This is a genomic window from Nocardiopsis sp. NPDC006139 (assembly GCF_040614155.1).
GTDB classification, from domain to species: domain Bacteria; phylum Actinomycetota; class Actinomycetes; order Streptosporangiales; family Streptosporangiaceae; genus Nocardiopsis; species Nocardiopsis changdeensis.
Genome location: NZ_JBEXTT010000007.1, coordinates 172677 through 283559 on the forward strand (window position 1 = coordinate 172677; position 110883 = coordinate 283559).

Below are 110883 nucleotides of genomic sequence, written 5' to 3' on the forward strand. Positions count from 1 at the left end.
GCGTGGGGCAGGGACATGTGCGCATTCTAGGTTCGGCCGGCGGGCGCGCTTCCGCGCCCGCCGTACGGGGCGGTCAGAGCGCCGCGGCCAGGCGTGTGCCCTGGTCGATGGCGCGCTTGGCGTCGAGTTCGGCGGCCACGTCGGCGCCGCCGATGAGGTGCGGGGTCACCCCGCGCCCGGCCAGCGCGTCGGCCAGGTCGCGGCGCGGGTCCTGGCCGGCGCACACCACGACGGTGTCCACCTCCAGCAGCCGGGGCTCGCCGCCGACCACGATGTGCAGGCCCTCGTCGTCGATCCGGGTGTACTCGACCCCGGCGAGCATCTCCACGCCACGGTGGCGCATCTCCAGGCGGTGGATCCACCCGGTGGTCTTGCCGAGCCCCGCGCCGACCTTGCTGGTCTTTCGCTGGAGCAGGTGGACGCGGCGCGGCGGGGCGGGGCGCTCGGGGGCGCGCAGGCCGCCGGGGGTGGTGTGGCCGGTGTCCACGCCCCACTGGCGGAAGAACTCGTCCGGGTCCAGGGAGGCACGCCCGCCGCCGTCCGTGAGGAACTCGGCGACGTCGAACCCGATGCCGCCCGCGCCGATGACGGCGACGCGCTCGCCCACCGGGGCGTTCTCGCGCAGCACGTCGACGTAGCCGACCACCTTGGGGTGGTCGATCCCGGGGATCTCCGGGGTGCGCGGGCTGACGCCGGTCGCCAGCACGACCTCGTCGTACCCGGCCAGGTCGTCGGCGCCCACCTCGGTCTTGAGGCGCACGTCCACACCGTGCTTGTCGAGCTGGACCCGGAAGTAGCGCAGGGTCTCGTCGAACTCCTCCTTGCCGGGCACCCGGCGGGCCATGTTCAGCTGCCCGCCGATCTCGTCGGCGGCGTCGAACAGGGTGACCTCGTGGCCGCGTTCGGCGGCCGACACCGAGAACGCCAGCCCGGCGGGGCCCGCGCCGACGACGGCGACCCGCTTGCGCAGGCGGGTGGGGGAGAGCACCAGCTCGGTCTCGTTGCAGGCGCGCGGGTTGACCAGGCAGGAGGTGATCTTGAGGCTGAAGGTGTGGTCCAGGCAGGCCTGGTTGCAGCCGATGCAGGTGTTGATCTCCTCGGAGCGCCCGGCGGCGGCCTTGGCCACGAACTCGGGGTCGGCGAGGAAGGGGCGGGCCATGGCGACCATGTCGGCCCGGCCGCTCGCGATGATCTCCTCGGCCACCTCGGGGGTGTTGATGCGGTTGACCGCCACCAGGGGGACGGACACCTCGCCCATGAGCTTCTCGGTGACCCAGCCGTAGGCGCCGCGCGGCACGGAGGTGGCGATGGTGGGGATGCGCGCCTCGTGCCAGCCGATGCCGGTGTTGATGATGGTGGCCCCGGCCGCCTCGACGGCCTTGGCGAGCCGGACGACCTCGTCGAACGTGGAGCCGTCGGGCACCAGGTCCAGCATGGACAGGCGGTAGACGATGATGAAGTCGGTGCCGACGCGCTCGCGGACCCGGCGCACGATCTCGACGGGGAAGCGCATGCGGTTCTCGTAGGAGCCGCCCCACTCGTCGTCGCGCCTGTTGGTGGCCGCGACGATGAACTGGTTGATGAGGTAGCCCTCGGAGCCCATGATCTCGACGCCGTCGTACCCGGCCTCGCGGGCCAGGGCGGCGGCGTTCGCGAAGTCCTCGATGGTCTGCTCGACCTCGTCGGCGGTGAGCTCGTGCGGGGTGAAGGGGTTGATGGGGGCCTGGATCGCGCTGGGGGCGACGAGGTCCTCGTTGAACGAGTAGCGCCCGGTGTGCAGGATCTGCATGGCGATGCGGCCGCCCTCGCGGTGCACGGCCCCGGTGATGATCCGGTGCTGCTCGACCTCGTCGCCATCGGTGAGCTTGGCGGCGCCCTTGAAGGTGGCTCCGCGGTCGTTGGGGCCGATGCCGCCGGTGATGATGAGGCCGACCCCGCCGCGGGCGCGCTCGGCGTAGAAGGCGGCCATCCGCTCGAAGCCGCCGGGGTGCTCCTCCAGCCCCAGGTGCATCGAGCCCATGATGACCCGGTTGGGCAGGGTGGTGAAGCCCAGGTCCAGGGGGGCCAGCAGGTGGGGGTACTCGGTCATCGTGTCTCCTCCGCGCGGGATGCCTCGCGGACCGTTGTCCGGGCGGCCCGCACCCTCATTATGCAACAAGTTGCAAAATGGGTCGCGGGCCGCCCCCGGAGGCGGGGGCGGCCCGGGTCAGGCGGCCTCGACGAGGGTCGGCACCGGGCGCTTGGCGGTGCGGCCGTCACCGGAGGAGCGCCCGCGCAGCCGCCGCATCACCCACGGACCCAGGAAGGTGCCCAGCCAGCGGACCTCGTCGGCCACCGTCAGCAGCGCGCCCGGCCGGGGCATCGCGGGCAGCGGCTCCGCCCACGAACCGTCCGCCCCGGGCAGCTCCAGCGCCGAGGCCAGCGCCCCGGCGATCCTGGCGTGCCCCAGCGGGGTGCAGTGCAGCCGGTCGGTCGCCCACAGCCGGCGGTCGGTGGAGATCTCGTACCGCGCGACATCGGCCACCACCACGCCGTGGCGCGCGGCCGCCGCGCGGATCCGCTCGTTGAAGTCCAGCACCCGCGGCACCAGGGGGCGCACCAGCGGGGCCACCTTGGCGATGTCGGGGAAGGTCAGCGTGGCCACCCGGGCGCCCGCCCCGGTCAGGGCGGCGAACATCGCCTCCAGGTCGCCGACGACCGCGTCGGCGTCGTACCCGGAGCGGATCACGTCGTTGACGCCGGCGAACACCGTGGCCACGGTCGGCTCCAGGGCCAGCGCGGGCTCCAGCTGCTCGGCCCGCACCTGTGCGGACAGCCGGCCGCGGATCGCGAGGTTCGCGTACTCCACCCGCGCCCCGGTCGCCGCCATCTTCTCGGCCAGCCTGTCCGCCCAGCCGCGCACCCCGGTGACGTCGTCCCCGTCCCCGACGCCCTCGGTGTGGCTGTCCCCGAGCGCGACGTAGCGCACCCCGTCCCCAGGACCCATTCCGGACTCCTCGTCTCGTGGCCTGGGGGCATCCTATTCCACAAAGTGATTAGTCGACTTATGTACCGGTCACTCGGACGAGCGCCGGAAGACCGGGTCCCGACAGCCGCTCCAGCATCGCCGTCCGCCCGGTGAGCAGCAGCAGGAACGCCAGGATCGGACCCTCCACCCGCTCGCCCGCGCCGACCGCCCAGTCGGTGTCGGTCGCCACCAGGCGCAGGCCGGCCAGCCTCTTCGCGGCATGGAACGGCCACCCCATCGACCACACCCGGTCCGCCCCGGCCCGGACCGCGTCCACGGGGGCCGGGTGGTCGATGCCCAGCGGCACCGCGATGTCCTGGGCGTGCACCAGGGTGTCGAACAGGATGTTCTCGTAGTTGGTCAGCGCCACGAGGTCCCGCGACGACGCGTACTCGCGCAACTCGCCCACCAGGTCGACACCGGGTTCGCTGGCGTGCCTGATCGACACGTCGCGGATCATCCGGTCGTACGAGCCGCCCGCCCGCACGAATTCCTTGAACACCGTGGACAGGGAGGTGAGTTGCGGAGTGAAGGCCACGTGGCCCGCCACATCGCGCACCCGCCACCGCGTGCACAGGGAGGGCGCCTCCCACTGCCCTTCGGTGAGCCCCTCCAGGAGATCGGCGAGTGCGAGCCGCTCCCGCTCGATGACCCGCCAACTGTCGTCCCGGTCCATCGCGGCCTCCCGGTGGCGCGATATCGGTAAGCTTCTCTGACCAATAAGATCAGAAAAGCTGACGGTATTCCAGGGGGTGGTGCGAATGGGCGCCGAAGAATCCGAGCTCAACACGGGTCTGCTGCTCTTCATCCCCTACCGGGAGATGGAACGCCGCGTCTTCGCCGAGCTCGCCGCCCTGGGCTACGACGACATCACCCACGCCCAGGGGCGGGTGTTCCAGCGCGTGGCCCCGGGCGGCAGCCGCCTCACCGACCTCGCCGAGCAGGCCCGCATCACCAAGCAGAGCGCGGGCTTCCTCGTCGACCGCCTCGAAGAGGCCGGCTACGTCGAGCGCGTCCCCGATCCCACCGACGCCCGCGCCCGCCTCATCCGCGCCGCCCCCCGAGGCGAACGCGTCATCGCCGCGGCCTCCGGGATCGTCGCCCGTGTCGAGGCCGAGTGGACCGCCCACCTGGGCGCCCGCGACATGGCGGCCCTCCGCCGCATCCTCACCCGCCTGCGCGCCGTCACCGACCCCTACGCCTGACCGGGGCGGTCCGCGACGGCATACCGACTGGTCGGTTACCATGGCGGCCGTGGCGCGGCCGCGCCATCCACCCCCCACGGGCAAGGAGTTCCCGATGGCCGTCGACCCCTCCGGAACCGATCTCGAGACCCTGCTGGACGAGGACCCCGGCGGTCCCGTCGTCATGCTGAACCTGCTGCGCTTCGCCCCGGGCGGGCGTGCCTCCTACCAGGAGTACTCGCGGCTCGCGTCCCGCTTCCTGGCCGAATACGGCGGTGAACTCCTCTACGCCGGGGACGGGGCGACGCCCCTGGTGGCCGAGGAGGGGCAGGCGTGGGACGCGGTGCTGCTGGTGCGCTATCCCAGCAGGGAGGCGTTCGGCCGCATGATCGCCGACCCCGGTTACCGAGAGATCACCGCCCTGCGCTCACGCGCCCTGGCGGAGGCGGTCCTCCAGCCCACGACCCCCTGGGGCAGCGGGCGCCGGGCGCACTGACCGGGGAGGCCCGCGTCGGCGACCGCCGTACCCCCGGGCCGCCGCGGTCCGAGGCGCGGCCCTCCCGGCGGGCGGCTCCCCGCGCTCGACCGGCCTGCCTCCGCCGCCGCGACCCGCCAGACGACGGGGTGGCGGCCCGAGGGCCCCGGCCTCCTCGACGCGGGGTACCACTTCCACGAAGGGGACCGCCAACGACGAAGGCCCCGACCGGTGTCCGGTCGGGGCCTTCCGTTCGCCCTGGTGGGCGGTGGCGGAGGATAGGGGATTCGAACCCCTGAGAGGTTGCCCTCAACACGCTTTCCAAGCGTGCGCCCTAGGCCACTAGGCGAATCCTCCGCGAACAACTCTACAGGTTGTCGGAGTGTGCTTCGAACGGGTTTCTCCGGGCCCCTCAGCCGTGGCTGGAGCGGACCCCGGAGATGGCGTTGTTGCGGAACGCGTCGACGAACAGCGCGTGGTCCGCGCGCACCTGGGCGGCGTAGGCGTGCGCGAACGCGGCGCACCAGTCCACGAACTCCGTCTCGCGCCCGGCCAGCACGTTCATCAGCGCCTCCTCCACCTGCCAGTCCACGAGGGAGTCGTCGGCGTGGGAGTCGGACACGCAGTGCGCCTTGGCGGCGGCCCGGCCCAGGTATTCGAGCACCGGCGCGATGTCGGCGGGCTCGGTGAGCCCGTCCCAGTCCAGGTCGGTGGTGTAGGGCGACACCTCGCTCACCACGAACCCGCGCCCGTCCATCTCGGTGTGGCCGAGCAGCGGGTCGGTGTGGGCCTGGAGCGCCCGCTGGGACACGGCGGTGCGGTGCCCGTGGTGCTCGAACGCGTCCATGATCTCGGGGTCGCGCACCACCCGGGACGGGGCGGCGACGTTGCCCTGCTTCATCGACAGCACCAGGTCGTTCTCCCAGGCCTCGGAGGGGCCCTCCACCAGGAACGTGTACGCGGGCAGCCCCGCCGAGCCGATGCCGAACCCGCCGCTGCCCACCACGTCCTTGACCTCGTAGCTGAGGGAGCCGTGCCGCCGGTCGGACGGGATGGTGCCCAGGTAGGCGCGGTAGGCGGCCAGGACCCGTTCGCGCTCCGGGTCGTCGAGCCGGCGCACCTTGGGCCCCTCGCGGAACAGCCGGGCGTACCCCTGGCGCCGGGTCATCGACAGGAGCATGGCGGAGCGGCTGTTGGACCGGGCCCGCTGCAGGACGTCGTGGACGGTGCCGTCGGTGGTGCCGAGCTTGAGGGAGAAGTCGCGGTCGCCGCCGTCCTGGGCGAACGCCGCCACCTGGGAGACGTAGGAGCCGACGCAGCGGCGCACGAGCGCGTCGATGTCGTCGTCGGACAGGGCCTTGCGCCAGGCGGTCAGGGCGATGCTCGCCGACAGCCGCAGCACGTCCCAGGTGAAGTGGCCCGGGTAGGCCTCGTCGAAGTCGTTGACGTCGAACACGAAACGCCCGGTCGCGTCCATGTAGGTGCCGAAGTTCTCGCTGTGCAGATCGCCCTGGATCCACACCCGGGAGGTGCGCGCGTCGGCCCACGGGTCCTCGGCGTCGCCGACGTCGGCGTAGAACAGGGCGGCGCTGCCCCGGTAGAAGGCGAACGGGTCGGCCGCCATCCTGCGGAACTTGAACCGGAACGCCGCGGGCGCCGCCGACATCAGGTCGGCGAAGGCGTCCTCCAGCACGGAGACGATGAGGTCGCGGCGCCCTGGGGACCGGTCGACCGGGGAGTGGGGGTCGAACATGCGACCATCATCCCCCGGCGCGCGCCGCGGGGCCACGCGGTGGCCGGTCCCGGCCGGTTGCCCGAGCACCCCGGTGTTCGGATAGACTTCGGGGCAGACCCCTCGTGCGGCGTCATCCCATGAACCTCCCCAGGGCCGGAAGGCAGCAAGGATAAGTGGGCTCTGGCGGGTGCGCGGGGGGTCCTTTCTGTTTTCTCCGGCCCGGTCCACCCCAGGTTTCTCCCCGGAACCGGCGCGAGCTGTCGGTGCTCGCGGGTTGAATGGACCCGTGGCAGGGACCAGGGGAGTGATCACGCCGTGAGCATCGCGCTGTACCGCAAGTACCGTCCCGCGACGTTCGCCGAGGTGCGCGGACAGGAGCACGTGACCGAACCGCTGCGCCAGGCGCTGCGCAGCGGCCGGATCAACCACGCGTACCTGTTCAGCGGCCCCCGGGGCTGCGGCAAGACCACCAGCGCGCGCATCCTGGCCCGCTCCCTCAACTGCGCCCAGGGCCCCACCCCCGACCCGTGCGGCGAGTGCGACTCCTGTGTGGCGCTGGCCCCCGACGGCGGCGGCAGCATCGACGTCATCGAGATCGACGCGGCCTCCCACGGCGGTGTGGACGACGCCCGCGACCTGCGCGAACGCGCGTTCTTCGCGCCGGTCAGCTCGCGCTACAAGGTGTACATCATCGACGAGGCGCACATGGTGACCCGCGAGGGCTTCAACGCGCTGCTGAAACTGGTGGAGGAGCCCCCGCCGCACCTGAAGTTCGTGTTCGCGACCACCGAGCCGGAGAAGGTCATCGGCACCATCCGGTCGCGCACCCACCACTACCCGTTCCGGCTGATCCCGCCGAGCACCCTCCGGGAGCTCATGGAGGACCTGCTGGAGCAGGAGAAGGTGGCCTACGACCCGGCGGCGCTGCCGCTGGTGGTGCGGGCGGGCGCGGGTTCGGCCCGCGACACCCTGTCGGTGCTGGACCAGCTCATCGCGGGCTCGGACGACCAGGGCATCACCCGTGAGGGCGCGGTGTCCCTGCTGGGGTACACCGACTCCAGCCTGCTGGGCGAGATGGTGGACGCGCTGGGCGCGCGCGACGGCGCCGCGGTGTTCTCCCTGATCGACCGGATGGTGGAGGGCGGCCACGACCCCCGGCGGTTCGCCACGGACCTGCTGGAGCGGTTCCGCGACCTGGTGGTGCTGGCCGCGGTCCCGGACGCCCTGGACAAGGGCCTGGTGAACGTGGCCGCCGAGGCCGCCGACCAGATGAAGGCCCAGGCGACCCGGCTGGGCCCGGCCGAGCTGACCCGCGGCGCGGACATCCTCAACCAGGGCCTGACGGAGATGCGCGGGGCGACGGCGCCCCGGCTGGTGCTGGAGCTGATGTGCTCGCGCATCCTGCTGCCGTCGGCCGACGGCGACCAGGGCGCGCTGCTGGCCCGGCTGGAGCAGATGGAGCGGCGGATCGCCGCGGGTCCGGTGGCGCCCGCCGCGCCCGCCGCGTCGGCGGCACCCGTCCAGGCGCCGCAGCCCGCCCCGGCCCCCGCCGCGCCCGCGGCCCCGGAACAGCCCCGGCAGCCGCAGCCCGCGCCGCAGGAGCACCGCCGGCCGTCGCAGGCACAGCAGCCGCAGCCCAGGGCCGCCGAGCCAGACGGCTGGGACGCCGCACCGGCCCGGCGCGAACCCGCCCCGGCGGCGCCCGCGCCCGCCGCGTCCGCTCCCGCGCCCCAGGGCGGCGGGGCGGTGGACCTGGGCCGGATCCAGGCCTCCTGGACGCAGATCCTGGACGCGGTCAAGCGCCTGCGCCGCTTCACCTGGATGGTGCTGACCGGCAGCGACGTGCGCCCGGTCGGAGTGGAGGGCAACGCCGTCGTCCTCGGCTTCTCCCGGCCCAACGAGGCCCGGGGCTTCGGCAACAGCGGCAGCGACCAGGTGGTGGCCTCGGCCGTCCAGCAGGTGCTGGGCATGGAGGTGCGGGTGACCGCCGTCTCCGGGGGCGGCACTCCGGCCCCGGCGCCCGCTCCCGCCCGGCCGGCCGAGCCCGCGGGGTGGGACGCCCCCGCCCCGGCGGCCCAGCCCCCGGCCCCGGCCCCGGAGCGTCCGGCCGGCCCCCAGGAGGTCCGGGAGCAGCCCGCGCAGCCGCAGTCCGGACATCAGGAGCGGCCGGCGCCGCAGGCTCCGGCGGGACCGCCGCCGGACAGGATCGTCACCGGCCTCCAGGAGCCGCCGCCGGACCCCTACGAGGACGCCGCCGCGGCCCCGCCGCCGGAGGACTTCGGGCCCGAGCCGGCCGCCCCCGCCGCGCGCCCGGCCGCACCGGCGCCGAAGCCGGAGCCCGCCCAGGGCGCCGGGGCGCCCGAGCGGGCACCCGCCGCCGACGCCCGGCTCCCCCCGGGAGTGGGCGCCGCCCTCATCGAGACGCACCTGGGCGGCAGGGTCATCGAGGAGATCGAGCACGAGGCCCCGGACGCCTCCCTGTGACCCGGACGGACCCGCCCCGGCGGCCCGGCCGGGCGGGTCAGCCCCGGGGGCCCAGCACCCGCAGCACGGTGTCGACCAGGGCGTCCACGTACGGGTGCGTCAGCTCCCCGGACCGCATGAGCCAGCGCTGCTGCACCGGCGCCAGCAGCAGGTCCACCGCCAGGGCGGGGTCCGTTCCGGCGTCCAGCTGCCCGGCCTCGCGCGCCGCCAGCAGCCGGTCCTGGAACGCCCGCATGTTGGGGAGCAGCAGCCGGTCCGCCACGCTTCGGGCCAGTTCCGGGTCGGTCTGCATCTCGGCGATGAACGCCCTGTTGACGCGGTCCATGAGAGGGTCGGCGTACTCGTCGACGATGGCGTGGAGTACCGTGCGCAGGTCGGCGTCGAGATCGCCGGTGTCCGGCAGCGGCTCGCCCGCGGTCCCGCCGGTCAGCTCCGTGAACACGTCGAACACCACCGCGGCCTTGGTCGGCCACCAGCGGTAGATGGTCTGCTTCCCGACCCGGGCCCGGGCCGCGATCGCCTCCATGGTCAGCCGGGCGTACCCGACCTCGCCCAGCAGCTCTCCCGCGGCTGCGAGGATGGCCTTGCGCGCCCGCTCGCTGCGACGCCGGGGATCGGGTGCGGGCCGGGCCGGTTCCTCCGGGGTGCTGGTCTGTGCCATACCTCCCACGGTAGCCCCAGAAAATGACGAGACGTATCGTCTTGCTGAAGGTAATCTGCTGGAGACCGGAACAGTACAGGGCGAGCCCGGACTCGCCCAGGGGGAGGTCCCATGGCCCGCAACAACGACAATCTCCTCGGCCTGGGCGGCGGGCGGGGCGTCTCCCGCTCCACCGCCAAGGGCGGCAGGGGCGGCCCCAGCGGCCCCAGCGCCGACGCCCAGCGCCGCAAGGAGGACCTGCTGCGCAAGATCAAGGAGCGCAGCAAGGCGGACGGCTCCGACGGGTCCGAGGACTCGGGCGAGAACAAGGAGTAGCCGGGGACCCGCGGGAGCGCGAGCTCCCCGGACGCCCCGGACACAGAGGAGCGCCCCCGGACCGGCCACGGTCCGGGGGCGCCCGTGCTCAGCGCGCCCGTGCGCGGATCCCGTCCCCGGACGTTCCGCTCCGCACGGGCTCCGGGCTCAGACCGGCCAGCCGGGGTGGTCCGGCGAGTCCAGCCACACCCGGTGCGCCCCGTCCTTGTCCACCGACAGCCCGAACCGGTCGGGGTCGGGCGTCCCCAGCCGCTCCCACTCCGCCAGGGCGTCCTCGAACTCGTCCCAGATGCTGCGCGGCCCGCCCTGTTCGATCATCCACGAGGTGCCGTAGGGGTACACGCGGACCCAGGACTCCCCGCCGTCGCACACCCACACCCCGGACCCGGTCCCGATCCAGCGGCGGCGCAGCCGCCAGTCGGGGACCATCACCGACAGCGCGAACGCCGACGGGAACGCCATCAGCGGCGCCACCGGGTCCGTCTGGGTGAGCCGGTACTCGTCGGGCTGCTGGCCGGCGTCGCGCACCGGCGGGAGCCGGGGGCCGGGCGTGCGCAGCGGCACGAACCCCACGCCGCCGTGGAAGGTCGCCCGCGCCGTCCCGTCGCCGGGGCACACCAGGCGGGCGAGCACGCCGGTGCCCTCCAGCAGGCCCCAGGGGCACACGGCCAGCCCGCCGGGGACGAGCTGGTCGATCCAGGCGGGCGGGACGCGCCGCACCCCGCAGGAGGAGACGATCCGGTCGTAGGGGGACTCCGCCGGCCAGCCCCCGTACCCGTCGCCGTCGACCACCGCCGGGGCCCGGCCCTCGGCGCGCAGGGTCTCGCGCGCGGTCCGGGCCAGGCGTTCGTCGATCTCCACGGACACCACCGAGGAGTCGCCCAGGCGGTGCGCCAGCAGCGCCGTGTTCCACCCGGTGCCGGTGCCGACCTCCAGCACCTTCTGCCCGCGGGCCAGGTCGGCCAGCTCCAGCATCCGGGCCAGGACTGTGGGCGCCGCGCTGGAGGAGGTGGCCCGGGAGGCCGACCGCCGCTGCTCGGGCACCCCGGCCCCCCGGTCGCGCCGCTCCTCGCGGTCCTGCTTCTCGTCGCGGGGGGCGAGGACGCCGGGTTCGTCGACCCTGGTGACGATCGCGTTGTCGGCATAGACGGCCGACAGCCACAGGTCGGGGTCGCTGGCCGCGTTGAGCGCTGTGCCGTGTGCGGTCAGGGCCCCGGTCTCGGGGATGAACCGGTGTCGGGGCACCGATCGGAACGCCTCGATCAGCGAGGCGTCGACCAGGGTGCCGTCCGCGATCATCGCCTCGATCAGCGCCGAATGGCGCTCTCGTGCGGTCAACACGTCCTCGACCCCCGTGCCTGTTGCGGTGACCGGCGGTGCTCGCGCGCACCGCCGGGACGGTTGTGCCCCGGGAGGCACGATTTCAACCGGCAGTGATATTATCGCTACTCTTCGATATTACCCCTGGTGGAAACGGGCGATCGGAGAGTCGCAACCGCATCGTGCCGGGGCAGGTCCACGTATCCGTGCGGACCACTGCCGTAGTGGTAGTCCTTTCCCAGAATCGGCGTCCATGCCACCCCGGCGGCGATGCGTTCCACCACGTCGGGGTTGAAGATGTAGGGCCGCCCCACCGACACCAGGTCGGCCCGGCCCGAGGCGACGAGCGCGGTCGCGCTCTCCTGCGTGGTCTCGGCGTGCTCCCCGGTGTTGCCCACCAGGGTCCCCGCCCACCGGGGCCGCAGGTCGTCCAGGGCCGGGTACCGCGGATCGTCGGTGACGTGCAGGTAGGCCAGTCCCAGTGGGGCCAGGGCCGCCAGCAGCGCGTGGTACACCGGCGCGGGGTCCCGCTCCACCATTCCACCCTCCGTGTTGCCGGGGGAGATGCGCAACCCCACCCGGTGGGCGCCGATCGCCCCGGCGGCCGCCTCGACCGCCTCCACCGCGAACCGGATGCGCCCCGCGACGGACCCGCCGTACCGGTCGGCGCGCAGGTTGGTGCCGTCGGCCAGGAACTGGTGGACGAGGTAGCTGTTCGCCCCGTGGATCTCGACCCCGTCGAACCCGGCGCTCACCGCACGGAGGGCCGCCTCCGCGTGGCCCTCCGCCAGCCCGCGCACCTCCTCCTCGGTCAGCGCCCGCGGGACCACCGGGTCCGCCTTGCCGTCCAGGGTGTGCACCCGGTCGGCGGCGGCGACCGCCGAGGGCGCGACCGGGGTCCCCCCGCCGGGGAGGTTCGCGGGGTGGGAGTTGCGTCCGCCGTGCATGAGCTGCGCGAAGATCCGTCCGCCGGCCGCGTGCACGGCCCCGGTCACCGTTCGCCACCCGTCGATCTGCCCGGCGGTGTCCAGCCCGGGCTGGAGGGGGTGGATGCGCCCGCCGGCCACCGGGGCGATCCCCTCCGAGACGATGAGCCCGGCCCCGGCGCGCTGGCGGTAGTACTCGGCCATGAGCGGGGTGGGGACCCCGTGCGCGTCGGCGCGCAGCCGGGTCATGGGGGCCATGAGCACCCGGTTGGGCAGGGCCAGGCCGGACAGGTCGTAGGAGGCGAGCAGCGGGTGGCCGGTCGGGAGGGCGGCCGCTTCGGTCCGAGTCGTTGTCGTCGTCATGCCGTGAGCGTAAAATCTGACACGGATGTCAGATTCAAGTCTTTGTGTCACGACTCACAAGAGGGGGCGCGATGAGGATCGGTGAACTCGCCCGGCGGACCGGGGCCAGCCCCCGCTCCCTGCGCTACTACGAGGACCAGGGCCTGCTGGCCTCCACCCGCTCCCCGGGCGGTCACCGGGAGTACGCCGAGGAGAGCGTCGAACGCGTCGAGCGCATCCGCTGCCTGTACGCGGCCGGGCTCAACAGCGACACCGTCCGCGGCATCCTGCCCTGCATGTACGCCAACGAGATCGGTGAGCCCGCCCCCGACCTGATCGACATGTTCTGGGCGGAGCGCGAGCGCATCGAGGCGGCCATCCGCTCCCTGGAGAAGACCCGCGCCTCCCTGGACGCGGTCATCGGCGAGGCCGTCGCGGCCCGGGCCGCCACGCGCCCGCCCACCGCCCCGGAACCGGTTACCCTCACAGGCAACGGACATACGGACATGACACCGAGACCCGGTACCGCGGGTGCGACGAGGAGACGGCCGTGAACCCTGGCGGAATGGACATGCAGGCCCTGCTCCAGCAGGCCCAGCAGATGCAGCAGCAGCTCGTGGAGGCCCAGCAGGCCCTGGAGGACGCCGAGGTGGAGGGCACCTCCGGCGGCGGCCTGGTCAAGGTCAAGCTGAGCGGGCGCGGACAGGTCGAGGACATCACCATCTCCCCCGACGCCGTGGACGCCGACGACGCCTCGGAGACCGTCGAGACCATCGCGGACCTGGTCCTGGCGGCCATCCGCGACGCCGAGGCGCAGGTCGAGCGGCTCCAGCAGGAGAAGATGGGCCCGCTCACCCAGGGCCTGGGCGGCGGCATGCCCGGCCTGCCCGGCTTCTAGGCCGCGCCTCACCGCACCCCCGCTCCGGCCCGCCCGGACCCTGTTCGACGCCGGCCCGCCGCCCCCGGCCGACGGCCCGCGGCCCCGGGACGCCCGCCGGGGACGGGGGACCGGGTTCGGGCGGGCGGGCCGGAACGGACCCGGCATCGCACGACGGCGACCCGACGCGTACGCGGAAGGTCGTCGTTCCCTATACGGTGGTGGTAGAGGGGTGACGGACCGCCCCGTCGAACACGGTCCGACCGAAGTGAGCGGGCGATGTACGAAGGCGCGGTGCAGAATCTGATCGACGAGCTCGGGCGGCTGCCCGGCGTCGGTCCGAAAAGCGCGCAGCGCATCGCCTTCCACCTGCTCTCCGCCGAGCACGCGGACGTCAAGCGCCTGGTCGGCGCGCTGGTCGAGGTCAAGGAGAAGGTGCGCTTCTGCTCCGTCTGCGGCAACGTCGCAGAAGAGGAGCAGTGCCGGATCTGCCGTGACCCCCGCCGCGACCCCGCCGTCATCTGCGTGGTCGAGGAGTCCAAGGACGTCGTCGCCATCGAGCGCACCCGCGAGTTCCGCGGCCGCTACCACGTCCTGGGCGGGGCCATCAGCCCGATCGAGGGCGTCGGCCCGGACGACCTGCGCATCAAGGAGCTCATGAAACGCCTCGCCGACGGCGAGGTCACCGAGCTGATCCTGGCGACCGACCCCAATCTCGAGGGGGAGGCGACCGCCACCTACCTCGCCCGCCTGGTCAAACCCATGGGTCTCACAGTGACCCGGTTGGCCAGCGGCCTTCCCGTCGGCGGCGATCTCGAATACGCCGACGAGGTCACTCTGGGACGCGCCTTCGAGGGGCGCCGCAGCCTGGAGTTCTAGCTCACATTTCGCCGTAACCGAGCTGAAATATGAGTACTCTCCGGATCATCGGGTAACCCGTGCCCGGTGCGCCGGTACGCCCGAACCGCTACGTCCCAGGTGGGACGGGGTGACGAGGGCGCCGCCGGTTACACTCCATTGCAATCCTCTGTGAACCCAACTCCTCAGGAGCATCGACCGTGGCCTTGATCGTGCAGAAGTACGGTGGGTCTTCCGTGGCCGACGCGGAAGCCATCAAGCGAGTAGCCCAGCGGATCGTCGCTCAGAAAAAAGCGGGATATGACGTCGTCGTCGTGGTCTCGGCCATGGGCGACACCACCGACGAGCTGATCGACCTCGCCGAGCAGGTGTCCCCGATGCCGCCGGCGCGCGAACTCGACATGCTCCTCACCGCGGGTGAGCGCATGTCCATGTCCCTGGTCGCCATGGCCATCGCCAACCTGGGCTTCGAGGCGCGGTCGTTCACGGGCTCGCAGGCGGGCGTGATCACCACGTCCCTGCACGGCAACGCCAAGATCATCGACGTCACGCCCGGCCGTATCAAGGAGGCCGTGGACGAGGGCGCGATCTGCATCGTCGCCGGGTTCCAGGGCGTCTCCCAGGACAGCAAGGACATCACCACCCTGGGGCGCGGGGGCTCGGACACCACCGCCGTGGCCCTGGCCGCCGCCCTGGAGGCGGACGCCTGCGAGATCTACTCGGACGTGGACGGCGTGTTCACCGCCGACCCGCGCATCGTCCCCAGCGCCCGGCGCATCCCCCAGGTCTCCTACGAGGAGATGCTGGAGATGGCCGCCAGCGGGACCAAGATCCTGCACCTGCGCTGCGTGGAGTACGCGCGGCGGTACAACATCCCCCTGCACGTCCGCTCGTCGTTCAGCCAGAAGCCCGGGACCTGGATCGTTTCGGAAGTCGAGGAAAGCGAAGGCATGGAACAGCCGATCATCTCCGGGGTCTCCCACGACCGGAGCGAAGCCAAGGTCACCGTCGTCGGGGTCCCGGACAAGGTCGGTGAGGCCGCGACGATCTTCAAGGCCCTCGCCGACGCCGAGATCAACATCGACATGATCGTGCAGAACGTGTCGGCGGTCTCGACCTCCCGCACCGACATCTCCTTCACGGTCCCCAAGGACTTCGGCAAGCAGGCCCTGGCCGCCCTGAAGAAGGTCCAGGACAAGGTCGGCTTCGAGGCGCTGCGCTACGACGACAAGATCGGCAAGGTCTCCCTGGTCGGCGCCGGCATGCGCTCCTACCCCGGGGTCACCGCCCGCTTCTTCGACGCCATCGCGGGGTCGGGCACCAACATCGAGATGATCTCCACCTCGGAGATCCGCATCTCCGTCATCGTGACGGAGGACCAGATCGACTCGGCCGTCCAGGCCGCCCACACCGAGTTCCAGCTCGACGCAGACCAGGTCGAGGCCGTCGTCTACGGAGGTACCGGCCGATGAGCAACCGTCTTCCCACCCTGGCCGTCGTCGGCGCGACCGGCGCCGTCGGCACCGTCATGCTCGACATCCTCACCCAGCGCGAGAACGTCTGGGGCGAGATCCGCCTCATCGCCTCCGCGCGCAGCGCCGGCAAGGTGCTGCGGGTGCGCGGCGAGGAGGTCGTGGTCCAGGCCCTGGCCCCGGAGGTCTTCGACGGCGTCGACGTCGCCATGTTCGACGTGCCCGACGAGGTCTCCAAGGAGTGGGCGCCGATCGCCGCCGCCCGCGGCGCGGTCGCCGTCGACAACTCCGGCGCCTTCCGCATGGACCCCGACGTCCCGCTCGTGGTGCCCGAGGTCAACGCCGAGCAGGTCCGCAACCGGCCGCGCGGCATCATCAGCAACCCCAACTGCACCACCCTGTCGATGATCGTCGCCATCGGCGCGCTGCACCGCGCCTACGGCGTCACCGACCTGGTGGTCTCCTCCTACCAGGCGGCGTCCGGCGCCGGCCAGGAGGGCATCGACGTCCTGCGCGACCAGATGGCCGCGGTCGCCGCGGACCGCACCCTGGGCGAGAAGGCCGGCGACGTCCGCGGCGCCGTGGCGGAGCTGGGCCCGTTCCCGGCGCCGCTGGCCTACAACGTCGTGCCGTGGGCGGGCTCGCTCAAGGACGACGGCTGGTCCTCCGAGGAGCTGAAGGTCCGCAACGAGTCCCGCAAGATCCTGGGCCTGCCCGACCTGCGGGTCACCGCCACCTGTGTCCGCGTCCCGGTCATCACCACCCACTCGCTGACCGTGCACGCCACCTTCTCCCAGGAGGTCACCGCCGACGCCGCCCGCGAGCTGCTGGGCAAGGCCGAGGGCGTGGCCGTCCTGGACGACCCGGCCAAGGGCGAGTTCCCGACGCCGGCCGACGTGGTGGGCACCGACCCGACCTGGGTGGGCCGCATCCGGCAGTCGCTGGACGACCCGACGTCGCTGGACCTGTTCCTGTGCGGGGACAACCTGCGCAAGGGCGCCGCGCTCAACACCGCGCAGATCGCGGAGGTCGTCGCGCAGGAGTTCACCTCCTGAGCCGCTGACGGTTCTTCGGGGGCGGTCGCCGCGGCGGCCGCCCCTTTCGCGTGTCCGGGGCCGGTGTCAGGCGCGCCCGCGCGGCGGGCGGGGCCGGGCCAGTGTCAGTTTGTAGAGGAGTCGACACTGGTCGGCGGTGCCGATGAGGTCGGAGGTCTCCACCGGGCGGTTGCCGCTGTAGTGGGTGCGCTCCACGACCAGGACGGGGATGCCCGGGGCGGAGCCGAGCAGGGCGGCCTCGGAGTCGCGCAGCACCCGCACCCCGACCTCCTCCACGACCCGGTCGACGGGGTGTCCGGCCGACCCGAGGCGTTCGAGCAGGCCCGCGTCGGGGGAGGCGTCGTAGGGGGTGCGCAGTGTCCCGACGGTGAGCGAGGCGGGCTCCCAGGAGCGGTGCAGGGTGATGGGCCGGTCCGCGGACAGCCCGCGCGACGTGGTGGTGTACACCGGTTCGCCCTCGCGCAGGCCGAGCCGCTCGACGATCGGCGTCGTGCCTGGCTCCTGCTCGGTGCCCAGGGGTTCGCGGGCCAGGCGGCCCAGGCCGGATCCGGAGGTGGAGTCGGTGCGGCAGATCCGGAAGACGTCGGGGACGTCGCGGACGTAGTAGCCGGAACCGGGGCGGGCCTCCACCAGGCCCTCGGTGACCAGCAGCCGCAGCGCGGTGCGGGAGATCTGCTCGCTCACCCGGTAGCTCCGGGCCAGGCGGGTGCGCGAGGGCAGCCTGGTCCCGGGGGGCATGTCGCCGCGCAGGATGGGGGCGCGGAGTTGGTCGGCCAGCCAGACGTAGCGGGGTTTCCTGGTCACGACCGCGCGATCCCGGAGCCCCGCGGACCTTGTGCGACCGCCGGGAGAGGGTGACGGATCGGGAGCGCTGCGAGGGGAGGAGAGCCCATGCCTCTCAGTAAAGCAGCGGAAAGCGCTGGTGGGGGGTGGTACCGATGAGTAGCCCGCCGATCCCGTTCCAAGGAAACGCCCGAAAACCGTGAAATGAGGGTGAGTATGCACCCATGGTGATTACGCTACGTGTTGACATGCTCACGACATGCTTGGGGGAGACATGGTCGAGCACCTCATGGAACGCATGGCCCTGGCGAACACGGTGACGGACCCGGTCGACACGGCCTTCGGCTGGATGGCCGGCGTCACGGGCATCGTGATCGCCGCCGTGGCCCTGGCGCTCCTGGTCCTGCTGGTCGCCGCCGTCATCTCGGCGGTCGTCGACGGCAACACCACCGCGGGGGGCAAGCTCCTGTGGGTGATCTTCATCCTCTGGTTCCCGTTCTTCGGGGCGATCGCCTGGTTCGTGGTCGGCAAGAAGGGCTACCTGAACCGGATCCTGGGCATCGACAAGGGCAAGGTCCGGCACACCAGCCCGCCCAGCGTCGGCAACCACAGCGACCTGCGCGACACCGGTCCGATCCCGCGTCCGGGCGTGGAGCACGACCCCGGCCAGGGGCGGTACCCGACGGGACCGCAGCAGCCGATGGGATCCCAGCAGCCGATGGGACCGCAGCAGTCGATGGGGTCCCACCAGTCGGCGGGGCCGCAGCAGTCCGGCCGCATCTGACCGGACGGCGCCGTACCCCCTGTTCCTACTCCTTCCCGCGGCGGCCGCGCGTGAGCAGCGCGGCCAGCCCGTGCACCGCGCCCAGTGCCGCCGGGAGCGCGGCGATCGCGGCGGGCCCACCGCCCCGTGCGGCGGGCACCCCGGCCGCGCGCAGCCGCGACCACGCCCACAGCGAGAAGGGCGCGACCACCAGCGGCGCCGTCACCGCTCCGGGTGTGTACCCGCGTGTGGCGGCGGACTGCGCCACGTGGACCACGGCGTGCACGCCGAAGCCCAGGAGCACCGTCTGGTAGAAACCGCTCCGTCCGCCGGTGCGCGCCCCGTCGGCCGCGGCGGCGGCCACCACCGCGCCCATCAGTCCGATGGCGGCGGCGTTGTGCGCGGGGGAGACGTCCAGCCGGTCCCAGACCCGCTCCGGGACCCACGGCAGCTCGCGCCGCAGGCGCGGACGGGCGCGGCGGGACCAGCCGGGGATGGCGACCAGCTCCTCCAGGTCGTGGACGGCCCAGGCGGCGAGCAGCCCCCAGGTCGCTGCGGCCGGCACCGCTCCCGCCGCCTCGGGCATCCGCTCCGCAGCCCCCGCCATCGTCCCCCCGTGGATTCCGCGCCGTCCGTCGGAGGACCCACGGTAGCCGGGGCCCCGCGGCCGCAACGGTCGGGCACCCCACGGTTCCGGCCGCCGGGGCCGGACCGCCCGTCGGGGCGGAACCGCGCCGACGCGGTCCGGGACCGCCGGTGTCACCCGCCCTCGGGGCGGGGGAGCGGATCCGGTGCCTCCGCGGCCGCCGGGTGCTCCCGGACAACGGTGAACCGGCCGTCGGGGGCGCGCCGCAGGTGGCGGACCGCCACCACCGCCTCCCGGGGGATCGCGCCGTACACGTGGGGGAACAGGACGCCGTCGTCCGCCCCGGGCGGCGGTGCCGGGGCGGCGGCCTCCCAGCGGGTCTCCACCCCCAGCGAGTCCAGCACGCCGGTGTCCACGACCAGCGCGACCAGGGGACCGGTCGCCGCGGCGTAGAAGGCGTCGGCGACCGCCAGCAAGGTCTTCTCGTCGGGCGAGGCGTGCACGAAGCCCTCCTCCGCCAGGGAGTCGGCCTCGACGTCACCGCCGGCCTTCCAGCGTTCCAGCTCGGTCATGTGCAGGATGTGGGCCATGCGCGGACCCTACCCGGCCGGGGACCGCCGGACGCGACCGGTCGGCGGCACCGCGCTTCAGGCCCGGCGGGAGCGCCGGGGCACGATGTGGCCCCTGCGGTGGGCCACGCGCAGGAGGTACACCGTGACCGCGCCACAGAACAACACGGCGAAGACACTGCCCTCGGGACCGAAGGCGCCCCCGCTGATCGCGGCGGGCCCGCCCGCCTCCCCGGTCAACAGCCCGGCGAACGCGTCCTCGCTACCGGAGACGGCGGTGCCGAAGACCCCCGCCTGCGTCGTGTTCCAGCCGAAGTGCAGGCCGATCGGCAGCCACAGGGAACGCGTGGCGGCGTAGGCGGCGCCCAGCATGAGGCCGGCCTGCAGGGTGATGGCCAGCGCTCCCCACAGGGTCGCGTTCGGGTTCACCAGGTGGAGCCCGCCGAAGAGCACGGAGCTCACGGCGAGCGCGCCCCAGGTCCCGGCGGCCTCCTCCACGAGGCGGAAGACGACCCCGCGGAACAGCAGCTCCTCCGCCACCGCGACCGCGCACATCAGCCCGCACACGGCGAGGAACGCCTCGAACGACCCCCAGCCGGTGACCCGGTAGCCCCCGAGGACGGCGATGGCCGCGATGGTCGCGGCGAACACGCCGAACCCGGCCGCCGTCCCCCATCCGAGGCCGCGGACCGCCCCCTTCCGGGAGAGCTCCAGCGGCTCCCTCCCCTCGATCCGGCGGATCGCGAGCCGGTAGGCCCACAGGCCGAGGGCCGCCGCCGCGACTCCGAGGGGCAGCGCCCACACCGACGCGCCCACCGCGTCCGTCACGCCCGAGAGGAGCGCGGCCAGGGCTCCGACCAGGAGCAGGAGGAGCACCGAGCGCAGGACCGTCGGCCGGAATCTGCTGGGGGTGGACGCGGGTACGGCGTCAGGGGACATGTCGGGACCACTTCCTGGAACGCGGGGCGCGGGGGCGCTCCGACCGGCTTCCAGGCTAGGAAGGGGGACCCGGCGGCCACATCACCCGCGCGAGCGCGATCCGGTGGCTCTCGAGGGGGATCCGCCCCTCAGCCCTGGCGCACCAGTCCCGAGCGGTAGGCGAACACGACGGCCTGGACCCGGTCGCGCAGCCGGAGCTTGGTGAGGATCCGCGACACGTGGGTCTTGACGGTCTCGTGCGCGACCGTCATCCGCTCGGCGATCTCCCCGTTGGACAGCCCCTCCGCCATGAGGAGCAGCACCTCGTGCTCGCGCTCGGTCAGCGGCTCGGGGAGCACCGCGGGCGGGGCCGGGTCGGCGGGGCGGACGCGCAGGGCGTACTCGCCGATGAGCCGCCGGGTCACCGCCGGTGACAGCAGCGCCTCCCCCCGGGCGACCGTGCGCACGCCCGCGATCAGCTCGTGCAGCGGGGCGTCCTTCAGCAGGAACCCGCTGGCGCCCGCCCGCAGCGCCTCGTAGACGTACTCGTCCAGGTTGAAGGTCGTCACCACCAGGATCCGCACCGGGTGGGGGTCCGGCGGGCCCGCCAGGAGGGCGGTCGCCTCGATGCCGCTCAGGCGGGGCATGTGGACGTCCATCACCGCGACGTCGGGGCGCAGGTCCCGGATGACGTTCACCGCTTCGGCGCCGTCACCGGCCTGTCCCACCACGGTCATGTCGGGCTGGGCGTCGAGCACCGCGGCGTACCCGGTGCGCACCGCCTCGTCGTCCTCGCAGACCACGACGCGGATGGGCGAACCGTTCACGTTTCCCCCCGGGGGACGATGGCGTGCACTGTGAAGCCCCCGTCGTCGGAGGGGCCCGCGCGCAGTTCCCCGCCGACGGCGCCGACCCTCTCCCGCAGGCCCGTCAGGCCGCGGCCGCCGCCGGAGCGGGGGCGGGGCGGACCGGCCCCCTCGGCCGGGGGCGCGCCGCCCCCGGTGGTGATCCGGGCGCCGACCGCCTCGTCCCCGTGCTCGATGCGGACGACGACGTGCTCGCCGGGCGCGTGCTTGAGCGCGTTCGTGACGGACTCCTGGACGACGCGGTACAGGGCCTCCTCCTGCCGGGGGAGCATCGGCCGGGGCTCGCCGTCCTCGACCAGGTCCACGCTCTGCCCCGCGCCGCGGGAGCGCTCGACGAGGCCGGCGAGCCCACCGAGGGAGGGGCCGGCCGGGTCCTCGCGCGGGTCCAGGACGCCGAGCAGGTGCCGGAGGTCGTCCAGGGCGCGCCGCCCCGTCTCCCCGATGCCGGCCAGGGTGCTCCCCACTCCGTCGGAGCGGCCGAGCAGATAGCCCGCGGTGTCGGCCTGGACCACCATCGAGGTGACGTGGTGGGTGACGACGTCGTGCAGGTCGCGGGCGATACGGGCCCGTTCGGCGGCCGCGGCGTCCGCCTCCGCGCGGCGGCGGCGCTCCTCGGCGTCCAGGGCGCGGGCGCGCACCCACCGGCCGAGGGCGCAGCACGCGGCCAGGACGAGGCCGAAGGCGAGGTAGTCGGCCGCGGTGGTGGGCGAGCCCGCGAGGTACAGGCAGCAGCAGACGAGCGCGTAGGCGGCGAGCGCGCCCGCGGCCACCGGAGCGGGGCGGCGCGGCGGGCGCGTGCCGACGGTGTACAGGGCCACGAGCAGCGCGAGGGAGGCGAAGGCGTCGGGGTAGCGCAGCAGCTGGAAGGCGGTGAACGCGGCGGCGACCGCGACCAGGCAGGCGACGGGGAACCGGCGCCGGAGGACGAGGGGTGCGGCCTGGGCGGCGATGAGGGCCAGGCCCAGGGGGTCCAGGGTCCGGTCGTCCGGCAGTTCCGCCAGGTCGACCCCCTGGTGGGCGATCCCGGGGATGAAGGACAGGGCCACGAGTGCCGCGGGGAGCAGGGCGTCGACGGCCCTCGCGCTTCGCACGAGGCGGGGCGCGCGCTCCCTCCACGCCGTTGTCTCGAACACCCGAGCAGACTATCCGCAGACGCCCCGGCCGGGAGGACCCGGCCGGGGCGTCCGTGCTCTGCACTGCTAGAGGATGATCCGCATCGGCTCCTCGAGGATTTCCGCGAGGTCCTTGAGGAACGCGGCGCCGACGGCGCCGTCCACCGCGCGGTGGTCCACCGACAGCTCCAGGGAGATCCGGTTGCGGACGGCGATCTCGCCGTCCACGACCACGGCCTCCTGGCGCATCGCGCCGACCGCCAGGATCGCCGCCTCCGGCGGGTTGATCACGGCGGAGAAGCTGTCCACGCCGAACATGCCCAGGTTGGACACGCTGAACGTGCCGCCGCTCATCTCCTGCGGCTTGAGCTTGCCGTCCCGGGCCTTGCCCGCCAGCTCGCGGGTGCGGGACGAGATCTCCGACAGGGTGGCCTTGTCGGTGTCGTGCAGGACCGGCACCACCAGCCCGGCGTCGACCGCGACGGCGACGCCGACGTTGATCCGCCCGTGCTTGAGCAGCCTGCCGTCGACCCACGAGGAGTTGACCGCAGGGTGCAGCTTCAGCGCCGTGGCGCTCGCCTTGACGATGAGGTCGTTGAAGCTGATCTTCGCCCCGGTGCTCGCCAACTGCTCGTTGATCTGCCCGCGGAAGGTCTTCAGCGCCTCGGCGTCGATGGTCCGGCGCAGGTAGAAGTGCGGGACCTGCTGCTTGCTCTCGGTCAGGCGGCGCGCGATCACCTTGCGCACGTTGCCGACCGGCACCTCCTCGGAGGCGCGGCCGTCGTCGAAGGACGGGGCCTGCGCCGCCGGGGCGGCCGGAGCCGCGGGTGCGGGGGCGGCCTGGGCGGCGGGGGCCGCCGCCTCGGCGCCGGCGCCCTCCTTGGCGGCGGCCTCGATGTCGGCGCGCACGATGCGGCCGCGCGGGCCGGAGCCCTTGATCTTGGTGATGTCCAGGCCGTACTCCTTGGCCAGCCGGCGGGCCAGCGGGGAGGTGCGCGGACGCTCACCGTCACCGGACGGGGTCCCGGCGGGGGCCGGGGCCTCCTCCGCGGCGGGCTCCTCCGGGGCGGCGGCCGCGGGCTCGGCGGGGTTCTCCTCGGCCTGCTCGCCGGACCCCTCCTCGGCCGCGGGGGCTCCGGAGTCGTCGGGCACGGCGTCCGGGGAATCGGCGATCACACCGATGACGGCGCCGATCGGTACCGTCTCGCCCTCGGACACCGCCTGCTTGACCAGGAAGCCGTCCTCGTAGGCCTCGTACTCCATGACGGCCTTGTCGGTCTCGATCTCGACCAGGACGTCACCGGAGGCGACCTTGTCGCCCACCTTCTTGACCCAGGTGCTGATGACGCCTTCCTCCATGGTGTCGGAGAGGCGCGGCATGTAGATCTCGCTCATGGACTGGAACTCCCTCTACCCGACCCGCTTGCCGACGGCGCTCAGGGTCTCCTTGATGGCGGTGCTGATCGACTCGACGGACGGCAGGGCCGCGGTCTCGAGCGGCTTGGCGTAGGGCATCGGGACCTCCGCCATGGCCACCCGTCGCACGGGGGCGTCCAGGTAGTCGAAGGCGCCCTCCTGGATGGACGCGGCGATCTCCGCGCCGATCCCGTAGGTGAGCCAGTCGTCCTCGCAGATGACGGCGGCGCCGGTCTTCTTGACCGAGTCCACGAAGGTCTGGCGGTCGAGGGGGCGGAGGCTGCGCAGGTCGACGACCTCGACGCTGATGTCCTCCTGGGCGAGCTTCTCGGCGACCTGGGTGGCGACCATGGCCATCCGGGAGTAGCCGATGAGGGTGATGTCGGAGCCCTCGCGGGTGACGGCGGCGCGGCCGATGGTCGCGACGTCGTCGTTCTCCGGCTGGGCGTAGTCCTCGGGGACCTCGCCCTTGGTGTTGTACAGGCCCAGGTTCTCCAGGAACAGCACCGGGTCGTCGTCGCGGATGGCCGCGCGCAGCATCGACGAGGCCTCGGCGGGGGTGCTCGGGGCGAGCACCTTCAGGCCCGGGATGAAGGAGTAGAACAGCTCGATGTTCTGCGAGTGGGTCGCGCCGAGCTGCTGGCCGCCGCCGCCCGGCGTGCGGATGACCATGGGAACGCTGGTCTGCCCGCCGAACATGCCGTAGATCTTGGCGGCGTGGTTGATGATCTGGTCGATCGCGATCAGCGAGAAGTTGATGGTCATCAGCTCGACGACCGGGCGCAGGCCCAGCATCGCCGCACCGATGGCGGCGCCGACGAACCCCTCCTCGGCGATGGGGGTGTCCTTGACCCGGCGGGGGCCGAACTCCTTGAGCAGGCCCTCGGTGATCTTGTACGACCCCTCGAAGACGCCGATCTCCTCGCCCATGACGAGGACGTTCTCGTCACGGACCATCTCGGCGCGCAGCGTGTCGCGCAGGGCCTGACGGTAGGTGATCACAGACATGTGTCGTCGTCCTTCTCTACTCTGCGAACACCGGGTCGGCCGGCATGCGCCGCGACTCGTTCGGGACCGGGGTGGCGTACGTGTAGTCGAAGAGGGTCGACACGTCCGGGTGCGGGCTGTTCTCGGCGAAGTCCGCGGCCTCGGCGACCTCGGCCTTCACCGAGGCGGCGATCTCCTCCCGCAGCTCGTCGGTGAGCACGCCGGCCTCGGCCAGCTTCGCCTCGAAGAGGGTGATCGGGTCGTTCTCGTCGGCCCGCGCCTGCTCCCACTGCTCCTCGGTGCGGTACTTGGCGGGGTCCACGACGGAGTGGCCCTTCTGCCGGTAGCTCCACGCCTCCAGCAGGAACGGGGTCTGCTCCTTGCGGGCCCGCTCGACCAGCTCGGCGGCGGTGTCGCGGACCGCGAGCACGTCGCGGCCGTCCACGCGCACGCCCTCGATGCGGAAGGCGGAGCCGCGCTTGTACAGCTCGGGCTCGGCGGAGGACATCTCGACGGTGGTGCCCATGCCGGTGAAGTTGTTGATCACCACGAACACGATCGGCAGGTTCCACAGCTTGGCGATGTTGAGCGACTCGTGCCAGGCGCCGATGTTGGTGGTGCCGTCGCCCATCTGGCACATGACGACCTCGTCGCCGCCGCGGTAGGAGATGGCCAGCGCGGCACCGGTGGCCAGCGGCAGCTGCCCGCCGACGATGCCGTAGCCGCCGAGCATCCGGGTGGCGGTGTCGTACATGTGCATGGACCCGCCCCAGCCCTTGGAGACGCCGTCGGCGCGCCCGTAGAGCTCGGCCATGACCTTCTTGGGGTCCATGCCCTTCTCGATCGCGTACCCGTGGTCGCGGTAGTTCGTGAAGAGGTAGTCGTCCGGGCGGAGCGCGTCGAGCAGGCCGACGACGGTCGCCTCCTCGCCCAGGTTGAGGTGGCAGTAGCCGCCGATCCGCGCCTGCGTGTAGGCCTGGGCGGTGCGCTCCTCGAAGCGGCGGATGAAGAGCATCCGGCGGTAGTAGTCCAGGAGCTCCTCGGGCTTCTCGTCGCCGAGGCCGGGGGAGGTGTTCTTGCGGCCTCGGCGCCGGGTCCCGGAGGACCTGGCGGCGGCGCCCTTCGGCTTGGCCGTGGTGTCAGCCATGGTGTGCCTTTCTACGTACGAGAGGCCCGGCACCACGGCCTGTGGGCCGCGGTGCGAGGGCCCGCCGGGGCCGCGCTGTCGGGCGCGGCTCCGGACGTGCGCCACCGCCGGGCTCAACGGCGGCGGCGCTCCTGTGGCTGTCGGGGTGCGTCCTGGGGAGCGTGGCTCGTCCTCCCCCGGACGCGAAGGCTCGCGGGGTCTCGTATGCGGTTGTCACCGGACCCCTCATCGCATGCTTCCCGGTCTCCTGCGCGCTAAGCATGAGGTGGGGAAGGGGTGCGGCGTCGGGAGTCCCGGGTTCGTTCACCGGCCGGATGAACGATTCCGGACGCCCGTAAGGGTCGGTGTTCACTGTGACGTGCGTCGCGCCACACTCTACGGTCTGATCGATGATCGATCAATAAGACTTTACGCCAGATACCGGAACCTTGACCCGAGAGGGGCGGTCATCGACGGTAAAGGCCCATGTCGGGCGGGGTCCCCCCGGACGGGCCGGGGGCCGGGGCGCGGGCGCCCGGGTCAGTGCGCGCCCTCGTTCGACCTCAGGGCGGCCTCGACGTAGTTCAGCACGTGGTCGCTCAGCATCCGCCCCACCTGGGAGTCCCCTTCGCGGAACGCCTTGGTGATCTGGTCGTGGTCGGCGGCCTTGGCGTGCAGCTCCATGTTCAGCCAGCGCACCGACAGCGCCGTCCACACCTCCACGCCCAGCGACTCCCAGGTGTGCAGCAGCACGCTGTTGTCGGCCGCTCGCACGACCTCCCGGTGGAACTCCACACTGTGCTTGATCTGCCCGGACACGTCGCCCTCGGCGGTCGCCCGCTTGAGCAGGCCCACCTCGCGCTCCAGGGGGGAGGGGTCCGCCCGCAGGCGCGGGGCCGCCAGCTCGGCGGCCACCAGCTCCAGCCCGGCGCGCACCGGATAGATCTCGGCCATGTCCCGGACGCCGAAGTCGCGCACCCGGGCGCCCTTGTTGGGCACCGTCTCGATCAGCCGCAGCGTCTCCAGCTCGCGCAGCGCCTCGCGCACCGGGGCCTGGCTGACCCGCAGCTCCGTGGCGATCCGGCGCTCGACGATGCGCTCGCCCGGCTGCCAGCGGCCGGACAACAGGCCCTCGACCAGGACCTGCCGGATCTGCTCCCGCAGCGGCTCGCGCGCCAGCTTCGAGGGATCATCCGGCAACCTCGGCAGGTCGACCATCCAGGGCCCTTCCCGTCCGCGGCCGCGTGCGCCGCGGCCGCTCCACTCGTCGTCTGGAAACTCCTTGAAGATTGCCACACGCGCGGGAGCCGCCTCGCCGAGCGGACTCGAACTGCTAACAGAAAGCTCACGAACATGTCGCATGGCGGTGAACCGCCCGCGTCCAGTATCCGGGCGTGAGGCAAAGTCCGAGGTAGAAGGATCACACTTGACCGTCCGCACCACCAACGGGGGGAAGTGTCCAGGTAGGCTCGTCTGTCGGCAATGTTCACACCAAGTCGCGCGGGCATGACACGAGCGACGGCGAAGGACCGACCGAGAGCGCCGTGAACCGCGCTCGGGACATGAAGCGGTGCGGGGGCACCGCTGGAGTAGACGACGAATCGCAGAATCGCAGACGAGCCCTCTGCGGTCCTCGCGCGCCGGACCTGCCCAGGGGCGGTGTTCACGGAACCTCCGTGAACCGGCCCGAAGGTTCGGCCGTCGAACGGAGGGTGGGGGAAGGTCCCCCGCCGAACGATCGACCCGAGGATCCGGGGAACCCCGTTTCCGGCAATCCGCGGCCAGCCCTTCCCCCGGCCAAGTGCCACAGGCGAGCCCACGACACGTGAGACAGCACTGAGCACATGACGCACTCTTCAAGGACCCGGCATCCGAGGGCGAGACACGTGACCACGACGCACGACAGGGAAAAGAGGACCACTCCGGTGGCGGGGCCCTACAGCGGCTCCATCCCCGTCGTGCGCGAGGTCCCGCCCAAGCCGGGGCTCCCGGTCGTCCGCGCGGTCAAGTGGCCCAGCGTGAGCGAGATCGCATGGGGTCTGGCCTCGGACCGCATCGCGATCATCCTCGCGGTCGCGCTCATCGTGGTGACGATGCTCGCCGCGGGGCCGCTGCACCCGCTGGACAACTTCCTCAACGAGTTCCACCGGCCCTACTTCGAGGTGCTGCGCGAGCCCCTGATCCACTGGCCCGACAACGTGGCCTCCCGTTACGTGGCCCTGCCGGTGCTGGGGGTGGTGGCGCTCCAGCTGGCCTACTGGCACCGCAGCTGGCGGCCGATCGTGCTGAGCGCCGTGGGCGTGGTCGGCGTCATGTCGATGGTCTCGATCATGAAGCTGGCCATCAACCGCGGCCACGCCAAGCACTACGACCCGGACTTCTTCGCCGGGGCGGGGAACGTGGCGTTCCCCTCGGGGCACGGGTCCAACGCGATCCTCATCTACGGGCTGGTCCTGTACATGATCATCAGCTTCGGCGCGGCCCGGCCGCACGTCATCCGGCGGCTGGGGTACACCATCGTCGCGATCGCGCTGCTGCAGTCGGCGGTGTCGATCTATCTGCACTTCCACTGGTTCTCGGACCTGGTGGCCGGGATGATCGCGGGCGGGTTCGTACTGCGGCTGACGATCCGGCTGGACCGGATGTTCCCGCACGGGCGCACCGCCGAGTGGTGGCCCTGGTACGGGCACGAGGGCGAGGAGGCGGCGACCGCCTCCTGAGGCCCCGGCGGGGGGCGCGGACCGGAACGGTCCGCGCCCCTTTTTTCGGCCCGGGCGCCGGCGGTCCCGGTCCGCGCCGCCTCCGGCGGGAATACCGGCAGGGGGTATATCGCTTGCGGGGGGTGAAGGCCATGCGGCGCGGCGATCCGTTCGGAGGATACCCCTCCTGGGTATGTTCCGGGGGAGAGGAGAGTGACATGAGCGCACACGACCACGACGGCCACCGCTCCGGCGGGCGCCGCGACGCCCCCGCCCCGCCCGGCGTCCCCGCGCCCCGCCCGGACCACGGCGCCACCGCCCACACCGGTCACGCCGAATCCGACGCCGGCTCGGACCGCCCCGAGCCCTCAGAGCCCTCAGGCCACACCGAACACCGCGGACACGTCGGACACGCGGGCCGTTCCGGCCATGGTGAGGGGCACGCCGACGAGGGTGAACACGCCGGGCACACGGGTCACGGCGGCCACTCCGGGCACATGGGGCACGGCGGCGGGCACGGGGACCACGCGGCGGTGTTCCGGACGCGGTTCTGGTGGAGCCTGCTGCTCAGCCTCCCCGTGGTGTTCACCAGCCACATGGTCTCCGGGTGGCTGGGCTACCACGTGGCCGAGCCCCTGACCTGGATCCCGCCGGTGCTGGGCACCGTCGTCTACCTCTACGGCGGCTGGCCGTTCCTGTCCGGGGTCGCGGACGAGCTCAAAGCGCGCAGGCCGGGGATGATGACCCTGGTCGCGATGGCCATCACCGTCGCCTTCGGCTCCAGCCTGCTGGCCACCTTCGGCGTGGTGGGCATGGCGCTCGACTTCTGGTGGGAGCTGGTCCTGCTGGTCGTGGTGATGCTGCTCGGCCACTGGCTGGAGATGCGCGCGCTGGGCCAGGCGTCCGGCGCCCTGGAGGCGCTGGCCGCGCTGCTGCCGGACCGCGCCGAGCGCGTCGGCGCCGACGGCGCGGTCGAGGAGGTCGCCATCGCCGACCTGCGCACCGGCGACACCGTGCTGGTCCGCTCCGGCGGCCGGGTGCCCGCGGACGGCACCGTCGTACAGGGCGCGGCGGCCGTGGACGAGTCCATGATCACCGGCGAGTCCCGCACCGTCACCCGCGGCGAGGGCGACCGGGTGGTCGCCGGGACCGTGGCCACCGACTCCGCGGTCCGCGTCCGGGTGGACGCGGTCGGGGAGGACACCGCGCTGGCGGGCATCCAGCGGCTGGTCGCCGAGGCGCAGTCCTCCACCTCCCGCTCCCAGGTGCTGGCCGACCGCGCCGCGGGGCTGCTGTTCTGGTTCGCGCTGGGCGCCGCGATCGTCACCGCCGTCGTCTGGTCGGCGCTGGGCGAGGCCACCGAGGCCGTCGAGCGGACCGTGACGGTGCTGGTCATCGCCTGCCCCCACGCGCTGGGGCTGGCGATCCCGCTGGTCATCGCGATCTCCACGGCGCTGTCGGCGCGCAACGGCATCCTCGTCAAGGACCGGCTGGCCCTGGAGCGCACCCGCCTGGTGGACACCGTCCTGTTCGACAAGACCGGCACCCTGACCAAGGGCGCCCCGGCCGTCGTCGACCACGCCGCGGTCCCCGGCGGGGACGCCGCCCGGGTGCTGGCCCTGGCGGGGGCGGTCGAGGCCGACTCCGAGCACCCGCTGGCCAGGGCCGTCGTGCGGGCCGCCGAGGACGCCGGCGGGGTGCCGGCCGCCACCGGCTTCCGGTCGCTGACCGGGCGCGGGGTGCGGGCCGAGGTGGACGGCCGGACCGTGCACGTGGGCGGTCCCGCGCTGCTGGAATCCCTGGGGCTGACCGAGCCGCGGGAGCTGGAGGAGCGCACCCGGCCCTGGCGCGAGCGGGGCGCGACGGTGCTGCACGTGATCGCGGGGGAGGAGGTCGCCGGGGCGCTGGCCCTGGCCGACGAGGTGCGGCCGGAGTCGCGTGAGGCCGTCCGGCGGCTCAGGGGTCAGGGGATCTCGGTGGCGATGGTCACCGGCGACGCCCGCAACGTGGCCGACGCGGTCGCCGCCGACCTGGGGCTGGACGAGGTGTTCGCCCAGGTCCTGCCGGACCAGAAGGACGCGGTGGTGCGCGACCTCCAGGAGCGCGGCCGCACGGTCGCGATGGTCGGCGACGGCGTCAACGACGCCCCCGCGCTGGCCCGGGCCGACGTCGGCATCGCGATCGGCGCGGGCACCGACGTGGCCATCGAGTCGGCGGGTGTGGTCCTGGCCTCCGACGACCCGCGGGGTGTGGTGGCGGTGCGCAGGCTGTCGCGGGCGAGCTACCGCAAGATGATCCAGAACCTGGTCTGGGCGGCGGGGTACAACGTGCTCGCGGTGCCGCTGGCGGCCGGTGTGCTGGCGCCGGTCGGGATCGTGCTGGCCCCGGCGGTGGGCGCGGTGCTGATGAGCCTGTCGACGGTCATCGTGGCGCTCAACGCCCAGCTGCTGCGCGGGGTGGACCTGTCCCCGGCCGATTAGGGGCGACCGTAAACCGGACCACGGCACCGGGGAGGGGTGGCGCGAAAGCGGTGCGGAGGGGAGGATCGGAGGGCCGGTCCTCCCTGACGTAGCGGGAAGGGGCGGCCGGCGAGGGCCACCGCCCCGCTTCGGATACGGGGCGGCGGCCCGCTCCTCACCGCACCGCGGCGGTCTTCTCCCAGGCCGGGTCGTAGTCCGGGTGGTCGGCGTACACCAGCGCCATGCAGGCGAGCACGCGGGCGGCGACGGCGGCCGCGGTCTTCTCGGCGCTCTCCTCCCACAGGCCGGAGTCCGACCCGGACGGGGAGCCCCCGTCGTCGAACCATTCGCCGAACCACCCGGAGACGGCTTCGACCCAGGCCCAGTCCTCGTCGGCCGAGGCCTCCCGGCGCAGGGCGTCCAGCGCGGCGACCAGCGCGCGGTGGGACCGGGCGACGGGGTCGCCGGGCGGCGCCTCGCCGATCCTGGCCCTGATGAAGTGTTCGAGCCTCTTCTCCGCCTTGCCCATGTCAGCTCCCCTGTTCGGGCGGTCGCAGTGAGTCCAGGTGTCCGGCCAGCACGCGGACGGCCCGCTCTGCGGCGGCCCGCCGGTCCGTGGCGCCGACCAGGCCGTGCAGGGCGAGGCCGTCCACGAGGGCGTGCAGGCGGGTCGTCTCCAGGTCGGGGTCGGCGTCGGGGCGGACCTGCCCGGTCTCGCGCAGGTGCTCGAGCACCAGCCGGCAGGCTTCGCGCAGGCCCTGGTGGGCCTTGTCGCGGATGGCGCGCAGTCCCCGGTGGGCGGGCATCTCGGCGATGATCGCCACGTCGAGCTCCATCTCCGCGCGGCGGGTGTCGTCCAGCGGGAGGAACTCGTGGAGCATGCGCTCGGCCATCTCGCGGGGGTCGTGCAGCCCGACGTGCCGCACGACCCGGGACCTGGCGCGCTCGTAGACCAGGGCCATGGAGAACTCCAGCAGTTCGGCCTTGCTGGGGAAGACGTGCCGCACGGACCCGACGGCCAGTCCCGCCTCCGCGGCGACGGTGCGCACGGAGACGGCCGCGACGCCGTCGCGGAGGATCACGCGCCAGACCGCCTCGGCGATCTCCTCCTTGCGCTGCTCGTGGTCGATCAACTTGGGCATGGAGACATGCTAGCACGACTGTGCTACTGTCCTGGTACGGTCGTGCTACTAAAACCGGAGGGGAGTCCCGTGTTCGAGTTGGTCTCGGAGAACCCGATCGCCGCGGTGATCGTGATGTGCGAGTTCGGACTGTGGGTGCTGTTGGGGGCGGGACTTGCGCTGCGCTACCTGCTCCGGTGGCGCGCCCTGAGCACGCTGGTGCTGTGGTCCATCCCCCTGCTGGACGTGGTGCTGGTGGTGGCCACCGCGCTGGACCTGCGCGGCGGCGCGGAGGCGGGGATGATCCACGGGCTGGCCGCCGTGTACCTGGGGTTCAGCGTCGCCTTCGGGCCCGCGATCGTGCGGTGGGCCGACGTGCGGTTCGCGCACCGGTTCGCGGGCGGGCCCGCCCCGGTCAGGCCGCCGAAGCGGGGGCCGGGGCGGCGCGCCCACCTGATGCGCGAGTGGTACCGCGTGGTGAACGCCGCCGTGATCACCTCGGTCACCCTGCTCGTCCTCGTGGTCCTGTTCGCCGCCCCGGAGGGGCGGGAGGCGCTGCTGTGGTGGATCGGCCGGGTGTGGGTCGTGGTGGGCCTGTGGTTCGTGTTCGGCCCGCTCTGGGAGAGCGGGAACATCCTCGCGCGCGGCGACGAGGAGCAGGACGAGCACGCCGGGCGCGGCGAACGCGCCGCGCGGTAGGACGCCGGCGCTCCAGGCCCGTCCCGACCGGGCCCGGGGGCCGGGCCCGGTCGAGGTGTCGACATGTTCCCTGGTCAGGCCCGTTGTTTCACGTGAAACAACGGGCCGCCGTCATGCCGCGGCGCGCTCCAGCGTCGGGTGGTCCAGGCAGGCGGCCATCGCACGGTGCCACTTGTTGCCGCGGAACCCCGGCTCCAGCGCCGCCAGGGTCGACGCGTACTTGGTGAACGCCACCTCGCGGAACCCGAGCGCGTGCAGCCGCCGCTCGGTCTCCGTGAGCCCGCCGCGCGTCTTGACCTCCAGCAGCGCCCGACCCGGCCGCATGGCGACCGACCAGCCCCCGCGCCGCCCGACCAGTTCGGTGTCCACGGTGACCCGTTCCTCGCCCGACAGGGCCACCGCGGTCGCCCGGCGGTAGTCCGTCACCGCGCTCGGCACCAGCACGTCCGGCGGCTCGATCCCGTACGCGGTGAGGGAGTCGTCCAGGAAGCGCCGGGTGGCCGGGGTGAGCCGTTCCGGGGAGCCGTCGTGCTCCATCCGCACCTTGTCGGTGATCCCGCGCGCGCCCTTGAGCTTGACCTCGAACATCCGCGTCCCGGTGTCCTCGTAGGTCCGCACCCGCACCTTGTACCGGAGCCGCCGGCCCTGCCGGTGGTCTCGGAAGCACCGCAGGTCCGGGGTGTCCAGGTAGGTGGAGGAGTACCGGAACGACGTCCGTCCGCCGATGGTCAGCACTCCGAACCGGGCGGGGGAGAACAGGTCGTCGACCACCTCCTCCGGCACCAGGTACTTGCGGCAGGTCCGCGTCACCAGCGCGGCACGCTCGTTGATCTCCTCCAGGGAGAGCGCGGGCAGCCCCGCCGGAGCGCTCATCGGCCCTCCCACCGGGAGGCCGCGCCGCTGCGGGCGGGCGCCGCGCCCGGCGCCGGGACCCGGAACCGCACGTCCACGACCATCAGGTCCCGCACGTAGTCCACCTCGACCACGTCCACCCGGGTCACCTGCGCGCGCAGCCGCGCGGCCAGGTCCTGGCGCAGCGCCACCGGGTCCTCGTGCACCGCGTCCAGGGTGAGCATCCGCCGTTCGTGCCGGGACAGCAGTCTGGGGTGGTCGCCCACGTACATCACGGTCAGCAGCAGGGCGTTGAGCCCCAGCAGCACCCACGGCGCCGACATCGCCACCGCGTTGATCAGCCCCAGCGCGATGGCCGTGAAGTAGTACCCGATCTCGCCCTGGCTGATGAGGTCGGAGCGCAGGCGCAGGATCGACAGCACGCCGAACAGCCCGAACCCGACCGCCAGCGCCACTTCCTGGCCGGTCATCATCGACACCACCGCGAAGATGCCGGTGTTGAGCGCCACGTAGGCCAGCAGGAGGTCCCGCCGGCCGTGGCGGCGGAAGTAGAGGACGTACGACAGCAGGGTGATCGCGATCATGTCGATCGCCAACGCGAACCAGAACATGGTGACCATCGTGTGCCGCACGGGTGAGGCGGTCATGAGCGCCGCATGAGGGAATCCTCATGCGGGGGACACGGGTCCGCCACCCGCCGTCCACCCCGCCCCGGACGCGCGAAGGGCCGGGGACGCCCGTCCCCGGCCCCATCTCCGGCCCCGCCTCCGGCGGCCTCAGTCCATCAGCCGGTACCCCATGCCGCGCACCGTCACGATCCGGTCCGAGCCCACCTTGCGGCGCAGCGCCCGCACGAACACGTCGACCACGTTCGACCCGGGATCGTAGTCGTAACCCCACACGTGGGACAGCATCTGCTGCCTGCTCAGCACCTGTCCGGGGTGCCGCATCAGCAGCTCCAGCAGCGCGAACTCCCGCGCGGTCAGGTCCACGGTGTCGCCGTCCACCGCGACCCTCCGGGTCCTCAGGTCCAGGGCCAGCCCCCCGGCCTGGAGCACGGTCAGCTCGCCGCTCCGCTCACGGCGCATCCGCAGGCGCACCCGTGCCAGCAGCTCCTCGAACCGGAACGGTTTGGTGACGTAGTCGTCCGCCCCGATCTCCAGGCCGGTCACCGTGTCCCGCACCCCGTCGCGGGCGGTCAAGATCACGACCGGGGTGTCCACCCCCATCGAGCGCACCCGCCGCAGCACGTCGAACCCGTCGGTGTCGGGCAGCCCCAGGTCCAGCAGCATGAGGTCGAACCCGCCGCTCACGGCGTAGTCCACGGCCTCCGCGCCGGTGCCCACCACGGTCGTGGTGAACCCGCCCGCGGTCAGCCCCTTGCGGATGAACGAGGCGATCCTCTCCTCGTCCTCGACGATGAGGATGCGGCTCACAGCTGCTCCCTTCCCTGGGGGATGACGAGGGTGAACGTGGACCCCTGGCCGAGCGTCGAACGCAGGTCCACCCTGCCCCGGTGCGCCTCGGCGATGGCCCGGACGATCGCCAGGCCCAGCCCGGCGCCGCCCCCGCCCGCGCGGGCCGCCCCGCCGCGGGAGAACCGGCCGAAGATGCGCCCCTGTTCCTCGGGGGCGATGCCGGGGCCCTGGTCGGTGACCCAGAACAGCACGTCGGGGCCGTCGACCATGGACCCGATCCTGATGGTGGACCCGGGTTCGCTGTACCGGACCGCGTTGGCCGCCAGCTGCACCATCGCCTGGGTGACGCGCTGCGGGTCGAGCCGCCAGTCCCCTTCGGCCATGGCGTCCAGCCGCCAGTCGCGGTCGCCCAGCCGCCGCACGTGGGCGTCGATGTCGCTGGTCAGTTCGGCCAGCGACACGGGCTCGGCGCGCACGAAGTCGGGCTGCTGGGACTTGGCGAGCAGCAGCAGGTCCTCGACGATGCGGCCCATGCGGTCCAGCTCGTCGGTGACCAGCCGGATCACCTCGCGCCGCTCCTGCGGGTCGTCGCCCATGAGCTCCAGGTGCCCGCGCACGATGGTGATGGGGGTGCGCAGCTCGTGCCCGGCGTCGTCGACGAACCGCCGCTGCTCGGTGAACGCCCCCTCCAGCCGGTCCAGCATGCTGTTGAACTGCTGGGCCAGGGCGGCGATGTCGTCGCGCCCGGACACCTCGATGCGCCGGGTCAGGTCCTCCTCGGTGATCTCCGCGGCGGTCTGGCGCACCAGCCTGACGGGGGCGAGTATGCGTCCGGCCACCCACCAGGCGGCGCCGCCGGCGGCGACCAGGCCGATCAGGCTGACCAGGGCGATCGTCCGCACGGTCTCGGCGACGGACTCCTGGTCGGGGTCGGTGAAGTAGCCGGTGACGAACCAGCCGTCCGCCCCGGCGGCGTCGGGTGAGCGCACCCGGACCTTGACCCACTCCATGGGGCCCGCCGGGGTCTGGAGGGTGCCGCGGCCGTTCGGGTCGTCGAGGATCTCGGCGACCAGTTCGGGGTCCGCGGACACGTCGAAGAGCGGCTCCTGGGCCTGGCGGATGCGCCCGGCCTCCCGGGAGGCCGTCCCCCCGGCGGCGCCCCCGCCCGGGGCCGCGCCCGCGGGGCCGGAGGAGCCCTCGACCCAGCCGAACAGGATCTCCGACGGGTACGGGAACTGCCGGGCCAGGTGGACCTCCATGAGCTCGGAGACCTCGGTGAAGGCGGCCCCGGTGTCGGGGTCCTTCCCGACCCTGGCGAACTCGTTGAACTCGCCGAGCTCCTGCTCCAGGGCCCGGTCGGCCCGGTCGCCCACCCCGCCGTTCAGCGCGCTCCAGGTGACGAGCACGACCAGGGCCAGGGTCAGGGCCATGAGCAGGATCACCCACGCCATGATGATGAGCCGGGCCGGCAGGATCCTCCTGTGCCCGTGGTGCTCCTCGGCCGCCATGTCCCGGAGCACCATGGTGGGGAACACCGCGGTGTTGCCGGAGGACGCCCGGTGGACCCGGTGGGCGTCGGTGCCCAGGTCCTGTGTGGGGGAGTCGGGCCCGTCAGTCGTCATCGTCGTCCCCGTCGTCGTCATCGTCGCAGCCGTCATCGTCGTCGCCGACGCAGGCTGTGGGGGAGGGGGTCGGGGACGGCTCCTCGCTCGGCGGCGCGGACGTCTCGGACGGCTCTTCCCGGTCGGTCACAGGCGGTGGGGGCGGAACGACGTTATCCCCTCCCGCCGATACCTCGGCCTCGGGCACGGCGCCGGGGGACTCGCCCACGACGACCTCGCCCGGGGGCACCGGGGCGGCGTCACCCGACGACAGGTTCCAGGCGAGCCCCGCCCCCCCGAGCAGGACCGCCGCGACGGCGGCCACCGCCGCCGGCAACACCCATGGTGATCTCATACTCCCCGAGCCTGCCCGGACGGGGCGAAGGCGCGATGAAACGCACATGAGGTTTTCTTCATCCGCGCACACGGGACGGGCCCCGGGACCCTGAACGCGGTCCCGGGGCCCGTCGGGCCGCGGGTCAGGCGTCGGCCCCGACCCGCCGCCCGGCCCGCCCGCTCCGCCCGGCCAGGACGGCGGTGACCACCGCCAGGGCGGCGCTGATCCCCCACACCGCCCGGTAGGCGTCCAGTGAGGGCAGGTCGGTGCCCTGGATCAGGAGCATGCCCAGCAGCGAAGCGGTCAGCGCCCCGCCGACGCTGCCGCCCAGCGTCTTGAGGTTGTTGTAGAACGCGGTCGCGCTGCCCGAGCGGTCCTCGGCGCTGTCCTCCACGATCACCGTGGGCAGGGCGCCCAGCGCCAGGCCGAACCCGAGCCCGGCCACGGCGAAGCAGGAGACGAAGGCGGGCAGCGACGCCCACGCCGCGGCCAGCCCCACCGTTCCCGCCGCCATGAGGACGAACGACAGGCCCACCGTCCGCCGGTACCCCAGCCGGGTCGCGATCGGCGCGATGCCGCTCGCCCCGATGAACGCCAGCACCGTCGGCACCGCGATGACCAGGCCGATGCTCATCACGTCCAGCCCGAACCCGTAGCCGGTCCGCTCCGGGTCGCTGGACAGGTAGGTCACCGCGATGCTCTGCCCGCCGAGCATGATCACGCCCAGCGTGAACCCGCCCAGGTACTGGGGCGCGATCCGCGGGTGCGCCACGGCCCGCACGTCCACCAGCGGGTTCTCGCTGCGCAGCTCCACCCGCACCCACAGGACCAGCAGCACGACCGCCAGCACCGCGCCGCCGAGCACCACCGGCGACGTCCACCCCAGCTCGTTGCCCTGGGACACGCCGCCCAGCAGGCTGACCAGCGCCAGGCCCAGCAGGATGCCGCCCGCCCGGTCCATCCGGCCCGAGGCCCGGTTCCGCGACTCGGGCACCTTGAAGTACGACAGCGCCAGGCAGCCCGCGGCCAGCACGGCCAGGATCCCCAGGGTGACGCGCACGTCGCCGAGGGCGGTCTGGAGCACGCCCACCAGCAGGACCCCCAGCAGCGAGCCCAGGGTCAGCGAGCCGACCAGCATGCCGATGGCCCTGCGCCCCTGCTCGGGGGAGAGGCGGTCCCGGACCAGCCCGATCTCCAGCGGCAGCAGGGCGGCCAGCGGGCCCAGCAGGGCCCGGCCCACCAGCAGCACGCCCAGGGTGGGCGCCAGCGCGACGACCACGCTGCCCACGGCGATACAGGCCAGCGACACCCGGAGCATGCGGCGGTACCCGTACAGGTCGCCCAGGCGGCCGAACACGGGGACGCTCACCGCGGCCGACAGGTACTGCACGGCGTGGATCCAGTGCAGGTCGGCGCCGGAGATGTCCAGTTCCTCGCGCAGAGGCGGCAGCAGCGGGGTGATGGAGCCCTGGAGCAGGCCGCTGGTGAGCTCGAAGAACACCAGCAGGCCCACGACGGCCACCACACCGGTGGTGGCACCGGGCGCCGCCGTGCTGTCGGGCGACGAGGGGGGAACGCTCATGGCAGGCCTTCCGTACGGGGTGAGGGGATGGGCGGGACGGCGCACGGCCGCGGGCCGGCGGCCGGGGTCAGGCGTCGCCGCGCGACAGGCGGCGCACCGCCAGCTCGGCCAGCAGCGCGGCCTGGGCGGGCAGCACCGCGTCGTCGTAGCGGGCCTGCGGGGAGTGGTTGGCGGGCGCGGAGCCGGGGTCGGCGTCGGCCGGGGTGGCGCCGAGCATGAGCATCGCCCCGGGCACCTCGCGCAGTACGAGGGAGAAGTCCTCCGAACCCGAGGCGGGCACCGGCGACACGAACCCGGCGTTCCCGCCGAACAGGTCGTGCACCGTGTCCATGGCGAAGGCCGCCTCGGCGGCGTCGTTGACGGTCACCGGGTACAGCACCCGGTACTCCACGTCGGCCTCCAGCCCGTGGGCCGCGGCGATCCCGCGGACCAGGGCGGGCAGGGCCTCCCTGAGGCGCTCCTGGTTTGCGGGGGAGTAGCTGCGCACGGTCGCCTCGAACTCGGCCTCGTGCGCCAGCACGTTCTGTTGGGTCCCGGCGGCCAGGCGGCCCACGGTGACGACCACCGGGTCGAAGATGTCGTAGGTGCGGGTCACGTGGCTCTGCAGCGCCAGCACCATCTCGCAGGCGGCGGGCACCGGGTCCTTGCCCCGGTGCGGCGACGAGCCGTGGCCGCCCTCGCCGCGCACGGTCACCCTGAGCACGTCGGAAGCGCTCATGACCACGTCCGGCTTGGTCGCCCAGAACCCCGCGGGCAGCATGTTGGCGGCCACGTGCACGGCGTAGGCGGCGTCGAGGGGCCTGCCCGCCGCGTCGAGCACGCCCTCCTCGATCATCATCCGGGCGCCGTCGTGCCCCTCCTCGCCGGGCTGGAACATGAACACCACGTCGCCGGGCAGCTCGTCCCGCACCTCGCACAGCAGCCGGGCGGCGCCCACCAGGCCGGCGACGTGCAGGTCGTGGCCGCAGCCGTGCATGACGCCGTCGAACCGGGAGGCGTACTCCAGGCCGGTGTCCTCCCGGACCGGCAGGGCGTCCATGTCACCGCGCAGCAGGACGGCGCCTCCGGGGCGGCCGCCGCGCAGGACGGCGGTGACCGAGCCGAGCGCCCGGCCCTCGGTGATCTCCAGGGGCAGGCCCTCCAGGGCGGCCAGGACCTTGGCCTTGGTCAGCGGCAGCGCCAGGCCGATCTCCGGTTCGCGGTGCAGGGCCCGGCGGAGCTCCACCAGGTCCTCGCGGTGCTTCTCCGCCCGTTCCACCATCCGCATGCTCGGGTCCCCCCGTCGTTCACGTTCTCCGACCGGGCCAGGATGGGGCGGTATACCTGTAGGGGCGCCGATTTCATCGGAAAATCGCAGGTCGGGGGAGATCCATGCCGGAAAACCGCATCCTGGACGATGTGGACCAGCAGCTGGTCCACGCCCTCCAGATCTCCCCGCGCGCCTCCTGGACCGTGCTGGGCCGGGTCCTGGGGGTAGACGCGGCCACGGTCGCCCGGCGCTGGCAGCGGCTGCGGGACTCCGGGGCGGCGTGGATCACCTGCTACCCGGGGGCCGCGCTGGCGGGGGCGGGCGGCTGCCTGGCGTTCATCGAGGTGGACTGCGTCGGCGGCCACCTGCTGCCGGTGGCCCGCGCCTTCACGGAGCTGCCGCACGTGTCCACCGTCGAGCACGTCACCGGGGACCGGGACCTGCTGCTCACGGTGATGACCGAGGACGTGGGGGCGCTGTCCCGCTGGGTGGTGGGCTCCCTGGACACCATGGAGGGGGTCCGCGCCAGCCGCACCCACCTGGCGGGGGCGGTCTTCACGGAGGGCAGTCGCTGGAGGCTGCGCGCGCTCACCCCCGCCCAGGTGGAGCGCCTGTCCGCCGAGGCGTTCCCGGTGGAGGCCGCGGACCTGCCCGACGAGCTGGACCGCCGGATCATGGTGGAGCTGTCCATGGACGGGCGCATGCCGTACACCGCCCTGGCCGAACGCTGCGACAGCAGCCCCGACACGGTGAGGCGCCGGGTCCGCCACCTGTTCGCCGCCCGCATGGTGCAGGCCCGCTGCGAGGTGGCCCGGCCGCTGTCGGACTGGCCGTCCGTCGTCCTGCTGTGGGCGGGCGTCCCGGCCGACGCCATCACCGAGGCGGCCCAGCGCATCACGGCCATGCGCGAGGTGCGGCTGTGCGCCGGCGTGACGGGGCGGCACAACCTGCTGATCGCCGCGTGGAGCCGGTCGGTGGAGGACTCCCAGAGGTTCGAGGCCGACCTGATGCGGGTGGTGCCCGAACTGGTCGTGGGCGACCGGGCGATCGGCCTGTGGCAGGCCAAGCTCCTGGGGCAGCGCCTGGACCAGCGGGGCTACCGCACCGGCGGGGTCCCGGTGGACCCCTGGGCCGTCCCCGGGGCCTGAACCGCGGGAACGGCCCGGGGGCGGCCTCACCGTCACGGTCGGCTTCCCGGCCGTGGAGGGTGACGCATTCGGGCGGTGACGCAACTACGCAACGAAAGCGCTGCCGCCCGCGGGGCGGGTTTTCGTCACCGCGGGCGACGGCCGACACGCCCGGGGCGCCGCCAACGAAAGGCGTCGGCGGCGCCCCGGCGGGGTCCGGCTCAGGCGGGCCGCGGTTCGGCGCCCCGGTACAGGGCCGCCACCACGCCCTCGATGTCGGGCTCCTGGAGGGTCAGGTCGGCGATGTCGTGCCCCGCCGCGACCCGCCCGATCACCGCCGACGGGTTGTCCGCCAGTTCCAGCCACTGGCGGGGCCCCTCGGTCCGTACGCACCGCGCGCCCGCCACCTCCAGCGGCGGGGCGGGCTCGGCCAGGTCCACCACCAGCACCCGGGGCGTGGGCACGGCCGCGCGCAGTCCGTCCAGGTCGCCGTCGTAGGCCAGGGAGCCGTGGTCGATCACCACCACCCGCTCGCACAGGCGCTCCACGTCGCCCAGGTCGTGGGTGGTGAGCAGGATGGTGGTGCCCTCCTCGGCGTTCAGCCGCAGCAGGAACTCGCGGATGGTCGACTTGCTCACCACGTCCAGGCCGATGGTGGGCTCGTCCAGGACCAGCAGCCGGGGCCCGTGCAGGAGGGCGGCGGTGAGGTCGCCGCGCATCCGCTGGCCCAGGCTGAGCTGGCGCACCGGGGTCCGGAGGAAGGGCCCCAGCTCCAGGAGTTCGGTGAGCTCGGCCAGCCGCCGGGCGTGGTCGGCGGCCGGCACCCGGTACATGTGCCGGGTCAGCTCCAGGCTGTCCTTGAGCGGCAGGTCCCACCACAGGGTTGTGCGCTGGCCGAACACCACCCCGATCCGGGCGGCCAGGCGGGTCCGCTCCCGGGACGGCTCCACGCCCAGCACCCGCAGGCGCCCGGCGGTGGGGGAGAGGATGCCGGTCAGCATCTTCATGGTGCTGCTCTTGCCCGCGCCGTTGGGGCCCAGGTAGCCGACGATCTCCCCGGCCCTGACGGTGAGGTCGATGCCGCGCACGGCGGACACGGTGCGCCTGGTGCGGCGGAACAGCGGGCCCTCGGACAGCACGAAGTCGCGGCTCAGGCCGACCGCCTCGATGACGGTCTCGTCGGAGTGTGCGCGGGTCATCTTCAGCTCCCGGTGGATCGGTAGTGGCGCAGGCCCAGCCGCCACAGCAGGGCGGCGGCCGCGCACGACAGGGCGGCGACGAACGGCGGGGCGTAGCGGAGGAGGCCGGGCAGCCCGGTCGGGTCCGGGCGGTCCAGCAGGTACAGGACCGGCTGCCAGCAGACGAACGCCAGCGGGACCGTGAAGGTGACGGCGTACACGACCCCCTTGCCGTAGATGGACAGCGGGTACTCGGTGAGCGCCTGCCCGCCGTAGGTGAGGGAGTTGGCGGCCTCGCGGGCGTCGGCGACGAAGAACTGCAGGCACCCGCTCGCGGTCCAGACGGCGGCGGCGATCGCCACCCCCGACACCAGCAGGACCGGCAGCATCAGGACCTTGCCGGGGGTCCAGTCGATGTCGCAGTGGTACAGCGCCACCCCCATGACCACGGTCGCCGGGACCACCCGGCCCAGGCGGCGCAGCGCGAACCGGTCGGTGGCGATCTGGATGAGCGGGGAGACCGGCCGCACCATCATGACGTCCAGGGAGCCGTTGCGGATGTGCTGGCCCAGCCCCTCCACCATGCCCATGAGCATGTCGGCGGTGGCGAACACCAGGTTGGACAGGGACGCGATGAGCAGGCCCTCGGCCAGGGAGAAGCCGTCCAGCGCCCCGGCGTGCCCGAACACGACGAACACGGCGGAGATCTCCGCGATCGCGCCCAGGGAGGTCCCGAAGGTCATCAGGGCCAGGGAGGCCGGGTACTGGGCGAGCGCGCGGCTCCAGGTCCAGGCCAGCAGGAGGTAGGTGCGGACCGGCCGGGTCAGGCGTTCGACGGGCCGGTCGGGGGTGCGCGGGAGGAGGTCAGCCACCCTGGACCACCACCTTGCGGGTGGCGAGGGAGGTGAGCCACGCGCCGAGCAGCAGCAGGGCGGCCGCCCACCCGGCCTGGAGGGCCAGTCCGCCTACGGCGGTCCCGCCCGGCAGGCTCTCCTTGCCCAGCATGACCTCGGCGGGGATCTGGACGGTCGCCGCCCAGGGCAGGACGCGCAGGACGTCGGCCACGGCCGGCGGGAAGAGGGGGAGGGGCAGCAGCATCCCGGCGGCCACCGGGCCGACCAGGCCGACGACCGCCCAGATCCCCCGGGTGTCCAGGATCCAGAACCCGGCCACCTCGTACAGGTAGCGCAGGGCGAACCCGATGACCGCGGCCAGGGCGACGGAGGCGAGGACCAGCGTCCAGTGCCCGAGCGTCCCCGGCAGCAGCAGGTCGAACAGGAGCACCCCGACGAGGAAGGTCGGGACGCCCCGGAAGACGATGCTGAACGTTGCCCGGCCCAGGTCCTCGGCCAGCCACCAGCCGAGCAGCGGGACCGGGCGCAGCAGGTCGGTGCCGACGGCCCCGCTGCGGATGCGCTCGCCCAGGTCCAGCGGGGGACCCATGATCGCGACGGTCGCGATCAGCGCCTGGCAGACGAACACCTGGGTGACGGCGTCGGCCGCGTCGTACCCGTTGATCTCGGGGCGCACCGAGAAGAGGGCGAGGAGGACGGCGGCGTTGATGCAGCCGAAGACGGAGTTGGTGAAGATGCCGGCGATCGTGGCCGCGCGATAGGTGGAGTACCTGCGCAGCCCTCTGATGTACACGGCCGGATAGACGCGCACGAAGGAAGACCCCCTGGGACGTGCTCTGTGTGCACTACGTGCTGGATGGGAACTTCGCGCCCGAAAGGCGCGGTGTGTCCGGCACGTCCCTGACGCGCGAGGGGCTCAGGTCCGGGTCGCCGCGAAGGGTGAACATAACACGTCCGCGCGGCGGCCGGGGAAGGGGCGGACGGGTCCCGTCCCGGCCCCCGGTGTCGGGGCGGGACCCGGTGCGGCCGGTGTCGCCGCGGCGGAGGCCGGGGTCAGGGCGCGGTGCGTGTGCCGTCCGGTCCCTCGGGGGACCCGGGTTCCCGCTCCCGGAAGGAGTGGCGGAGGTCCTCCTCCGCGCGCCGGTCAGCGAGGAAGGCGGCGATCAGGAAGGTCAGCCCCAGCGCGGAGGCGACGGCGGTGGCGGGCATCGTCCAGACCGCCTCCGGTCCGAAGCCGCCGAGGAGGGTGGGAGGGGTCGGGTGCGCCAGGAGGAGCACCGCCACCACGGTGAACCCGGCCACGACGCCGACGACGGCGAACACGCCGGTCGCGGCGGTGAAGCGGGGCGCCCGCATCAGCACGGTGGCGGGGGTGTCCTCGCTCCGCCCCGTGGTCGTTCCGATGTCTTCGGCCTCCGGGATGGGGGAGGCCGTGGTGCTGGTCGTCATGCCCGTCGAGGTGAGCCCGGCAGGGATTCTCATGTGATCTCCCGTGTTCCGTCACTCTGTTCTTGCCGCTCGTCCTGAGGACGAGATCGGGCTTGATCAACTCACGCCCTAATCTATGTGATCTAGTTCACTTTCCCCCTCGGAGGAAAAAAATCTACCTCGGACGGTGATTTTACGTTCACCAATAGTCGCCCAAGGGTTGCGAGGGGGTTGCATCACCGCTGTTCACAGCACCTTTCTGGTGGACTCCCCGCCCACCGCCACCACGGCGAGCGTCGGCACCGCCGGGACGCCCAGGGACATCCGCAGCGGCTCGACCGCCGTCTCCCGGCAGCCGTCCAGGAACTCGCGGAGATCGGTGTCCGGGGACACGACCGCCTCCAGCCGCAGCCACGGGGCGTTCTCCGGACCGTGGAGCCGGGCGCGCGCCCGCACCGCCCCGGGCACTCTCTCCACGGCTTCGGCCACCGCGTCCCCCAGGGCGTTCCCGGACAGGACGGTCAGGCCCGCGGCCGAGTCCGCGCCCCGCACCAGCCGGCGCAGCCGCCCGGTGTCCCGCTGGGCCAGCAGCCACCACACGCCCAGCAGGACGGCGGCCAGCCCGGCGGCGGCGACGGCGTAGGGCAGCAGCTGCGGTGGGACCGGTGGTGCGAGCCGCGGCCGGAGGTCCAGGCCCCCGGCCGCGGGGAGGCCGGCCCGGGCGGCGGCCCCGGCGGCCCCCAGGGCGCCCGCGGCGATCAGCGCGGCACCCAGGGCGAACGAGAGCGCGCGGTTCAGGCGCGACCGGCGCGTCGCCCCGCGGAAGGGGCGGCGCGCGGGCCCCCGCTCCGCGCTCACCGCCTTCTGCACGCGGCCCTCTTCCTGCGTACGGTTCTCACGGATCGCCGTCATGCCGGACCCACCTCGCGCACGCGCGCCCGGACCGCCGGACGGGGCAGCACCCCGAGCTCCCCGGCCCTGCGGCGCACAGATTCCTCCACCCGGCCGCGCAGGGCGCCGGAGGACCCCCGCATACGGGTGGAGACCAGGACGCGCACGCGCCGCCTCCCCACCCGCACGCGGGCACCGCTCACACCGTCCACCTCCCGTGCCTCCTCGGCGAACAGCCGGGCGGCCGCGCCGCGGGTGAGGCCGCACACGAACAGCGGGTCGCCGGTCACCAGCGCCAGCGGCCCCCGGCCGCCGCGCGCGAGGGAGGACACGACCAGGGCGGTGCCGACGACCAGCGCGGCGGCCGACAGGACGGCCGTCGCGCCGACGCCCGACACCGCAGCGGACAGGTCGCCGACGGTCCGGACGGCCGGGTGGTCCGGAACGAGGGCCCGGGCCGGGGCGACCGCCCCCGCCGCCGCCCCGGCCAGGACCAGGGATACGGCGCACAGCACCGCGGTGCCGGTCCGGCGCGGACGCAGCAGGCGCAGCGCGGTGCGCCGCGCGGACCGGGACCGCTTCTTCTCGGAGTTCTTCTCCGAGTTCTTCTCGGGACACATGGAAGGCCTTCCGTGTCAGCGAACGACCGGTGGGAGGACGAGGCGGACGATGCTGACGTCCGCCGTGTGGACGCGCAGTCCCGTGGTCCGTTCCACCGCGGCGACGAGCCGCACGCGCAGGTCCGCCGCGGCCGCCTCCAAAGGGCGGGGGTAGGCCATCGCGACCTCCACGCGCAGGGCGACGCGAGAGCCCCCGCGGCTCACCTCGACCCGCACCGGGGAGCCCGCGATCGCACCGCGCAGCGCCCCCTCCAGGGGGCGCACCGCCTCGTGGCGCAGCGCTTCGTGGCGTACCAGGCGCTCGATCACGCGGTCGGCGACGACGGTCCGGCCGGGGGTGGGCGCGCTCACCGCACGTCCCTCCGGTCCCTCGGTGTGAACAGGGCGGCGAGGTCCACCTCGCCCGCGTAGGCCCTGCCGAGGAGGAACCCCAGCGCCCCGAACAGCAGGACCAGCAGGAACGCCCAGAACCCGCCGAACGCGGCGGTGAGTCCCAGGACGACGCCGAAGGCGAGTCCGACGATCGGCCACATGACTGCTCATCTCCGGTCTTCGTGCTCGGTCTCACGGGTGGTCACGACGGGCCCCTCACTGCACACGGGGCTCGTTGCCGGAGGCGTCCTCGCCCTCGCCGGGGAGGTGGATGTCGTCGACGGCCACGTTCACCTCGGTGACCTCCAGCCCCGTCATCCGCTCCACGGCCGAGACCACGTTGCGCCGGACCTCGGCGGCCAGGTCGGGGATGACGGCGCCGTACTCGACGACCAGGTTGATGTCGACCGCCGCCTGGCGCTCCCCGACCTCGACCGCGACCCCCCGGTCCGCGGCGGCCGAGGAGGTCGAACCGGGGATGCGCTCGCGGACCGCGTCGAAGGCGCGGGAGGCGTTGCCGCCCATCCGGTGGACGCCGCGGACCTGCCGGGCGGCCATGCCGGAGATCTTGGCGACCACGTGGTCGGCGATCACGGTGCGGCCCTGCGCGTCGCCGTCCGTGGCGGTGGTGACGCGGCGCAGGTCGGTGCCGGCGGTTCCGGTGCCCTGGGGGTTCTCGGCTGCCATGTCCGTCTCCTCTGTCTCTGCTTCTGTTCCTGCTTCGGGTGGCTCTGCTTCGGGTTCGTGCTCGGGCCGACGGCGCCGGATCAGCGCGGCGGGGCGCCGGGGGCCGCGACGCGGTGCGCCGCGGACCGGAGGCGGGAGAGGCGCAGCCTCGCGCCGGTCACCGCGTCCGCCGGACGGGGGAGGGGGCCGCCGGGCGCGGGGGACGCGCCGTCCCCGGCCCGCCCGGGCGCGTTCGCCGGGGCCTCCCGCCGGGTCGGTGTCCTGGCTTCTCCCATGGCCGGTCCTCCGTGTCCTCGTGTGCGGCACGCCCGTTCCGGTGCCGTCGTCCGTGAAGACACGGGAGCCCGCGCTGGGCTCACGGTGGATTTCACGTGATGCGGATCACGTTTTTTCAGTGCTGGAATGGATACTGAATGTACCTGTCCGAATACCGTGAGTGGGTGATCCGTGTCAGATGAGCTCCGGGAGGAGTCCGCGGCACCGGCCGGGCCGGAGGACGCCGTCCCCGAGGCCGTCCTGGTCGAGCGTGCGCAGGACGGCGACGACACGGCGTTCGAGATCCTGCTGACGCGGCACCAGGACGCGGTCTACCGCATCGCGCTGCGCATCCTGAGGGACCCGGGCGACGCCCGGGACGCCGCCCAGGAGGCCCTCATCACGGCCTGGCGCAAACTCCCCGAACTGCGGGACCCCGGGGCGTTCGGCCCCTGGCTGAAGCGCATCGCGGGGCGGCGCGCCCTGAACCTCCTGCGCTCCGGGGCGGACACCGAACCGATCGACGAGCAGGCCGCGCCGGACCCCCGCGACGCCGGGCCGGACGCCGAGGCGCTGGCCGGCGACCTGCGGGGCGCGCTGATGCAGGCCCTGGCCGGACTGCCCCCGGGACAGCGCACCTGCTGGGTCCTGAGGGAAATGGAAGGATGGGGATATGAAGAGATAGCAGAAGTCGTCGACGCGACCCCGACCGCCGTGCGTGGGCGGATCCACCGCGCCCGCACCCATCTCGTGAAGGCTCTTGCACCATGGCGCTAGAACCGCCCGACGACGGCGCTGACGGCCTCCTCCCCTGCGGGAACGAGGAGGACGTGCTGGTGCGGAACCTGATGGAGGGCCGCACCACCGAACACGAGGCCCGCTGCCCCCACTGCCAGGCCACCGCGCGCGACCTCGCCCCGCTGGTGTCCGCGCTGCGCGAGCCCGAGACGGAGGCGGTCAAGGCCCCCGCCGGGCTCGTCGAGGACGTCATGCGCGCCATCCGCGCCGAACGCGGGAACCGACGCTCGCTGCTGCTCGGCGGACCCGGCCCCGGAACGACCCGGATACGGGAGTCCGCCGTCGCGGCCATGGCGCGCTACGCGTCCCGGGGGGTCCCCGGGGTGCTCGTCGGCCGCTGCCGGGTGGAGCGGGGGCCGGACGGGCTCGCGGTCTCCCTGACGGCGCGGGTCGCCCACGGCACCCCCATCGCCGGGGCGGCCGAGGACGTGCGCCGCACCGTGCGCGACATCCTGGAACACCGGCTGGGACTCCCGGTCGTCCGGATCGACATCGAGGTCGTCGGGCTGATCGAGTCCGACTGAGCAGGGAGAACGCTCACGCGGGACCGGCGGTGCGGGCGGGGCGGTGACGGGACTCACGCCCCGCCTTTACCGCCCCGTCATCGGACGGAGCACGGGCGCAACGTCGGCTTGGCACCGTCGGACCCATGGACGCTACCGATGCCCACGACGGAACCGACGACCGGCGCACCGGCTTCCTCGGCAGGGAGGCCCTCGACTTCGGGGTCCTGCTGACCGCCGCCGGGGCGGCGCACCTGGTGGTGCTCTCCCTGGGCCACAGCGACGACGGGGCCCGCGCCCTGCTCGCGGTCGGGACGCTGCTCGTCCTGGCCTCCGGCCTGCACCGCTGGTACCGCCACCGGAGGCCCGCGGCCCCGGCCGCGCACCGGGTGGAGACCCGCCGCCCGCACGGTGCCGCACCCGTCCACGAGCCGCTCGGCGACCGCCTGTGGAGCGTGCGCGTCACCGTCGCGGACGTCCCCGGCGGGCTCGCCGCCCTCACCGCGGGGTTCGCGGCCCTGGGCGTGGACATCCGCCTCATGCACGTCCACCCCGCCGGGGCCGAGGCCGTCGACGAGTTCTTCGTCAGCGCGCCCGCCAGGGTGGGGGCGCACGCCCTGCACGCCGCCGTCCGGGAGGCGGGCGGCCGCGACGCCATCGTGCGCACCGCCGACCCGCACGAGCTCAGCGACACCACCAGCCGGACCCTGGCCCTGGTCGGGGCGCTCGTGTCCGGGGACACGACCCTGGAGGACTCGCTGCTGTCCCTGGCCGCCGCCCGCGTGGTCGAGACGGCGGACGCGCCGCCCGCCGGCCTGGGGCGCGAGGACCTGTCCGGCACCGTGATGACACTGCCCGCCCCCGACGGCCGGGTGCTGGTCGTCCGGCGCTCCGGAACACCGTTCACGCCGGTGGAGTTCGCCCGCTGCCGGGCGCTCGCACAGGTCGCCGCCACCCTGGGCAGCCGGACCGGCGGCGCCTGAGGGGGCGGATGAGAACCAGGGGGTCCGCGAGCGCGTCGCACCGGGGGCGGGCCGCACGGGTCCGCCCCACCCCCTGGAGGAGCATGACCGACAACGATCCGCTGGCCGCCGCCCGGGCGAGCCTGGCGAAGGGCGAGCCCTCGCGCGCCGTCCTCTCCCTGCGCCCGTACGCCGACGACCTGCCGCTGCCCGACCTGGTCGCGCTGGTGCGCGACGCCTCCCGCGCCCTGGGCGCGGACGACCTGGCCGGGGCCGCCGCCGACCTGCTCGCCGACATCGACGGCCCCAAGGCCCTCTACGACTTCGGATACGCCGCTACCGGGTCAGGGATCCCCTTCGTCGGCGTCCCCGCGCTGCGCCGGGCCCGCGGCCTGGCCCCCGACGTCCTGCCGGTCCTGTGGGAGCTGGCCTCCGCGCTGGAGGACTCCCACCGGCACCGGGAGGCCGCCGACGCCCTGCGCGGGTGGGACGGCGAGCTGCCCGCCTGGCCCGGCCGGTACCTGATCGCCTACAACTCCCTGGCCGCCGGGGACCTCGCCGGGGCCCGGGAGGCCCTGGCGGACCTGCCCGAACCCGAGGACCCGGACTGGGGCCCGGCCCGCGCCCGGGTCGCGGCCATGGCCGAGCGGGCCGCGGTGGCCGCCGCCGTCGGCCCGCTGGACGGCTCCGACCTGCGCGGATGGCACTTCGTGCTGCACGGGGGAGTGGTCGCGCACCTGTCCCCGCACGGGTTCGAGGAGCCCATGCGGGGGCGCTACGCGTTCGTCTCGGACGACTACTCGTACTGCCGCACCGGGCTGGAACGGCTGCGGCTGGTGCTGGAGACCGCCGGGCGCGCGGTGGACGGCGTCATGGCGCTGCCCGACCGGGACAGCACGGTCCTGGGACTGGCAGCGTCCCGGCTGCTCGGCCTGCCGCTGCTGCCGGTGGACCCGTCCCGGCCGGGCGCGCTGGTGGTGGCCTACGACCTCGACGACGCCGACCCGGAGCTGCGCGGGGCGCTGTTCGAGCGGCCCGAGGGGCAGATCCTCTTCGAGCACGCCGCGAGCTGGGTCCGCCCCGAGGGCCCGGCGGCCGACGTGGTGACGCTGCTCCACCAGAACGTGCACCGCCCGTGGGGCGAGCGGATGCGGATGGTGGACGTGCAGGACCCCTCCCGCGGTGTGGAGACGGTCCCGGCGGACGGGCGCCCGGAGGCCGAGCTGGCCGAGGAGGTCCTCGCCGCCGAGGCCGTGACCGGGGAGAACGGCGAGGAGGGGCCGCCGGACACGGTGGACGTGCTCGCCGGGTTCGTCGGGGCCGTGGCCGGGGGGTGGGCGCGGACCGGCCGGCGCTGGCGTGCGGACACGCCGGGGCCGGTGCGCAGCTCGTACTTCATCTGACCCCCGCGGCGGAACGCGGGCCCGCGGCCGGGGATCCGGTTTCGGGCCCGCGCTTTTTTCCACAGGCTGTGGAAAATCCCCCATGATCCGCCCCAGGCGGGTAAAAGAGACGTATGGCAACCCCCCGAACACCCTCCGTCCCGTTCCTCCGACGACCGGCCCGGCTCCTGGCGGTGCTGACCGCCGCGCTGTTGGGCGCCCTCCTGCTCGCCCCTCCGCCCGCCGACGCCGCCGTCCGCGAGCTGCGCAACGGCGACTCCGGGCGGGCCGTCGCGGCGCTCCAGGAGCAGCTGCTCGACCTCGGCTACTGGCTCGACGGCGCCGACGGCGAGTTCGGGCCCCACACCGCCCAGGCCGTGCTCGCCCTCCAGAAGGCCGCCGGGATCGACCGCGACGGCGTGGTCGGCCCCGACACCCGGGCCGCCCTGGCCGACGGGGTCCGACCATCGGCGACCTCCTCCGGTGACGCGCTGGAGATCGACCTGGAGCGCCAGCTGCTGCTGGTGGTCTCCGGCGGGGAGGTGGAGTACACGCTCAACACCTCCACCGGATCCGGCAGGCCCTACCTCGGCTCCGACGGCTCCGAGCGGATCGCGGTCACCCCCACCGGCACCTACACGGTGTTCCGGCAGGTGTCCGGCTGGGACCCGGGCCCCTACGGTGCGCTGTACGCGCCGATGTACTTCAACGGCGGCATCGCCGTCCACGGGTACCCGAGCGTGCCGGCGCAGCCGGCCTCGCACGGCTGCGCGCGGGTGAGCCTGTCGGCCATGGACTGGCTGCGGGAGGAGGGGCACATCGCGGTGGGCACCACCGTCGTCGTCCGCTGACCGCCTCCCGGGGCGGGCCCGCCCCGCCCCGGGGACCCACCTGCGGCGACCGCCCGTCCGGGGTCGCCCATCCCACCGGTGGCCGCCGACGTCCGCGGGAAGGAGTGCAGACTGCGGGCGGAGGGACCGCCCGGTCCGCGAAGGGAACCGTGATGCCTTTCCTGATCGCCACCGCGCCCGGCCGCGCCGACCGCCCCAACGAGGACTTCGCCGCGGTGTCCGCGCACTGCGCGGTGCTGCTGGACGGGGTGAGCGGGCCGCCCGACGGCGACGACGGCTGCTCCCACGGCGTGGCCCGGCACGTCCGGCGGCTGGGCGCCCTGCTGCTGGCGGGCATGGACGCCGGGCTGCCGCCGCGCACCGCGCTGGCCGAGGCGATCGGGGCGGCGGCCGCCCTGCACGTCGACACCTGCGACCTCGCCCACCGGGACACCCCCTCCGCCACCGTCGTGGCCGTCCGCCTCCACCCCGGCGGCGACCCGTCCGGCCCGGACACGGGCGGCGCGGCGGTACCGGACGGCATGCCCGGAACCGGGGCGCTCCCGACGGAGGGCACGGCCGGGCCCGGGTGGCTGGAGTACCTGGTGCTGTCCGACTCCGTGCTCCTGGTCGCCGACCCCCGCCCCCTTCCGGGCGCGCAGTCCGACCCGCGCGCTTCCGTGCGCGTGCCGCCGGAGCCGCGCGCTCCCGCCGGTGCGGCGCCGGATCCACGTCCCGGTCGGGGCGTGCCGGAGCCCGGATCGGTTCGGGCTCCGGGGCCGGACGCGCGCAGCGGCGTGCTCCGGGAGGTGGACGGGGTCGGTCTGGTGGCCGACACCCGGCTGGACGTCCTGCGGGCCGAGCTGCGCAGCCGCGGTGAGGCGGCGGGGGCGATCCGGGCGCTGCGCGGTGTCCCCGGCGGGTTCTGGACTGCGGGCTCCGACCCGCGGGCCGCCGACGAGGCGCTCACCGGGACGGCCCGCCTGGACCGGTTCGCGCTCATGACCGACGGTGCCACCCGCGCGGTGGAGGTCTTCGGCGACCTGGATTGGGGACAGGCTTTCTCCCTGGTTTCGGACAAGGGGCCGGGGGCGTTGATCGAGCGGGTGCGCGCCCTGGAGGACGCCGACCCGCAGGGGCGCGCCCACCCCCGCGGCAAGGTCCGCGACGACGCGACCGTCGTGTCCTGGGCACCGGAGAGCCTTGCGCCTTAGGCGATCGCGGACGGCCCACGGGTGCGGGGGAGGCATCGTCCGCGCCCCGGTCCCGTCGGCCGCTCCGGCGGCGGACCGCCTCCCGGGCCTCACAATCGCTATTTCGGTTGGCCTTAATCCGGGTATTCGGATATCTCTCGTGGTGGCCCCTGGGGGCGGGGAGTGGTGTCACCAGGTGGGAAGTGCGTCACGCCCATTGGCCGTCAACGACGTTTCTCCCGGCGATTCAGATGACATTTGATGGATTTGTCGAGAAAAATTCCCGAGCCTCCGTAGAGATCCCCGCGCGTCACACCTCTGTGTGGCGGAGAACGCCGGGACGCCCACGCCACAGGCGCTTTCGCCTGTCGTGTTCATCCGGTAGATTTCCCGGTAACCGAACAGTCGGGGTTACTCCACAACGTCCTCGCACGGCTTCGGTGTTCTCTCTGAACCCCCTGTTCACTTGTGCACCCCCAGGTGTCCCCTGCACGGAAGCAGCGATTGACGATCCTTCTCGGAACAAGAAATGGAGGCGGAGTGACCCCCACGGGCGTCCTTGAACCGACCGGCCCGAACCGCGCCCTCAACGGCACCGGATGGCTGGACCGCCTCCTCTCCACCCCCGTGGCCGCCCCCGTCGAGCGCTCGCGCCCCCTGCGCGACATCGACGGGTACGAGCACCGCCCCAACCCCCTGCACGCCCGCACCACCGCCGAGTTCCTCCTCACCATGCGCCGCTACGTGGTGTGGGCCGGCGACTGGTCCTACCGGGAGCTCGAGTACCTGTGCGGCGGAGCCGTCAAGCACTCCACCTTCTGCCAGGTCCTGGAGGGGGACCGGCTGCCCCGTTACGTGTTCCTGATGGCCTTCGTCACCGCCTGCGCCGGCGAGGACGAGGCCGAACGCCGCCGCTGGGTCACCGCCTGGCACCGCGTCCGCGACGCCGCCGCCCGCTGATCCCGGCCCTGTCGGCCATCCCGGGTCCTCGGGTCCCTGAGCGGCCCCGAGGCGGTCCTCCGCGACGTGTGCGCGGGAACGCCGGTCTCCGGCACCGCGGTCCCGGACCCGCGGCGGCCACCGCCACCCCTCGCCCCCGTGGGCGGGGCGTGCCGCCGCTACCGTGGACGGGTGTCCTCAGTCACGGACCCCCCCGACCTCCGGCCCTACCAGCGCGAGGCGCTGGAGGCGGTCGCCGCGCGCTGGGACGCCGGGGAGCGGCGCACGTGGATCGTGCTCCCGCCGGGCGCGGGCAAGACCCTCGTCGGCCTGGCGGCCGCCCGCCGTCTCGACCGCCGGACCGTCGTCCTCGTGCCCAACACCGCCATCCAGGGCCAGTGGATCCGGACCTGGGACTCCCTGCGCCCCGAGGGCGACGACCGCACCGCCGGGGTCGAGCGCGACCTCTCCCACCACGTCACCGTCCTGACCTACCAGTCCCTGGCGGTGTTCGACCCCGACGCCGAGACCGACGAGGAGGGCGGCGGCCGCGCCTCCGTGCGCGACCGGCTGCACCCCAACGGCCGCGCGCTCGTCGACGCCCTGCACGACGCCGGCCCCCTCACCGTGCTGCTCGACGAGTGCCACCACCTGCTCCAGGTGTGGGGGCGCCTGCTCTCCGAGGTCCTGGACGACCTCCCCGATGCCCACGTCATCGGCCTGACCGGGACCCCGGCCACGAACCTCACCGCCGCCGAGCGTGCCCTGGTGGACCGCCTCTTCGGCGAGCCCGTCACCGGGGCCTCCATCCCCGCCCTGGTCCGCGCCGGCTACCTCGCCCCCTTCGCGGAACTGGCCTACCTCACCACGCCCACGCCCACCGAGCTCGCCTACCTCAAGGACCAGGGCGAGCGCTTCTCCCGGATGTGCGACGAACTGCTCACGCCGGGCTTCGCCACCACCGACCTGCTGCCCTGGATCGACGCCCGGTTCGTGAACCGGGACGCCGCGGAGGGCGGACGCGTGCCCTGGTCGCGGATCGCCGCGGCCGAACCCGCCCTGTCCGACGCCGTCCTGCGCCTGCACCACGTCGGCCTGTGCGACCTCCCGGAGGGCGCCCGCCCCTTCGAGGCGCACCGCCGCCCGCCGACCGCGGCCGACTGGATCGCCCTCATCGACGACTACGCCAAGCGCTGCCTGCCCCCGGACACCGCCTCCGAGCGTGACCGCGAGGCCCGCGAGCGCCTGCGCGCGGCCCTGCCCGCGATCGGCCACCACCTCACCCGCAACGGCGTCCGGCGCGGCGTCTCGCCCGTGGACCGGGTGCTGGCCCGCAGCGACTCCAAGGCCCACGCCACCGTCGAGATCCTCGCCGCCGAGAACGCGGCCCTGGGGGAGCGGCTGCGCGCCCTCGTCCTGTGCGACCACGAGCACGCCTCGTCCCGGCCGCCCGCCGCCCTGCGCGGCATCCTCGACGCCGACGCCGGGTCGGCCCGGCTCCAGCTCACCACCCTGGCCGGGGACCCCCGCACCGACCTCCTCGACCCGGTGCTGCTCACCGGCCGCACCGTGGCCATGGCGCCGGGCACGGCCATGGTCTTCCTGGAGTACGCCCGCGCCGAACTCCCCGGCGCCGACCTCGCCGCCGTCGACCGCCCGGACGGGCTGTGCGACATCGAGGGCTCCTGGTCGCCCCGCGTCAGGGTGGGCGCCGTCACCCGGTTCTTCGAGTCCGGCGGCTCGCGCGTCCTGGTCGGCACCCGCGCCCTGCTCGGCGAGGGCTGGGACGCGCGCGGCGTGAACACCGTCGTGGACCTGACCACCGCGACCACGCCCACCGCCGTCGTCCAGAGCCGCGGACGCGCGCTGCGCCTGGACCCGTCCTGGCCGGAGAAGACCGCGCACACCTGGACGGTCGTGTGCGTCTCCGGCGAGCACCCGCGCGGGGACGCCGACTGGGACCGGTTCGTCCGCAAGCACGAGGGTTACCTGGGCGTGGACGCCGACGGCGAGGTGATGAGCGGCGTCGCCCACATCGACCCCTCCCTGTCCCCGTACGCGCCGCCCGACGACCCCGGCGGGCTGAACCGCCGCATGCTCGACCGGATCGGGCGCCGCGACCTCACCCGCGAGCGCTGGCGCCTCGGCGAGCCCTACGAGGACTCCCTGGTCCCCACCCTGCGCGTGCGGAGGCGGCACGCCCCCGCCGTCCGCGGCGTGGACGTCGCCCTGCCGGACCCGCCCCGGGTGCTGCCGGGGGACCGGGGCGTGTTCCTGCCGGGCGCGGGCCTGTCCGGGGCGCTGCCGGCCCGGTTCCCGGGCGCGGTCCTGCCCCTGGCGGCCCTCATCGTCCTGCTGGTCGTGTTCTCGGGGATCGCACCGCTCTGGTTCCTGCTCGCGGCGGCGGCGACCGCGGCCGTGATACCCGTCCTGTTCCGGGTCCGCGGGGCCGCCCGCGTGCGCCGGGCCCGCGAACTGATCGCCGAGGCGGCCGGCCCCGACGACGCGGTCGACTACGCCTGCGCGGTCGCCGACACCCTCCGGGGGATGGGGCGTTCCGCGACCGGCGCCTCGGGGGTGCGGGTCCACATCGACACCGACGGCGTGTACCGGTTCACCCTCCCCGACGCCGCCGAGGACTTCGCCACCGCCCTGGAGGAGCTGCTCGGCCCGGTCTTCGGCGAACCCGGGTACCTGATCCCCCGGCCGCTGCCGCCCGCCCCCACGGAGGCGAACGCCCGCGCCCTCCTCGACGGAACGCCGCCGGACAACCCGGTCGTCCACCACGTCGTCCCGGCGCTGTTCGGCCGCAACCGCGCCCACCTCCGGGCATTCGAGGACGCCTGGGGGCACTGGATCGCCCCGACCCGCGCGATCGGCACCTCCACCGAACCGGGCGCGGCCCTGCTGGCCGCCCACTACGGCGCCTCACCGCTGGAGGACACCTCCACCGCCCGCCGTCTCACCTGGTCCTGACCCCCGGCGCTTCACCGGGGCGACACCGGCCGTTCGGACGTACCTGGTTGGCTTCCGCCGGGCGCGTCCGCGCCCGTCCCCCGGAAGGAACCACCATGCGCAAGACCACGGCGGTGGCGGCGGCCCTGTCCGTCGCCCTCACCGGCACGGCGGCCCACGCAGGCGAACGCGCCGACGGCGCCCCCCTCGCCCCGCTCGGCACCTACTCCACCGGCGCCTTCGACCAGGCGTCCGCCGAGATCGTCGCCCACGACCCGCGCACCCAGCGCCTGTACGTGGTCAACGCCCTGGCCGCGACCGTCGAAGTCCTCGACATCTCCGACCCCGCCGCGCCGGTCAAGCTCTTCGACCTGGTCGCCCCGGGCGTCCGGGCGGCCGACGGCTCCGTGGTGGAGGAGGGGGCGGTCGCCAACTCCGTCGCGGTCCACGGCGACACCGTCGCCGTCGCCGTGGAGGCCGCGGACAAGACCGACCCCGGCTGGGTGGTCTTCTACGACACCCGCGGCAACGCCCTCAACGCCGTGCGCGTGGGCGCCCTGCCCGACATGGCGACCTTCACCCCGGACGGGCGCCTCCTCCTGGTCGCCAACGAGGGCGAGCCGAACGACGACTACACGGTCGACCCCGAGGGCTCCGTCAGCATCGTCAAGGTGAACCGCCGTCCGGCCGCGGTCACCCAGCGGGACGTGCGCACCGCCGACTTCCGCGCCTGGGACGGCGACCGCGAGCTCCCCGAGGGGGTCCGGGTGTTCGGTCCGGACCTGTCGACCGGGGAGCCGGGCACCCCGGGCCGGGTCGCCCGCAGCCTGGAGCCCGAGTACATCGTCGCGGACACCGCCTACAGCGCCCACGTGGTGCTCCAGGAGGCCAACGCGTTCGCGGTGGTCGACCTGCGCACCGCGGAGGTCACGGACATCGTCCCGTTCGGCGTCAAGGACCACCTGGAGCCGGGCAACGAACTGGACCCCTCCAACCGCGACGGCGGCATCGACCTGCGCGGGGTCCCGGTGTACGGCATGTACCAGCCCGACGGCTTCGACATGTACCGCCACCGGGGCCGCAGCCTCCTGGTCACCGCCAACGAGGGCGATGTCCGCGACTGGGACGGCTACTCGGAGGAGGCCCGCGTCAAGGACCTCGAACTGTGCGAGGACTCCCCGCGCCTGCGGCCCTACCTCGACGCCAACGGCCTCACCACCGCCGACTTCCAGCGCGACGAGGCCCTCGGCCGCCTGACGGTCTCGGCCGCCGAGGGCCTGCGCGAGGGGGAGGACTGCCACGACGAGCTGTACTCCTTCGGCGGCCGCTCCTTCTCGATCTTCACCACCGGCGGCGACCTGGTCTTCGACTCCGGCTCCGAGTTCGAGCGCGTCATCGCCGAGGAGAACCCGGACTTCTTCAACTCGAACCACACCGAGAACCAGTTCGACGGCCGCAGCGACGACAAGGGCCCGGAGCCCGAGGGCCTCACCCTCGGCGAGGTCGGCGGCCGCGTCTACGCCTTCATCGGCCTGGAGCGGGTCGGCGGCATCATGATCTACGACGTCACCGACCCGGCCGACGCCTCCTTCGTGGACTACGTGAACAACCGCGACTTCTCCGCGGAGCCGGGCACCCCCGAGGCCCTGGACCTGGGCCCCGAGGGCCTGACCTTCATCGCGGCCGGGGACTCGCCGATCCCCGGGACGCCGCTGCTGGCCGTCGCCAACGAGGTCTCCGGCACCACCACCCTCTTCCGGGTCGACCTCTGACCCGCCGGGTGCGGGCCCGGACGGGCCCGCACCCGGTCAGGCCCCGCGGCGCGCGGCCGCGGAGGCCATGCCGAGCCAGGTGTGCGGGTTGCCCTCCCAGCACCAGCCGAGCTTGGGGGCCCGCTGGCTGATCCACAGGGCCGGCACCCGGCGGTCGCCGCAGCGCGAGCCGCCCAGGGAGAAGCACTTGTTCTTGACCAGTACCTCCGGGAACTGCGTGACCAGGGCGACCCCCTCCTCGATGGTGAGCGTGCTCCGGCCCCGCCCGTCGATGACCGCCATGGCCTCGGCGGGCACCGCGCCGCAGAACTCCTCACCGCGCTCGACGCCGAACACCAGGTGGGCGTCCCCGTCGGGAGGGGCGCTCCCGGGGGTGGCGGTGAACCGCTCCAGCGCACCCGGCTCGAAGGAATGGTCCACGAATCCGGGCTTGCGGCCGCCGGACAGCGCGGTGCGGGTCATCGCCCACTCGATCGGCGCGGTGCCGCGGCCGGGCACGAGCAGGAAGGGCACCCGGCCGGCCCCGGGGTCGCCCGGGTCCGTGCCGTGCTCCACCGCGACCGCGCGCAACGGCGCGAGCGACTTCTCGAACCGCTCCGCGTCGAGCCCGGCCTGCTCCGGGTAGCCGAGTCCGACCAGGGTGGCGACCTGGCGGTCGAACTCCGCGCCCGCGTCGAAGGTGTTCTGTTCCATGGTGTCGTCTCCTCGCTCGTGTCGGATGGTCGGAAGGTGCCGGTGAGCCGCGGCTCACCGCCCCCGCTGGAAGCGGGTGCGCCGGTGCCCGTGCCGGTCGGCTCCGGGGTCCCGGCGCCCGCGGGCCCGGTACCCGGGCTCCCGCCGGCCCCGGAGGGGATCGGGGCGGGACGCGTCGGGCGGGGCGGCGGGCGGCAGCACCCGGCCGGTGGCGGCGGCGGTTCCCACGGTGGAAAGGGCGGTTCGGGCGGTCATGCGCTGCTCCTCGGCGGTCGGCTCGGAAACGGGGGAGGAAGGGGAGGCCGTCGCGCGGCGCGGTGTCGTCAGGGATGTCTCCTGTCGTGGTCCGGTTCGGGGGCGGGGGTCCGCCGGAGGCGGGGTCCCGGTGCGTCGGCCGTGACCGGGCCGTCCGCCCCGGCGTCCGACGGGATCGTCCCCGTCGTTGGTGCGACCTAAACTTATGACCGACCAAGGAATATGTCAACAACAAATTTTGGTCGGGTCTAGGTATAGTGGCCCCATGAGCGACCGGAATCTGGGCCTGCGGGCCCTCAAAAAGCTTCAGACCAGGGAGAACATCTCCAACAAGGCCACCGGCCTGTTCCTGGAGCGGGGCTTCGACAACGTGACCATCGCCGAGGTGGCCGCCGCCGCCCAGGTGTCGAAGATGACCGTCACCAACTACTTCCCGCGCAAGGAGGACCTCGCGCTGGACCTCCGGGACGCCTTCGTCGGCGGCCCCGTCGAGGCCGTCCGGGAGCGCGGGCCGGGGGAGTCGGCGCTCGCCGCGCTGCGCCGCGCCCACCTGGCCGCGGTCCGCGCGCACGACCCCGTCATCGGCTTCTCCGGCCCCGTGTTCGCCCGGATGATCACCGGCAGCCCCGCCCTGGTCGCCCGGCTGCGCGAGTTCCACGACGAACGAGAGAAGGCCCTGGCCGGGCTGCTCGCGGAGGAGACCGGCGCCGACGCCGACGACATCCGGCCGAAGGCGGCAGCGGTACAGCTCATCGGCGTCCTGCGGCTGCTGTTCGAAGAGATCCTGGCCCTGACACTCGACGGGCGCGACAACGACGAGATCGCGCGGATCGCCGAGGGACACGCCGAGACCGCGTTCGGCGCGCTGGAGCCCTCGCTCGCCGGCTACGCCGCCCGCTCCGCCGCTTGAGCCCCCCGCCGCCGCGCTCCGGCCGGAGCCGGTCAGGAATCGAGAAGCGCGGCCCGGAGCAGCGGGCCTAGTCTGACGCCATGGACCTGACGATTCACACCAGTTTCCTCCCGCACGAGGACCCGGACGCGTCCCTGGCCTTCTACCGCGACATCCTCGGATTCGAGGTGCGCAGCGACGTCGGCCAGGGCCGGATGCGCTGGATCACCGTGGGCCCCGCCGGCCGGCCCGACACGTCGATCCTCCTGGCGCCCCCGGCCGCCGACCCCGGGATCAGCGAGGACGAGCGCCGCACCATCGCGGAGATGATGGCCAAGGGCACCTACGGCTGGATCCTGCTGGCCACCCGGGACCTCGACGGCACCTTCGACAAGGTGCAGGCCCAGGACGCGGAGGTCGTCCAGGAGCCGACCGAGCAGCCGTACGGCGTGCGCGACTGCGCCTTCCGCGACCCCGCGGGCAACCTGGTCCGCATCCAAGAGGTCCGCTGAGCCGGACACCGGCGGAAAGGAGCCCCCCCATGTGCCGTCCCGCCTGGGGCAACGCCCGGGCCGAGGCGCAGCGCCTGGCCGACCTCGCCCTGATGCGCCGCGTCCGGGACCGGATCGACCGGGAGTACGCGCAGCCGCTCAACGTCGAGGAGCTCGCCCGCGGCGTGCACCTGTCCGCGGGCCACCTCAGCCGCAGCTTCCGGCAGGCCTACGGCGAGTCCCCGTACTCGTACCTGATGACGCGCCGCATCGAACGCGCGGCGGCCCTGCTGCGCCGCGGCGACCTCAGCGTCACCGAGGTCTGCTTCGTGGTCGGCTGCTCGTCGCTGGGCACCTTCAGCACCCGCTTCACCGAGCTGTTCGGCATGTCGCCCAGCGCCTACCGGACCGCGGCCGCCGACTCGGCGCAGGGGCTTCCGCAGTGCGTGGCCAAGCAGGTCACGCGGCCGGTCAGGCGCCGGGCGGAGCCCCCCTCGGGGCCGCCGGCCGCCTGAGGCCCGGCCGGCGCCGCGCCTTCGACCGACACGAAAGACAGGCCCCTCCCCGCCGGGAGGGATCCGACCCGGAACCGGGGAGAGAACCTTGACGAACACGCCGCCGCGCAGCCTCCGGGACAGGATCCGGGACACCCGGGCGAGGCTGGAGGGCGACATCGACCTCTGGCTCGCGACGGCGGGAGAGGACGGAGCCCACCTCCTTCCGCTCTCCTACCTGTGGGACGGCTCCGCGCTGCTGGTCTCCACGTCCCTCGCCTCGGTGACCGGCCGCAACCTGTCGGCCGGCGGCCGGGTGCGGGCCGGCCTCGGCCTCACCCGCGACGTCGTCATGATCGACGGCACCGTGGCACGGGTGGACCTCGCCGACCTCCCTCCGGGAACGGGTGACGCGTTCGCGGAGCGGACCGGGTTCGACCCGCGCGAGCTGGACGGATACGGGTACTTCCTGATCCGGCCGCACCGCGTCCAGGCCTGGCGCGAGGTGAACGAGATGCCGGGGCGCACGCTCATGCGCGACGGCCGCTGGCTCGACGGCGCCCCGGCCCCCGCCGTCAGGACCGGGTGAACGCCTCCGCCCCGTCCTTCCACACCTGCCGCACCAGCGACGGCAGCAGCGCCAGCTGGTCGGCCTCGGTGAGCTCCCCGTCGAGTACGACCGCGTCGGCGGCGTACCCCGGTGCCAGCCGGCCGACCTCCGCCCCGCGGATGAGCTCCCCGGCCACGGACGTGCTCGCCCGCAGCACGTCCACCAGGCCCATGCCCAGGTCGGCCAGCAGAGCGAGCTCCTGGAGGTTGGCCCCGTGCGGGCCCACCCCCGAGTCGGTGCCCATGGCGACCTTCACCCCGGCCGCGATCGCCTTGGCCACCGATTCCCGGTGCGTGTCCACCACCCGGTGGGCCTTGTCGATGACGGCCTGGGACAGCCCCGAACCCGGCTGCTGCGCGCGCTCGATCACCGCCAGCGGGGCGGCCAGCGTCGGCACGAGGTAGGCGTCCCGGTCGAGGAAGAGCCCGATCGCCTCCTCGTCGAGGTAGATGCCGTGCTCGATGGAGCGCACCCCGGCCCGCAGGGCGCTCTTGATGCCCTCGCTGCCCTGCGCGTGCGCCATGACGTAGGTCCCCTGCGCCGCGGCCTCCTCCACGATCACGCGGATCTCGTCCTCGGTGAACTGGGAGTGCCGCGGGTCGTCCGCGGGCGAGAGCACCCCGCCCGTGGAGCAGATCTTGATCTGGTCGGCGCCCGCCCGCAGGATCGTGCGCACGGTCTTGCGGACCTCCTCGACGCCGTCGGCCACTCCGGAGGGGCGCCCGGGGTGCGGGGCCAGCATCGGGCCGTCGGCCCCGGACGGCAGCCGCGTGTCGCCGTGCCCGCCGGTCTGGCTCATGATCGTGACCGCGATCCGCAGCCGCGGCCCGGGGATGACACCCGACTCGACGGCGACCTTGGCCCCCAGGTCGGTGCCGCCCGCGTCGCGCACGGTCGTCACCCCGGCCTCCAGCGTGCGCTTCAGGTACGCGGCCGAGTTGTAGAACTGGAGCGAGAACGGCTCGGCGAACGCGTTGAGCGAGCCCGCGTGCTGCGTCGTCATGTGCACGTGGAGGTCGATGATGCCGGGCAGGACGGTGCTGCCGGTCGCGTCGACCGTGCGCGCGTCCGGGTACCGGGCGGCCAGGTCCGGGCCGACCTCGAGCACGGTGTCCCCGGCGAACGCGACGTCCGCCCGCGGCAGGAAGCCCTCTCCGTCGAACACGCGGGCTCCGGAGATGATCACGGTGGCTGGTGTGGACATGTCTCTCCCTGTGTTCCCGTCGCATCCGGGGGTCGCGCGCCCGTGTGCGACGGGGGTCACACGAACGGCGTGGACCCACGTTCTCGCACCGCCCCGCCGTGCGCGCGGCCAGGGGCGGCCCAAGGGGCCGCCGGACGACCGGTCAGGAATCGAGAAGCGACGGGAGGGGGCCGGCTTCTAGCGTTGTGACCATGACGAACATCGCTTCCATCACCCTCGACGCGGCCGACACCGAGGCCGCCGACCGCTTCTACGCCACCGCCTTCGACCTGGGCGAACTGGTCCGCACGCGCACCGCCGCCGAGCCCGCCTCGGGCTTCCGCGGGTTCACCCTGTCGCTGATCACGTCCCAGCCCGCCGACGTCGACGTCCTCTTCGAGTCCGCGCTCGCCGCGGGCGCCACGGTCCTCAAGCCCGCCGCCAAGTCGATGTGGGGATACGGCGGCATCGTCCAGGCCCCGGACGGGGCGATCTGGCAGCTGGCCACCTCCGCCAAGAAGAACACCGGGCCGGCCACCGGGAAGGCGGACGAGGTCGTGCTCCTGCTGGGGGTGGAGGACGTGGCCGCCACCAAGAGGTTCTACGCCGGCCGCGGCCTGACCGTGTCCAAGAGCTTCGGCCGCTCCTACGCCGAGTTCGCCACCGACCCGGGCTCGGTCAAGCTGTCGCTCTACCGGCGCCGCGCCCTCGCCAAGACCATCGGCGTCGACCCGCAGGGCAGCGGCCCGCACGGGCTGCTGATCGGCGGCGACATCGGCTCCTGCGCCGACCCGGACGGCTTCGCCTGGCAGGCCCCGGCCACGGCCGACGCCTCCTGACCGGCCTCCGGCCGCACCCGCCGAAGGGCCCGGTCGCCGACCGGGCCCCGGCCCCGTTCGCCCCGAGCGCGGGGTCGGACCCGGATGGCGGGGGTCACACGCATAAATGGCGCGAAGCCACTCCTGCACCGTGATAGAGTCGGAGACGTCGCCAGGGAGGACACGGTCCGCCAGGGCGACGACAACTGAACAACCTGCACTCGTAGCTCAATGGATAGAGCATCTGACTACGGATCAGAAGGTTGGGGGTTCGAATCCTCCCGAGTGCGCCACCATGAGACAGTGGAGAGAACGCCCGGACCTGCAAAAACAGGCCGGGCGTTCTCTTTTGTGCCAGGGCAGGACATCCGGCTGGCGGCGACCGGATCCGGCCGCCTACGGATGGCTGTGGCGAATACGTGGTGAAATTTTCAGCGCCCCAGGTTCCGCAGGGACGGTTTGGCTCGGCCAGGCGTGTGAGCCTGGTCACCTACGGTTTTCTGTGGCCTGAGGTGCGGTCCGGTGCGGGGCGTGAGGGTCAGAAACCCTCAAAACCCTTCGTCCCACGACGCTTGTCACGTTCTTCGTTGCCGTCGATGCACTTGGCGTAGACCCGCAGGAGCACCTCTTGGCTGTGGCCAGCCCAAGCCGCCACCTGGGCGGGGCTGATGCCTTCGCTGAGCCAGGTGGACACGCACGCGCGTCGCAGGTCGTAGGGCACCTGGGCGAGCGTGCTCTCCTGCTGTTCCTTGGTGAATACGGTCTTGCGAGCCCGGTGCCACGCCTGTCGGTAGACACCTGTGGCCAACTGGTGGCCGCGCACACCGAAGAACACCAACCCGTCCGGGCCTTCTCCGAACTCGTCCCGATGAGCCCGCAGGATCCGGGACAGACGCGGTGAGCAGGGCACGGGCCTGCTCTCGTTCTCGGCTCGCCCCTTGGGCTGTCGGCGATCGCGCTGCCGGCCGGAGTCCGTCCACCTCTTGCCGACGTCGGGCGTGACTTCGCGGACGATGAGCTGCCCCCAGTCCTCTTCAGGATCGGGATCACACCACTGCTCCTGCTCGGGATTCCACACCCGGGGCTGCAGGTGCACCGCCGACCACTTGAGGTTGACGGCCTCCTCCGGTCTCAGGGCTGACAGGTAGAGAGTGGAGAAGAACGCCTTCAGGCGCGGCCCGCTCGGTCTCTGAGTTGCGATCGCGTCGACCATGGCACGAACCTGTTGCGGGTTGGGCACCGAGGTCTGGTCGAGCTCTTGGCTCACCTTGGGAGCCTTCCACTTCACCTGAGACAGGGGATTGACCTTCAAGTGCCCGCACTCGACGGCGTAGTCGAAGAGATGGGACAGGACTCGCTTGGCCTTGATGGCACTTCTCGCCGCGACTCGTGTTCCATCTTTCCTCTCGCTAACCCTCGCCAGGACAGCACGGGTGGTCGCGTTGTCCTCAAAGGCACTCAGCGGAACAGTGTTCTGTTCGATCCAGTGGATCGCGGAAGCGATGTCGGCGGGCTTGTCTGTATCCCTGTGCTCGGCGTTGTATGACCATGCCTGCAGGGCCTTCCTGATGAGGTCGCGCTGCGGCTTCCCAGCGGTCTTCTTCCACAGGGCCTCTGTGGCATCTGTGAGGATACGGGCGCGGTCCTTGCGATGGTTTCCAGAGACTCCCTTCCAGTGGTCATCGACATACCTGCAGACGAAGGCGTACCAGCTCACCTCTTCTCTCTTGGTCCAGGAGATCGGTCGACCGGTGGTGAGAGAAAAAGCTTCGCCGCGGTTGAGGGCAGTCTTGAGTTCCGAGCGGAAAGAATCCGCCAGGGCGCTTGTGGGAAAAGTTTCCGGCCACGCCTTTTTTCCAACTTTCCACCTGACTGTGTAGGTGGTCCCGCTCTTCCCTTTGTACTTCCTGGTGCTCCAGATTTTCACATCGTAGGTAGCGTTCTCCATTAGTTCTCCTCTAGGCATTGAAGCCAATCTTCGTAATCTTTGCGGCGGATTCTCAATGCGCCGTTGGGGAGTTTTGTACATCGGGGTGCGCGGCCCTTGGCGCGCCAGTCATGGAAGGTTGATTTCGCCACGTCAAGGTCAGCGCAGATGTCGTCAACACTGAGCCAGGAATGGACGTGTCCACTGGCACGGGCTGTCGCGTCGATTTGTACATCACCTCGGACTGGTCGGCGGTACGGGAGTGGGGTGCAGGCAGAACGGACCGTAGTGGTACACCGCTTGTACGCGGTGGTCCGAGCCTGGTCAGTGCTGGTACAGGGTGGGGTGGAGCAGGTACGAGCGGCTGGGCCTCCCCGGGGTGCGCACGGCAGGTGCCGGTGCTTGCCGCAGCCAGCCCAGTTCCTTTAGGAGTTCCACCGCGGGAGTGAGGTCGTCCGATCGGGGGGTGGCTTTGCAGCGCACGGCGGCGAACAGGTCGCGGTGGCTCACTGCCGGGTTGGACGGTGAACGGTTCTGCAACCAGTCCAAGGCTTTCCGGGCTGCTGCATGTACAGGGTCTGTTTCGGACTCGCCGAAGACCGCCAAGGCGTGTTCGGTGTAGTACTGGCCGAGTTCTTCGGCTGCTCGAAGAGTCGTTGCTTCGATGGGGTGTTGGTCCGCCTGCTCGCGATGGTGGGCGAGGTGAAGAAGGCCGGCGATGCGAACGATGGCACCGAGGAGCTTGCCGCCCCAGTCGCCGATGCGCCCCAGCCGTCCGTCGGGCCGTAGCTGGGGCTCGATGACGTCGTCGTGCAGGTGGACGACCCTGGCGCGTGCCTGATCGGTCAAGGTGAGTGTCGTGGGGGCGCTGTGCTGGCGGGCCCATGTGAGCAGCTGGTGCAGGTGGTGGTGATAGGCCTGGCGCACCTGCTTGTCCATGGGTGCGCGCGTGCCGATGCTGCGGTAACCGACGTTGCTGGGCGGGACCGAGTAGAGGATGCGGGCGAGCATGCCGCGGCCCCGCCCTCCCGGTGTGGCGAAAATGTCCTTGATCGCTTCGGGCTGGAGCACCACACCGATGGTCAGGGCAGGCCGGTGAACGTAGTCAGGGGCGCGTCCTTGGCGGTCGATTCTGATGGGGTCCCCTGAGTGAGCTTTGAGGAAGGTCTCGAAGTTCGGGGCGCCGCCATAGCGTCCTGCCATGGTCGCGAAGAAACCCCCTTCTGCGGATAGAAGGGCGAGACCGCCGTCCTGTTCGGCGAGTTGGCTGGTCAGGCGCTCTGGAGTGATGTCCGCGACGATCAGTCGAGGCATGGCTGGCACAGTGATGCGCGCAGCCTCCTCGACGGCTGCTGCTGCCCGTTCAAGCGCGGCGGCCGTGCCTTCGGTTTCGGCTGCGCGGGAGGCTTCCTTGGCCTGCGCGAGAGCCACTCGGCGTTGCAGTTCGGCCTTCCGGATACGTGGAGCAGCCTGATCTGCTAGGTGCTGTTCGGCTTCGAAGAGCGGGGCCGTCATGGCTCCGAACACAGCGGACTTGCGGGATGCGGGTTCCATGGCGATGACCGTGTACAGGCAGCACGGTTCGGTCCACATGCCGGTGTCCACGCTCACTCGGCCTGAGGCTGCTGCTGAGAGCACGGCCAGGCTCAGGCATCCGGCAAGGTCGGTCGGTGTCTGGGTCTGGTCGGCAAGGGCGTGGACATGGTCCCGGATCCAGGTCGGCAAGGCCTGGATCGGGAACTCGGGGGTCGGTGAGTCGGCGCGGGCAAGGGTGAAGGCGTGGGCCAGGGGGCGGTTTCAGGGGTCCCCTCGTTTTCTTGATCGGTGGGCACTGGTTCACCGGGTTCGTTAAGGTGTTGCTGCGCGACATCAGTGCTGGCCCGGGCGGGTGCGGTGGTCATTGTCTGCGCTTCTCCCTTCTGCCGTTGGTGGGGCACGGTCAGGACGGGCGCGGTCGGTCTTGCGCCGGAGTTCTCGGTCTCGTCCTTCGTGAAGGTCAAGGCCTGTTGCTGCTTCGTTGTGACTCCTTGCTTCGGAGTTCTCCGAACGCCCTGTCTTGGCGAGGGCAAGGGTGCTTTCTCCGGGTTGAGCAGCAGTTCGGCGTGGGTTCCGGGGAGCGTTTCTCGCTTGGTGCGGGGTCTTGGTCCGCCCTGGACCGATGTGGCCCGCTTCTGGTCCGGTCTGGTTCGGCCTGGTCCGCCGTCTTCCATCCACGTGATTTCATTATAGATTAAAAACTAATCTATGATGCAAGTCAGTTGGTGGGTCCCCTGGAGGGACAGGCGAGAGGCCCGGCGTGTCCCCTGCGTCGGAGCCTCATGAGTACAGGTGGGAGACGCATGGAGCGCATCGCGGTCAGTCCGGAGATGTGGTCTCGTCTGATGACCGGGGCCGCGGACCTGTCACGTACAGCGCAAGCATCACTCATGACCTTGCGGCTGCTGATGTCTTCTTCGGGCTCTGTGCGTAACGCGATCGCACACCTGGTGGCCTTGACCGCACGTTCACGATCGACGATCAGCGAGCACCTGGGGGCCGCACAGGCCGGTGGCTGGCTGGCCTGCTTGCAGCGCGGCGGCAACCGGGCCGACGGCCCGGCGGCGAGCGTCTACCAGGCGACAGTGCCTCTCGAGGTATGGCAGCGACGTGAGGAGATCCTGGTCGTGTTCGCCCAAGAACCCGACCAGGCTGATCTCCCGGTGTTCCCTGAGGGTTCAGTCATCCCAGCTCAGGCGCACCGTGGGCCTACGTCCGAGTTTTCCGCTCAGAAGATCAATCCATCTATCCCTCAAGAAAAGGTGCCGACGTGGTCGGCGACCCAAGGCTCGGCCATTGCTCCAGGAACAGACCCGGTAGTCGCCGCGGTGATCGAGGAGTTGGCGGCCCTGACCGGCCAGCTCGTCTCTCCCGCCTGGGCGGCACGTTGTGTGAGCCAGATCCTGCGCCACCGCCGGGTGCGACATCCCATCGCCTACCTTGTGAAGACCTTGCAGAACGCTGCTGAGGATGGCACCTTGGTGGAACGCTTCATGCCCCGCGAGGAGCGGAGAGCTTCTGCTTCTGACCGGCAGAGCACGTCTCCGCCTGTGGCGAAGACTCATCCACCGAAGCCTCGACCCGCTCCCGCGTCTCTTTCAGGTGCCCCCTGGGACGCGGCTGGATTCGAGCAGGACTTGTCCTGGCCAGATGACGGGCCGACGTCTGCTTCTGCCCTCGTTGTCACAACGCCTGAGAAAGACGGCACCCCGGCTGTCGATACCCCTCCGCAAGAGATCTACCGTCCAGGAGGTCGCATCTTGGCTGGACTCGGTCAGACAGGAGCTGAAGAGCTGCTCAAGCTGCGCCAGCAGTTCTCCGAGCGCAAGAAGACCCGGTCCCACGGTTCCGAGCCAAGGAAGGACTCGTCTTCCCAGCTCGACCTGGTGGCATGACCACGCGGTCACAGATGACCGCTGGAGTCCGCTTTGAGTAGCACTACAGCTCAGGAACTGCCGCCGTGATCGAGGACGGCCCCTCCCACGTGGCTTCGCCTGTGGTCGGGGACGATCATTCGGCAACTGCGAGAATCGGCTTCTCCTTGCTTCCGGTCCCAGCGCTTCCTGGTGCTCTTGGGCTGTTTGTCGGCCTAGAGTCCTACAGGAGAGCTGAGATCGGACGAAAGCGCGGAGGGCATGCCAAGAAGCGGAGTCGTGGGGTGGAAGCCTTCCGTGCTCAAGCAAGCACGCGAGAGCAAGGGGTGGACCTCCACCGAGCTGGCCAGACATACCGGGCTGAGCCGTACCGTGGTCGGCCGCTACGAGCAGGAGAACGGGAGCGCACCGACTCCCGAAGTCCTGAAGAAGCTGGCCACAGTGTTGGGTGTTGCTCCTCGTGAGTTCATCGACTTCCAGGAAGCGGGCTGGGCCGGCCATCGGGCTGTGCTGGGCTTGACCCAGGACCAGTTGGTGGAGCAGGTCGACGACCCGGACCTGAACGTGCAGACCTACCGGGCTCTGGAGTCGGGGCGCACCCGCAGACTGCGCACCGCTCAGGCGCGTTCCTTGGCGAAGTTCTTCGGGATCTCGGAGGAGGAGGTGCGTGTCGAGCATGAGCAGGCGGTGGTGCGCCGGCAGGAGCACGAGCGGCTCACGGGTGAGGGCGCAGAGCGAACGCGGTGAGGCCGGTGGTGTCGACGCCGGCGCCGGTCGCGTGAGTGTGCAGCAGGTCCCGGAGCGCTTTGGGGGCCATCCGGTCCGTGGTGACGGTGCCTCCTCTGCGCACACGGCGTAGCAGCCAGGCTTGGGAGTCGGGTGCCGACTCCAGGGTGTGGGAGTGCCCGCGGGGAGTGAGCCGGTCGGGGGCGCCCAGGGCGCTGCGTAGGGCTGTTCTGCTGTCATCGGCCAGATCGGTCACCTGCCTCCACATCGCCAGGGAACAGGACAGGCAGGTGCCCCAGTTCGTGGCGGGCAGCGGGTTGGCGAGCACCTGTGGTTCCTGGTCGGGGCGGGTGAGGACCACCCTTTCCTCGTCCAGGGTGAGCTGGCTGGTGCGCAGGCCGAGGATCTCCTCGGGGCCGTCTCCGGTGGCCCGGGTCAGCAGCATGATGAGTCGGTCACGGCGGTTGATGACCAGCTCGGGCCATGACTCTTCACGTGTGTGGGCGAGGACGCGGGTGAGTTCCAGGTCGGTGAGCCAGCGCGAGGTACGGCGGCGGGGTTGGGGTTTGGTGGTGCGCAGCCAGCGCAGTAACCCCGGCAAAGGGGGTGCGTTGGTGGGGTCGGGGTGGCCGTTGGCGGTGTGGGCGGTGGCGATGGTGGTGGTCCATCGTTGCAAGGTGGCGGGGCCAGTTCCATGGTCATCGTGGGCGGAGGCCAGGTACAGGGCGATGTCCGCGGGGTCTGCGGGCAGGGGGGTGCGGTCTTGGGAGCGGCACCAGGATGCCCAGCGTTTCCAGTCGGCCAGATAGGCGCGCCGGGTCTGGGGAGCGTAGTCGGCCAGGTGGCGGTGCAGCAGGTTCAGCCCGAGGATGTCCTCCTCCGGAACCGGAGTGTCAGTGTCTTCGACACGAAGGTTGTCCAGCAACGGGCGGAGCCCGGGCGGCAATGCCGTCCGGGCTCGCTTGGTCTGCGGCGAGGGCTGCTGGCCCACGGTGTCACTCCTTTGCCGACCGGGGGTTGAGCGTGGTCCGGGTGTTCCAGACCCGCTCGGAGACGGGGGGCTGCGCTGTTCCGGCCAGGTCGAAGACGAAGCGTTCCAGCTCGAAGTTGACCCAGGGGCGGTTGGGGGCGAGTGCCTTGCACACGTCGGTCATGGCCGTGGCCGGGTCGATGCCCAGCAGCCCAGAGTAGCGGGCGGCCGCGGTGGGAGTGCGGCTGCGACCTGCGGCGCAGTGCAGCAGCACCCGCTTGCCTTCCTGACGCAGTCCGTGCACGGCGCGGGCGGCCTGGTCGAGAGTGTAGTGGCCGTGGGCGTTGGCTCTGGGGCGGTCGACGAGCCAGATCTGCAGGTGGTCCCGGTCGCGGATGTGGGCGAAGTCGCTGTTGCCGACGCGGCACAGGGAGACGACGGCGTCCACCTCCAGATCGGCGGGGTCGAGGTCGGCCAGAGGCAGGTTGCCCAGGATCACGCCGTCGTCGTGCGGGTGGGCCACCTGGTAGGGAGTGCGGGCGTCGATGTTGCGGGGGTGGCGTTCGGCCAGGGGCCAGCCCTGGCGGTCGGGCTGGTTCTGGTGGCTGATGCGCACGCCCAAGCTGATGAGGTCACGGGCGGTGATGACGGGCCAGCCGTGGACGGAGCGCTGCCAGTGCCAGGGCACGGCCGAGGCGCCCCAGCGGGCGCCGAGCAGGGCTCCGGCGATCGCCGCGACGGTGTCGGTGTCGTGCCCTGCGCGAACTGCGGCTTCCAGGGCCAGACGCAGGTGGTCGGCGGCGAAGACGCCCTTGGCGGGGTTGTTGGCGGGTACGGGTGTGCGGGTGATGGCCGACCATGCGGCCTGGAGCGCGGAGACGACGTAGCCGTTGTTGGGGAAGGTGTGCGGGTCCTGGGCTTCGGCTTCGTCCAGGCGGGTGTGCCACCACGCTCGGCGCTGCTCGGGCAGGAGTTCCACTCCGTTGCGGACGCCCTGGAAGTCGGCGTGGAGTACGGCGTGGCGGATGCCTTCGCACCAGATGACGCAGGCGTCGCCTGCCTGGGGGGCGGCGTGGGTGAGGTCGCTGACCAGGCGCGCCGCCTCCGCGGTCTCTTCGGGATCGTGCAGGTCGTAGAGGGCGACGGGGGCGGTGCGCATGAGGGAGCCGTTGCCTGCGCTTGGACGGCCAAGCTGCCATCGGGTGCGGGATTCGCGGAGTAGGACGCTGGCGGACCAGGGGGTGGCCACGTCGTCTTGGCCGCTGCCCAGTACGGCGCTGGTCTGGACTCCGACGTCGGTGGCGCCTGTGGTGTACCAGGTGAGGAAGTTGTCGGCGATCTCGTTGAGGACGTGGTGGTCCTGGATGGCCGCGGGCTGGGTGTCGACCAGGGCTTGGGCGATGCATACGGCCATCTGGGTGTCGTCGGAGTACTCGCCCGGTGCGTAGGGGCCCAGGCCACCGCCGATCATCTGGGGAGTCTGATTGCGGGTGAGGCGGGGGCGGAACTCGTAGGGGACGCCGAGAGCATCGCCGCAGGCGGCAGCGAGTAGGACGCCGGCCGCCCGGTCGTCCTGGTGGGCGGTGGGGGTGCGCAGTAGGGCCATAGAGACTCCTGTTGTGGGTCGGGATCAGTGAACAACCACGAATTTAACAGACGATATTGACAATATCAACTCTTGTTTTGCTCGGCGTCACGGGCCGTGCCGCCCACGGGCTTGCAGGGGTTGTTCCACCCGCAGAAAGGATCCCCATGTCAGAGCACGACGAGCCCACCATGCCGAAGCCCGCTTTTGCCCTGCTCACCGTCACCACGCGCCCCGAAGGTCCTGAGAACACGGTGGGCTTGTCCTTCCACACCGGATCCGCGCCCCGTGGTGCCTGCTCGCCCGAGGTCGCCTGCCACATCTACGAGGAGCAGGCGCCGATCCTGGCCCTGCGCCAGGGGTCGACACACGTCAGCATCACCCCGGCCGCACCCCGAAACGTGGGGGCCGCTGATGTGCGCTTCGCCAAGGCGTTGGTCGACAGCGCTCTGCGCTACTACCAGGCCGTGAACCGGGCCCAGCGGACCCAGGGCAGAGCGGCGCTCGCACGCGAGTGAGCCGAAAATCTCGCAAGCACCGGCCGGCGCAAGCTGATCCTGTCGTTCCGGGTCCAGGTGCGCTTCTGCGACGGAGCCAACCCGGCCGGAGGGCGCGGCTGGACCTGCGACAGGCCGCACCACTGGAACCCACGAGCCAATGTTCGACAAGGGCCATCTTCCAGAGAGCGCCAGGCAAAGCAAGGCATCACTGGACAATATCGCAGCTCACCTTGCTTTCAGGCGATCCGAAACGAAGTGGATCGATCCCGAGAAACAAAAGCGAGATCGCCTACCATTTGGGGAACCCTCGGGTCAACCCTCCGTCTCGCATGGAGGCGGCTCCTTCATCAGGCATTTCTCCCCCATCGTGCAGCTCGCCGAGTTCCGAACATGGCCCACTTCGGCCATGCCATGGCGCACCCAGAAAGAGGATGTCAGAATTTTAATCCCTTCCACCCCCAGGAGTGAAAATGAAATCAAGGTTAATTCTTCTGGCTGCCCTTGTATTCGTCCTCGGGCTTATGGGCGCCGCTCCGGCGACCGCCCAGAACCTCCCCCGGGAAACAGATACCTCTGCCGCCCTGGATGCGTGTATCGAGGAAGCCCAGTCCAGGGAACTGGATTCCTGGCTGTGTCTGGGGGGCCGACTCACCACCCCTGACGGCTCCGGCATCACTCCCGACGAGACCGAGGAATCCGGCCCGCCTGCCGAGACGATCGAGCAGGACGAGGTCGTGGTCTCTCCCCCCCCACCGGATCCAGGATCGCAGCAGACGACTACGACGCGTGGTGCGAGAACGCCTCCATCTGTCACCGTCGCGTCACCGCCTACATTGACGAGACCAAGGGCAACGCCGCCTACGGCAACGCCAACGGGGTGCACGGCCGCTTCGACCTGGTGATCCGTACCCGGATGAACGGCCGCAGTCCCAACTGGACGACCACGTTCATCTGGGAGGACGGCCCCAAGCTGTCGTTCCACCAAGCCCGGGTGCAGTGCCGGGAAGAAGAACCGCTGTTCCCCAACACCGACTGCGGCATGTTCATGGTGGACATGGAACTCGGAGAGTTCGAGATCTTCGCAGGGGCGGCCAACTACCGGAGGGACTTCGGGCCGATCCGCAGCAACTACCTGGAGGACGCGAATCTGTACTATGCCAATGTGGAAGCATACGTATGGATCGAAGGCATCGGCCCCACGGGTATGCCCACACTGACCACCCGCAAATTCGAGTGCCCTACGGGTGACGGCAACTGCTCCTGGTTGCCGGAATAACGTGCCGGGGTGGGCCCCGGGCCTCTGGGGTCCACCCCTCCCAGGATGGAGGCCTTTGCGTGAGCAAGCGTTCATGGTCGGAATACCCGATCCTTCCGGCTCCACCCGGTGAAGCGACAACCGGTGAGATTGGACAGCGCCGCTTCGCGGAGATCCCCCAGTCGGAATGGCATTCTTTGTTCACCTGGGCGATCGGCCCCGACCACATCGTCCGCTGCCTTGACCTGAGACCTCCAGAACCGGTGAAAGTCGTCTGTGAACAGGATGGCCAGCGCATCGTCCGGTGGGAGGAGCGGACCTACGGGGACCGGTCAGTTGTGGAATCGGGGATCGACCACTACCTCACCGCTGCACGGGTACCTTCGCAACCATGCGGATACCGGTGGTTCGTTGAGCTTCCCGATGGGATCGCGGATCTCGACCACTTGAGCTCCCGCTTCACCTCGCACCGAGCGAAGACACCGGTGAACTTGATGCCGCTCCAAGAGCGCGAGCTCATGGAAGAGGTCGCAGCCACTCTCTATACGACCCGGGGGTGACTCGGTCGAGCTTTGCAGGAAGTGCCGTGCTTCTGGAAACACATGCACCGGGTGGCTGCACCACGTCGTGGCACTGCCTGTGCGAACCTCGCCGGGTTCGCCGACCGCCCGGGTTCTGACCCCTGTCACATGTACCGGCCCAAGGCCATGTATTCACTGGTCTGGCTGACTGAGGCGCACGAGGCCGGTCCCCGAACAGCTCCCCCTGCACGTAGTCGGGCGGTGTCCGAACGGCAGCGCATGTCGGAGGTTACCCACACCGGCGCACACCTGTCGGCGGCCACGATCAACAGCTGGTTCGCCGTGCTCAGTGCCCTTTCTCCCTGCGTGGCTCCGGACTGTCCAACGTGGTCCATGAGCCCCTGCCTCACAGGGCACCGCGGGCCCTGAAGATCTGAAGTCAAGCTGTGCCTTCCGCGCGCTGGGCTTGGCTTGCCATGCTTTGCCTCAAGACCGGCGAGTGCCACCTGGCCTACTCCGCAGGACGATGCGTCACCGGCGCACATGCCGAGTGTCCCGCCATCACACAGGCCTGAGATCCATAGCCGATTCGGCAGAGCCAACCAGCAGTCCACTTTCCGTGAACTCTGTATCTCCGCAGTTCACCGCCCTAGAGCCCGGCTGCGCCCATGCGTGATCCGAGGACGCGACTTGCCAAGAGTGAATCTATAGATTAGTTTTCAATCTATGAAAACACCGGGCGGGCTCAGACCCCGCACCCCACACCTTGACCTCGTCGACAACCTCGCCGACCGTGTCCGCGACACCTGGGCCAGCCGCTTCTCGGGCTCAGGCGTAGAACTCCCGCTCAGCGCGATCGGAGCCCTGACCCAGGTCCGGGGACCCGACCCACAGGCCGCCAAGGACGCCTTCCTCGACCTTTCCGTCGACCAGGCGGCCCACGTTCTGCGTCTGCTCTGGTCCCGTTTCGGGAGCATGCGCCCGGACCTGGTCTACCGAGTGCTGCCTCTGGCCCGTTGGACCCACGGCACAGGCGAACACGACCAGCAGGCCACCCTGGTCGCCGTAGCGCGCACAGCCGTCAAGGCAGGGCTGTTCGACCTGACCATGAACGCGCAGACGCGCATGTCGGTGGATGTGTTCGGCCCTGTACTCATGACGCTGCGCCCCAAGAAGGCATGCGAGCGCAACGGCCAGTTCTACACACCCGTCGATACGGCCACGCTCCTGGCGTACGGCCTGGGCGCCCCCGAGCCGAGCGCGTCAGTGCATGAGAGTTCGGTCGGCACCGGCGCCCTCATCCTCGCTTTCGCCGAGCACGCCCGTGCCCAGGGCCGGGATCCGGCGGACATGCACTGGGACCTGGTCGACATCGACCCCATCGCGACCGCGTGTTTGGCCGTCAACGTCGACCTGTGGCGTCTGGGGCCGAACGTGCTCATCGGCTGCGGTGACGTTCTGGCCGACGACTGGCGCGAACGGGCCCTGTACGAACGCGACCTCGGCATTCAGATCCAGCGGTGGCAACCGCTCTACCGCCTCATCAGCGCACCCCACCGCTACGCCTCGGCCGCCTGAACCCCATCACCGCCCCCCCTCTCGTCCTTCCCACCGCACAGGAGCTGTATGAACCCATCCGACTTCGCCGACGCCGTCGCCGCCCAGTGGCACGAGCTGTACGGGCCCAGCCGTCTGGAAGTGCCCATGAGCGTGCTGGCCACCACTGTCCTACGCCAACGCCTGGTCATTTCGGCCCAGGAGCACACCACGGCCGAGGGCCTGCTGTCCGGGCAGCAACGGGTATGGGAGGCGGCCGCGCAGAGCTGGCCCTACCTGCACCACCGCTGGGAGTGCTTCACCGACTGGCCCACCTGGCCCGACCATCACCGCCTACTCCAGGCTGCGACCGTGTTCGCGCTGCGCCTGCACACCCTGGGCGTGGTCGAGCACCTGCGCGTCCTCACCCACGGACAGGACTTCCTGGGGGCGGTACTGCGCCGTCTGCACACCCCTGCGATGACCGGATCGGTGAACCCGCGGTGTGAGGGACGTGCGGTGCGGCTGCACCCCGAGATGCCGGTGCAGACCATCACCCTGGACCCTGCCGGATCCGGACAGCAGGTGCTGGACGTGCTGAGTGCGCTGAACGCCCAGGGGATCGACCCCCAGCGCGTCACCTGGCGTCTGCGCGAGGTCGAGGAACTGACCGCCGCTGTGTTGTGCGTGAACCTCGTGGCGTGGCAGGTGGCCGACCCCGAGCGGGCCAACGTGCTCGTCGCCATCAGCGAGGACGACGACTGGATCCAGGCCGAGCAGGAAGCCCGCGCCGAGGCCCTACGAGCGCTCTACCCGCCCCCGTTCGGCTTCTGAACTTTCCCTTCGACGGGGCGCCCCAGGCGCCCCGCCCCCCTTTTTCCCTTCGCCGTGTGAACCGGAGGTCTGCCATGCCTGCTGCCTGGCGCACCACGCCCATGCCCGAATCCATCAAGTCCCTGCCCCGCACCACCCAGGGGATGCCCGTGCCCTTCACCGTCTCTCGTGGGCACGACCCCGAACGCATCGCTTACCGGCGCGAGACCGGGTTGACGGTGGTGTGCGGCTGCGCTCCCCACACCGACAAGCCCATGTTCAGCGCCCAGTGCCCTGAGCGACAGCGCCAGTGCGCCCAGGAACGGCTGTGCTCGGTGTGCGGCCAGAGCATCAAGGCGGGGGAGCCCTTCGCCTTCGGAGGGCTGCCCCTGCCCGGAACGGATCTGTACATGGAAGCAGGGGCGCACCCGAGGTGCCTGGCCTATGCCTTCCAGGTCTGCCCGGTCCTGGCCCGTGAGTGCGGCCCCGATCACCCGGTGGTCTTCGCCGAACAGGTCACCACCTGCGAGGCGCGCCTGCTCACCACCGCGGGCCAGAACGTGATCGCCGTCTTCGCGCACGGCGACCCGCGGGGCCGGGAGGTCCCCCTGCAGTTCTACCTGTCCCGACCGCTGGCCCCCCAGATGTTCGATCGGGACACCTTCCTGGATCGCTTTCGCACCAGGACCTGAACCCACACCAACCCTTCCCCCAGATCCCAGCGCTTTGAGGAGGTTTCGTGCACTCTGACGTGCCCAAACCCCGATTCATCCAGCACCTGCCCACCACCCGAGCCGGCTACCCCATCCCCGTCATCACCCCGCGCGGGGACATGAGCGACACCTTCACGCTGGTCGACCTTCCCGACACGGGGGTGACCGTGGTCTGCCCCTGCCAGGACAGCGACCGCCCCCACAAGCTCGGAGCGATGTGCCACGACCTGCAACGGCGCATCATGCGCCAGCACCGGTGCGGGGTGTGCGGCAAGCACCTGGATCCCCGCACCGGCTTGGCCTTCGTCCGTTCCAACACCCAGACCTTGGACTTCATCGAGCCGCCCCTGCACCCGCGGTGCATGGCCTACACGCTCCGGATCTGCCCCATGCTCATCCACCATGCCGAGCAGGCGGAGGTGTTGATCGCCCGCCGTATGGAGCTGCGCGAGCGCCGTGTCATGGCCTTCCCGGACGGCACCAGCGGAGTGTCCCGGTACTTCCCCCTGGGTGATCCGCAGGCCCGCCACGCCGGAGCTCTGGACTACCTCGTGGCCACTCCGGTGAACCCGGACATCTACCCCTGCCCGGTGTGGCTGGAACACCACGCACCACCACTTCCCTGAACACCTCACATTTTCCCAAGGACGTGGATGACATGGACACCAACCAACTGATCATCGCCACCGCTTCCGGCCTGACCGTATTCGGCATTCTCCTCTACCCGTCGATCAAACTCACCAGATCCCTCATCGACTGGCACCAGAAGCTGCCCTCTCAGGAGAGGGAGAACCTGGTCGAGAACATCATCGTGTTCTTTTTCGCCGCCGTCACCAGCGGTCTGATCATGCAGGGCCTGGTGGGTTTCGCCCGAACGGAAATGGGTCTGCGCGGACCGTGGCCCTACCTGTTGTTCGCCGCACTGGACGGCATGGCCGGATTTTTCGCTTTCGTGTCCTACCGGTGGTCGAAGATGGGCGCCAGTGCCCTGGGGCCGCGGGCGATGGTGCTGCTCATCGTGGCGGGATCGGCCTGGTTCCAGTGGTCGCACGCCGCCCAGGCCGATCAGGGGTTCGCAGCGAGGGTGGCGTGGTCGCTGATGCCCGTCATCGCCGCCGCTTTGTGGGAGACGGTACTGCGCCACCGCCGCAAGCAGTGGGCCGATACCCGACAGGCAGCCCCGGTCGGGCGGCTGATCCCCGGCGCACGGTGGTGGTGGGACCCCTGGGGTTCGCTGCGTATCGCCCGCCTGGCCGCCATGGGCCACATCACCGACCCCACCGAGGCACTGGACCTGTACGCGATGAAGGTCGAGACCCAACGCCGCCTCGGCGAGGCCCTAGGCCGTCAGTGGCGGCGCAGGGTCCCGGCGGAGATCTCGGTGCGGCTCCGCCAAGGGCTGCACATCCGTGAAGCCAAAGAACTCACCGATTCTTTTCTCACGCAGATGGAACGAGAGAACGGAACGGCCCCCGATGTTGATCCGCAGGTGTTCTTCAATGCCGTTCATCACTATGTGAAGGCCACCAAGGCGAACATGGCTCCGTCCGAACGCGGCCTGTGCGAAACCTTCGGCATTTCTCCCAAGAAGCGCCGCTGGGCACAAAAGGTCATCTCCAAGGCCAAGGAAATCCTTGAGGAAGAGCGCACGGAGATGCCTGCTCTCGAAGGGCGCACCGGGGTGCACGTTTGACAGAACACGCCCGTGCAGAACGAAGGAGAATTCATGGTCTTCGCTCCACCGGAGCAGGTGCGGCGCTTGCTCGATCCCGGGATACGCCACGAGTGGGATGTGGCCCTGGCCCATAGCGCCACTCGTGAGCATCAGCCGGTCCTCGACCTGACCCTGACCCATGACGCCTTCGGTATCCACACCCGCTGGGCCCACACCCCGCACGGACTGGAGTGGGCCACCAGCGCCGTGCGCCTACCCGGCGCCGGCTGAACTCCCACTCGCCTGACCCAGGCGGTACGGCTGGCCTCGCAACGTCCGGCCGTGCACCACCTGGCCCGAGGCCGACAGCGGTGTGCGCTCTACCTGTGGTCCCAGCGCGGTGCCCTGCACCTGCGGCTGACCGGACCCGGGAGGAGCCCGGTCAACGAGGTCTACCCCGACCGCGAAGCGGGACGCATGGCCGCCACCGACCACTTCACCCGCCTGATCGCCCACGGATGGCGACCCGCCCCGCCCCCGCACCGGAATCCGCCCGGTGTCGGTTCCGACGCTGACTGGAGTTCCGACCATGGAAAATGAAGCCCGCCGACTGGGCGCCACGATCGCAGCCGCCTGGCGTGAGGCCTACGGGCCTTCACGGATCGAGACGCCGATGAGCATGGTCGCCAATCTCGCTCTGTTCGACGCCCTCACCCCCGAACAGGCCCCACGGCCCATGGTCGAGGTCGTGGAGCTGGACGCGCACTCCTTCCTGAGCGAGCTCTACGGCCGGTGGAACCTGGGCGCCTACACCTGGCCCCGCCTGCACCACATGTGGATGCCCTGGTTTCAGTGGACGGGCGCCTTGTTGATGTTCCCCAGCAGAGTGGCAACCGAGCAGCGCCTCATCGCAGCGGCCCGCCGCATCGGCGCCCTGGCCGTGAGCGAAGGACTCGCCGACCTGATCACGAGCGCGCACGTCTCAGCCAGGTGCGACCTACTCGGCCACATCCTCAACCCTTTGCACGCCCAGCTCCAGGCCGAGAACCCCGCTCCCGCGCCCACACCGCCGCTGGCCGCAGCGGGCCACGACACTGCCTGGAGCCGCCAGCTCCACCCCGGCGCGGTGGTCGAAGACCCTCAGGCCTGGTCAGGCACCCGCATCATGCACCTGATCCGCAGCCTGCGTGAACGCGGCATCGGCCCGAACACCCTCACCTGGCGTCTGCGTGCCACCGATCCGGTGGCGGCGGCCACCCTGGCCACCTCGTGCGCCCTGTGGGGGCTGGACACATCCGCGGTGATCGGCACCAGCACCAACGAGGCCGCCTGGGTGCGCATCGCGGAGAAAGACGTCCGGGCAGCGGTGAACCGCAGCCTGGGCCTGTGCTGACCTCTGCCCCGCCCCTTCCATCTGACTTCTCCTGAAAAGGATCCTTGATGACCGATTACCCCATGCCCCCGCAGATCGCCCGCCTACCCCGCGTGGGAACCACGCCTGTGCCCTGGACCGTGCAGTGGAGCACGGGCTCAGAGCACGTGGTCCAGCGCGAGAGCGGCCCCGTTGTGGTGTGCACCTGCAAAGCTGGCAAGGGCCACCCGATCTTCGGCTCCCCGTGTGCAAACCGCCAACGACAGGCCGTGGCCGAGCGCCGCTGCACCGTCTGCGGCATCCCCATCGAACCGGACCAGGTATGTGTCTGGCCGCTGGCCGACACCACCACCCGGTACTACTTCGAGGCCCCAGCCCACCCCGAGTGCCTGGCCTTCACCATGCGGGCCTGCCCCAAGCTGGCATCGATCACCCACCGCACCCACGTGGTGCAGGCCCACCACTACCTCATCTGGGAGCGCCGGGCCATCGGCACCAGCCCTGAAGGGCTCGTCTTCGACATGGCCCCCTTCGGAGAGCCGTCTCCGGGCGTGCTCGAGCTGTACACCCTCACCCCGATCGACCCCGAGTTCGTTCCGGCCCCCGTATGGCTGGACACCTACGCCCAGGACCTGCGATGACCTCTCGTCCCTCGCCCAAGGAGGAGGGCACCGCGTCAGACCTGTACTTCGTGCACATCCCCGGTAGAGGGCGCGGGCACGACCCCGTCCACGAACTCTTGGCCGTGCCCTGCGACCCGCAGGGACGGCCGGGTGCGGGGATGGTCATGGCGATGAGCACGTTCGCCGCACGCGAGATCATCGGCCGACAGATCGGCGCGATCCGCTGGCACCAGGGCCCAGGGGTGGCCAGCGAGATCTACGTCGCCCCGCAGATGCGTCGCCGCGGAGTCGCGACGGCCTTGTGGAACACCGCACGCAACCTGCACGCCTTGACCACCGGCGGTCGTCCTTTGCAGGTCTCGGGGCGCCGCACGGTCCTGGGCGACCTGCTGGCAAGGCGGTTATGCGACCCGCCGGCGCCTCTGAGCGAACTCGTCCTGCCGATGACCCCGCAGTCGGAGGCCAGCGGCGCTGAACAACGCCAACTGGCACCTGACGACATCGAGGAGTCGGTGCTTCGCTACCGCTACCTCGGCGTGCCCGACCAGGTTCTGCAGGCCTACTGCTCATCGACAACAGGCCTGGACCAGGCTCTCCCGACCAAGTGCCGGATAGCCGAGGGCTCCGAAGTTACAGGCGCCGTACACGCCACCAATCGCGACGTCGACCCCACCCACCTGCACAGGCACCTCATCGAACTGATCGACATCGCCAACTGAGCAGGGCCGACCACGGCCACCCCTTCATGCGGGGTGTCCCCGCACCTTTCTCTCATCATCACGGGGCTGAGCGCCCCCATTCGGAAGGACGACCACCATGCCCACCTTGTTCCGTTCGCCCCTGGCCATGTTCGCGCTGACCGAGGAGGCCACCCGGCTCGGCCGGTCTTACTCGGTCACCCACGACGTCGACTCCGGAGGCGCCCCCTACGTCACCGTCCGCGTGTGGTGGAAACGTCCCGAGCAGGACACTCCCGTAGAGATCCGAGCGGTGTGGCACACCCGACCCACCAGCACCTACCGCCTCAAGTACGCCATGGCCCGCTGGCCCGGCCAGGACTGGACCGACGTGAGCGTCACCCGCGCACAGCAGCTCTTGGCCGACGGCACCGACCTGGAACCCCCGCCGGAGCAGGCGCCAGACCCAGCCCAGGAGTGGGCACGGGTGTGGTGCGACCCCTACCTCGCCGGAGACCTGGGGGCGCGGCTGACATGCGAGGAGACCGAAGTCGTGGCCGATCTGCTGTCCACCCTGGGAATGCCGCGCCAGGCATTGGCGTGGTTGGTGGAGCACGCCCAGGGCGACGACGAGGGCGATAGCCACTGGGAGCTGCGGCAGAAGTACCCCAACGGCTACGAGTGAGTTGTCGGGTTCAGGGTGGGTGCCGGTGGAGAGGGGGCCAGAGGTAGGCCCCGCCCCAGGCAGCTCGGAGAAAGTCGGGGTGCACGGGGAACAGGGAACTGGCCTTCGGTGCTCGCGTTCTCACGGCTGGACGTGTTCGGCCAGGTGATAGCGCGTGCGCCGAAGACGTTGCCGTAAGCGGGGGAAAACCATTGACAGCCCCGCGGTCAGCGCCACAGGGCCCGCCGCTCACTGGAGGGCGCAGGTCAACCGAGGCTCAGAAGCGCCCCCCCTGCCAGCACGGCAAGAAGACCCGGGGCCACTTTCTGGGCTATCGTCTTCGGCTCAATGCACAAGCATATGCACGTGCATTTAAGGGTGTGTGATCGGCCTCTCTTAATAGTCGATCCGAAGCGCGAGATCACGTCGAAGCACCTGTGTCCGGCTTCGCACCCGAGCCCTCTCGCGTAGGGCGGTTTCATTCGTTCGAGGTCGGGGATGTTGCTTGGCATCGAGGTAGAAGTGGAGGCAAGGGTGCTGACAGGTAAAACCTGAGCTCACCGACCGGCGGAACCTCCAAGACCGGGTTTCGGTCAGCAGCATAAATCCGATAGGGTGAGGCCTCATCCGCAGCACCGGACGACCCATCTGGGGCAGGCACAGCGGACATAGCGACCACCATGGCGGAAAGGTCGCTGCTCAGCGCTCGTACATACGCGCTGGATCTCCTTTTATGGTCATCGACGACCGATATCAGCGCACGCCGATTAGGCTGATGAGCGACCCTATTTTCAAGGGGTCGCCCACCAGCCGAATCAGTCCACGGGCCACTAAGACCACGGGCCGCCGAGTTGTTTGCAGACGCCTAGGCGGTTCCGTTGGAGGGGACCTCGGGAGGGGCTACGGCTCTTCCCGGGGTTCTTCCCGGGTTTCGGTCTTTTCGGATTCGAACGTGATTTCCTCTTCCTTTCCCTGGCCTCCGGTCCCGAAGATCGATGAGATCGGGTCCAAGATCATCCATGCCTCTCGGACGACTCGCCTGGCGACTTCGCCCGCGGCAGCGTAGACGATCGTGCGCCCGAGCCCGGGTTGCCCGGCCTCCTCGCGGCGCGGACCCGCAGTTCCGTCACGATCTTCCTGGCCCCGAGGGGTGGGCGGCTTCGACAACGTGTCCTCTTCTCGCTCGACTGGGCTGCTGTGTCGAGAGGGATTTCCGACCCCTCCGGCCGGACGGGGTGGCTGAAAGAGGACAAATTCGTGCTAATTCAAGGCTGCGGTGCAGTATGGTGCGCCTTGTTGCGCTTCGGTGCTTTGCACCCCTAGGGGGTTCTGTCCTATTTTCGCCCATTCGTGGTGATGAGGGGTGGAATCGTGAACCCACCCGAAAGCGGGGCACCATCCTATAGCAAACAAGATTTATCCGATGCAACTGACATCGTGGCACCTCACATATAGACTCTCCACTCGTAGAGCCTCGCCAGGGCTCATAGTAGAGCCAATGGGCCATGCACCGGCCATTTTCACCGTGTCCGGACATCCCATCCCTGAAGTGCGAGGTCACAGACCGCGACCCGACGGACCAGACCCCTGAAGGGACACCTCCATGAGCACCGATCGCGGACCCGTGGTCCATCAGCGACTGCTCATCCGCAAGCTGATCGAGCTACGCCATGAGTGCGGCCTGACCCAGGAGCAGGTGGGGAAGGCGCTGGACTGGTCCCACGCCAAGGTCATGCGTTACGAAGGCGGCGTCCACGTCCTCTCCCAGAGCCTGCTCGACGCGCTGCTGGTCTTGTACGGGGTGGCCGGGACATCCTTGGGGCGGGAGCTACGCGCGTTGGGCACGGCGGCGCGCAAGAGCGCCTGGTGGCACCCTTACCGCAATCTGATGAAGGCGGCTTACCGGACCTACATCGGTTTGGAAGCCGGCGCCGACACCATCCGCCAAACCGCAACGACTGTGGTTCCTGGCCTGCTCCAGACCCGGTCTTACTCCCGCTGCGTCACGGCGACCTACGCCAAGCCGCTCGAGGTGGAGCCTCTGGTTGATGTGCGCATGCGCCGACAGAGCACCCTGGCCAATCGCGACCCCCGGCCACGGCAGATGTATCTGCTCAGCGAAGCCGTGCTGAGCATGCATGTGGGCGTCTCAGTGGATCCCGACATCATGCCAGGCCAACTCCACCATCTGGTGGACATGGCGGGTAGGCCCGAGGTGCAGATCCGGGTCATCCCCGCCGGGCACGGGGAGCACGCCGCGATGATCGGGGGGTCCTTCATCCTGTTGGGCTTCGACGACGAACTCGGCCTCGACGACGTGTTCTATGCCGAGATGCGCAATATGTGCTCGCTGACGGACAAAAAATCTGAAATGGGAAAATATCTTCGCGACTTCCAGGAGGCATGGGAAGAGAAAGCGCTCCCCGAGGACGAGTCAGTACAGCTCATCAAACAACACGCGAACTCGATGAAATCGCAACGGCAGCCCCCAGTTCACGCACGCCACCCATAAAGTGATAATGCGGATCGGCTGCAGATCTGATTTCCAATCTGTATGGCGCCTTCGTCGAACCGTGTTTATAGTGGAACTGCGTTCTCGGTTCGTTCCTCATCGGATCCACCCCGGGTGGACGCCCCGACGATGAACATGCGCGACCGACGAGCGTTCCCCCGCTACGAGGAGCGTGAAGACATGGCCGAACCCACCCCGCACTGGTACACGAGCAGCTACTCCGCCGACGCTGGCCATTGCGTCGAGGTCGCCCACCTCGCCGAGGGCCCGCTGGTCAGGGACTCCCAGAACCGCACCGCCTCGATGCTCGCCTTCCCCTCTGGAGAATGGAGCGCCCTGATGAGGTCAACGCGAGATTAGGCTTCCCTACCACCGCTACGGCTTTCTGGCCCCGACACGAACGAGGGGCGGGGTCATCTGCCATGCAGCGCCTCGCTTAACCCATCGTTTGTGCGGGGCCTGAAGTTTATTTCACCTCTTCTTGATCTTTTCAGGCTCTCGACCGCCTGGGCAGACCGGTAAGGCGGTTCACAACGAGGCTTCGGCATCCGGATGGAAAGCAAGATCTGTCCGCTTGGGCCAGGACGAAGCGACTGGTCCGTGTTCGTCGTAGCGACCCAGCGTGGCCCCTGGTAGAAGCGGATAAGCCAGGGGCCAAACCCCCCCTTTTTTGGTCAGGCGCCGATGTTCAGCAGGTGGCGGGCGTGGGCTCGGGCGTGGGGAGCGAGTCTGGCGTGCAGGTCATCGCGCGGGGCAGCCTGGACGATCTCGGCGCAGATGATCAGCTGCGCTAGGCGCCCCTCCTCGGTGTCCAGGACATCGGCGAAGGTCTCGCGGACTCGGGCCGCGGTCTCCGGTACCGCCAGGGCGTAGGCGTGTAGGACAGCGGCGTCGTACCCGACGGGGGTCGCCCCCCACCCTTCCCAGTCCAGGAGAGTCAGCGGCTGCCGGGTGATGTTGGCCCAGTGCAGGTCCGCGTGAGCGGTCACCCAGGTGCGCACGGTCAGGTTCACCCCTGCCTTGGCTACCTCGGGCAGGTGGGTGGGGATGCGGTCGATGTATCCCGGTGTGTGGCTGAGCCGCCCGGGCGGAGCCGTCACCTGTTGAAGGTCGCTCAGGACGGTGCGCAGACCCGTCCACCAGGCAGAGTCCATACTGACCGGCTCTTGCAGGTCCGGTGTCCTGGACACGGGGACGGCGTAGATCCGGGTGAACAGCAGTGCCTGGAACACCGGGCCGGTACCCCAGGTGCGGGCAGCGAGGAGGCGAGGCCGGGGAACACGTGAGGGCAGGGTTTCCTCGGCAAGCCGGTTGCCTTCCCACAGCCGGCCGCCCGCTTTCGGTGCGAACTCCACCCTCAGCCATTCGGGGCGCCCATCAGGACCGGTGACGGGGCCGCTCACGGTTCGGCCTCCCACTCCGTGGTGCAGCTCGCACGACGAGGGAACGGTCAGATTCAAAGCAGCGGTCGCGTCCTGCCATGCCGATGCCAGCACGGAGTCCGCGGGGGCGTCTGGTGTCATTTTTCCGGGTCCGCTTCCCAGTCGAGCTGGGGTGTGTCGCGTTGGTCCCACAGGGCGACGAAGCGGGTGTGTCGTGTACGGATCACCTGGGTCGTGTCCGAGGGAAGGTCGGGGTGGGCGAGGAAGCGGGGCCCAGGGCCGGTGCGGTGGTCGCGGTCCCATCGCTGGACGTGCTCGACCAAGGTCGTGAGGAGCACGGCGGCGTCGGGGCCGTGGCCGCGGGCGAGGAACTCCCACTGGTCGGGGTCGGTGGAGACCTTGGGCAAAAGCAGGTAGGCCAGACTGGTGCCGGTCCACACCGCCGGGGTCTGGTGCACACCCATCGTGGCCTCGCCCAGGACGTCGGCATCGCCGGACAGGGTCGCAAAGCCCGGCAAGGTGGTGGCCAGCCACATCTGCAAACCGCCGAAGTAGGCGTTGCGGCCGATCCGCACTCCGGTGAGCTGGTCCCGGGCCGGGGCAGCGAACACCTCAGGGAGCAGGTCGGGGGCCGGGACGGGGGTGGCGTCGGTGGTGAGCGACACCGCGTCCGTGACAGGCACGATGGTGGGCGCCGGCGCCCCCAGGCCTTGCATGGGGACGAAGCCGGCGTGATCGCCGGTCTCCCCGACCAGCAGGCCTCCGGTGTGGTGGGTGAAGGCGTAGACACGCTGGAAACCCCGGATTCGGAGGGGCAGGACCAGGCGTCCGCCGTCAACGAGCTGGTCGGTCCACGCGGGTGGGATGTCGGCGGCGGCGACCGTGACGATGATCCGATCAAAGGGGGCGCCATCGGGGTGGCCGTGTTCGGCGTCGCCTAGGACCACGTTCACCCGGTCGGCGTACCCGGCTTGGGCCAGGAGGGTGCGGGCGCGGGCGGTGACCTCGGGGTCGATGTCGATCGAGGTGACCTGGCCGGTGGGGCCGACGAGTTCGGAGATGAGTGCGGCGTTGTAGCCGCCGGTGCCGATCTCCAGGACGCGCATGCCGGAGTGGATGTCGGCGCGCTCGCACATCAGGGTCTGGATCCAGGTGGCCGAGACCGAGCTGGTGGCCTGGCCGTCCTCGTCGACCTTGGTCTTCAGAACCGCCTTGGGGTCGTAGACCTTCTCCAGGGGGAACTCGGGGGCGAACACGTGGCGGGGTATGGCGCGAACGGCGTCGGCCACAGGCTGCGTGCGTAGGGCGTTGACGGCCCACAGGCGTTCGATCATCCGCTCGCGCAGAGCTTCGACCTGGGCGGTGTCGTGGGTGGGGGTGTCGGAGGTCGTCACACCGGCAGGCTAGCCCGGTCGGCACAGGCGGGTGGGGATTTCTACGACAGTGATGACGAAGGACCGGGGCTGCCCGGTTCCACCCTTGGGGTGGCGGCGCCTGGGTTAGGGTCGCGTCCATGACCTCGTGGGTGAACGCCGCTTCTGACCAGCGTGTACTGGTGGTTTTGCGTGGCAACTCCGCTTCGGGCAAGTCCACCGTCGCCCGATCATTGCGGGCGGCGTACGGGCGGGGGCTCGCGATCATCGAACAGGACAACGTACGCCGCACCGTGCTGCGCGAGCGCGATGTGCCCGGCGGTGCGAACATCGGGCTCATCGACCTGATGGCCCGCTACGCCCTGGACCACGGGTTCCACGTGGTGGTGGAGGGGATCCTGTACGCCGACCGCTACGGGGACATGCTCACGGCGCTCATGCGCGACCACCGGGGCATCGCGCGCGCCTACTACTTCGACATCCCCTTCGACGTCACGCTGGAGCGCCACGCGACCAAACCCATCGCAGGCAAGGTCGGTGAGGCCGAGTTGCGGGACTGGTGGCGACCGCGTGACCTGCTCCCCAGCGGGGTGGAGGAGATCATCGACGAGCACGGCACCGTGGAGCAGAACACGATGCGGATCCTCACCGACTGCGGCCTGCAATCCCGGCACCGGGTCTGACCGCCCTCGCGCGGAGCAGCAACACCTGGCGCTGGAGCGGGCCGGCCGTCGTCGGGGCCGTTTATCCTGCGTTCCTACCAGCACCGATGCAGGTGGGAGGTCTTTTGTGTCGCTGACTCCGACGCAGGGCACGATCGTGGCCGCGATCCGGTCCCTGACCGCCGAACACGCTCACCCGCCGACGTTGCGGGAGATCGCCCTCCGTGCCGGCCTGGCCAGCCCGTCCACCGTGTCCCGCCAGGTCGCCCGGCTGACCGAACTGGGCTACGTCACCCAGCAACACGGGGTGGCGCGCAGCATCCGGCTGACCGAGCGCGCCACACCCGGTGCGCCCACCGATTCCGCGGACCTGATCCGCGCCGTGGAGAACGCCGAGCAGCGGGCCCGCCGGGCCGAGCGGGCCCTGTCCACCGCACAGACCGAGGCCGACCGCTCCCGCCAGCGTGCGGCCCGGTGGAAGGCCGAGATCACCGCGGTGCGGGAGCTGCACCGGGCGGTGCCCGACCACCCCCGCGCCCTGCTGGAGGCCGATGATCCAGACCGGGAGTGCATCGAGTGCGGCCGCGACGTCGATGCCGACGCGAACCGGCACCACTGGGACCTGGAGTTGGGCTCGTGGCGGTGCACCGCCCGCGGGGCCCGCTCACCCATGGTGTGCGGGCACTGCCGGGACTCCTGCGGCCGTCCGGTGCCGGCGCCCTGTTCGACCCTCCAGGCGATGGACCGGGCCAAGGCGGCGGTTCAACCGGTTTGAAGGCGCAGCACGGCCAGGTATTTGTGGCCTTGCTCGTGGACGGTCTCCAGCCGTCACGGGGACGGGTGGACGAGCCGCTCGAGGTCTCCCACGCCTGCCAGCAGGTAGTCGAACCAGTCCGTGGCCAGGGTGCCACTGCGGACCCACATGCGGACCTGCCCGGGCTGCCGCCCCCGCGCCCGATTGTGGTCGTGGTAGGCGGTGTGCTCAGGGTCGGAACTGTCCGGGTCCATGCCGGTGCCGACCAGCAGAGCCCCGGGCCGGGCCAGGGCCGCCAGCTGTTCCAGTACCCGCGGGACGGCCCGTTCCCCCTGGAGGAGTCCCAGGTTGTTGCCCAGCAGCAGAAAGGAGTCGAACGCGCCCGCCCCCCGCGGGCGGGCGACGACCCCGAGCCGGACCTCGGCGCCGCGCTGGCAAGCGACCTCGACGGACCCCGGAGACGAGTCCATCCCGACCACGTCCTCGCCCCGCCCATGGAGGGCCAAGACGTGGCGGCCCGCCTCGGCGCCGACGGCCCAGCAACGCTGGAGGATGCATCCGAACACGTCCCCGATCCGGGGCTCAGGGGTGTGCTCCATACCGGGTGAGCTTCGCAGGTCCCACGGAGCGGCCAGCTGGTCTCCGCAAGCCCGCACAGCCGCTGGCTTGCTCGCCGAGGGATGCGAACAAGCGCCGGGAGCTCACACGCCCGGGCGATCGCCGTCGACAGGTGCCGGTTTCAGCAGGCCCTTACGGTAGAGGAGCAGAGCCAGGTGCACGATGGTGTCAGTGGCCTGGGCACCGCTGATCTTCAGGCGGGACGCGGTGCGCTGGACTGCCCGGGTCAGCCCCCGGGTGGAGCGGACCGAGTTCATGATGGCCAAGCACTCGTGGTTGAACCACGCTGCCTGCCCCGTGCGCTCATCCCCCAGCGCCAAGCCGCCGTTCCCATCGCCGACCCACCGCACGTACTCCGGGATGCCCAGGCCGTTGTGGATGTCCGCGGCCGCCAGGTGATCGATCCCCTGGTCCGGGTTCTGCTGGTGCCAGGCGATCAGAGCAGCCACATGGCCCTCGTGTAGATCCTCGTCCAGGAGCTGGGCCCAACCGCAGTCGGGGCAACCGATCCGGGTCTGGTGCGGGTCTGCTTCGGGGGTGTGAGAAGCGGTCATGGTGCGACGCTAACGTTCCCGATCACTGCCGCGGGAGCGAACACCGAAACGCCCCGTCCGTGACCGGGGAACACCGCCGACCGACCGGCCGCCCCGGGGGGATGGATGCGGACGAACGCTCGGGTTCAGTAGGTTGAAGTACCCCTGTGAGGTTCCCCGCGATCGAAGTGGTGGACGACGATGAACGAGACCCCTCGGCGCTTCTTCCCCTGTGGGGAATGCCCCTGGCGCAAGGACGCAGCTCCGCGGTTCACCGAGGAGCAGTTCGAGCAGATGGCGTCCAGCTGCGCTGACCGGGACACGGGGTATCAACCCATGCCCGGAGAGATGTGGTTCGCGTGCCACAAGGGCCAAGTGGCCGCTCCTGAAGAGGACACAGCGTGCGCTGGATGGCTGGCTATGGAAGGTCATGCCCATGTGGGGGTGCGCGTGGCCGTGGCCAGCGGCCGTCTGCCCAGCGACGCCCTGGCACCCGGTGAAGGCTGGCCTGATCTGTTCGAGAGCTTCGCTGAGATGCGCCGCCACCAGGCACTACCAGGCCCGGCCCCGTCCACGGCAGGCAGCGCCGATGGCTGACCGCCCCCGGCATGCACCTGGTGGAATCCCGGGATCTGTCGAGACCGCAGCGCCCCCGAAGGCCCCTGGCCACCTGACCGCAGCACCGATGCGTTCCTCGGTCACTCTCACTCTCACCTACGGTTCCTTCTCCACCGAGGTGACACCGGGGGTGCTTGACCTCGGAACGGTCGACTGGTTCCGACAGGGGGCGTGCCCGCTCATGGCCTGGGCCCTGGTCGAACAGGCCGCACGGCACGATCTGGGGTGGCAGTTGGCCATCATCGGGGACGCGGTGGACTGGGGCGATTGGTGGCACATGGGTGCCATCACCCCCGACCACACGTACTTCATCGACGCGGGCGGAGCCGCACAGGTCGATGAGGTGTGCGAGCAGTGGCATCGGGAACACCGTCAGCGCCGCCATCCGGGCCATGACACTGGCCTCTCGGCGGTCAAAGACGTCTTCCTCCAGTTGCTCTGGCCCGACCCCCGAACCGCGGACGAGCACACCCGGCAGGTGACCTTGGAGTTCGCCGCCCAGATCCTGGCCGCTGAGGGATTCCTGCCCTGCCCCAGAGCCGCACCTGCCGGTTCGGGGGACGGCGGACCGGCGGAGGCATGACCGGGGCCGGGCCCCTGCACCAGGCCGGCACGGATCTGCACCGGTTCCACACAGCTCTGTCGCTGTGACCGCCGCCGACCCGATCCGATGCGTCAGTGCCCATGAGATCCCCGACAGCACCCGAATCGCGCTCCTGCCCGAACTTGGCGCTACACCCGCGCCGCCGAGTTCGCCGCACAGCACGCCCACGTATGGTTCCTGCAGTGTCCCGACAACCCCCGGCGCTGCGCTCAGCCTGTGACAGCCGAGCGTCACAGCACCGCTTGGTCGCTGTCGGCCGATGAGCGACGGCGGTCGACAACGGCCGCTCACAGGGACGTCGCTCCCGAATCGGGATCAGGTGGCAAGGGCTCCGGCCCGGTCGAGCAGCCCCTGGGGCAAATAACCGCTGTCGATGCGCACCTCCCAGCCCCGCATCCGGGCCAGACAGGCCAGGGCCAGCGACCGCCGGTCCACCAGCCCGTCCGAGCGCCGGGCCTGTTCCCCGAAGGAGTACGCGTCCCGGTACACCTCCAGAGCATCGGCCAGGGCCAGGTTGAAACCCTCCTGGTCTTCGGCCACCAGCTGGGAGAGCGCGATCACCGGGGGTGGCGGGGAACCGGGGCGGGTGTGGCCGGCCAGCGCTTCCAGTGCCGCGTCGAGAGCCTCGCGCACGCGCGGGCCCGGTATCGCGCCGGAACCGGTCGGGGCGGACCGCAGGTAGGTCAGCAGCGCGACCCCGTAGCGGAGAAAGACGGAGGTGCCCGGGCCGCCCGGGCGCGGGAAGAGTTCCTCTGGCATGCCCAGCAGCGCCTCCAGACGTTCGGGTGACCCTGAGATCAGGGCGTACTCCACTGCGGTGGCGAGCCGGTTCCCGGACACGCCGTTGCGGGGTCCGAATGTGCGCAGCACGGCCGTGGACTCCCCCAGGGCCACCTCGACGGTCTCCTCTCCCGCTGCGGTGCAGGCGAAGGCGGCCGCGGTGAACTGGGAGGCGTGCGTGAACGCGGCGAGCTGTCGGGGGTGGCGGGCTTGGGAGTCTAGGGACAGGGACCGGCCGAAGGTGAGCTGTTCGAAGTCGGCGTAGCGCATCAGGTCGTCGGCAGTCCTGTAACGGGAGGTATCGGCCTGCGCGGCTTCTCCCATCCAGGTGTCGTTGCGTTTGAAGAGCTTCTCGATCGTCCAGTTACGGGTGGAGGCTTCGGCGGGGTGTGCGACCTCGATCGGCCCTTGGGCCAGTAGGCGCAGCGCGTCGGGGTCCTTGTCCGCACCGTAGGGGCCGACTCGCAGGCCGCGGCCGCCCTGGACGAGGTGCCGGGGCAGGTAGTCGGTGTCGAAGGGCATCGTCCAGCCCTCCACCCGCACCGCCAGGGCGGCGAAGGCGAGCTCGGCCACCGGGAGCAGTGCGTCCAGGTCCTCGCTGTCGCGGTTGTCGCGGAGCCACGCCAGCCGCATGGCCATGAGGGACCAGAACAGCTGCTCATTGCGGCTGAGCAGGGCGTGCAGGAAGAGCAGTTCGAAGTCGACCGTGGCCAGGTCGGGGAGGCCTTTCCCGGACCCCTCTTCCAGGGAGGCGAAGAAGGGCGCCATCGCGGACTCCACGTACCCCGTCAGCTGGTCGCGCTCGGCGCCCAGTCCCGGGTAGACGTAGAACGCGAGTGCTCGGTGCAGCACCTGATCCTCGGTGAAGCCTGAGGCGAACTGGACGAGGGGGCCTTCGTAGGCGTCGCACAGGCCGGAGATGACGCACAGGTACAGTGCGTGAGCCCACCTGCCGGGAGCGATCGGCCGCTGGCCCTGGGGTTTTTCTCCGTACTCTTCGAGGTCCCGGTAGGAGACACCGGTCCCGGTGTAGGTGAGGTGGACCGAGACCTCGGCGGAGGTGGGCGCTCCGTCCAGCAGCAGCGCTCCGGTGAAGGCCTCCGCGGCCGAGTACAGGGCGGCCCGGATGTCGGCTTTTGCTTCCGGGTCGGTGGCGGACCGGGCGGCGGCGTAGGTGACCAGGTCGCGGCCGATCATTTTCCAGCCGAACCCGTCCCGGCCGCTGTGCTGCTGGTCGTTGACGTCCTGGCCGATCCGGTCGGCGAAGTCGTCCAGGGCCTCCCCGATCGCTTTCTCGTCGACTCGGTGGCGTTCGATCCGCAGGGTCACAGTGCCCTCGTTTCCAGTCGGCTGTTCCGTCCGCGGAGCAGAGTCTGGCACGGCGCCACGACACGAACCCTTCAGGAGCGTCAGCGCCCTACACAGAAGTGGCCCCGACGTCCCACTGGAAGATCGAGCGAGGGCACCCAGTCGGCCGCGGACATGAGTTCTTGGAGCGGATCACGCGTATCAATCGACCATGGACGCGCCCGCTACGGACTCGCAGCGGTCGTCTTCAACGTGGTTTGTGAGATGGAGGCGACCGTTGTGGGAGGCAAGCGACTACGCCCATACGCTCCCCGGGGTCTGGCCGAATTGGTCTGTCGCAGCGTCCACCTCATGGTGTCAGGTGCGGGTACGCATGCTTGAGGCGGCAGACCAGGTGGGTGGCTGCCTGGTCGCAGATCACCGTCAGTTCCTCGGTCAGTGAGGCGGGCTGGTCGGCGCGGACCAGCTCAGCCTGCCGGACACGCTCGCGTAGGGTCTGACGCTGCCGGAGGCTCAGCTCTTCTCCGACCACCGGAGAACCCAGGACCGCGGTTGCCGCGTTTGCGTCGTTGCTTCCCATGACGGCGTCGATCACGTGGGAGACGAGAGCGCGGTGGCCTGGGGCCAGCTCGCAGGCCAGCACTCCTGCACGGGCGGCGAAGACGGCGCCACCTGGTGTGGGCGGTAGTTCGATGAGGTGGCGGGCCATAGCGGTGGCGACGTCAGCAGGGTCGTGACCCGCCATGCGCGCACTCGCCGTGGTCAGGCAGGCGGCCACGGCCTGCTCCCACGGCTCATTGCACACGGTCTCTTCCAAAAGGATCCGGGCTGCGTCGGGATCTTGGCGGTGGAGTGCGGCCAGCACGGCGACCTGGCGGCCGTCCAGGAGGCGGGTACCGATGCCGTTGTAGCGGTGAAGGTGTTCGACGGCGTCCTGCCAGCGGTCGGCGACACACAGGGCGCGGGTGCCGTCGGCGAGCATGACCGCCCAGAGGAAACGGCGTAGCTCGGTGCGCTCGCTCGGGCTGGTGACCAGGTCTGCCACCGGGCAGGTTCGTCCTTGCACCTGGGCGGGCTGCCCGGGGGTGGTGGCGGTGAGCAGGGATTCGAACACCGTGTGGGCCGCGGTGGGGTGTCCGGTGCGGATGGCCAGGCGGCCGAGGTTCACCAGTGGTTGCAGGGCCAGGAGTGCGGTTGTCGCGGTCAGGGGCCCGGCTGAGGCGAACACGTCGTACTGCTGCCAGCACAGGGCCTCGGCGAGGTCCGGTTGGCCGGTGTCACTGGCGACCAGGGCGGCTTTGTTCATCGCCTCGCAGGCGCGCGTCATCCCCTCCTCAGGGTTAGGGGCCTGGTCGGCCTTGTGGACAAGGCCGTTGAGTTCGGTGAGCCGTTGTCGCAGCGGGAGCGCTGGGGGACGTGGGCGAGGGACCAGCGGGATGTAGCGGATCGCTGGTGGGAGTTCCTGGCCGGTCACAGGTGCACCGTTTCGGGGTCGAAGATGGTTCGGGCCGCGGTGTGGGAGAGCACCGCCTGGGCGGGGGCCGGGATGCCGAGGCGGTTCCAGCAGAAGATGACGTGGTGGGCCAGGACCGCGCGGAGCCCGCGCTCCAGCCGGCCGCGGGTGTGGAGGTCGGCCAGCTCGCGCCCGCAGTCCTGGAACGCCTGTGCCCAGGGAGCGAATCCGGCGAAGGCCCCGGTGGTGAAGTGCGGGGCGTGGGGGCCGGGGTCGACGCTCAGCAGGCGGTGCACCTGGTGGTGGACCTTCTCCGTGGGCTGGCTGGTGGTGGGTAGGTGGCGGGTGGCGGACACGCGGTCCCAGACGTCGCCCTGCTCGTAGTGGTCCAGGCCCGCGGAGCGCATCAGGGTGTGGCACAGCAGCAACGACACCTCCTTGCGTCGGTCCGGCCCTTTTTCGGCGGTGGCGAGGAACTCCATGAGGTGGCGGGTGTCGGCGCAGAAGAGGGTGTGGGCGGCTTCCATGGCCGCAGTGCCGCCGAAGGCGCGGGGCTCGGGTTCGTACACGACATGCGTCCACCGGCTCAGGTGCCCGCCGGCGGTGAGGCCGTCCAGGAGCTCGGCTACCCGTTCCTGGAGGATCATCTGCTCGGTGGCCTCGTGTGGAAGGTGGATGCGGCACCGCCAGGCGCCCTTGCGCATCACGAACCAGCGGAAGTCGGCCAAGGCGAGGGCCAGGTGGTGGACGCCGGCGTGTTCGGCGGTGGCCGGGTCGGGGAATTCGACGTTGACCTGCAGCCACGCACCGGTGCGAGTGGGGTCGGTCTTCATCGTCGTGTCCTTCCAGGAGGTGGTCAGGCCAGGGCGAGGTAGGCGTCCCAGGGCACGCCGGTCGCGGTGCCGGTGGCGTAGGTGTGCAGGGCCAGCGCGATCCCGGCGCGGCCGTCGAGGAACTCGGGGTCCGGGCTGTGGTGGTCGTCGGGTTCGAGACGGTCGATGAGGGTGCGGGCGATGCGGTCCAGGTCCTGTGTCAGCGGCGCGTCGGGGGCGTCGGCGTTGATGCGCCAGGCACAGTGCAGCAGCCCGGCCCATCCGTGGCAGAGCCCGAGGTCGGTGAGGGTGTCGAGCTGGGAGGCGTCGCGCAGGCAGTCGGCCATCGCCTGCTCGGCCTTTGCCCGGCGGCCGTGGTCGCCCAGGGCGATCCCGGCGAGTTGTTGGGCGCGGGCCAGGCCGGGGGTGCCGTAGCACCAGGAGGGCCGCTGCGCGGTGGAGGGGGCGGTGGTCGGGCCGGTGCTCCACCGTCGGGGGGTGAGGTAGTAGGGCCACCACGTCCCTTGCGGGCCGGTGTGGCGCCGGGTGTCGAGGACGTCGAGGATCCGGCCGATGGCGTCGGTGTGCCCGTCGACGGTGACCCCGTGGCGCAGCGCCAGCGACAGTACCGCCAAGGGGGCGGCGATGCCGTGGGCCGTTCCCAGGTTGAGGTGTCCGCCGGGGAAGTCGGGGTCGAGGCGGTTGTGGGGGGACTGCCGGGTCCACCAGCCTGGCCACTGGTCGGTGCCGACGGGCAGTGGAAGGGTGAGCCGTGCCAGGTAGGTGAGTGCTCGGGCGGTGATATCGGCGTCGGGGTGGGTGTGCAGGTGGTAGGCGGCGAGCCCGGTGAGTCCTTGGATGAGGTCGAACTCGGCCAGGGTGGGGAGCTCGCCTCGGTCGAGGCGGGCGTGGGCTTGGTCCAGCCGGTGGAGGGTGAGGCGTGTGGTGGCCTCGTCCAGGCGGGTGCGTGCTCGGGCCAGGTGGGTGGGCGAGGTCGCGGCGATGGTGGTGAGCAGGCCCAGGGCGGGGGCTCCGGACCACAGGGTGGCGGTGTCACTGCCGTTGACCGGACCGGACAGGGCGCGGCTGAGCCAGGCCCTGGCGGTGTCCCAGGACCCGTGTCCGGTGCGGGCGGCCTCGATGTGGGCCAACGCCACGCCTGCGGCGCCGCCGCCCAGGGAGGAGGGGCGTTGGCGCAGGGCCGGTTTGTCGGGCAGGAACCGCACGTGGTCGGGGTCTGTGAGGCTGTCCAGGATCGTCCGAGCAGTGCTGTGCGCCCGGTTCGCGGTGGTGGCGGTGGCGGTCACTGGGGCTCCTTGGTACGGGCGTTCCAGCTCAGAGCGGCGGCCCGTGCCAGTGCCAGGCATGCCCGTTCGGTGGCCGGGTCGGGGCCGAACAGCCGGGTCGAGTGCAGGTGCAGCAGGTCCGGCAGCACTTCCGCGGCGGCGAAGCCGAGGTCGGCGAGGGCCTTGGCGTAGGCGCGGGCTGCTTGGGCACGTTGCTCCCAGGAGTCCCGGACCGGGGTGGGAGGGCCGTCGTGGTCGGGGTCGGTGAGCGTGATCGTGTGCGCTGCCTCGGTGCGGTCGGTGGTGCCTGCGGGTGCGTGGTCGATGAGCCACCGTCGGGCATCCGGTACGTTTCCGAGAAGGTGGTGGGCGAGGTCGGTCATGCTGGCGGCCGCCCACACGCGCGTGCCTGCCTCGGTCTGGTCGGTGGCGAGTTGGGCGGCGACCGCGCGGGAGTCGGCGACGAACAAGGCCTCGGCGGCCTCCATCGCGGTACCGGGCCCGAACCTTCCGGACTCGGGGGTGTAGGTGTCGTGGACGACGGCGGCGACCTGGCCTTGGGCGCGGAGGTCACGTGTCCAGGCGTGCACGGCCTTGAGTTGTTCGGGGTCCTTGATGTGGACCCGTACGCGCAGGTGCGGATCGGGGTCCCGGTATCGCAGGAACCACCAGGAGAGCGGCGTTCCGGTAGCAGACAACCGGGGAAGCCCCTCGGTGATCAGGCCGGTGGCGTGGTCGGGGTGGCCGTACAGCTTCACCGAGCACCACCCGGCTTCGCCGGGCAGGTGCTCTGGGCTGCGGGGGTGAGCCGATCCGGGGAGGGGCCGGACCGGGCTCGGTGCCTGGTTCGCGGTCACGGTCGCGACGATCTCGTGGGCGCGGCCTCCGATCCAGCCCAGGTCCTGGTCGGTGGACGCCTCGCGTAGGAAGATCCTCCCGGCCTGGCCCAGCCCGGTGCGCACCAGGTCCTGGTGGGCGGGCAGGCGCAGATCCACCCGCAGGCGCTGGTCGTTCTCCCCCATCTCCACCTCGTCCGGGACCCGGTGGGTGGTTCGCCACCGGTCCAGGTGGTCGGCCCATTCCTGCCACGGCGCGTGGGGGCCGGGAAGGGTGTGGGCGTCCAACCGCCACCGGGCGGGGGCCAGGACGCATCGCCGCCACCGCACCCGGGGCAGGTAGGGCAGGTGGGTGGCGGCTCCCCAGGCGAAGGGGACGGGAACGGCGGTGAAGGCCCAGGGCAGCTCGGCGAGGAACCGCATCTGTGGGTGGGCGGCGCGGGTGAATTCGAGGGCGTGGAATACGACCGGCTCCACCGGCCGCAGCCCGTGGCGGGTGACCAGGTGCAGGCGGTGAGGGTCGGCGGTGACGGCGAGGTCGTCCAGTCCCAGGGCGTTGGGGTCGGCCGGGTGGTGCTGGCCCAGCGCCAGGCGGGTCGGCAGCACCGTGGGGGTGCGCGCTACCTGGTCGCCGCGCGCGGACGCCGCCGGGCAGGTGAGCTGGGCCAGAATCGCGTCCTGGCACAGGGTGGGCAGATGCCGGTACAGGTCGATCAAGGGGTCCCGGCCGGAGGGTGGCAGCAGGTCGAGGAATCGGCCCACGGTGGTGCCGGCCCCGCGGGAGGCCCCGGCGACCACGACACGGAAGTCACCGGCGTCGAGGGCTTCCCGGCTGGTGGCGTGAACACGCACCCGCAGTTCGGTGTGCGGCCACACGGTGTCGAGCGGGGTGGCGCCGAGGCGGTCCAGGAGGTGGTCGTCCACCACGACCTCGCCCGTCCCGTCCCAGGTGGCCTGTTGTGCCAGGCCGAGTAGGACGGCGTCGCGTTCGGACAGGGCCTGGGCTGGGGGCGTGGGAAGCCGGGAGCCGTGGAACCCGGCGGGGAGCCCGAGTCCACGGTCGGGGTCGGTCACCTCGGTCACCGGTACCACTGCTCCGAGCCCGTAGCGTTCGCAGAATCGCCGGTGGTAGTCGGCCCAGGCGGGGGTGCCCTGGCGGACGGGAGACAGGCGGGCGAGCACTCCGGCGGCGTCCTGGATCTGCCAGGAGACGGTGCGCGGCAGGTCCAGGTTGCTCTCCAGCCGCAGGTCCACGCTGGTCGGGGTGTCCACCGGTGCCACACCGGCGAGTGCGGTGCGGGCGCGGCTCATCGCGGCGGCCCGCACTGCGGGTTCGGGTGCATGGTCGTGGTCCGCGAGGCTCCGTTGCGCGGCCTCCAGGTGGGCGAGGACCGTCGCGGCGTGCGGGTACCGGTCGGCGCCGGCGTCGCGCGCGGCTGCGATGAGGTGCCCCAGCGGGTCGGGGGTGTCCATGGGCGGGTGCAGGCAGGTCAGCAGCACCCGGTGACGCACCAGCGTGCCGACCAGGGCACGGACGGCGTCTCCCCGGTCTGGGAACGCCGTGTTCAGCGCGGCCTCCACCTGGGCCCAGGACGTGGGTGTGCGGGCCGTCTCCAGGGCCATGCGCGCGGGGGCGGTCAGCCGCAGCGAGGAACGCCTGCCGTGGTCGGCTCCGGATTCGGGTCGGTGCTCGATGAGGATCCGGCCGGCGCGCACCACAGCGAGGGTGTTGGCGACGACCGACAGGTGGGCGGTGAACTCCGGCTCGCAGGTTTCCAACCGATCGACGGCCGCCGCGGTCCAGGCCGCGCTCACCCGTGCCACCGGCCGGTGGTCGACGCCAACGTTCCCGGATACGGCGGACGCGAAGCGGGTCGGGGCCACCCCGGCGAACGACCCGAACGGCGCGGCCCGGCTCTGGGCGCGCAACACGTACCGGGCGCAGGAGCGGGCCACCCGCGCGAGGTCACGCCCGCTGGCGCCGTCATGGCAGACGTGGTCGATCCGCTGGAAAAGGATGGGGCTGGCGTCGCTGATCGCTGCTCCCAGCACCGGATGATCGCGCACCTTCCGCAGCCATCCGACCCACGCACTGCGGTGCTCGGGGCTGTCGGCGGGGCCGTCAGGCCACAAGGGGAGGTCGTGGGGGTCGGCGAGCGCGGAAGCGCGCAGCACGCCGCTGGAGTGGGCGGTGAATCGGGGGTGCACGGGCGCTCCTTGAAGGGGGGCGGCCCGGCGCCGCTGGCTGCGGCGCCGGGGTTTCAGCGCAGGGCCGTCCTAGGGGCAGGTGGTGGAGCAGGCGCTCTCACACGTGGAGCCGCAGTTGTCCCCGGTCAGGTTGAGCAGGGAGTCGAGCCGAGGGCCGCTCTCGACGACCTCGACGTCCAGGTCGAACCCGTCGGCGTCGACCTGGTGGTGGTCCAGCGACATAGTTGTCTTCCTTTCGGGTGGAGGGGCACACCCCGGGGCGGGGTGTGTTCAGGTCCAGGCCAGGACGGTGCGTGTGTGCGGCTTGTCCAAGACCCGGACCCGGTTCGTGGGGAGGTCGGCGTCGGGGGTGCCGCTGGGCCAGACCTCGATGCGGGCCATGGATCCGTCGTGCCGGTCCCAGGCGCGCAGGACGTCGATGTAGTTCTGGGCGGCGTCTTCGCCGTGGGGTCCGTAGGCGAACACGCCGATCTCGAACCGGCCATCGCCCAGGGAGCGTTTGGTGCGCACCGCCACGCTCCCGTCGTCGGCGAGCACCACCGGCACGGGCTGGCGGGCCAGGGGCCCGGAAGGCCCGTGCTCGAGGACGTCGCCGGCCACGTGCAGCATCGCGTACCGGTCGGCGTGGGCCGCGGTCCACAGGTGCAGCCGGTCGGGGTACGTGAACTCGATCCCCGGCCAGAACTCCTTGCGGGGGCCGTGCAAGGAGTTCCGCAACGCGGCCACGTCCACGGGCTCCTCTGCGCCGTACAGGGCGATGTCGTCCCCCTGCACGGCGATCCCGCGCTCCTCGTGCGCACCCGCGCCCTGCATGGGCACGAACACGGTGAGGTGGTGATCGGGGCGGCTGACCAGGTGGTCGCCGACGCGGTCGAATCCGACGGTGCGGCTCACCCCGCGCAGCCGCATCGGGGTGACCAGGCGGCCGTGGTCGGTGAGCTGGGCGGTCCAGGCCGGCGGCAGGTCCCACGCCCTGACGGTGACGATGATGCGGTCGTAGGGGGCGAACGCCTCCACGCCGTATTCGGCGTCACCGGTCACCACGCGTACATCCTTGTACCCGGCCTCGTCCAGATAGCGGCGTGCCCGGTCGGTGATGTCGGGGTCGATGTCGATGGTGGTCACTTCGCCGCCGGCCCCGACCAATTCGGAGATCAGGGCGGCGTTGTATCCGCCCGAGCCGATCTCCAACACTCGCATGCCCGGTCCGAGTCCGGCCTGGTCGAGCATCATGGCCTGCACCCGCACCGCGGACATCGAACTGGTGATGAGGCCGTCCCCGGTCCGCTGGACGGGTGGCGCGTAGTCGGTCGCATACGCGTCCTCCAGCGACACCTCGGGGACGAACACGTGCCGGGGAACCTTCCTGAGCACATCCGCGACCTCCGCCGAAATCGGCGGCATGCCCCACTCCTCCTGCAGTCGGAGCAGGGTGTCGACCATCTGCCGGCGGATCTTCTCCACCTGCCCGGGGTCGGAGCTCACATCGGTCATGGGCATCTCATTCCTGTGTCGGATGGTCGAGGTCGTGTGCGGCTGTCACGGTGGCCCGAGCGTGTGTCCGCTCCAGCGCGAAGATCGCATCGGCAGGGCGGGCCGCTGCCGGGGCGGATCCGTGCCCGTGCACCCACCATGCACAGAGCTCCCAAGAAAAGCGATCAGCGCGCTGATAATCTTTATCAGTTCTCTGATAATGACCCCGTTACGGGACATGAGGCCTGATCAGACCCCAATAACAGCTGAGCACATGGAATTCCCAGATGACATGAATTGCCGATTAGTGGCAGTTCGCACCGCAACCCACGCCTTGGGAGCTCGGCGACCCAGGGGGTCGCTAGGGTGAGCCGGGCGTGAAGGCCACCCGGGTAGAGGCAAGGGGTGTCATGGTGCGGTCTGTGGTGTTCGACGTCGGTGAGACGCTGCTGGACGACACCCGGGAATGGGCACGGTGGGCGGACTGGCTCGCCGTCCCCCACCACACGTTCTCCGCCGTGCTCGGCGCGGTCACCGCCCAGGGCCGCAACAACGCCGAGACCTTCCAGTACTTCCGGCCGGGGTTCGATCTGGCCCGGGAGCGGCAGCTGCGGGAGGAGGCCGGGTTCGGTGAGCTGATCGGGGACGTAGACCTGTACCCGGATGTGCGTCCGGGGTTGTCGGCGTTGCGTGAGGCGGGCCTGTGGGTGGGGATCGCGGGGAACCAGACCTCGCGTGCCGCCGAGCTGCTGGAGGGGCTGGGGCTGGCGGTGGATGCGATCGCAACCTCGGGCCAGTGGGGTGTGGCCAAGCCCGACCCGGCGTTCTTCGCCAGGGTTCTGGAGCTGGCCCCGGGGCGCCCCGAGGAGATCGTGTACGTGGGTGATCACCGCGACAACGACGTGGTGCCGGCCAAGTCCGCGGGGCTGCGCACCGTGCTGATCCGGCGCGGTCCGTGGGGGTACTTGTGGGCGGATGACCCCGTGGTGCGGGAGAGCGCGGACTGGATCATCAACGACCTGACCGAACTCCCAGATCTGTTGATCTCCTCCGGAAACTAGCCAGCCCGGTTGGCTCCCACCTGGTGGACGAGTGAGAGGAGAAGCGGTTTGCCAAACCTTCCAAAAGGCTATCGATTTCGCTTCACCAAGGCTTCTGCTTCGTACACCGTCTCGAAAGAATGGTCAATTTAGGGGTTCATGTTGCTGGTGTCCAGGGCCAAGGGCGGGCTCCCTGGCGACCGCGAAGGCAGTCGATTCTCAGCTGGGCTTCCGAGTGCATGTGCTCTTGTGATGAATGCTGGACGAAGTACAGCGTCATGCGCAACTCGCGGATGTCCCGCAGGGTAGAGAAACCGGGCCAAGCCCTGACGTCGTCGCCCCCATACACCTGAACGAAGCTGCGGTAGTCGCTTTCCGAAAGCCACGGCACCGAGTGGGTCTTCATCGCGGTGGATACCAGGTCCCACTCCGGTGGACCGACCGAGCAGCGCTCCAGGTCGAGGAGAAGCGTGCCGTGGGCATGGCGGGCAATGTTGCCGGTCCATGCATCACCGTGGACCACGGTATGTCTCAGGCCGCCGGGGAGCGTCTTCCACGCCTCTTGCAACTCGGCGAGACGCTCGCGCAACCAGGCCACGTCAGCGTCGCTGAGTCCGACGGCGTCGTCGATGCGTTGGGGCAGTCGCACGAACGGGTCGAGCCGTCCCAGGTTCAGGTGGTCGGGAACCGGTAAAGCGTGAAGGGTGCGCAGAAGGTGTGCGACGTCCTCAACGGTGCCGGGGCCGTGCTCGGGCAGTTCTTCCCAGAAGGTGATGGCTCGATTGTCGATGATGATGGGCTGGTCGACATCGAGAGGGGTGACGACTGGGAGTCCTTGTGTGGCGAGCCAGCGGGCGATGGCCACTTCTCGGTGTGCGGCACGGGCTTGTCCAGGCCGGGAGATACGGGCGACGAGGCCGGACAGACTGAGGATGGCGTTCTCGCCCAAGCGGATCGGGCGCGCTTGCTCCGGTGAGCGGGGGATGCCGGCTTGGCGCAGTGCTGGGGCGAGCAGTTGTTGGTATTCGGCCGCGGGGGTCAAGGTTATGGTCTGCTTTCGATCCGGTCCATGATGAGTCGGCTCAACTCTGGTGCGGTGTCCGAAGCTGTGGTCGCGAGTTCCCAAAGGTCGTCTTCGGCGCGGCGGGAGCGCACCTGGCCCATGTCATCCAGGGCACGTAAGGCAGTGTCCTGGCCCTGTTCGGTGTCGCTGCGTGTCTGCAAGGAGGCGAGTTTGATGCCGGAGATGGCCCGGGAGCGGCGGTAGGCGTCCGAGTGGCCTTCCACTGCCATCTGGAGGCGGTCATGGGCCGGTTTCGCGGGGTGCAGGTTCTCCACAGCCAGATCCCAGAGTGCGTGGCCGGTATCTCCGGCGTGCTGGGCAGCATCGTAGTAGGCCATCCATTCCGGAACCTGGGGGCCGCCTTGGGCGGCGAAGGCTTCGTCGGCGTGGGCCACAGTGGTGAGGGTCTGCTGGGTATCGCGGAGTTTGGCGAAGGCGCGCGCTCTGGCCGTCAGGAGCATGGCGACCTCTGGTGGCGAGAGGCGGTCGGAGCGCACCAGAGCGAGCTCGGCGAAGGTCAGGCCGGCTTCGGGGTCGCCGCACCAGATCTCCTGACGGGAGCGGTGCGACAGGACTTTGGCACGTAGGTGCCAGTCGTTCGCCTCCTCGGCTGCGCGGGTGGCGAAGGTGAACATGCGCCGTGCTTCGTCGTGGGCGTAGGCGTCAAAGGCCATGAACCCGCAGACCATGGCGAGCCTAGCCACGGCGGAGAAGGTGTCCTCCCGCAGGGCTGAGGGGATGGTTCGGTCCAGTAGGGAGACGGCCCAGCGCAGGTGTGCGGTGACGGCGGCGCGTACGCCTGCGCCGCCATAGGTGTGGTCCCAGCTGGAGAAGACGGCGGCGGCTTGGTGGACCTCGTCCAGCTCTCCAGGGGTGACCCGGGTCGTGTCGGTGCCGAACCCGGGCAGGTTGATGAGAGGAGCGGTGATAACGCTGGTGCCGGCCACTTCGAGGAAGTCTCGTCGCTTCACATCTTCCAGCTTCCCCGGTGCGTTCCCGGAGGAGGAGGTGCTACCCGAGGTCGCATCAGTGAAGGCGGACACATCAGCAGATCCAGGCTGCCGAAGAGCCCCCAGACCTTCAAGGGCGGCCTTCGCCTTGTCGAGGTGCTTGATGGTCGTCTTGCCCGAGACGATGCCGGACACCAACGGCTGGGAGATGCCAGCCATCCGGGCCAGTGCGGTCTGGGACAGGTCCGTGTGCCGGCGCAGCAACCGGATCAGCTCACTGGGATCCCGCTCCTCCACCGCCCTGCGCACCTCGGGCACGTCCCAGAACCATGCCGGGATGCACGCACACGACCCCGGCCCCGCCGAGGCGCGCGATCGCCGACAGTACCCGCACGCCGGATCTTCGGGTGGGGTGGTCATCGGGAGGTCCAGGAGGCTGCGGGGTCGTCCAGGGTGGCGAGTCTGCGGGTGAGCTGGGTCTGGGCGGCCTGGTCGCCACGGTCCGCGGCGCGGACGTAGGACCCCAGGGTGTGAAGGTCCCGGATGCGGATCAGGACGTCCAGACCGGGCCAGCTGGATAGGTCGTAGCCGTAGGCGGCGGTGAACGCGTCCATCTCGGCGCGGGTGCGACCGAACCGTCGGTGGCCCTGCCAGAGGTTGGCGAGGTCGAGGACGCGGGGGCCAAGCACCGCCTCGTCCCAGTCGCCCAGCACCGGCCGGTCCCCGTCGAACAGGATGTTCCCCAGCCAGGCGTCGCCGTGGATCAGCCCCACCCCGAGGGGGAAGTCCAGTTCGTAGTAGGCGTCGAGCAGGTCGTCGATGCGCCCGGACAGCTCGGTCACGACCCCCGTGGCCAGGGTGGTGGTGTGGTTCAGGGTGTGGCGCAGGGAGCTCAGCGGAGCGGCCGCGGGGAGGTGGATCGAGGCCGGGGGCGGTCCGGCCTGGTGCAGGGCCGTGAGCGCGACACCCAGGTCCGCGGGCGCGGGATGGGTGTCGGCAGGTTGGGGGTAGTACCGCCACAGAGTGGCCACGCTGGTCTCCGTGATGAGGACGCGGTCCAGGAGGGGTTCGGTGACCGGGACTCCACGGGTGTGCAGCCAGCGGGTCAGGGCCACGGAGCGTTCGGCGGCCTGGTGGTGGCGCAGGCCGCTCACCCGCACGATGGCCCCGGCGCGGGGCAGGTGCCAGACCTGGGTGCCGTGGTGGCGGACCAGGACGGCGGTGGCCGGGTCGGCGCCCAGGGTGTGGGCGGCCTCGGTCAGGACGGCGGGAGCGGATGTCAGGGGGGCGCTCATGGTCCCCACGGTAGCCGCAACGCGGTCAGCCGGTCGGTGATCTCCCGTTTCTGGCTCGGGGCGATGGGGGCGTTCAATGCCAGCTCGGCGCAGGCGTGCAGGGCGGGGCGCAGCTGGTGGATGCGGTCGCTCTCGGGGATCCGGGCGACCTGCTCCAGGGCGGTGTGGGCGGCGTCGGTGTCGCCGCGCAGCAGGTGGGCGGAGAGCAGGTCGATGCGGGCCAGGGCGAGGTCGCCGTAGCTGCGTTGGATCGCCGGGCCGGCCTCGTAGGCGGTGATCGCCCGGTGGGCGTGGGTGGCGGCGCGGTCGCCGTCGCCCAGCAGGACGGCGGTGGCGGCGATGTAGTAGTCGCGTTTGGGGTCGGGGAACGCGAAGATGCCGCCCAGGCGTCGGGAGAGGTCGTCGGTGTCGGTGGGCTGGGCCTGGTGGTCTACGAGCCGGTCCAGTCCCGCGCGGGCGGTGTGCCTGTCGTGGCGGCGGGCGGCGGCGCGGGCGGTGATGGCGGTCAGGCGTGCCCACGCCTGGGGGCTGGGGGCGTGGCCGGGCAGGGCAAGGGTGGCGGTGCTGGTGGAGGGGTGCCAGTCGCCGATGAGGGCGCGGGTGCCGATGATCCAGCCGGGCAGGTGGGGGTGTTCGGTGAAGTCCGCGCACCGTGCGGCGCGCTCCAGGTGGGCCAGGGCAGCGGCGGGGTTGCCGCCGTCGTGGGCGGCGTAGGCCAGCAGGAGCTCGCAGGCGCCGACGATGACCAGCAGGTCGTGTGCGTGGCGGGGGCGGGCTCCGGAACGGTAGCGCTCCAGGGCGCTGCTGCGCAGGGTGTTCAGGCGGGGCAGCAGCGGGGCGCAGGGCCGGCTGACGTAGGCGGCCGACAGAGCCGCGAGCTCCTGCTCCATGCCACTCAGAGCGGCCCGGTCGGTGCCATCGCGCAGGATCGTGCTCAGGTCTCCGGAACCACTCTCCGCAGAAGGTACGGATACCAGGTGGACCGGTTCGGGAGCGCCAAGGCCTCTCAAGGCCCGCTGGTGGCGGTCGCGGGAGATCAGCGGGCTGCCGGAGATGATGGCGCTGACCATGCCCTGGGACAGGCCGGCCATCTGCGCGATCGCGGTCTGACTGAGCCGGGTCTCGCGCCGCAGAAGGCGGATGATCTCCGCGGCATCACCCGCGCTGACCGCCGCGCGGACATCGTCCAGGTCCCAGAACACCTCGGGGACACACGTGCAGCGACGCGCGGCCCGGTCGCGCCCGCAGTTCGCACAACGGTTCATCGGACTCTCCTCCATTCGCACAAAGAATCACGCATGAAATGCGCGAACGGAAGGGATGTCAGTACATTGATAGCAATCATCAGTGCGCTGATAATTGCCATAAGGGCGCTGATGGAAAATATCAGGGCGCTGATGGATTGTCTTTCCCTGATGCTCCCATGATGGGGGCATGGACACGATCGACCCCCGCGATACGGCACCTGTGGGCAGCCTGGTAGGCGATGATGCTGCGGCTACCGTTCACAAACAGATCCGCACCCTGCACACCGATCACGGCTTCGACGTGGTGGTCTTCGCCAGCGACGGCCGGGTCGTGGACGCCAGTCCTGCTTTGTCCCGTGAGGCGATCGAGCGGTGCGGGGCGATCGGATACGCGTTGAAGAACCTCTCCCGGGCTTATGCGGAAATGGGTCTGAAAAAGGACGTTCCGCTCACGGTGGAGCGTTTGGTCGTCCGCTTCAATGACGGGGCGTTGGTCCTGTTGCCGGCCACTGACGACATGTGGGTGGCCGGGGTGGTCCCCAAACGGGGACTGTCCGATGCGGGCTCTGTGCTGGCCCGTTTCGCCGACCGTGTCGCCCCGCTGTTGCCTGCGGGGACCGATACGGCCCTGCACACCCTGCCTCCTGTTCTGAGTGGGAGCCGTTGATGCCATCGGTCAAGCCCGCCGTGGGCCCGTATATACCGGACAATGTCCTGCTGCCGCCCATCGGGGAGCACACCCTGGTGCGCCCGCTTGGCGATACCGGTTTCGACGTCACTGACGCTGTTGACGAGCGTGCTCTGGCGGTGTGGCTGCTGCTGTACCACCTGGATCGTGAAGGTGCGCCGCCGCTGACGGTCATGGAGATCGCCACACGGCTGCGTATGAGCCGGGGGGTGACGATCCTTCTGGTCACCGAGCTGCTGCGCCGATACCGGGCCCGGGTCAGCCGACAGCGGAGCGGAGTGTTCGATCCGCGTGATGAGGTCCGCGACGCCTGGGGGCGCTCCTCTTACTGCGACGCGACTCTGCGCTCCTCCAAGGTCATCGTGCTGGGCACCCCCGAACACCGTGCGGCGGAGTTCATCGGCGCGTGCTCGGCGAGCACCCCCATCACCCATGTGGAAACCCTCTACATGCGCGGCACCGGAAACCACGACCAGGGCGAGGCGCCCCGCGGCGCACCGGTGTCGGTGCAGGTGTCCATGGGGCGGGTACCCCTGGCCACCACCAACCTCCACTTGTTGGGGCTGCCCGACATGATCCTGTTCGACGCGCTGTGGCCCAGCGTGGTGCGCGATGCCTGCGGCGCCCTGGTCGTCACCGGTCCCGGTGAGCTCGACCAGGCACAAAAGGCCCTGGAGCTGTTGTCGGAGCATGCGCTGCCCGTCCAGGTCGTGCTGGACCACGTTCGCGACAGCCCTGACCCGGAGGCCATCGCAGACCGGCTGGGCCTGCCGGCGAGCCAGGTGACCTTGTGCGACGTGCGTTCGGTGCCCGCCACCCGCGCCGCGCTGGGCGACGTGATCAACCAGCGCACGGCCCGCCGTGTGTGACCCCCACCCCCGACCTGGGAGCTGAAATCGTGAAGGTTCTGATCGTCGGTGCCGGGCTGACCGGGCTCGTGCTCGCCCACCGCCTCCTCGCCCGGGGCGCAGATGTCACCGTCGCCACCTCCATGTCGTCGGAGGAGCTGCGCCGCGGCAGCGCCCAGATGACCCAGCTGACGCTGCCCACCGCTTTGGGCTTGGAGCGCACCCTGGGTTTGGACTTCTGGGAGGGCCAGGAGCACCTGTTCCAAACGGTGTCCATGACCACGCGCACCCGCGACGGTGCCGAGTTCGGGTTCACCGGCCACCTGGGGGCAGCAGGAGCAGCGGTGGAACCGCGGGTGAAGCTGCCTGATCTGCTGGAGTACTTCGAGGACCGCGGCGGCAAGGTCATCATCCACGGCATCACCTTGTCCGACCTGACCGTGTTCACCCGCATGTTCGACGCGATCCTTATCACCGTGGGCGCGGGCGAGCTCGGGCACCTCTTCCCCGCCGACCCCAGTCGGCCCCTGGCCGCCGAACGGCAGGTCGTCTCCCAGGTGTACCTGCACGACTTCCCTGAAGCGGAGGCGGAGGTGGAGGTGTACTCCCTCGCCGACGGTGAGGTGTACGTGGTGCCGATCCTCACCTACGAGGGCATCGCGCACTCGGTGATGGTCACGGCCCGCCCCGGCACCGACAACCCTTTGGACTTGAGCACCATCCGCAAGGGCGACGTGCACGCCCTACTCGCTGAACGGCTGCCCCGACTCCTGCCGGAACTGGGCGAGCGGTTCACCAAGGCCACGCTGTCCGACCCCCGCGACACCCTGCTGACCACGGTCACCCCGGTCGTGCGCACCCCGGTCGCCCGCGTGGGCACCGGCTTCGTCGTCGGCGTCGGCGACACGGTCGTGACCACCGAGCCCCGCACCGGACAGGGCTGGTCGCTGTCCACCAAGAGCGCCTGTTTCACCGCCGACCGCATGGTCGAGCACTACAACCAGCACGGCGGCTTCGACGAGGCGTTCTTCACCGACACCTTCACCACCTTGTGGAACGAGCACATCCGCCACACCGCGTCGTTCTCGCACCTGGTCAACGCCGTCCACACCGGCAACGTCCCCCCGGAGCTGATGGCGGCGATGGCCACGGCCGCCACCGACCAGAGGTTCGCCAACGCCTGGGTGCGCGGCTTCGACGACCCCGCCGAGCTCTCCCGCATGCTCCCCATGGCCTGACACCCCGCCCTCTTACCCCCTTCTTCGATGCAGGCGGCAACGCCGAAGCGAGGTCACCCATGCCCGAGAACACCCCCCGTACCGATGCCTCCTGGGTGTCGTCCCCCAACCCCACCCTGTACAGCCCCCGCAACCTGGCCCGGTACAAGCGGCTCGTCGGAGAGCTGTCCCACACCTACGCCTGGCGCATCGACAACACCGCCCTGGCCGGCCTGTACGCCGAGCACGTGAGCGCCCGCCACCTGGAGATCGGTCCCGCCGACGCCGAGATGCTGGCCACCACTCCACCGCCCGCTCCCCCGGAGCAGTGGCGCGTCGACGTG

General features: G+C 71.3%; 112 protein-coding genes, 2 tRNA genes, 1 other RNA gene and 2 pseudogenes (2 of these 117 running past the window's edge). 57 read left to right on the top strand and 60 right to left on the bottom strand.

Features of this window, described 5'->3' with window-relative positions:
- From ABZ249_RS11515 to ABZ249_RS11530, 4 genes are all read right to left on the bottom strand, one after another.
- Positions 1 to 17: the 5' portion of a PadR family transcriptional regulator gene (locus ABZ249_RS11515; protein ID WP_355260621.1), read on the bottom strand. It extends 559 nt beyond the left edge of the window; the window shows 17 of its 576 coding nt (coding positions 1-17); its start codon is at positions 15 to 17; its stop codon lies beyond the left edge, outside the window.
- Between the two features lie 56 nt (positions 18 to 73).
- Positions 74 to 2089, bottom strand: a complete 2016-nt coding sequence (locus ABZ249_RS11520; RefSeq protein ID WP_355260624.1) for an NADPH-dependent 2,4-dienoyl-CoA reductase — start codon at positions 2087 to 2089, stop codon at positions 74 to 76.
- A gap of 117 nt (positions 2090 to 2206) precedes the next feature.
- The gene (locus tag ABZ249_RS11525) at positions 2207 to 2986 is read right to left on the bottom strand and encodes an SGNH/GDSL hydrolase family protein (protein ID WP_220563957.1); all 780 of its coding nucleotides are present in this window, start codon (positions 2984 to 2986) and stop codon (positions 2207 to 2209) included.
- Positions 2987 to 3044: 58 nt separating this feature from the next.
- The gene (locus ABZ249_RS11530) at positions 3045 to 3683 is read right to left on the bottom strand and encodes a maleylpyruvate isomerase family mycothiol-dependent enzyme (RefSeq protein ID WP_355260627.1); all 639 of its coding nucleotides are present in this window, start codon (positions 3681 to 3683) and stop codon (positions 3045 to 3047) included.
- Between the two features lie 85 nt (positions 3684 to 3768).
- Between ABZ249_RS11530 and ABZ249_RS11535 the strand changes: the two genes are divergently transcribed.
- Together ABZ249_RS11535 and ABZ249_RS11540 are read left to right on the top strand one after the other, a co-directional pair.
- Positions 3769 to 4212, top strand: coding sequence for a MarR family winged helix-turn-helix transcriptional regulator (locus ABZ249_RS11535; RefSeq protein ID WP_355260630.1), 444 nt, complete (start codon positions 3769 to 3771; stop codon positions 4210 to 4212).
- Between the two features lie 94 nt (positions 4213 to 4306).
- Positions 4307 to 4687 carry a DUF1330 domain-containing protein gene (locus ABZ249_RS11540; RefSeq protein ID WP_355260633.1) on the top strand — a complete coding sequence of 127 codons (381 nt, stop codon included), beginning with the start codon at positions 4307 to 4309 and terminating at the stop codon, positions 4685 to 4687.
- A gap of 248 nt (positions 4688 to 4935) precedes the next feature.
- On the opposite strand, the gene ABZ249_RS11545 is transcribed toward ABZ249_RS11540, so the two are convergent.
- Positions 4936 to 5023: transfer RNA gene (locus ABZ249_RS11545), tRNA-Ser, on the bottom strand.
- A gap of 55 nt (positions 5024 to 5078) precedes the next feature.
- Positions 5079 to 6419 (bottom strand): DUF2252 domain-containing protein, encoded by a 1341-nt coding sequence (locus tag ABZ249_RS11550; protein ID WP_355260636.1) that lies wholly within the window; start codon positions 6417 to 6419, stop codon positions 5079 to 5081.
- Between the two features lie 93 nt (positions 6420 to 6512).
- On the opposite strand from ABZ249_RS11550, the gene ffs reads away from it, so the two are divergent.
- Positions 6513 to 6608, top strand: an RNA gene (gene ffs / locus ABZ249_RS11555) — signal recognition particle sRNA small type.
- A 108-nt stretch (positions 6609 to 6716) separates the two neighbouring features.
- Complete coding sequence (locus ABZ249_RS11560; protein WP_355260639.1) at positions 6717 to 8885, top strand: DNA polymerase III subunit gamma and tau; 2169 nt, start codon at positions 6717 to 6719, stop codon at positions 8883 to 8885.
- Positions 8886 to 8922: 37 nt separating this feature from the next.
- On the opposite strand, the gene ABZ249_RS11565 is transcribed toward ABZ249_RS11560, so the two are convergent.
- Entirely contained in the window at positions 8923 to 9546 is a 624-nt protein-coding gene (locus tag ABZ249_RS11565) for a TetR/AcrR family transcriptional regulator (protein WP_355260642.1), read from the bottom strand.
- Positions 9547 to 9657: 111 nt separating this feature from the next.
- On the opposite strand from ABZ249_RS11565, the gene ABZ249_RS11570 reads away from it, so the two are divergent.
- Complete coding sequence (locus ABZ249_RS11570; RefSeq protein ID WP_355260645.1) at positions 9658 to 9861, top strand: DUF6243 family protein; 204 nt, start codon at positions 9658 to 9660, stop codon at positions 9859 to 9861.
- Positions 9862 to 10008: 147 nt separating this feature from the next.
- On the opposite strand, the gene ABZ249_RS11575 is transcribed toward ABZ249_RS11570, so the two are convergent.
- Together ABZ249_RS11575 and ABZ249_RS11580 are read right to left on the bottom strand one after the other, a co-directional pair.
- Entirely contained in the window at positions 10009 to 11199 is a 1191-nt protein-coding gene (locus ABZ249_RS11575; protein ID WP_355260648.1) for an rRNA adenine N-6-methyltransferase family protein, read from the bottom strand.
- A 107-nt stretch (positions 11200 to 11306) separates the two neighbouring features.
- The gene (locus ABZ249_RS11580; protein WP_355260651.1) at positions 11307 to 12470 is read right to left on the bottom strand and encodes an alkene reductase; all 1164 of its coding nucleotides are present in this window, start codon (positions 12468 to 12470) and stop codon (positions 11307 to 11309) included.
- A gap of 71 nt (positions 12471 to 12541) precedes the next feature.
- Here ABZ249_RS11580 and ABZ249_RS11585 point away from each other — a divergent pair, with 71 nt between their 5' ends.
- From ABZ249_RS11585 to ABZ249_RS11605, 5 genes are all read left to right on the top strand, one after another.
- Complete coding sequence (locus ABZ249_RS11585; RefSeq protein WP_355260654.1) at positions 12542 to 13003, top strand: MerR family transcriptional regulator; 462 nt, start codon at positions 12542 to 12544, stop codon at positions 13001 to 13003.
- Positions 13004 to 13014: 11 nt separating this feature from the next.
- Positions 13015 to 13347 carry a YbaB/EbfC family nucleoid-associated protein gene (locus tag ABZ249_RS11590; RefSeq protein WP_220565418.1) on the top strand — a complete coding sequence of 111 codons (333 nt, stop codon included), beginning with the start codon at positions 13015 to 13017 and terminating at the stop codon, positions 13345 to 13347.
- Between the two features lie 258 nt (positions 13348 to 13605).
- The gene (recR, locus tag ABZ249_RS11595; protein ID WP_220563948.1) at positions 13606 to 14205 is read left to right on the top strand and encodes a recombination mediator RecR; all 600 of its coding nucleotides are present in this window, start codon (positions 13606 to 13608) and stop codon (positions 14203 to 14205) included.
- Positions 14206 to 14384: 179 nt separating this feature from the next.
- Positions 14385 to 15656 carry an aspartate kinase gene (locus tag ABZ249_RS11600; RefSeq protein ID WP_220563947.1) on the top strand — a complete coding sequence of 424 codons (1272 nt, stop codon included), beginning with the start codon at positions 14385 to 14387 and terminating at the stop codon, positions 15654 to 15656.
- Entirely contained in the window at positions 15653 to 16711 is a 1059-nt protein-coding gene (locus tag ABZ249_RS11605) for an aspartate-semialdehyde dehydrogenase (protein ID WP_355260658.1), read from the top strand. The genes ABZ249_RS11600 and ABZ249_RS11605 overlap by 4 nt, the downstream gene beginning before the upstream one ends.
- A 66-nt stretch (positions 16712 to 16777) precedes the next feature.
- Here the strand turns inward: ABZ249_RS11605 and ABZ249_RS11610 are convergent, their stop codons facing one another.
- On the bottom strand, positions 16778 to 17515 hold the full coding sequence (locus ABZ249_RS11610) for a GntR family transcriptional regulator (protein ID WP_355260661.1): 738 nt from the start codon (positions 17513 to 17515) through the stop codon (positions 16778 to 16780).
- Between the two features lie 277 nt (positions 17516 to 17792).
- On the opposite strand from ABZ249_RS11610, the pseudogene ABZ249_RS11615 reads away from it, so the two are divergent.
- Positions 17793 to 18110, top strand: a pseudogene (locus ABZ249_RS11615) (PLD nuclease N-terminal domain-containing protein); the annotation flags it as partial.
- Between the two features lie 193 nt (positions 18111 to 18303).
- On the opposite strand, the gene ABZ249_RS11620 reads toward ABZ249_RS11615, so the two are convergent.
- The 9 genes from ABZ249_RS11620 to ABZ249_RS11660 all read right to left on the bottom strand — a co-directional run bounded on the left by ABZ249_RS11620 (position 18304) and on the right by ABZ249_RS11660 (position 27055).
- A complete protein-coding gene (locus tag ABZ249_RS11620; RefSeq protein ID WP_355260664.1) occupies positions 18304 to 18864 on the bottom strand; it encodes an HXXEE domain-containing protein in 561 nt (186 codons plus the stop codon).
- A gap of 152 nt (positions 18865 to 19016) precedes the next feature.
- The gene (locus tag ABZ249_RS11625; protein ID WP_355260667.1) at positions 19017 to 19433 is read right to left on the bottom strand and encodes a DUF952 domain-containing protein; all 417 of its coding nucleotides are present in this window, start codon (positions 19431 to 19433) and stop codon (positions 19017 to 19019) included.
- A gap of 57 nt (positions 19434 to 19490) precedes the next feature.
- A complete protein-coding gene (locus tag ABZ249_RS11630; protein WP_355260670.1) occupies positions 19491 to 20351 on the bottom strand; it encodes a CPBP family intramembrane glutamic endopeptidase in 861 nt (286 codons plus the stop codon).
- 128 nt (positions 20352 to 20479) lie between these two features.
- The gene (locus ABZ249_RS11635) at positions 20480 to 21157 is read right to left on the bottom strand and encodes a response regulator transcription factor (protein ID WP_355260673.1); all 678 of its coding nucleotides are present in this window, start codon (positions 21155 to 21157) and stop codon (positions 20480 to 20482) included.
- Entirely contained in the window at positions 21154 to 22329 is a 1176-nt protein-coding gene (locus ABZ249_RS11640) for a histidine kinase (protein WP_355260676.1), read from the bottom strand. Before ABZ249_RS11640 ends, ABZ249_RS11635 begins: the two co-directional genes overlap by 4 nt.
- 66 nt (positions 22330 to 22395) lie before the next feature.
- Positions 22396 to 23703: a dihydrolipoamide acetyltransferase family protein gene (locus ABZ249_RS11645; protein WP_355260679.1), complete on the bottom strand. Its 1308-nt coding sequence runs from the start codon at positions 23701 to 23703 to the stop codon at positions 22396 to 22398.
- Between the two features lie 15 nt (positions 23704 to 23718).
- The gene (locus ABZ249_RS11650; protein ID WP_220563939.1) at positions 23719 to 24732 is read right to left on the bottom strand and encodes an alpha-ketoacid dehydrogenase subunit beta; all 1014 of its coding nucleotides are present in this window, start codon (positions 24730 to 24732) and stop codon (positions 23719 to 23721) included.
- A gap of 16 nt (positions 24733 to 24748) precedes the next feature.
- Positions 24749 to 25858 (bottom strand): pyruvate dehydrogenase (acetyl-transferring) E1 component subunit alpha, encoded by a 1110-nt coding sequence (gene pdhA / locus ABZ249_RS11655; protein WP_355260682.1) that lies wholly within the window; start codon positions 25856 to 25858, stop codon positions 24749 to 24751.
- 519 nt (positions 25859 to 26377) lie between these two features.
- Positions 26378 to 27055, bottom strand: a complete 678-nt coding sequence (locus ABZ249_RS11660; protein WP_220563937.1) for a GntR family transcriptional regulator — start codon at positions 27053 to 27055, stop codon at positions 26378 to 26380.
- A 707-nt stretch (positions 27056 to 27762) separates the two neighbouring features.
- On the opposite strand from ABZ249_RS11660, the gene ABZ249_RS11665 reads away from it, so the two are divergent.
- Complete coding sequence (locus tag ABZ249_RS11665; protein WP_255647138.1) at positions 27763 to 28557, top strand: phosphatase PAP2 family protein; 795 nt, start codon at positions 27763 to 27765, stop codon at positions 28555 to 28557.
- Between the two features lie 476 nt (positions 28558 to 29033).
- On the top strand, positions 29034 to 31016 hold the full coding sequence (locus ABZ249_RS11670; protein ID WP_355261035.1) for a heavy metal translocating P-type ATPase: 1983 nt from the start codon (positions 29034 to 29036) through the stop codon (positions 31014 to 31016).
- Between the two features lie 154 nt (positions 31017 to 31170).
- Here ABZ249_RS11670 and ABZ249_RS11675 read toward each other — a convergent pair whose 3' ends face one another.
- Both ABZ249_RS11675 and ABZ249_RS11680 read right to left on the bottom strand, forming a co-directional pair.
- Positions 31171 to 31524, bottom strand: coding sequence for a hypothetical protein (locus ABZ249_RS11675; RefSeq protein ID WP_355260685.1), 354 nt, complete (start codon positions 31522 to 31524; stop codon positions 31171 to 31173).
- 1 nt (position 31525) lies between these two features.
- Entirely contained in the window at positions 31526 to 32137 is a 612-nt protein-coding gene (locus ABZ249_RS11680; protein WP_220563933.1) for a TetR family transcriptional regulator C-terminal domain-containing protein, read from the bottom strand.
- A gap of 69 nt (positions 32138 to 32206) precedes the next feature.
- On the opposite strand from ABZ249_RS11680, the gene ABZ249_RS11685 reads away from it, so the two are divergent.
- The gene (locus ABZ249_RS11685) at positions 32207 to 32815 is read left to right on the top strand and encodes a hypothetical protein (protein ID WP_355260688.1); all 609 of its coding nucleotides are present in this window, start codon (positions 32207 to 32209) and stop codon (positions 32813 to 32815) included.
- 111 nt (positions 32816 to 32926) lie between these two features.
- On the opposite strand, the gene ABZ249_RS11690 is transcribed toward ABZ249_RS11685, so the two are convergent.
- The 7 genes from ABZ249_RS11690 to ABZ249_RS11720 all read right to left on the bottom strand — a co-directional run bounded on the left by ABZ249_RS11690 (position 32927) and on the right by ABZ249_RS11720 (position 39872).
- Positions 32927 to 33688 carry a polyphosphate polymerase domain-containing protein gene (locus ABZ249_RS11690; protein WP_355260691.1) on the bottom strand — a complete coding sequence of 254 codons (762 nt, stop codon included), beginning with the start codon at positions 33686 to 33688 and terminating at the stop codon, positions 32927 to 32929.
- Entirely contained in the window at positions 33685 to 34278 is a 594-nt protein-coding gene (locus ABZ249_RS11695; RefSeq protein ID WP_355261038.1) for a DUF4956 domain-containing protein, read from the bottom strand. Before ABZ249_RS11695 ends, ABZ249_RS11690 begins: the two co-directional genes overlap by 4 nt.
- Positions 34279 to 34443: 165 nt before the next feature.
- Complete coding sequence (locus ABZ249_RS11700; protein WP_355260694.1) at positions 34444 to 35103, bottom strand: response regulator transcription factor; 660 nt, start codon at positions 35101 to 35103, stop codon at positions 34444 to 34446.
- On the bottom strand, positions 35100 to 36707 hold the full coding sequence (locus ABZ249_RS11705) for a HAMP domain-containing sensor histidine kinase (RefSeq protein WP_355260697.1): 1608 nt from the start codon (positions 36705 to 36707) through the stop codon (positions 35100 to 35102). Before ABZ249_RS11705 ends, ABZ249_RS11700 begins: the two co-directional genes overlap by 4 nt.
- Positions 36697 to 37041 (bottom strand): hypothetical protein, encoded by a 345-nt coding sequence (locus ABZ249_RS11710; protein WP_355260700.1) that lies wholly within the window; start codon positions 37039 to 37041, stop codon positions 36697 to 36699. The genes ABZ249_RS11705 and ABZ249_RS11710 overlap by 11 nt, the downstream gene beginning before the upstream one ends.
- Before the next feature lie 124 nt (positions 37042 to 37165).
- Positions 37166 to 38605 (bottom strand): MFS transporter, encoded by a 1440-nt coding sequence (locus ABZ249_RS11715; RefSeq protein WP_355260703.1) that lies wholly within the window; start codon positions 38603 to 38605, stop codon positions 37166 to 37168.
- Between the two features lie 67 nt (positions 38606 to 38672).
- A complete protein-coding gene (locus ABZ249_RS11720) occupies positions 38673 to 39872 on the bottom strand; it encodes a M20 family metallopeptidase (RefSeq protein WP_355260706.1) in 1200 nt (399 codons plus the stop codon).
- 104 nt (positions 39873 to 39976) lie between these two features.
- On the opposite strand from ABZ249_RS11720, the gene ABZ249_RS11725 reads away from it, so the two are divergent.
- Positions 39977 to 41002 carry an AsnC family transcriptional regulator gene (locus ABZ249_RS11725; RefSeq protein ID WP_220563925.1) on the top strand — a complete coding sequence of 342 codons (1026 nt, stop codon included), beginning with the start codon at positions 39977 to 39979 and terminating at the stop codon, positions 41000 to 41002.
- Positions 41003 to 41202: 200 nt separating this feature from the next.
- Here ABZ249_RS11725 and ABZ249_RS11730 read toward each other — a convergent pair whose 3' ends face one another.
- The 9 genes from ABZ249_RS11730 to ABZ249_RS11770 form a co-directional block, all read right to left on the bottom strand.
- Positions 41203 to 42180: an ATP-binding cassette domain-containing protein gene (locus ABZ249_RS11730; RefSeq protein ID WP_355260709.1), complete on the bottom strand. Its 978-nt coding sequence runs from the start codon at positions 42178 to 42180 to the stop codon at positions 41203 to 41205.
- A 2-nt stretch (positions 42181 to 42182) separates the two neighbouring features.
- Positions 42183 to 43031, bottom strand: a complete 849-nt coding sequence (locus ABZ249_RS11735) for an ABC-2 family transporter protein (RefSeq protein WP_355260712.1) — start codon at positions 43029 to 43031, stop codon at positions 42183 to 42185.
- A complete protein-coding gene (locus ABZ249_RS11740) occupies positions 43024 to 43824 on the bottom strand; it encodes an ABC-2 family transporter protein (protein ID WP_355260715.1) in 801 nt (266 codons plus the stop codon). Before ABZ249_RS11740 ends, ABZ249_RS11735 begins: the two co-directional genes overlap by 8 nt.
- 242 nt (positions 43825 to 44066) lie before the next feature.
- Positions 44067 to 44495: a hypothetical protein gene (locus ABZ249_RS11745; protein ID WP_355260718.1), complete on the bottom strand. Its 429-nt coding sequence runs from the start codon at positions 44493 to 44495 to the stop codon at positions 44067 to 44069.
- 192 nt (positions 44496 to 44687) lie between these two features.
- Positions 44688 to 45353 carry a hypothetical protein gene (locus ABZ249_RS11750; protein ID WP_355260721.1) on the bottom strand — a complete coding sequence of 222 codons (666 nt, stop codon included), beginning with the start codon at positions 45351 to 45353 and terminating at the stop codon, positions 44688 to 44690.
- Entirely contained in the window at positions 45350 to 45952 is a 603-nt protein-coding gene (locus ABZ249_RS11755; RefSeq protein ID WP_355260724.1) for a DUF6286 domain-containing protein, read from the bottom strand. The genes ABZ249_RS11750 and ABZ249_RS11755 overlap by 4 nt, the downstream gene beginning before the upstream one ends.
- A gap of 15 nt (positions 45953 to 45967) precedes the next feature.
- Positions 45968 to 46303, bottom strand: coding sequence for an Asp23/Gls24 family envelope stress response protein (locus tag ABZ249_RS11760; RefSeq protein WP_355260727.1), 336 nt, complete (start codon positions 46301 to 46303; stop codon positions 45968 to 45970).
- Positions 46300 to 46485 (bottom strand): DUF2273 domain-containing protein, encoded by a 186-nt coding sequence (locus ABZ249_RS11765; RefSeq protein ID WP_220563913.1) that lies wholly within the window; start codon positions 46483 to 46485, stop codon positions 46300 to 46302. Before ABZ249_RS11765 ends, ABZ249_RS11760 begins: the two co-directional genes overlap by 4 nt.
- Positions 46486 to 46540: 55 nt before the next feature.
- Positions 46541 to 47011, bottom strand: a complete 471-nt coding sequence (locus tag ABZ249_RS11770) for an Asp23/Gls24 family envelope stress response protein (RefSeq protein WP_355260731.1) — start codon at positions 47009 to 47011, stop codon at positions 46541 to 46543.
- A 447-nt stretch (positions 47012 to 47458) separates the two neighbouring features.
- Between ABZ249_RS11770 and ABZ249_RS11775 the strand changes: the two genes are divergently transcribed.
- The 10 genes and pseudogenes from ABZ249_RS11775 (at position 47459) to ABZ249_RS11820 (ending at position 58600) form a co-directional block, all read left to right on the top strand.
- A complete protein-coding gene (locus ABZ249_RS11775; protein WP_355260734.1) occupies positions 47459 to 48043 on the top strand; it encodes a sigma-70 family RNA polymerase sigma factor in 585 nt (194 codons plus the stop codon).
- Positions 48034 to 48588, top strand: a complete 555-nt coding sequence (locus tag ABZ249_RS11780; RefSeq protein WP_355260737.1) for a hypothetical protein — start codon at positions 48034 to 48036, stop codon at positions 48586 to 48588. The genes ABZ249_RS11775 and ABZ249_RS11780 overlap by 10 nt, the downstream gene beginning before the upstream one ends.
- Positions 48589 to 48713: 125 nt before the next feature.
- A complete protein-coding gene (locus ABZ249_RS11785) occupies positions 48714 to 49550 on the top strand; it encodes an ACT domain-containing protein (protein WP_355260740.1) in 837 nt (278 codons plus the stop codon).
- 83 nt (positions 49551 to 49633) lie between these two features.
- Positions 49634 to 50932, top strand: coding sequence for a hypothetical protein (locus ABZ249_RS11790; RefSeq protein WP_355260743.1), 1299 nt, complete (start codon positions 49634 to 49636; stop codon positions 50930 to 50932).
- Positions 50933 to 51045: 113 nt separating this feature from the next.
- Entirely contained in the window at positions 51046 to 51762 is a 717-nt protein-coding gene (locus ABZ249_RS11795) for a L,D-transpeptidase family protein (RefSeq protein ID WP_220563907.1), read from the top strand.
- 152 nt (positions 51763 to 51914) lie between these two features.
- Positions 51915 to 52223, top strand: a pseudogene (locus ABZ249_RS11800) (hypothetical protein); the annotation flags it as partial.
- Positions 52212 to 52955, top strand: coding sequence for a hypothetical protein (locus ABZ249_RS11805; RefSeq protein ID WP_355261041.1), 744 nt, complete (start codon positions 52212 to 52214; stop codon positions 52953 to 52955). The pseudogene ABZ249_RS11800 and the gene ABZ249_RS11805, both read left to right, overlap by 12 nt.
- Before the next feature lie 519 nt (positions 52956 to 53474).
- On the top strand, positions 53475 to 53894 hold the full coding sequence (locus tag ABZ249_RS11810; protein WP_355260746.1) for a hypothetical protein: 420 nt from the start codon (positions 53475 to 53477) through the stop codon (positions 53892 to 53894).
- Between the two features lie 171 nt (positions 53895 to 54065).
- Positions 54066 to 56849: a DEAD/DEAH box helicase family protein gene (locus tag ABZ249_RS11815; RefSeq protein ID WP_355260749.1), complete on the top strand. Its 2784-nt coding sequence runs from the start codon at positions 54066 to 54068 to the stop codon at positions 56847 to 56849.
- Positions 56850 to 56944: 95 nt separating this feature from the next.
- Positions 56945 to 58600, top strand: coding sequence for a choice-of-anchor I family protein (locus ABZ249_RS11820; RefSeq protein WP_355260752.1), 1656 nt, complete (start codon positions 56945 to 56947; stop codon positions 58598 to 58600).
- Between the two features lie 36 nt (positions 58601 to 58636).
- Here ABZ249_RS11820 and ABZ249_RS11825 read toward each other — a convergent pair whose 3' ends face one another.
- On the bottom strand, positions 58637 to 59293 hold the full coding sequence (locus tag ABZ249_RS11825) for a DUF5701 family protein (RefSeq protein ID WP_355260755.1): 657 nt from the start codon (positions 59291 to 59293) through the stop codon (positions 58637 to 58639).
- 54 nt (positions 59294 to 59347) lie between these two features.
- Positions 59348 to 59548 (bottom strand): hypothetical protein, encoded by a 201-nt coding sequence (locus ABZ249_RS11830; protein ID WP_355260758.1) that lies wholly within the window; start codon positions 59546 to 59548, stop codon positions 59348 to 59350.
- 265 nt (positions 59549 to 59813) lie between these two features.
- On the opposite strand from ABZ249_RS11830, the gene ABZ249_RS11835 reads away from it, so the two are divergent.
- The 4 genes from ABZ249_RS11835 (at position 59814) to ABZ249_RS11850 (ending at position 62011) form a co-directional block, all read left to right on the top strand.
- Positions 59814 to 60458, top strand: a complete 645-nt coding sequence (locus ABZ249_RS11835) for a TetR/AcrR family transcriptional regulator (RefSeq protein ID WP_355260761.1) — start codon at positions 59814 to 59816, stop codon at positions 60456 to 60458.
- Between the two features lie 80 nt (positions 60459 to 60538).
- Positions 60539 to 60949, top strand: a complete 411-nt coding sequence (locus ABZ249_RS11840; RefSeq protein WP_355260764.1) for a VOC family protein — start codon at positions 60539 to 60541, stop codon at positions 60947 to 60949.
- Positions 60950 to 60978: 29 nt separating this feature from the next.
- Positions 60979 to 61443, top strand: coding sequence for a helix-turn-helix transcriptional regulator (locus ABZ249_RS11845; protein ID WP_355260767.1), 465 nt, complete (start codon positions 60979 to 60981; stop codon positions 61441 to 61443).
- 88 nt (positions 61444 to 61531) lie between these two features.
- The gene (locus tag ABZ249_RS11850) at positions 61532 to 62011 is read left to right on the top strand and encodes a pyridoxamine 5'-phosphate oxidase family protein (protein WP_355260770.1); all 480 of its coding nucleotides are present in this window, start codon (positions 61532 to 61534) and stop codon (positions 62009 to 62011) included.
- Here the strand turns inward: ABZ249_RS11850 and ABZ249_RS11855 are convergent.
- On the bottom strand, positions 61998 to 63236 hold the full coding sequence (locus ABZ249_RS11855; protein WP_220563901.1) for an amidohydrolase family protein: 1239 nt from the start codon (positions 63234 to 63236) through the stop codon (positions 61998 to 62000). The two genes, ABZ249_RS11850 and ABZ249_RS11855, sit on opposite strands and share 14 nt — an antisense overlap.
- A 191-nt stretch (positions 63237 to 63427) precedes the next feature.
- On the opposite strand from ABZ249_RS11855, the gene ABZ249_RS11860 reads away from it, so the two are divergent.
- Together ABZ249_RS11860 and ABZ249_RS11865 are read left to right on the top strand one after the other, a co-directional pair.
- Positions 63428 to 64054, top strand: a complete 627-nt coding sequence (locus ABZ249_RS11860; protein ID WP_355260773.1) for a glyoxalase — start codon at positions 63428 to 63430, stop codon at positions 64052 to 64054.
- Between the two features lie 196 nt (positions 64055 to 64250).
- A tRNA-Arg gene (locus ABZ249_RS11865) sits at positions 64251 to 64326 on the top strand.
- 245 nt (positions 64327 to 64571) lie between these two features.
- Here ABZ249_RS11865 and ABZ249_RS11870 read toward each other — a convergent pair.
- The 3 genes from ABZ249_RS11870 to ABZ249_RS11880 are packed head-to-tail and all read right to left on the bottom strand — an operon-like array spanning position 64572 to position 67685.
- Positions 64572 to 65981, bottom strand: coding sequence for a tyrosine-type recombinase/integrase (locus tag ABZ249_RS11870; RefSeq protein WP_355260776.1), 1410 nt, complete (start codon positions 65979 to 65981; stop codon positions 64572 to 64574).
- Complete coding sequence (locus ABZ249_RS11875) at positions 65981 to 66352, bottom strand: helix-turn-helix domain-containing protein (protein WP_355261044.1); 372 nt, start codon at positions 66350 to 66352, stop codon at positions 65981 to 65983. Before ABZ249_RS11875 ends, ABZ249_RS11870 begins: the two co-directional genes overlap by 1 nt.
- Positions 66285 to 67685, bottom strand: a complete 1401-nt coding sequence (locus ABZ249_RS11880) for a YfjI family protein (protein WP_355260779.1) — start codon at positions 67683 to 67685, stop codon at positions 66285 to 66287. The genes ABZ249_RS11875 and ABZ249_RS11880 overlap by 68 nt, the downstream gene beginning before the upstream one ends.
- A 614-nt stretch (positions 67686 to 68299) precedes the next feature.
- Between ABZ249_RS11880 and ABZ249_RS11885 the strand changes: the two genes are divergently transcribed.
- Together ABZ249_RS11885 and ABZ249_RS11890 are read left to right on the top strand one after the other, a co-directional pair.
- The gene (locus tag ABZ249_RS11885; protein ID WP_355260782.1) at positions 68300 to 69391 is read left to right on the top strand and encodes a hypothetical protein; all 1092 of its coding nucleotides are present in this window, start codon (positions 68300 to 68302) and stop codon (positions 69389 to 69391) included.
- 276 nt (positions 69392 to 69667) lie between these two features.
- The gene (locus tag ABZ249_RS11890; protein ID WP_355260785.1) at positions 69668 to 70117 is read left to right on the top strand and encodes a helix-turn-helix transcriptional regulator; all 450 of its coding nucleotides are present in this window, start codon (positions 69668 to 69670) and stop codon (positions 70115 to 70117) included.
- Here ABZ249_RS11890 and ABZ249_RS11895 read toward each other — a convergent pair.
- Positions 70086 to 71087: a hypothetical protein gene (locus ABZ249_RS11895; RefSeq protein WP_355260788.1), complete on the bottom strand. Its 1002-nt coding sequence runs from the start codon at positions 71085 to 71087 to the stop codon at positions 70086 to 70088. The two genes, ABZ249_RS11890 and ABZ249_RS11895, sit on opposite strands and share 32 nt — an antisense overlap.
- Positions 71088 to 71091: 4 nt before the next feature.
- Positions 71092 to 72672 (bottom strand): ADP-ribosylglycohydrolase family protein, encoded by a 1581-nt coding sequence (locus ABZ249_RS11900; RefSeq protein WP_355260791.1) that lies wholly within the window; start codon positions 72670 to 72672, stop codon positions 71092 to 71094.
- A gap of 146 nt (positions 72673 to 72818) precedes the next feature.
- Here ABZ249_RS11900 and ABZ249_RS11905 point away from each other — a divergent pair, with 146 nt between their 5' ends.
- The 15 genes from ABZ249_RS11905 to ABZ249_RS11975 all read left to right on the top strand — a co-directional run bounded on the left by ABZ249_RS11905 (position 72819) and on the right by ABZ249_RS11975 (position 85851).
- Positions 72819 to 73169, top strand: a complete 351-nt coding sequence (locus ABZ249_RS11905) for a hypothetical protein (RefSeq protein WP_355260794.1) — start codon at positions 72819 to 72821, stop codon at positions 73167 to 73169.
- A gap of 859 nt (positions 73170 to 74028) precedes the next feature.
- Positions 74029 to 74427, top strand: a complete 399-nt coding sequence (locus ABZ249_RS11910) for a hypothetical protein (RefSeq protein ID WP_355260797.1) — start codon at positions 74029 to 74031, stop codon at positions 74425 to 74427.
- Positions 74428 to 74486: 59 nt separating this feature from the next.
- Positions 74487 to 74966, top strand: a complete 480-nt coding sequence (locus ABZ249_RS11915; protein WP_355260800.1) for a DUF5956 family protein — start codon at positions 74487 to 74489, stop codon at positions 74964 to 74966.
- A gap of 687 nt (positions 74967 to 75653) precedes the next feature.
- Positions 75654 to 76505, top strand: coding sequence for an N-6 DNA methylase (locus tag ABZ249_RS11920; RefSeq protein WP_355260802.1), 852 nt, complete (start codon positions 75654 to 75656; stop codon positions 76503 to 76505).
- Positions 76506 to 76553: 48 nt separating this feature from the next.
- On the top strand, positions 76554 to 77297 hold the full coding sequence (locus ABZ249_RS11925) for a hypothetical protein (RefSeq protein ID WP_355260805.1): 744 nt from the start codon (positions 76554 to 76556) through the stop codon (positions 77295 to 77297).
- A 74-nt stretch (positions 77298 to 77371) separates the two neighbouring features.
- Positions 77372 to 77968 carry a hypothetical protein gene (locus ABZ249_RS11930; protein WP_355260808.1) on the top strand — a complete coding sequence of 199 codons (597 nt, stop codon included), beginning with the start codon at positions 77372 to 77374 and terminating at the stop codon, positions 77966 to 77968.
- Between the two features lie 47 nt (positions 77969 to 78015).
- Positions 78016 to 78615: a hypothetical protein gene (locus ABZ249_RS11935; RefSeq protein WP_355260811.1), complete on the top strand. Its 600-nt coding sequence runs from the start codon at positions 78016 to 78018 to the stop codon at positions 78613 to 78615.
- Between the two features lie 32 nt (positions 78616 to 78647).
- Positions 78648 to 79682 (top strand): DUF2637 domain-containing protein, encoded by a 1035-nt coding sequence (locus ABZ249_RS11940; protein ID WP_355260814.1) that lies wholly within the window; start codon positions 78648 to 78650, stop codon positions 79680 to 79682.
- A gap of 12 nt (positions 79683 to 79694) precedes the next feature.
- Positions 79695 to 79934, top strand: a complete 240-nt coding sequence (locus ABZ249_RS11945; RefSeq protein WP_355260817.1) for a hypothetical protein — start codon at positions 79695 to 79697, stop codon at positions 79932 to 79934.
- 298 nt (positions 79935 to 80232) lie between these two features.
- A complete protein-coding gene (locus ABZ249_RS11950) occupies positions 80233 to 81036 on the top strand; it encodes a hypothetical protein (protein ID WP_355260820.1) in 804 nt (267 codons plus the stop codon).
- 47 nt (positions 81037 to 81083) lie between these two features.
- A complete protein-coding gene (locus ABZ249_RS11955) occupies positions 81084 to 81656 on the top strand; it encodes a hypothetical protein (protein WP_355260823.1) in 573 nt (190 codons plus the stop codon).
- Positions 81657 to 81808: 152 nt separating this feature from the next.
- Positions 81809 to 82357 carry a GNAT family N-acetyltransferase gene (locus ABZ249_RS11960; RefSeq protein ID WP_355260826.1) on the top strand — a complete coding sequence of 183 codons (549 nt, stop codon included), beginning with the start codon at positions 81809 to 81811 and terminating at the stop codon, positions 82355 to 82357.
- 97 nt (positions 82358 to 82454) lie between these two features.
- The gene (locus tag ABZ249_RS11965) at positions 82455 to 83000 is read left to right on the top strand and encodes a hypothetical protein (RefSeq protein ID WP_355260829.1); all 546 of its coding nucleotides are present in this window, start codon (positions 82455 to 82457) and stop codon (positions 82998 to 83000) included.
- A gap of 1582 nt (positions 83001 to 84582) precedes the next feature.
- A complete protein-coding gene (locus ABZ249_RS11970) occupies positions 84583 to 85491 on the top strand; it encodes a helix-turn-helix transcriptional regulator (RefSeq protein WP_355260832.1) in 909 nt (302 codons plus the stop codon).
- A gap of 180 nt (positions 85492 to 85671) precedes the next feature.
- On the top strand, positions 85672 to 85851 hold the full coding sequence (locus tag ABZ249_RS11975; RefSeq protein WP_355260835.1) for a DUF397 domain-containing protein: 180 nt from the start codon (positions 85672 to 85674) through the stop codon (positions 85849 to 85851).
- 314 nt (positions 85852 to 86165) lie between these two features.
- On the opposite strand, the gene ABZ249_RS11980 is transcribed toward ABZ249_RS11975, so the two are convergent.
- Both ABZ249_RS11980 and fxlM (ABZ249_RS11985) read right to left on the bottom strand, forming a co-directional pair.
- A complete protein-coding gene (locus ABZ249_RS11980) occupies positions 86166 to 86723 on the bottom strand; it encodes a phosphotransferase (RefSeq protein WP_355260838.1) in 558 nt (185 codons plus the stop codon).
- A gap of 287 nt (positions 86724 to 87010) precedes the next feature.
- Positions 87011 to 88267, bottom strand: a complete 1257-nt coding sequence (fxlM, locus tag ABZ249_RS11985) for a methyltransferase, FxLD system (protein ID WP_355260841.1) — start codon at positions 88265 to 88267, stop codon at positions 87011 to 87013.
- A 119-nt stretch (positions 88268 to 88386) separates the two neighbouring features.
- Between fxlM (ABZ249_RS11985) and ABZ249_RS11990 the strand changes: the two genes are divergently transcribed.
- Positions 88387 to 88929 carry an AAA family ATPase gene (locus ABZ249_RS11990; RefSeq protein ID WP_355260844.1) on the top strand — a complete coding sequence of 181 codons (543 nt, stop codon included), beginning with the start codon at positions 88387 to 88389 and terminating at the stop codon, positions 88927 to 88929.
- 106 nt (positions 88930 to 89035) lie between these two features.
- A complete protein-coding gene (locus ABZ249_RS11995; protein WP_355260847.1) occupies positions 89036 to 89683 on the top strand; it encodes a helix-turn-helix domain-containing protein in 648 nt (215 codons plus the stop codon).
- Positions 89684 to 89736: 53 nt separating this feature from the next.
- On the opposite strand, the gene ABZ249_RS12000 is transcribed toward ABZ249_RS11995, so the two are convergent.
- A complete protein-coding gene (locus ABZ249_RS12000) occupies positions 89737 to 90261 on the bottom strand; it encodes a hypothetical protein (RefSeq protein ID WP_355260850.1) in 525 nt (174 codons plus the stop codon).
- A gap of 102 nt (positions 90262 to 90363) precedes the next feature.
- Positions 90364 to 90834, bottom strand: coding sequence for a hypothetical protein (locus tag ABZ249_RS12005; RefSeq protein ID WP_355260853.1), 471 nt, complete (start codon positions 90832 to 90834; stop codon positions 90364 to 90366).
- A gap of 180 nt (positions 90835 to 91014) precedes the next feature.
- Between ABZ249_RS12005 and ABZ249_RS12010 the strand changes: the two genes are divergently transcribed.
- Together ABZ249_RS12010 and ABZ249_RS12015 are read left to right on the top strand one after the other, a co-directional pair.
- A complete protein-coding gene (locus ABZ249_RS12010) occupies positions 91015 to 91410 on the top strand; it encodes a DUF6283 family protein (protein WP_355260856.1) in 396 nt (131 codons plus the stop codon).
- A 151-nt stretch (positions 91411 to 91561) separates the two neighbouring features.
- A complete protein-coding gene (locus tag ABZ249_RS12015; protein WP_355260858.1) occupies positions 91562 to 92014 on the top strand; it encodes a hypothetical protein in 453 nt (150 codons plus the stop codon).
- A 336-nt stretch (positions 92015 to 92350) separates the two neighbouring features.
- Here the strand turns inward: ABZ249_RS12015 and ABZ249_RS12020 are convergent, their stop codons facing one another.
- The 7 genes from ABZ249_RS12020 to fxlM (ABZ249_RS12050) form a co-directional block, all read right to left on the bottom strand.
- The gene (locus ABZ249_RS12020; protein WP_355260861.1) at positions 92351 to 94144 is read right to left on the bottom strand and encodes an immunity 49 family protein; all 1794 of its coding nucleotides are present in this window, start codon (positions 94142 to 94144) and stop codon (positions 92351 to 92353) included.
- Between the two features lie 328 nt (positions 94145 to 94472).
- Positions 94473 to 95597: a hypothetical protein gene (locus ABZ249_RS12025; protein ID WP_355260864.1), complete on the bottom strand. Its 1125-nt coding sequence runs from the start codon at positions 95595 to 95597 to the stop codon at positions 94473 to 94475.
- Positions 95594 to 96409, bottom strand: coding sequence for a thiopeptide-type bacteriocin biosynthesis protein (locus ABZ249_RS12030; RefSeq protein ID WP_355260867.1), 816 nt, complete (start codon positions 96407 to 96409; stop codon positions 95594 to 95596). The genes ABZ249_RS12025 and ABZ249_RS12030 overlap by 4 nt, the downstream gene beginning before the upstream one ends.
- A gap of 23 nt (positions 96410 to 96432) precedes the next feature.
- Entirely contained in the window at positions 96433 to 97695 is a 1263-nt protein-coding gene (locus ABZ249_RS12035) for a lanthionine synthetase C family protein (protein ID WP_355260870.1), read from the bottom strand.
- Positions 97692 to 100718, bottom strand: a complete 3027-nt coding sequence (locus ABZ249_RS12040) for a lantibiotic dehydratase (protein WP_355260873.1) — start codon at positions 100716 to 100718, stop codon at positions 97692 to 97694. The genes ABZ249_RS12035 and ABZ249_RS12040 overlap by 4 nt, the downstream gene beginning before the upstream one ends.
- A gap of 69 nt (positions 100719 to 100787) precedes the next feature.
- Complete coding sequence (locus ABZ249_RS12045) at positions 100788 to 100940, bottom strand: FxLD family lanthipeptide (RefSeq protein ID WP_355260876.1); 153 nt, start codon at positions 100938 to 100940, stop codon at positions 100788 to 100790.
- A 48-nt stretch (positions 100941 to 100988) separates the two neighbouring features.
- Positions 100989 to 102212: a methyltransferase, FxLD system gene (gene fxlM / locus ABZ249_RS12050; RefSeq protein WP_355260879.1), complete on the bottom strand. Its 1224-nt coding sequence runs from the start codon at positions 102210 to 102212 to the stop codon at positions 100989 to 100991.
- A gap of 389 nt (positions 102213 to 102601) precedes the next feature.
- Here fxlM (ABZ249_RS12050) and ABZ249_RS12055 point away from each other — a divergent pair, with 389 nt between their 5' ends.
- Positions 102602 to 103252 carry an HAD family hydrolase gene (locus ABZ249_RS12055; protein ID WP_355260882.1) on the top strand — a complete coding sequence of 217 codons (651 nt, stop codon included), beginning with the start codon at positions 102602 to 102604 and terminating at the stop codon, positions 103250 to 103252.
- Positions 103253 to 103388: 136 nt separating this feature from the next.
- Here ABZ249_RS12055 and ABZ249_RS12060 read toward each other — a convergent pair whose 3' ends face one another.
- The 4 genes from ABZ249_RS12060 to ABZ249_RS12075 form a co-directional block, all read right to left on the bottom strand.
- Entirely contained in the window at positions 103389 to 104273 is an 885-nt protein-coding gene (locus tag ABZ249_RS12060) for an aminoglycoside phosphotransferase family protein (protein ID WP_355260885.1), read from the bottom strand.
- Positions 104274 to 104275: 2 nt separating this feature from the next.
- Positions 104276 to 105562, bottom strand: coding sequence for a helix-turn-helix transcriptional regulator (locus ABZ249_RS12065; RefSeq protein ID WP_355260888.1), 1287 nt, complete (start codon positions 105560 to 105562; stop codon positions 104276 to 104278).
- Between the two features lie 98 nt (positions 105563 to 105660).
- Positions 105661 to 106539 carry a phosphotransferase gene (locus ABZ249_RS12070; RefSeq protein ID WP_355260891.1) on the bottom strand — a complete coding sequence of 293 codons (879 nt, stop codon included), beginning with the start codon at positions 106537 to 106539 and terminating at the stop codon, positions 105661 to 105663.
- Entirely contained in the window at positions 106536 to 107804 is a 1269-nt protein-coding gene (locus tag ABZ249_RS12075; RefSeq protein ID WP_355260894.1) for a helix-turn-helix transcriptional regulator, read from the bottom strand. The genes ABZ249_RS12070 and ABZ249_RS12075 overlap by 4 nt, the downstream gene beginning before the upstream one ends.
- Before the next feature lie 169 nt (positions 107805 to 107973).
- On the opposite strand from ABZ249_RS12075, the gene ABZ249_RS12080 reads away from it, so the two are divergent.
- The 4 genes in view from ABZ249_RS12080 to ABZ249_RS12095 are tightly spaced (at most 59 nt apart) and all read left to right on the top strand, a layout consistent with a single transcriptional unit that may run on beyond the window.
- Positions 107974 to 108453, top strand: coding sequence for a hypothetical protein (locus ABZ249_RS12080; protein WP_355260897.1), 480 nt, complete (start codon positions 107974 to 107976; stop codon positions 108451 to 108453).
- On the top strand, positions 108453 to 109343 hold the full coding sequence (locus ABZ249_RS12085; protein ID WP_355260900.1) for a hypothetical protein: 891 nt from the start codon (positions 108453 to 108455) through the stop codon (positions 109341 to 109343). The genes ABZ249_RS12080 and ABZ249_RS12085 overlap by 1 nt, the downstream gene beginning before the upstream one ends.
- Before the next feature lie 29 nt (positions 109344 to 109372).
- Positions 109373 to 110560 carry a styrene monooxygenase/indole monooxygenase family protein gene (locus ABZ249_RS12090; protein ID WP_355260903.1) on the top strand — a complete coding sequence of 396 codons (1188 nt, stop codon included), beginning with the start codon at positions 109373 to 109375 and terminating at the stop codon, positions 110558 to 110560.
- Between the two features lie 59 nt (positions 110561 to 110619).
- Positions 110620 to 110883, top strand: the 5' portion of a protein-coding gene (locus ABZ249_RS12095; RefSeq protein ID WP_355260906.1) for a class I SAM-dependent methyltransferase. 453 nt of this gene lie beyond the right edge of the window; only the first 264 of its 717 coding nucleotides appear in the window; the start codon lies at positions 110620 to 110622; its stop codon lies beyond the right edge, outside the window.

What these genes read in the sequence shown, in the direction of transcription:
- ABZ249_RS11965 (WP_355260829.1), top strand. Translation starts at nt 82,455, where the DNA reads ATGCCCACCTTGTTCCGTTCGCCCCTGGCCATGTTCGCGCTGACCGAG.
- ABZ249_RS11605 (WP_355260658.1), top strand. Translation starts at nt 15,653, where the DNA reads ATGAGCAACCGTCTTCCCACCCTGGCCGTCGTCGGCGCGACCGGCGCC.
- ABZ249_RS11920 (WP_355260802.1), top strand. Translation starts at nt 75,654, where the DNA reads ATGAAAACACCGGGCGGGCTCAGACCCCGCACCCCACACCTTGACCTC.
- ABZ249_RS11565 (WP_355260642.1), bottom strand. Translation starts at nt 9,546, where the DNA reads ATGGCACAGACCAGCACCCCGGAGGAACCGGCCCGGCCCGCACCCGAT.
- ABZ249_RS11590 (WP_220565418.1), top strand. Translation starts at nt 13,015, where the DNA reads ATGGACATGCAGGCCCTGCTCCAGCAGGCCCAGCAGATGCAGCAGCAG.
- ABZ249_RS11905 (WP_355260794.1), top strand. Translation starts at nt 72,819, where the DNA reads ATGTCAGAGCACGACGAGCCCACCATGCCGAAGCCCGCTTTTGCCCTG.
- ABZ249_RS11795 (WP_220563907.1), top strand. Translation starts at nt 51,046, where the DNA reads ATGGCAACCCCCCGAACACCCTCCGTCCCGTTCCTCCGACGACCGGCC.
- ABZ249_RS11780 (WP_355260737.1), top strand. Translation starts at nt 48,034, where the DNA reads ATGGCGCTAGAACCGCCCGACGACGGCGCTGACGGCCTCCTCCCCTGC.
- ABZ249_RS11900 (WP_355260791.1), bottom strand. Translation starts at nt 72,672, where the DNA reads ATGGCCCTACTGCGCACCCCCACCGCCCACCAGGACGACCGGGCGGCC.
- ABZ249_RS11715 (WP_355260703.1), bottom strand. Translation starts at nt 38,605, where the DNA reads ATGAGCGTTCCCCCCTCGTCGCCCGACAGCACGGCGGCGCCCGGTGCC.
- pdhA (WP_355260682.1), bottom strand. Translation starts at nt 25,858, where the DNA reads ATGGCTGACACCACGGCCAAGCCGAAGGGCGCCGCCGCCAGGTCCTCC.
- ABZ249_RS11765 (WP_220563913.1), bottom strand. Translation starts at nt 46,485, where the DNA reads ATGTGGCCGATCGTCGGACTCGCCTTCGGCGTCGTCCTGGGACTCACC.
- ABZ249_RS11520 (WP_355260624.1), bottom strand. Translation starts at nt 2,089, where the DNA reads ATGACCGAGTACCCCCACCTGCTGGCCCCCCTGGACCTGGGCTTCACC.
- ABZ249_RS11680 (WP_220563933.1), bottom strand. Translation starts at nt 32,137, where the DNA reads ATGCCCAAGTTGATCGACCACGAGCAGCGCAAGGAGGAGATCGCCGAG.
- ABZ249_RS11660 (WP_220563937.1), bottom strand. Translation starts at nt 27,055, where the DNA reads ATGGTCGACCTGCCGAGGTTGCCGGATGATCCCTCGAAGCTGGCGCGC.
- ABZ249_RS11955 (WP_355260823.1), top strand. Translation starts at nt 81,084, where the DNA reads ATGACCGATTACCCCATGCCCCCGCAGATCGCCCGCCTACCCCGCGTG.
- ABZ249_RS11790 (WP_355260743.1), top strand. Translation starts at nt 49,634, where the DNA reads ATGACCGACAACGATCCGCTGGCCGCCGCCCGGGCGAGCCTGGCGAAG.
- ABZ249_RS11755 (WP_355260724.1), bottom strand. Translation starts at nt 45,952, where the DNA reads ATGTGTCCCGAGAAGAACTCGGAGAAGAACTCCGAGAAGAAGCGGTCC.
- ABZ249_RS11670 (WP_355261035.1), top strand. Translation starts at nt 29,034, where the DNA reads ATGGGGCACGGCGGCGGGCACGGGGACCACGCGGCGGTGTTCCGGACG.
- ABZ249_RS11570 (WP_355260645.1), top strand. Translation starts at nt 9,658, where the DNA reads ATGGCCCGCAACAACGACAATCTCCTCGGCCTGGGCGGCGGGCGGGGC.
- ABZ249_RS11860 (WP_355260773.1), top strand. Translation starts at nt 63,428, where the DNA reads ATGACGAACATCGCTTCCATCACCCTCGACGCGGCCGACACCGAGGCC.
- ABZ249_RS11705 (WP_355260697.1), bottom strand. Translation starts at nt 36,707, where the DNA reads ATGACGACTGACGGGCCCGACTCCCCCACACAGGACCTGGGCACCGAC.
- fxlM (WP_355260879.1), bottom strand. Translation starts at nt 102,212, where the DNA reads ATGACCGATGTGAGCTCCGACCCCGGGCAGGTGGAGAAGATCCGCCGG.
- ABZ249_RS11830 (WP_355260758.1), bottom strand. Translation starts at nt 59,548, where the DNA reads ATGACCGCCCGAACCGCCCTTTCCACCGTGGGAACCGCCGCCGCCACC.
- ABZ249_RS12075 (WP_355260894.1), bottom strand. Translation starts at nt 107,804, where the DNA reads ATGAACCGTTGTGCGAACTGCGGGCGCGACCGGGCCGCGCGTCGCTGC.
- ABZ249_RS11620 (WP_355260664.1), bottom strand. Translation starts at nt 18,864, where the DNA reads ATGGCGGGGGCTGCGGAGCGGATGCCCGAGGCGGCGGGAGCGGTGCCG.
- ABZ249_RS12070 (WP_355260891.1), bottom strand. Translation starts at nt 106,539, where the DNA reads ATGAGCGCCCCCCTGACATCCGCTCCCGCCGTCCTGACCGAGGCCGCC.
- ABZ249_RS11730 (WP_355260709.1), bottom strand. Translation starts at nt 42,180, where the DNA reads ATGACCCGCGCACACTCCGACGAGACCGTCATCGAGGCGGTCGGCCTG.
- ABZ249_RS11645 (WP_355260679.1), bottom strand. Translation starts at nt 23,703, where the DNA reads ATGAGCGAGATCTACATGCCGCGCCTCTCCGACACCATGGAGGAAGGC.
- ABZ249_RS11585 (WP_355260654.1), top strand. Translation starts at nt 12,542, where the DNA reads ATGAGGATCGGTGAACTCGCCCGGCGGACCGGGGCCAGCCCCCGCTCC.
- ABZ249_RS11750 (WP_355260721.1), bottom strand. Translation starts at nt 45,353, where the DNA reads ATGACGGCGATCCGTGAGAACCGTACGCAGGAAGAGGGCCGCGTGCAG.
- ABZ249_RS11745 (WP_355260718.1), bottom strand. Translation starts at nt 44,495, where the DNA reads ATGAGAATCCCTGCCGGGCTCACCTCGACGGGCATGACGACCAGCACC.
- ABZ249_RS12045 (WP_355260876.1), bottom strand. Translation starts at nt 100,940, where the DNA reads ATGTCGCTGGACCACCACCAGGTCGACGCCGACGGGTTCGACCTGGAC.
- ABZ249_RS11725 (WP_220563925.1), top strand. Translation starts at nt 39,977, where the DNA reads ATGCCGGAAAACCGCATCCTGGACGATGTGGACCAGCAGCTGGTCCAC.
- ABZ249_RS11625 (WP_355260667.1), bottom strand. Translation starts at nt 19,433, where the DNA reads ATGGCCCACATCCTGCACATGACCGAGCTGGAACGCTGGAAGGCCGGC.
- ABZ249_RS11990 (WP_355260844.1), top strand. Translation starts at nt 88,387, where the DNA reads ATGACCTCGTGGGTGAACGCCGCTTCTGACCAGCGTGTACTGGTGGTT.
- ABZ249_RS11885 (WP_355260782.1), top strand. Translation starts at nt 68,300, where the DNA reads ATGGAGCGCATCGCGGTCAGTCCGGAGATGTGGTCTCGTCTGATGACC.
- ABZ249_RS11650 (WP_220563939.1), bottom strand. Translation starts at nt 24,732, where the DNA reads ATGTCTGTGATCACCTACCGTCAGGCCCTGCGCGACACGCTGCGCGCC.
- ABZ249_RS11845 (WP_355260767.1), top strand. Translation starts at nt 60,979, where the DNA reads ATGTGCCGTCCCGCCTGGGGCAACGCCCGGGCCGAGGCGCAGCGCCTG.
- ABZ249_RS11720 (WP_355260706.1), bottom strand. Translation starts at nt 39,872, where the DNA reads ATGCGGATGGTGGAACGGGCGGAGAAGCACCGCGAGGACCTGGTGGAG.
- ABZ249_RS11690 (WP_355260691.1), bottom strand. Translation starts at nt 33,688, where the DNA reads ATGAGCGCTCCGGCGGGGCTGCCCGCGCTCTCCCTGGAGGAGATCAAC.
- ABZ249_RS11770 (WP_355260731.1), bottom strand. Translation starts at nt 47,011, where the DNA reads ATGGCAGCCGAGAACCCCCAGGGCACCGGAACCGCCGGCACCGACCTG.
- ABZ249_RS11855 (WP_220563901.1), bottom strand. Translation starts at nt 63,236, where the DNA reads ATGTCCACACCAGCCACCGTGATCATCTCCGGAGCCCGCGTGTTCGAC.
- ABZ249_RS11925 (WP_355260805.1), top strand. Translation starts at nt 76,554, where the DNA reads ATGAACCCATCCGACTTCGCCGACGCCGTCGCCGCCCAGTGGCACGAG.
- ABZ249_RS12005 (WP_355260853.1), bottom strand. Translation starts at nt 90,834, where the DNA reads ATGACCGCTTCTCACACCCCCGAAGCAGACCCGCACCAGACCCGGATC.
- ABZ249_RS11550 (WP_355260636.1), bottom strand. Translation starts at nt 6,419, where the DNA reads ATGTTCGACCCCCACTCCCCGGTCGACCGGTCCCCAGGGCGCCGCGAC.
- ABZ249_RS12010 (WP_355260856.1), top strand. Translation starts at nt 91,015, where the DNA reads ATGAACGAGACCCCTCGGCGCTTCTTCCCCTGTGGGGAATGCCCCTGG.
- ABZ249_RS11530 (WP_355260627.1), bottom strand. Translation starts at nt 3,683, where the DNA reads ATGGACCGGGACGACAGTTGGCGGGTCATCGAGCGGGAGCGGCTCGCA.
- ABZ249_RS11535 (WP_355260630.1), top strand. Translation starts at nt 3,769, where the DNA reads ATGGGCGCCGAAGAATCCGAGCTCAACACGGGTCTGCTGCTCTTCATC.
- ABZ249_RS12000 (WP_355260850.1), bottom strand. Translation starts at nt 90,261, where the DNA reads ATGGAGCACACCCCTGAGCCCCGGATCGGGGACGTGTTCGGATGCATC.
- ABZ249_RS11695 (WP_355261038.1), bottom strand. Translation starts at nt 34,278, where the DNA reads ATGTTCTGGTTCGCGTTGGCGATCGACATGATCGCGATCACCCTGCTG.
- ABZ249_RS11930 (WP_355260808.1), top strand. Translation starts at nt 77,372, where the DNA reads ATGCCTGCTGCCTGGCGCACCACGCCCATGCCCGAATCCATCAAGTCC.
- ABZ249_RS11540 (WP_355260633.1), top strand. Translation starts at nt 4,307, where the DNA reads ATGGCCGTCGACCCCTCCGGAACCGATCTCGAGACCCTGCTGGACGAG.
- ABZ249_RS11840 (WP_355260764.1), top strand. Translation starts at nt 60,539, where the DNA reads ATGGACCTGACGATTCACACCAGTTTCCTCCCGCACGAGGACCCGGAC.
- ABZ249_RS11960 (WP_355260826.1), top strand. Translation starts at nt 81,809, where the DNA reads ATGAGCACGTTCGCCGCACGCGAGATCATCGGCCGACAGATCGGCGCG.
- ABZ249_RS11785 (WP_355260740.1), top strand. Translation starts at nt 48,714, where the DNA reads ATGGACGCTACCGATGCCCACGACGGAACCGACGACCGGCGCACCGGC.
- ABZ249_RS11525 (WP_220563957.1), bottom strand. Translation starts at nt 2,986, where the DNA reads ATGGGTCCTGGGGACGGGGTGCGCTACGTCGCGCTCGGGGACAGCCAC.
- ABZ249_RS11870 (WP_355260776.1), bottom strand. Translation starts at nt 65,981, where the DNA reads ATGGAGAACGCTACCTACGATGTGAAAATCTGGAGCACCAGGAAGTAC.
- ABZ249_RS11675 (WP_355260685.1), bottom strand. Translation starts at nt 31,524, where the DNA reads ATGGGCAAGGCGGAGAAGAGGCTCGAACACTTCATCAGGGCCAGGATC.
- recR (WP_220563948.1), top strand. Translation starts at nt 13,606, where the DNA reads ATGTACGAAGGCGCGGTGCAGAATCTGATCGACGAGCTCGGGCGGCTG.
- ABZ249_RS12030 (WP_355260867.1), bottom strand. Translation starts at nt 96,409, where the DNA reads ATGAAGACCGACCCCACTCGCACCGGTGCGTGGCTGCAGGTCAACGTC.
- ABZ249_RS11975 (WP_355260835.1), top strand. Translation starts at nt 85,672, where the DNA reads ATGGCCGAACCCACCCCGCACTGGTACACGAGCAGCTACTCCGCCGAC.
- ABZ249_RS11835 (WP_355260761.1), top strand. Translation starts at nt 59,814, where the DNA reads ATGAGCGACCGGAATCTGGGCCTGCGGGCCCTCAAAAAGCTTCAGACC.
- ABZ249_RS11970 (WP_355260832.1), top strand. Translation starts at nt 84,583, where the DNA reads ATGAGCACCGATCGCGGACCCGTGGTCCATCAGCGACTGCTCATCCGC.
- ABZ249_RS11825 (WP_355260755.1), bottom strand. Translation starts at nt 59,293, where the DNA reads ATGGAACAGAACACCTTCGACGCGGGCGCGGAGTTCGACCGCCAGGTC.
- ABZ249_RS11580 (WP_355260651.1), bottom strand. Translation starts at nt 12,470, where the DNA reads ATGACGACGACAACGACTCGGACCGAAGCGGCCGCCCTCCCGACCGGC.
- ABZ249_RS12055 (WP_355260882.1), top strand. Translation starts at nt 102,602, where the DNA reads ATGGTGCGGTCTGTGGTGTTCGACGTCGGTGAGACGCTGCTGGACGAC.
- ABZ249_RS11630 (WP_355260670.1), bottom strand. Translation starts at nt 20,351, where the DNA reads ATGTCCCCTGACGCCGTACCCGCGTCCACCCCCAGCAGATTCCGGCCG.
- ABZ249_RS11940 (WP_355260814.1), top strand. Translation starts at nt 78,648, where the DNA reads ATGGACACCAACCAACTGATCATCGCCACCGCTTCCGGCCTGACCGTA.
- ABZ249_RS12085 (WP_355260900.1), top strand. Translation starts at nt 108,453, where the DNA reads ATGCCATCGGTCAAGCCCGCCGTGGGCCCGTATATACCGGACAATGTC.
- ABZ249_RS11710 (WP_355260700.1), bottom strand. Translation starts at nt 37,041, where the DNA reads ATGAGATCACCATGGGTGTTGCCGGCGGCGGTGGCCGCCGTCGCGGCG.
- ABZ249_RS11820 (WP_355260752.1), top strand. Translation starts at nt 56,945, where the DNA reads ATGCGCAAGACCACGGCGGTGGCGGCGGCCCTGTCCGTCGCCCTCACC.
- ABZ249_RS11950 (WP_355260820.1), top strand. Translation starts at nt 80,233, where the DNA reads ATGGAAAATGAAGCCCGCCGACTGGGCGCCACGATCGCAGCCGCCTGG.
- ABZ249_RS12080 (WP_355260897.1), top strand. Translation starts at nt 107,974, where the DNA reads ATGGACACGATCGACCCCCGCGATACGGCACCTGTGGGCAGCCTGGTA.